Source organism: Streptomyces sp. NPDC008139 (assembly GCF_042957025.1).
In the GTDB taxonomy this organism is placed as follows: Bacteria; Actinomycetota; Actinomycetes; order Streptomycetales; family Streptomycetaceae; genus Actinacidiphila.
On the sequence record NZ_JBIBHM010000013.1, the window covers coordinates 1 to 112,147 of the forward strand.

106 protein-coding genes and 3 pseudogenes (1 of these 109 cut by a window edge) are annotated in these 112,147 nt (G+C 72.2%); 58 read left to right on the top strand and 51 right to left on the bottom strand.

Annotated elements, in window-relative coordinates; all coding sequences use genetic code 11:
- Positions 1-84: biotin carboxylase N-terminal domain-containing protein (locus ACFZBB_RS26185; protein WP_355335748.1), on the bottom strand; the 84-nt coding region annotated here is incomplete at its 3' end.
- A gap of 456 nt (positions 85-540) precedes the next feature.
- Here ACFZBB_RS26185 and ACFZBB_RS26190 point away from each other — a divergent pair.
- The gene (locus ACFZBB_RS26190; RefSeq protein WP_355349849.1) at positions 541-1,005 is read left to right on the top strand and encodes a hypothetical protein; all 465 of its coding nucleotides are present in this window, start codon (positions 541-543) and stop codon (positions 1,003-1,005) included.
- Between the two features lie 81 nt (positions 1,006-1,086).
- Here the strand turns inward: ACFZBB_RS26190 and ACFZBB_RS26195 are convergent, their stop codons facing one another.
- The 4 genes from ACFZBB_RS26195 to ACFZBB_RS26210 form a co-directional block, all read right to left on the bottom strand.
- Positions 1,087-1,692: a nucleoside triphosphate pyrophosphatase gene (locus ACFZBB_RS26195; protein WP_355349852.1), complete on the bottom strand. Its 606-nt coding sequence runs from the start codon at positions 1,690-1,692 to the stop codon at positions 1,087-1,089.
- A gap of 166 nt (positions 1,693-1,858) precedes the next feature.
- Complete coding sequence (gene mmpB / locus ACFZBB_RS26200) at positions 1,859-1,990, bottom strand: morphogenic membrane protein MmpB (protein WP_262928358.1); 132 nt, start codon at positions 1,988-1,990, stop codon at positions 1,859-1,861.
- Positions 1,991-2,090: 100 nt separating this feature from the next.
- Entirely contained in the window at positions 2,091-2,297 is a 207-nt protein-coding gene (locus tag ACFZBB_RS26205) for an acyl-CoA carboxylase subunit epsilon (RefSeq protein WP_355349856.1), read from the bottom strand.
- A gap of 79 nt (positions 2,298-2,376) precedes the next feature.
- Positions 2,377-3,966, bottom strand: a complete 1,590-nt coding sequence (locus ACFZBB_RS26210; RefSeq protein ID WP_391127006.1) for a carboxyl transferase domain-containing protein — start codon at positions 3,964-3,966, stop codon at positions 2,377-2,379.
- Positions 3,967-4,099: 133 nt separating this feature from the next.
- On the opposite strand from ACFZBB_RS26210, the gene ACFZBB_RS26215 reads away from it, so the two are divergent.
- The 8 genes from ACFZBB_RS26215 to hutH all read left to right on the top strand — a co-directional run bounded on the left by ACFZBB_RS26215 (position 4,100) and on the right by hutH (position 12,652).
- Complete coding sequence (locus ACFZBB_RS26215; RefSeq protein WP_391127009.1) at positions 4,100-4,996, top strand: biotin--[acetyl-CoA-carboxylase] ligase; 897 nt, start codon at positions 4,100-4,102, stop codon at positions 4,994-4,996.
- 396 nt (positions 4,997-5,392) lie between these two features.
- A complete protein-coding gene (locus tag ACFZBB_RS26220) occupies positions 5,393-6,445 on the top strand; it encodes an adenylate/guanylate cyclase domain-containing protein (RefSeq protein ID WP_391127500.1) in 1,053 nt (350 codons plus the stop codon).
- A 183-nt stretch (positions 6,446-6,628) separates the two neighbouring features.
- Positions 6,629-7,132, top strand: a complete 504-nt coding sequence (locus tag ACFZBB_RS26225; RefSeq protein WP_391127012.1) for a GntR family transcriptional regulator — start codon at positions 6,629-6,631, stop codon at positions 7,130-7,132.
- Complete coding sequence (locus tag ACFZBB_RS26230) at positions 7,129-8,052, top strand: ATP-binding cassette domain-containing protein (protein WP_391127014.1); 924 nt, start codon at positions 7,129-7,131, stop codon at positions 8,050-8,052. The genes ACFZBB_RS26225 and ACFZBB_RS26230 overlap by 4 nt, the downstream gene beginning before the upstream one ends.
- Entirely contained in the window at positions 8,052-8,750 is a 699-nt protein-coding gene (locus ACFZBB_RS26235) for a hypothetical protein (RefSeq protein WP_391127016.1), read from the top strand. The genes ACFZBB_RS26230 and ACFZBB_RS26235 overlap by 1 nt, the downstream gene beginning before the upstream one ends.
- A gap of 133 nt (positions 8,751-8,883) precedes the next feature.
- Positions 8,884-9,696, top strand: coding sequence for an enoyl-CoA hydratase-related protein (locus tag ACFZBB_RS26240; protein ID WP_391127019.1), 813 nt, complete (start codon positions 8,884-8,886; stop codon positions 9,694-9,696).
- A 112-nt stretch (positions 9,697-9,808) separates the two neighbouring features.
- The gene (locus tag ACFZBB_RS26245) at positions 9,809-10,960 is read left to right on the top strand and encodes a diguanylate cyclase domain-containing protein (protein WP_391127022.1); all 1,152 of its coding nucleotides are present in this window, start codon (positions 9,809-9,811) and stop codon (positions 10,958-10,960) included.
- A gap of 108 nt (positions 10,961-11,068) precedes the next feature.
- Positions 11,069-12,652 (top strand): histidine ammonia-lyase, encoded by a 1,584-nt coding sequence (gene hutH, locus ACFZBB_RS26250; protein ID WP_391127025.1) that lies wholly within the window; start codon positions 11,069-11,071, stop codon positions 12,650-12,652.
- Between the two features lie 37 nt (positions 12,653-12,689).
- On the opposite strand, the gene ACFZBB_RS26255 is transcribed toward hutH, so the two are convergent.
- Entirely contained in the window at positions 12,690-12,995 is a 306-nt protein-coding gene (locus ACFZBB_RS26255; RefSeq protein ID WP_391127027.1) for a hypothetical protein, read from the bottom strand.
- A gap of 101 nt (positions 12,996-13,096) precedes the next feature.
- Between ACFZBB_RS26255 and ACFZBB_RS26260 the strand changes: the two genes are divergently transcribed.
- Both ACFZBB_RS26260 and ACFZBB_RS26265 read left to right on the top strand, forming a co-directional pair.
- A complete protein-coding gene (locus ACFZBB_RS26260; protein ID WP_391127030.1) occupies positions 13,097-13,447 on the top strand; it encodes a hypothetical protein in 351 nt (116 codons plus the stop codon).
- Positions 13,448-13,697: 250 nt separating this feature from the next.
- Positions 13,698-15,035 carry an Ig-like domain-containing protein gene (locus tag ACFZBB_RS26265; RefSeq protein WP_391127033.1) on the top strand — a complete coding sequence of 446 codons (1,338 nt, stop codon included), beginning with the start codon at positions 13,698-13,700 and terminating at the stop codon, positions 15,033-15,035.
- 5 nt (positions 15,036-15,040) lie between these two features.
- On the opposite strand, the gene ACFZBB_RS26270 is transcribed toward ACFZBB_RS26265, so the two are convergent.
- Positions 15,041-16,171 (bottom strand): ROK family transcriptional regulator, encoded by a 1,131-nt coding sequence (locus ACFZBB_RS26270; protein WP_355349892.1) that lies wholly within the window; start codon positions 16,169-16,171, stop codon positions 15,041-15,043.
- 285 nt (positions 16,172-16,456) lie between these two features.
- Positions 16,457-17,878 carry a xylulokinase gene (gene xylB / locus ACFZBB_RS26275; RefSeq protein WP_391127036.1) on the bottom strand — a complete coding sequence of 474 codons (1,422 nt, stop codon included), beginning with the start codon at positions 17,876-17,878 and terminating at the stop codon, positions 16,457-16,459.
- A 91-nt stretch (positions 17,879-17,969) separates the two neighbouring features.
- Between xylB and xylA the strand changes: the two genes are divergently transcribed.
- From xylA to ACFZBB_RS26320, 9 genes and pseudogenes are all read left to right on the top strand, one after another.
- The gene (gene xylA, locus ACFZBB_RS26280; protein WP_391127039.1) at positions 17,970-19,160 is read left to right on the top strand and encodes a xylose isomerase; all 1,191 of its coding nucleotides are present in this window, start codon (positions 17,970-17,972) and stop codon (positions 19,158-19,160) included.
- Between the two features lie 160 nt (positions 19,161-19,320).
- A pseudogene (locus ACFZBB_RS26285) lies at positions 19,321-19,416 on the top strand (ABC transporter ATP-binding protein); the annotation flags it as partial.
- Between the two features lie 275 nt (positions 19,417-19,691).
- Positions 19,692-20,087: a VOC family protein gene (locus ACFZBB_RS26290; RefSeq protein WP_391127042.1), complete on the top strand. Its 396-nt coding sequence runs from the start codon at positions 19,692-19,694 to the stop codon at positions 20,085-20,087.
- Between the two features lie 260 nt (positions 20,088-20,347).
- Positions 20,348-20,854, top strand: a complete 507-nt coding sequence (locus tag ACFZBB_RS26295) for an Asp23/Gls24 family envelope stress response protein (protein WP_391127044.1) — start codon at positions 20,348-20,350, stop codon at positions 20,852-20,854.
- A gap of 211 nt (positions 20,855-21,065) precedes the next feature.
- Complete coding sequence (locus tag ACFZBB_RS26300; RefSeq protein ID WP_391127503.1) at positions 21,066-21,638, top strand: sigma-70 family RNA polymerase sigma factor; 573 nt, start codon at positions 21,066-21,068, stop codon at positions 21,636-21,638.
- Positions 21,629-22,267: an Asp23/Gls24 family envelope stress response protein gene (locus ACFZBB_RS26305; protein WP_391127046.1), complete on the top strand. Its 639-nt coding sequence runs from the start codon at positions 21,629-21,631 to the stop codon at positions 22,265-22,267. The genes ACFZBB_RS26300 and ACFZBB_RS26305 overlap by 10 nt, the downstream gene beginning before the upstream one ends.
- 4 nt (positions 22,268-22,271) lie before the next feature.
- Positions 22,272-22,598 (top strand): Asp23/Gls24 family envelope stress response protein, encoded by a 327-nt coding sequence (locus ACFZBB_RS26310; protein ID WP_391127049.1) that lies wholly within the window; start codon positions 22,272-22,274, stop codon positions 22,596-22,598.
- A gap of 103 nt (positions 22,599-22,701) precedes the next feature.
- Positions 22,702-23,040, top strand: coding sequence for an STAS domain-containing protein (locus ACFZBB_RS26315; protein WP_391127051.1), 339 nt, complete (start codon positions 22,702-22,704; stop codon positions 23,038-23,040).
- A 71-nt stretch (positions 23,041-23,111) separates the two neighbouring features.
- Positions 23,112-23,891: a VWA domain-containing protein gene (locus ACFZBB_RS26320; RefSeq protein ID WP_391127054.1), complete on the top strand. Its 780-nt coding sequence runs from the start codon at positions 23,112-23,114 to the stop codon at positions 23,889-23,891.
- A gap of 8 nt (positions 23,892-23,899) precedes the next feature.
- Here the strand turns inward: ACFZBB_RS26320 and ACFZBB_RS26325 are convergent, their stop codons facing one another.
- Complete coding sequence (locus ACFZBB_RS26325; RefSeq protein ID WP_391127505.1) at positions 23,900-24,337, bottom strand: nuclear transport factor 2 family protein; 438 nt, start codon at positions 24,335-24,337, stop codon at positions 23,900-23,902.
- A 145-nt stretch (positions 24,338-24,482) separates the two neighbouring features.
- Here ACFZBB_RS26325 and ACFZBB_RS26330 point away from each other — a divergent pair, with 145 nt between their 5' ends.
- Together ACFZBB_RS26330 and ACFZBB_RS26335 are read left to right on the top strand one after the other, a co-directional pair.
- Entirely contained in the window at positions 24,483-25,046 is a 564-nt protein-coding gene (locus ACFZBB_RS26330) for a helix-turn-helix transcriptional regulator (RefSeq protein WP_391127057.1), read from the top strand.
- Positions 25,047-25,068: 22 nt separating this feature from the next.
- A complete protein-coding gene (locus ACFZBB_RS26335) occupies positions 25,069-26,241 on the top strand; it encodes a cystathionine gamma-synthase (protein WP_391127060.1) in 1,173 nt (390 codons plus the stop codon).
- Between the two features lie 95 nt (positions 26,242-26,336).
- Here the strand turns inward: ACFZBB_RS26335 and ACFZBB_RS26340 are convergent, their stop codons facing one another.
- The 3 genes from ACFZBB_RS26340 to ACFZBB_RS26350 are packed head-to-tail and all read right to left on the bottom strand — an operon-like array spanning position 26,337 to position 27,744.
- Positions 26,337-26,600 (bottom strand): hypothetical protein, encoded by a 264-nt coding sequence (locus tag ACFZBB_RS26340; protein WP_391049106.1) that lies wholly within the window; start codon positions 26,598-26,600, stop codon positions 26,337-26,339.
- Complete coding sequence (locus ACFZBB_RS26345; protein WP_391127063.1) at positions 26,597-27,154, bottom strand: sigma factor-like helix-turn-helix DNA-binding protein; 558 nt, start codon at positions 27,152-27,154, stop codon at positions 26,597-26,599. Before ACFZBB_RS26345 ends, ACFZBB_RS26340 begins: the two co-directional genes overlap by 4 nt.
- Before the next feature lie 32 nt (positions 27,155-27,186).
- On the bottom strand, positions 27,187-27,744 hold the full coding sequence (locus ACFZBB_RS26350) for a MarR family transcriptional regulator (protein WP_391127066.1): 558 nt from the start codon (positions 27,742-27,744) through the stop codon (positions 27,187-27,189).
- Between the two features lie 208 nt (positions 27,745-27,952).
- Between ACFZBB_RS26350 and ilvA the strand changes: the two genes are divergently transcribed.
- From ilvA to ACFZBB_RS26365, 3 genes are all read left to right on the top strand, one after another.
- Positions 27,953-29,182 carry a threonine ammonia-lyase gene (gene ilvA, locus ACFZBB_RS26355; protein WP_355350136.1) on the top strand — a complete coding sequence of 410 codons (1,230 nt, stop codon included), beginning with the start codon at positions 27,953-27,955 and terminating at the stop codon, positions 29,180-29,182.
- A 330-nt stretch (positions 29,183-29,512) separates the two neighbouring features.
- Complete coding sequence (locus ACFZBB_RS26360; protein ID WP_391127069.1) at positions 29,513-30,532, top strand: ATP-binding cassette domain-containing protein; 1,020 nt, start codon at positions 29,513-29,515, stop codon at positions 30,530-30,532.
- Positions 30,529-31,380, top strand: a complete 852-nt coding sequence (locus tag ACFZBB_RS26365) for an ABC transporter permease (protein WP_355350130.1) — start codon at positions 30,529-30,531, stop codon at positions 31,378-31,380. Before ACFZBB_RS26360 ends, ACFZBB_RS26365 begins: the two co-directional genes overlap by 4 nt.
- 130 nt (positions 31,381-31,510) lie before the next feature.
- On the opposite strand, the gene greA is transcribed toward ACFZBB_RS26365, so the two are convergent.
- Positions 31,511-32,008, bottom strand: coding sequence for a transcription elongation factor GreA (gene greA, locus ACFZBB_RS26370; protein WP_188280881.1), 498 nt, complete (start codon positions 32,006-32,008; stop codon positions 31,511-31,513).
- Positions 32,009-32,237: 229 nt separating this feature from the next.
- On the bottom strand, positions 32,238-32,669 hold the full coding sequence (locus ACFZBB_RS26375) for a DUF4307 domain-containing protein (RefSeq protein WP_355350127.1): 432 nt from the start codon (positions 32,667-32,669) through the stop codon (positions 32,238-32,240).
- 145 nt (positions 32,670-32,814) lie between these two features.
- Here ACFZBB_RS26375 and mca point away from each other — a divergent pair, with 145 nt between their 5' ends.
- Entirely contained in the window at positions 32,815-33,687 is an 873-nt protein-coding gene (gene mca, locus ACFZBB_RS26380; RefSeq protein ID WP_391127072.1) for a mycothiol conjugate amidase Mca, read from the top strand.
- A 14-nt stretch (positions 33,688-33,701) separates the two neighbouring features.
- On the top strand, positions 33,702-33,992 hold the full coding sequence (locus tag ACFZBB_RS26385; RefSeq protein ID WP_391127075.1) for a hypothetical protein: 291 nt from the start codon (positions 33,702-33,704) through the stop codon (positions 33,990-33,992).
- Positions 33,993-34,243: 251 nt separating this feature from the next.
- Here ACFZBB_RS26385 and ACFZBB_RS26390 read toward each other — a convergent pair whose 3' ends face one another.
- Both ACFZBB_RS26390 and ACFZBB_RS26395 read right to left on the bottom strand, forming a co-directional pair.
- Positions 34,244-37,489 carry a tetratricopeptide repeat protein gene (locus tag ACFZBB_RS26390; protein WP_391127078.1) on the bottom strand — a complete coding sequence of 1,082 codons (3,246 nt, stop codon included), beginning with the start codon at positions 37,487-37,489 and terminating at the stop codon, positions 34,244-34,246.
- Between the two features lie 175 nt (positions 37,490-37,664).
- A pseudogene (locus ACFZBB_RS26395) lies at positions 37,665-38,117 on the bottom strand (FAD-dependent oxidoreductase); the annotation flags it as partial.
- Here ACFZBB_RS26395 and ACFZBB_RS26400 point away from each other — a divergent pair.
- On the top strand, positions 38,104-38,262 hold the full coding sequence (locus tag ACFZBB_RS26400) for a hypothetical protein (RefSeq protein ID WP_391127080.1): 159 nt from the start codon (positions 38,104-38,106) through the stop codon (positions 38,260-38,262). The pseudogene ACFZBB_RS26395 and the gene ACFZBB_RS26400 overlap by 14 nt on opposite strands.
- Before the next feature lie 69 nt (positions 38,263-38,331).
- On the opposite strand, the gene ACFZBB_RS26405 is transcribed toward ACFZBB_RS26400, so the two are convergent.
- From ACFZBB_RS26405 to ACFZBB_RS26420, 4 genes are all read right to left on the bottom strand, one after another.
- A complete protein-coding gene (locus ACFZBB_RS26405) occupies positions 38,332-39,489 on the bottom strand; it encodes a hypothetical protein (protein ID WP_391127083.1) in 1,158 nt (385 codons plus the stop codon).
- Between the two features lie 292 nt (positions 39,490-39,781).
- Complete coding sequence (locus ACFZBB_RS26410) at positions 39,782-39,979, bottom strand: TOBE domain-containing protein (protein ID WP_391127085.1); 198 nt, start codon at positions 39,977-39,979, stop codon at positions 39,782-39,784.
- Positions 39,980-40,078: 99 nt separating this feature from the next.
- Positions 40,079-40,813, bottom strand: coding sequence for a trypsin-like serine protease (locus ACFZBB_RS26415; RefSeq protein WP_391127088.1), 735 nt, complete (start codon positions 40,811-40,813; stop codon positions 40,079-40,081).
- Between the two features lie 219 nt (positions 40,814-41,032).
- Positions 41,033-42,019, bottom strand: a complete 987-nt coding sequence (locus tag ACFZBB_RS26420) for a LysR family transcriptional regulator (RefSeq protein ID WP_391127092.1) — start codon at positions 42,017-42,019, stop codon at positions 41,033-41,035.
- Positions 42,020-42,146: 127 nt separating this feature from the next.
- Between ACFZBB_RS26420 and ACFZBB_RS26425 the strand changes: the two genes are divergently transcribed.
- A complete protein-coding gene (locus tag ACFZBB_RS26425; protein ID WP_391127095.1) occupies positions 42,147-43,391 on the top strand; it encodes an MFS transporter in 1,245 nt (414 codons plus the stop codon).
- A 124-nt stretch (positions 43,392-43,515) separates the two neighbouring features.
- Positions 43,516-44,061, top strand: a complete 546-nt coding sequence (locus ACFZBB_RS26430) for a VOC family protein (RefSeq protein ID WP_391127098.1) — start codon at positions 43,516-43,518, stop codon at positions 44,059-44,061.
- A gap of 8 nt (positions 44,062-44,069) precedes the next feature.
- On the opposite strand, the gene arsB is transcribed toward ACFZBB_RS26430, so the two are convergent.
- Both arsB and ACFZBB_RS26440 read right to left on the bottom strand, forming a co-directional pair.
- Positions 44,070-45,188: an ACR3 family arsenite efflux transporter gene (gene arsB, locus ACFZBB_RS26435; protein ID WP_391127102.1), complete on the bottom strand. Its 1,119-nt coding sequence runs from the start codon at positions 45,186-45,188 to the stop codon at positions 44,070-44,072.
- A 20-nt stretch (positions 45,189-45,208) separates the two neighbouring features.
- On the bottom strand, positions 45,209-45,517 hold the full coding sequence (locus tag ACFZBB_RS26440) for a metalloregulator ArsR/SmtB family transcription factor (RefSeq protein ID WP_391127105.1): 309 nt from the start codon (positions 45,515-45,517) through the stop codon (positions 45,209-45,211).
- Positions 45,518-45,646: 129 nt separating this feature from the next.
- Here ACFZBB_RS26440 and ACFZBB_RS26445 point away from each other — a divergent pair, with 129 nt between their 5' ends.
- Positions 45,647-46,060: an arsenate reductase ArsC gene (locus tag ACFZBB_RS26445; RefSeq protein ID WP_391127108.1), complete on the top strand. Its 414-nt coding sequence runs from the start codon at positions 45,647-45,649 to the stop codon at positions 46,058-46,060.
- A 140-nt stretch (positions 46,061-46,200) separates the two neighbouring features.
- A complete protein-coding gene (locus ACFZBB_RS26450) occupies positions 46,201-48,252 on the top strand; it encodes a DUF255 domain-containing protein (protein ID WP_391049134.1) in 2,052 nt (683 codons plus the stop codon).
- A gap of 350 nt (positions 48,253-48,602) precedes the next feature.
- Here the strand turns inward: ACFZBB_RS26450 and ACFZBB_RS26455 are convergent, their stop codons facing one another.
- From ACFZBB_RS26455 to ACFZBB_RS26465, 3 genes are all read right to left on the bottom strand, one after another.
- Positions 48,603-49,223: a TetR family transcriptional regulator gene (locus ACFZBB_RS26455; RefSeq protein WP_391127111.1), complete on the bottom strand. Its 621-nt coding sequence runs from the start codon at positions 49,221-49,223 to the stop codon at positions 48,603-48,605.
- A gap of 4 nt (positions 49,224-49,227) precedes the next feature.
- On the bottom strand, positions 49,228-50,940 hold the full coding sequence (locus ACFZBB_RS26460; protein ID WP_391127114.1) for a DHA2 family efflux MFS transporter permease subunit: 1,713 nt from the start codon (positions 50,938-50,940) through the stop codon (positions 49,228-49,230).
- 226 nt (positions 50,941-51,166) lie between these two features.
- Complete coding sequence (locus ACFZBB_RS26465; protein WP_391127117.1) at positions 51,167-51,865, bottom strand: hemolysin III family protein; 699 nt, start codon at positions 51,863-51,865, stop codon at positions 51,167-51,169.
- 256 nt (positions 51,866-52,121) lie between these two features.
- Between ACFZBB_RS26465 and ACFZBB_RS26470 the strand changes: the two genes are divergently transcribed.
- Positions 52,122-53,942, top strand: coding sequence for a phosphoenolpyruvate carboxykinase (GTP) (locus tag ACFZBB_RS26470; protein WP_391127120.1), 1,821 nt, complete (start codon positions 52,122-52,124; stop codon positions 53,940-53,942).
- Positions 53,943-54,041: 99 nt separating this feature from the next.
- Here the strand turns inward: ACFZBB_RS26470 and ACFZBB_RS26475 are convergent, their stop codons facing one another.
- Positions 54,042-55,256, bottom strand: a complete 1,215-nt coding sequence (locus ACFZBB_RS26475; protein WP_391127123.1) for an aminotransferase class I/II-fold pyridoxal phosphate-dependent enzyme — start codon at positions 55,254-55,256, stop codon at positions 54,042-54,044.
- Between the two features lie 121 nt (positions 55,257-55,377).
- Between ACFZBB_RS26475 and ACFZBB_RS26480 the strand changes: the two genes are divergently transcribed.
- A complete protein-coding gene (locus ACFZBB_RS26480) occupies positions 55,378-57,612 on the top strand; it encodes a P-loop NTPase fold protein (protein ID WP_391127127.1) in 2,235 nt (744 codons plus the stop codon).
- Here the strand turns inward: ACFZBB_RS26480 and ACFZBB_RS26485 are convergent.
- Positions 57,515-59,119 carry an amidohydrolase family protein gene (locus tag ACFZBB_RS26485; RefSeq protein ID WP_391127507.1) on the bottom strand — a complete coding sequence of 535 codons (1,605 nt, stop codon included), beginning with the start codon at positions 59,117-59,119 and terminating at the stop codon, positions 57,515-57,517. The genes ACFZBB_RS26480 and ACFZBB_RS26485 overlap by 98 nt on opposite strands.
- Before the next feature lie 812 nt (positions 59,120-59,931).
- Positions 59,932-61,278, bottom strand: coding sequence for an alanine racemase (locus ACFZBB_RS26490; RefSeq protein ID WP_391127130.1), 1,347 nt, complete (start codon positions 61,276-61,278; stop codon positions 59,932-59,934).
- A gap of 147 nt (positions 61,279-61,425) precedes the next feature.
- Between ACFZBB_RS26490 and ACFZBB_RS26495 the strand changes: the two genes are divergently transcribed.
- From ACFZBB_RS26495 to ACFZBB_RS26505, 3 genes are read left to right on the top strand one after another with little or no spacing between them, the layout of a single operon-like run.
- Positions 61,426-62,499, top strand: coding sequence for a PfkB family carbohydrate kinase (locus ACFZBB_RS26495; RefSeq protein ID WP_391127133.1), 1,074 nt, complete (start codon positions 61,426-61,428; stop codon positions 62,497-62,499).
- Entirely contained in the window at positions 62,496-63,302 is an 807-nt protein-coding gene (locus tag ACFZBB_RS26500; RefSeq protein WP_391127136.1) for an IclR family transcriptional regulator C-terminal domain-containing protein, read from the top strand. Before ACFZBB_RS26495 ends, ACFZBB_RS26500 begins: the two co-directional genes overlap by 4 nt.
- The gene (locus ACFZBB_RS26505; RefSeq protein ID WP_391127139.1) at positions 63,299-63,709 is read left to right on the top strand and encodes a Rid family hydrolase; all 411 of its coding nucleotides are present in this window, start codon (positions 63,299-63,301) and stop codon (positions 63,707-63,709) included. The genes ACFZBB_RS26500 and ACFZBB_RS26505 overlap by 4 nt, the downstream gene beginning before the upstream one ends.
- A 112-nt stretch (positions 63,710-63,821) precedes the next feature.
- Here ACFZBB_RS26505 and ACFZBB_RS26510 read toward each other — a convergent pair whose 3' ends face one another.
- Positions 63,822-65,306 (bottom strand): glycosyl hydrolase family 18 protein, encoded by a 1,485-nt coding sequence (locus tag ACFZBB_RS26510; protein ID WP_391127510.1) that lies wholly within the window; start codon positions 65,304-65,306, stop codon positions 63,822-63,824.
- 389 nt (positions 65,307-65,695) lie between these two features.
- Here ACFZBB_RS26510 and ACFZBB_RS26515 point away from each other — a divergent pair, with 389 nt between their 5' ends.
- The 11 genes and pseudogenes from ACFZBB_RS26515 to ACFZBB_RS26565 all read left to right on the top strand — a co-directional run bounded on the left by ACFZBB_RS26515 (position 65,696) and on the right by ACFZBB_RS26565 (position 75,379).
- Positions 65,696-66,544 (top strand): hypothetical protein, encoded by an 849-nt coding sequence (locus tag ACFZBB_RS26515; protein ID WP_391127142.1) that lies wholly within the window; start codon positions 65,696-65,698, stop codon positions 66,542-66,544.
- A gap of 12 nt (positions 66,545-66,556) precedes the next feature.
- Positions 66,557-67,279 (top strand): Flp pilus assembly protein CpaB, encoded by a 723-nt coding sequence (gene cpaB, locus ACFZBB_RS26520; protein WP_391127145.1) that lies wholly within the window; start codon positions 66,557-66,559, stop codon positions 67,277-67,279.
- On the top strand, positions 67,276-68,844 hold the full coding sequence (locus tag ACFZBB_RS26525; RefSeq protein WP_391127147.1) for an AAA family ATPase: 1,569 nt from the start codon (positions 67,276-67,278) through the stop codon (positions 68,842-68,844). Before cpaB ends, ACFZBB_RS26525 begins: the two co-directional genes overlap by 4 nt.
- A 266-nt stretch (positions 68,845-69,110) precedes the next feature.
- Entirely contained in the window at positions 69,111-69,461 is a 351-nt protein-coding gene (locus ACFZBB_RS26530) for a TadE/TadG family type IV pilus assembly protein (RefSeq protein ID WP_391127150.1), read from the top strand.
- Positions 69,458-70,792 (top strand): CpaF family protein, encoded by a 1,335-nt coding sequence (locus ACFZBB_RS26535; RefSeq protein ID WP_188285645.1) that lies wholly within the window; start codon positions 69,458-69,460, stop codon positions 70,790-70,792. The genes ACFZBB_RS26530 and ACFZBB_RS26535 overlap by 4 nt, the downstream gene beginning before the upstream one ends.
- A 59-nt stretch (positions 70,793-70,851) precedes the next feature.
- A complete protein-coding gene (locus ACFZBB_RS26540) occupies positions 70,852-71,808 on the top strand; it encodes a type II secretion system F family protein (RefSeq protein WP_391127513.1) in 957 nt (318 codons plus the stop codon).
- A 55-nt stretch (positions 71,809-71,863) separates the two neighbouring features.
- Positions 71,864-72,766: a DUF5936 domain-containing protein gene (locus ACFZBB_RS26545; RefSeq protein WP_391127154.1), complete on the top strand. Its 903-nt coding sequence runs from the start codon at positions 71,864-71,866 to the stop codon at positions 72,764-72,766.
- Positions 72,767-73,202: 436 nt separating this feature from the next.
- Entirely contained in the window at positions 73,203-73,463 is a 261-nt protein-coding gene (locus ACFZBB_RS26550; RefSeq protein WP_391127157.1) for a Flp family type IVb pilin, read from the top strand.
- 32 nt (positions 73,464-73,495) lie between these two features.
- Positions 73,496-74,059, top strand: a pseudogene (locus ACFZBB_RS26555) (pilus assembly protein TadG-related protein); the annotation flags it as partial.
- A gap of 31 nt (positions 74,060-74,090) precedes the next feature.
- Positions 74,091-74,678, top strand: a complete 588-nt coding sequence (locus ACFZBB_RS26560; protein ID WP_391127160.1) for a hypothetical protein — start codon at positions 74,091-74,093, stop codon at positions 74,676-74,678.
- Positions 74,679-74,683: 5 nt separating this feature from the next.
- The gene (locus tag ACFZBB_RS26565) at positions 74,684-75,379 is read left to right on the top strand and encodes an OmpA family protein (protein ID WP_391049167.1); all 696 of its coding nucleotides are present in this window, start codon (positions 74,684-74,686) and stop codon (positions 75,377-75,379) included.
- A gap of 217 nt (positions 75,380-75,596) precedes the next feature.
- On the opposite strand, the gene ACFZBB_RS26570 is transcribed toward ACFZBB_RS26565, so the two are convergent.
- Positions 75,597-76,358: a GNAT family N-acetyltransferase gene (locus tag ACFZBB_RS26570; protein ID WP_391127163.1), complete on the bottom strand. Its 762-nt coding sequence runs from the start codon at positions 76,356-76,358 to the stop codon at positions 75,597-75,599.
- A 50-nt stretch (positions 76,359-76,408) separates the two neighbouring features.
- Between ACFZBB_RS26570 and ACFZBB_RS26575 the strand changes: the two genes are divergently transcribed.
- Entirely contained in the window at positions 76,409-76,924 is a 516-nt protein-coding gene (locus ACFZBB_RS26575) for a hypothetical protein (protein ID WP_391127166.1), read from the top strand.
- A 43-nt stretch (positions 76,925-76,967) separates the two neighbouring features.
- Here the strand turns inward: ACFZBB_RS26575 and ACFZBB_RS26580 are convergent, their stop codons facing one another.
- Positions 76,968-77,339, bottom strand: coding sequence for a DUF192 domain-containing protein (locus tag ACFZBB_RS26580; RefSeq protein ID WP_391127168.1), 372 nt, complete (start codon positions 77,337-77,339; stop codon positions 76,968-76,970).
- Positions 77,340-77,427: 88 nt separating this feature from the next.
- Here ACFZBB_RS26580 and ACFZBB_RS26585 point away from each other — a divergent pair, with 88 nt between their 5' ends.
- Positions 77,428-78,165 carry a prepilin peptidase gene (locus ACFZBB_RS26585; RefSeq protein ID WP_391127171.1) on the top strand — a complete coding sequence of 246 codons (738 nt, stop codon included), beginning with the start codon at positions 77,428-77,430 and terminating at the stop codon, positions 78,163-78,165.
- A gap of 437 nt (positions 78,166-78,602) precedes the next feature.
- On the opposite strand, the gene mgrA is transcribed toward ACFZBB_RS26585, so the two are convergent.
- The gene (mgrA, locus tag ACFZBB_RS26590) at positions 78,603-79,646 is read right to left on the bottom strand and encodes an L-glyceraldehyde 3-phosphate reductase (protein WP_391127174.1); all 1,044 of its coding nucleotides are present in this window, start codon (positions 79,644-79,646) and stop codon (positions 78,603-78,605) included.
- A 112-nt stretch (positions 79,647-79,758) separates the two neighbouring features.
- Between mgrA and ACFZBB_RS26595 the strand changes: the two genes are divergently transcribed.
- From ACFZBB_RS26595 to ACFZBB_RS26610, 4 genes are all read left to right on the top strand, one after another.
- Positions 79,759-80,520, top strand: a complete 762-nt coding sequence (locus ACFZBB_RS26595) for an isoprenyl transferase (RefSeq protein WP_355347900.1) — start codon at positions 79,759-79,761, stop codon at positions 80,518-80,520.
- A gap of 311 nt (positions 80,521-80,831) precedes the next feature.
- Positions 80,832-82,151 (top strand): PhoH family protein, encoded by a 1,320-nt coding sequence (locus tag ACFZBB_RS26600; protein WP_391127178.1) that lies wholly within the window; start codon positions 80,832-80,834, stop codon positions 82,149-82,151.
- A gap of 439 nt (positions 82,152-82,590) precedes the next feature.
- A complete protein-coding gene (locus ACFZBB_RS26605) occupies positions 82,591-83,295 on the top strand; it encodes a transglycosylase SLT domain-containing protein (protein ID WP_391127181.1) in 705 nt (234 codons plus the stop codon).
- Positions 83,296-83,487: 192 nt separating this feature from the next.
- Positions 83,488-85,098, top strand: a complete 1,611-nt coding sequence (locus tag ACFZBB_RS26610) for an AI-2E family transporter (protein WP_391127183.1) — start codon at positions 83,488-83,490, stop codon at positions 85,096-85,098.
- Between the two features lie 89 nt (positions 85,099-85,187).
- Here the strand turns inward: ACFZBB_RS26610 and ACFZBB_RS26615 are convergent, their stop codons facing one another.
- The 15 genes from ACFZBB_RS26615 to ACFZBB_RS26685 all read right to left on the bottom strand — a co-directional run bounded on the left by ACFZBB_RS26615 (position 85,188) and on the right by ACFZBB_RS26685 (position 106,168).
- The gene (locus ACFZBB_RS26615) at positions 85,188-87,602 is read right to left on the bottom strand and encodes an FtsX-like permease family protein (protein ID WP_391127186.1); all 2,415 of its coding nucleotides are present in this window, start codon (positions 87,600-87,602) and stop codon (positions 85,188-85,190) included.
- Positions 87,599-88,300, bottom strand: a complete 702-nt coding sequence (locus tag ACFZBB_RS26620; RefSeq protein ID WP_391127189.1) for an ATP-binding cassette domain-containing protein — start codon at positions 88,298-88,300, stop codon at positions 87,599-87,601. The genes ACFZBB_RS26615 and ACFZBB_RS26620 overlap by 4 nt, the downstream gene beginning before the upstream one ends.
- Positions 88,297-88,821 carry a PadR family transcriptional regulator gene (locus ACFZBB_RS26625; protein WP_355347919.1) on the bottom strand — a complete coding sequence of 175 codons (525 nt, stop codon included), beginning with the start codon at positions 88,819-88,821 and terminating at the stop codon, positions 88,297-88,299. The genes ACFZBB_RS26620 and ACFZBB_RS26625 overlap by 4 nt, the downstream gene beginning before the upstream one ends.
- 106 nt (positions 88,822-88,927) lie before the next feature.
- The gene (locus ACFZBB_RS26630) at positions 88,928-89,194 is read right to left on the bottom strand and encodes a hypothetical protein (protein ID WP_355347922.1); all 267 of its coding nucleotides are present in this window, start codon (positions 89,192-89,194) and stop codon (positions 88,928-88,930) included.
- Positions 89,191-90,135: an SPFH domain-containing protein gene (locus ACFZBB_RS26635; protein WP_391127193.1), complete on the bottom strand. Its 945-nt coding sequence runs from the start codon at positions 90,133-90,135 to the stop codon at positions 89,191-89,193. Before ACFZBB_RS26635 ends, ACFZBB_RS26630 begins: the two co-directional genes overlap by 4 nt.
- A gap of 169 nt (positions 90,136-90,304) precedes the next feature.
- The gene (locus ACFZBB_RS26640) at positions 90,305-91,753 is read right to left on the bottom strand and encodes a catalase (protein WP_391127196.1); all 1,449 of its coding nucleotides are present in this window, start codon (positions 91,751-91,753) and stop codon (positions 90,305-90,307) included.
- 595 nt (positions 91,754-92,348) lie between these two features.
- Positions 92,349-94,574: a SpoIIE family protein phosphatase gene (locus ACFZBB_RS26645; protein ID WP_391127516.1), complete on the bottom strand. Its 2,226-nt coding sequence runs from the start codon at positions 94,572-94,574 to the stop codon at positions 92,349-92,351.
- Between the two features lie 128 nt (positions 94,575-94,702).
- Positions 94,703-95,377, bottom strand: a complete 675-nt coding sequence (locus ACFZBB_RS26650; RefSeq protein WP_391127519.1) for a methyltransferase domain-containing protein — start codon at positions 95,375-95,377, stop codon at positions 94,703-94,705.
- A 285-nt stretch (positions 95,378-95,662) separates the two neighbouring features.
- Entirely contained in the window at positions 95,663-96,337 is a 675-nt protein-coding gene (locus ACFZBB_RS26655; protein ID WP_391127199.1) for a DUF402 domain-containing protein, read from the bottom strand.
- Between the two features lie 23 nt (positions 96,338-96,360).
- Positions 96,361-97,746, bottom strand: coding sequence for an aspartate ammonia-lyase (locus ACFZBB_RS26660; protein WP_391127202.1), 1,386 nt, complete (start codon positions 97,744-97,746; stop codon positions 96,361-96,363).
- A 133-nt stretch (positions 97,747-97,879) separates the two neighbouring features.
- Complete coding sequence (locus ACFZBB_RS26665) at positions 97,880-98,380, bottom strand: DoxX family membrane protein (RefSeq protein ID WP_391127205.1); 501 nt, start codon at positions 98,378-98,380, stop codon at positions 97,880-97,882.
- 19 nt (positions 98,381-98,399) lie between these two features.
- On the bottom strand, positions 98,400-100,157 hold the full coding sequence (locus ACFZBB_RS26670) for a discoidin domain-containing protein (RefSeq protein ID WP_391127208.1): 1,758 nt from the start codon (positions 100,155-100,157) through the stop codon (positions 98,400-98,402).
- Positions 100,158-100,174: 17 nt separating this feature from the next.
- The gene (locus tag ACFZBB_RS26675) at positions 100,175-102,058 is read right to left on the bottom strand and encodes an adenylyl cyclase (RefSeq protein WP_391127211.1); all 1,884 of its coding nucleotides are present in this window, start codon (positions 102,056-102,058) and stop codon (positions 100,175-100,177) included.
- A gap of 95 nt (positions 102,059-102,153) precedes the next feature.
- On the bottom strand, positions 102,154-103,260 hold the full coding sequence (locus ACFZBB_RS26680) for a DUF1996 domain-containing protein (RefSeq protein WP_355347946.1): 1,107 nt from the start codon (positions 103,258-103,260) through the stop codon (positions 102,154-102,156).
- Between the two features lie 1,252 nt (positions 103,261-104,512).
- Complete coding sequence (locus ACFZBB_RS26685; RefSeq protein WP_391049208.1) at positions 104,513-106,168, bottom strand: FumA C-terminus/TtdB family hydratase beta subunit; 1,656 nt, start codon at positions 106,166-106,168, stop codon at positions 104,513-104,515.
- 132 nt (positions 106,169-106,300) lie between these two features.
- On the opposite strand from ACFZBB_RS26685, the gene ACFZBB_RS26690 reads away from it, so the two are divergent.
- On the top strand, positions 106,301-106,996 hold the full coding sequence (locus ACFZBB_RS26690; protein WP_391127214.1) for a DUF1707 domain-containing protein: 696 nt from the start codon (positions 106,301-106,303) through the stop codon (positions 106,994-106,996).
- A 332-nt stretch (positions 106,997-107,328) separates the two neighbouring features.
- Positions 107,329-107,682: a WhiB family transcriptional regulator gene (locus ACFZBB_RS26695; RefSeq protein WP_188281299.1), complete on the top strand. Its 354-nt coding sequence runs from the start codon at positions 107,329-107,331 to the stop codon at positions 107,680-107,682.
- A gap of 125 nt (positions 107,683-107,807) precedes the next feature.
- On the opposite strand, the gene glpX is transcribed toward ACFZBB_RS26695, so the two are convergent.
- A complete protein-coding gene (gene glpX / locus ACFZBB_RS26700) occupies positions 107,808-108,839 on the bottom strand; it encodes a class II fructose-bisphosphatase (protein WP_391127217.1) in 1,032 nt (343 codons plus the stop codon).
- A 164-nt stretch (positions 108,840-109,003) separates the two neighbouring features.
- On the opposite strand from glpX, the gene ACFZBB_RS26705 reads away from it, so the two are divergent.
- The gene (locus ACFZBB_RS26705; protein WP_391127220.1) at positions 109,004-109,561 is read left to right on the top strand and encodes a DUF4245 family protein; all 558 of its coding nucleotides are present in this window, start codon (positions 109,004-109,006) and stop codon (positions 109,559-109,561) included.
- 75 nt (positions 109,562-109,636) lie between these two features.
- On the opposite strand, the gene ACFZBB_RS26710 is transcribed toward ACFZBB_RS26705, so the two are convergent.
- The 3 genes from ACFZBB_RS26710 to xseA form a co-directional block, all read right to left on the bottom strand.
- Positions 109,637-110,230, bottom strand: a complete 594-nt coding sequence (locus ACFZBB_RS26710; RefSeq protein WP_391049214.1) for a malonic semialdehyde reductase — start codon at positions 110,228-110,230, stop codon at positions 109,637-109,639.
- A 118-nt stretch (positions 110,231-110,348) separates the two neighbouring features.
- Positions 110,349-110,630, bottom strand: coding sequence for an exodeoxyribonuclease VII small subunit (locus tag ACFZBB_RS26715; protein WP_391127223.1), 282 nt, complete (start codon positions 110,628-110,630; stop codon positions 110,349-110,351).
- Between the two features lie 152 nt (positions 110,631-110,782).
- A complete protein-coding gene (gene xseA / locus ACFZBB_RS26720; RefSeq protein WP_391127226.1) occupies positions 110,783-111,991 on the bottom strand; it encodes an exodeoxyribonuclease VII large subunit in 1,209 nt (402 codons plus the stop codon).
- An 88-nt stretch (positions 111,992-112,079) separates the two neighbouring features.
- On the opposite strand from xseA, the gene ACFZBB_RS26725 reads away from it, so the two are divergent.
- A protein-coding gene (locus ACFZBB_RS26725) for a 4-hydroxy-3-methylbut-2-enyl diphosphate reductase (protein ID WP_391127228.1) crosses the window boundary here: on the top strand, positions 112,080-112,147 show its 5' portion. It continues 931 nt past the right edge of the window; only the first 68 of its 999 coding nucleotides appear in the window; it begins with the start codon at positions 112,080-112,082; its stop codon lies off the right edge, out of view.

Genomic DNA, 112,147 nt, shown 5'->3' on the forward strand with positions numbered 1-112,147 from the left:
CACACTCGCGATCCCCGCATCCCGGCAGGCACGGGCAACGCGGACAGCAATTTCACCGCGGTTCGCGATGAGCACCTTGCGCACGATGGCTCCCTCCTTGAAACAAGCCGAGTTTAGGTACTGGCCACACTTGGTGCCGAGGCACCCCTGCACGTGAGCTTCCCCACACGGAGGGTGATCCATGGGCCTGAAGAACCCGTGAACGCCTGCTCAGTCCACGGTACGGCCCCGCTCGCGCCGATGTCCCGCACTCATCGGTGTGGGGGAGATCTCCCTGTAAGTCTGCGAAGAGACCTGACGTTCTTTTGTGGAAACCCTACGAATAGCGAGCGGAATCTTTGCCGTCGGTGTTTCCCGACCGGCCGCCGGTGTCCCCGAACGAGTGGGGTGACGTTCCGGATCGCGCGCGCCGGACTCCCCGTACGGGTGGAACGACCGGCGTGGCCAGACCCCTTGCCGCCGGTTGTACCGGTGAGTAGCCTGCGACAGGCGGGGGTACCAGCGGTAACTGGGCCCCGGACGACGGCCGAAGGGGACAGTGTGCGCAGAGGTATAGCCGTCGGCACCGCCGTGGTCCTTGTTCTCGAAGCCCTCACCATCGCCTTCGTGAACTGGATACTCGGCCTCGCCGTACGCCATCAGTCCATGTCGCTCGCCGGTCTCGACTCCGACGCCATGGCCATCGGATCGTGGGTGGGCGGCGCGTTGTTCGGCCTCTTCCTCATCCTGTGCGCGGTGCTCGTCGTGCGGATAGTGCGCCGCGACGAGATGACCGGCCGGGTCGCCAGGATCGTGCTCATCGTCTGCGCGGTGGTGCACGGCGTGGTCGGCGCGCTGGTCGTGGGCCTGATCGGCTGGTACGCGTTCGTGCTGATGATGGTGATACTGGGCGGCCTCGTCGCCACGCTGCTGATGTACGCGCCCGAGGACCGGCCGCGGGAGGCCGCCGAGAGCGGGACCGCGAACGGCAACGGCGGCGAACTCCCGCCGCCCGCCACGGCCTGAGCGACCCGGACCCGACCCCGGACCCGACCCCGGACCCGGCCCCCGGAACCGGCCCCGCCTCCCGCGCCCGCTGACGGCGGCTCAGACCCACAGATCGGTGATCCGTACCCCCAGCTCGGCCAGCAGCCGCCGCAGCAGCGGCAGGGACAGGCCGATCACATTGCCCGCGTCGCCTTCGATGCCCTCCACGAAGGGCGCGGAGCGGCCGTCGAGGGTGAACGCGCCCGCCACGTACAGCGGTTCACCGCTCGCCACATACGCGGCGACCTCGTCGTCGTCCGGCGTCCCGAACCGTACGGTCGTGGACGCGGTCTCGGCGACCTGCTTGCCGCTCGCGGTGTCGATCACGCAGTGCCCGGTCCGCAGCACCCCGCTGCGCCCGCGCATCGCCTGCCAGCGCGCCACCGCCTCGGCCGCGTCCGCGGGCTTGCCCAGCGCCTGGCCGTCGAGTTCGAGTACGGAGTCGCAGCCGATCACCAGCTCGCCGCCGTCGAGCGCGCCGCTCCCGGCCACCGCGTTGGCCTTCGCCTCGGCCAGTACGCGGGCCAGTTCGGCGGGCGTGGCGGCCGTGATCGCGTCCTCGTCGACACCGCTGACGATCACGCGCGGGTCGAGGCCCGCCTGTTTCAGCAGCCCGAGCCGGGCAGGTGAGGCGGACGCGAGGACAAGGGTTCTGGAGCTGCTCATCGGCCCATCGTAGGCACCGACACCCGTACGGGGGACGCCGGTTCAGGACGCGGGTTCACGGCCGCGTCCGGGGCGGCTGCCGGAGCCGGCGCCGGTGCCGTCCGCCGGGCCGGTCCTGGCCAGCGCGGGCCGTTCTCCGCGCCGGTCCTGGCCGGAACGCGCGGGTTCACGACCTCCAGGTCGCCACCAGCATGACCACGGCGGCTGCCAGCGCGATCACCAGCATCGCGCGGCGCAGCATCGCCTGCGCCTTGCGCATCTCCTCCGGCGGTTCGTCCCGCGGGTCCGACCACAACATGTCTCCAGGGTTGCGCCCCGGCGAACCGGAGCGCCTGAGTACGGATACTCAGGATCACCCTGTTACTGGTGTGACATCCGCCGCCGATCCGGCATTCCGCTCACGCGGGCCAGGCCGACGCCCGCCACGCGCCGGGTCCCGGCGCCGGTACGCCGCGCGGCACATTGCGGGCCGGATCGGCCCAGCCGTCCAGCGGGGCCGGGCCGTCGGCGCTCTTCCCGGCCGCCGCGGCCCGCGCCTGGACGAGGGCGACGACGGCCGCCAGTTCCTCGGGGGTCGGGCTGCCCCGCTCCACCTTGATCACCATGAGCGCTCTCCTCCTCGGCTCGCGGGTCCCTGCCCGGCGGGTCCCGCGGGTCCTCGACCCCGGGCCCCGCGCGGTCCGTCTACAGCGGGATGTTGCCGTGCTTCTTCGGCGGCAGGCTCTCCCGCTTGTTGCGCAGCGTCCGCAGCGCCTTCACGAGCTGCGCGCGGGTCTGGGAGGGCGCGATGACCGCGTCCACGTAGCCGCGCTCCGCGGCGATGTACGGATTCAGCAGCGTGTCCTCGTAGTCCGCGATGAGCCGCGCCCGCAGCTCCTCCGCCTCCTCGGGGGTGGCCGCTTCCGCCAGCGTGCGGCGGTGCAGGATGTTGACGGCACCCTGCGCGCCCATCACCGCGATCTGGGCCGTGGGCCAGGCCAGGTTCAGGTCCGCGCCCAGGTGCTTGGAGCCCATCACGTCGTACGCGCCGCCGTACGCCTTTCGAGTGATGATCGTGATCAGCGGAACTGTGGCCTCGGCGTACGCGTAGATCAATTTGGCACCGCGGCGGATGATGCCGTCCCACTCCTGACTGGTGCCGGGGAGAAAACCGGGAACGTCGACGAAAGTGACCACGGGGATGTTGAAGCTGTCGCAGGTCCGCACGAAACGCGCCGCCTTCTCGGAGGCGTTGATGTCGAGACAGCCCGCGAATTGGAGCGGCTGGTTGGCGACCACACCCACGGGACGGCCTTCGATACGGCCGAGACCGGTGAGGATGTTCGGCGCGAACAGCGCCTGGGTCTCCAGGAATTCGCCGTCGTCCAGGACGTGCTCGATCACCTTGTGCATGTCGTACGGCTGATTCGCCGAGTCCGGGATCAGCGTGTCCAGTTCGAGGTCCTCGTCCGTGACCGCCAGATCCGTCTCGGCGGCGAAGGACGGCGCCTCCTGGAGGTTGTTGCTCGGCAGGTACGACAGCAGCGCCTTGACGTACTCGAAGGCGTCCTTCTCATCACCGGCCAGGTGATGCGCGTTCCCCGACGTCGAGTTGTGGGTACGGGCGCCGCCCAGCTCCTCCATGCCGACGTCCTCGCCGGTCACGGTCTTGATCACATCGGGACCCGTGATGAACATGTGCGAGGTCTGGTCGACCATCACCACGAAGTCGGTGATCGCGGGGGAGTACACCGCGCCGCCCGCGCACGGGCCCATGATCAGGCTGATCTGCGGGATCACCCCGGAGGCGTGGGTGTTGCGGCGGAAGATCTCGCCGTACATGCCGAGCGAGGTGACGCCCTCCTGGATGCGGGCGCCACCGGAGTCGTTGATGCCGATCACCGGGCAGCCGGTCTTCAGCGCGAAGTCCATCACCTTGACGATCTTCTCGCCGTAGACCTCGCCGAGCGCGCCGCCGAAGACCGTGAAGTCCTGCGAGAACACCGCGACCGGGCGGCCCTCGACCGTGCCGTAGCCGGTGACGACACCGTCGCCGTACGGCCGGTTGCTCTCCAGGCCGAAGTTGGTCGAGCGGTGCCGCGCCAGCTCGTCCAGCTCGGTGAACGACCCCTTGTCCAGGAGCAGTTCGATCCGCTCGCGGGCCGTGCCCTTGCCCTTGGCGTGCTGCTTGTCCACCGCGCGCCCGGAGCCCGCGTGCGTCGCCTCCTCGATACGGCGGCGCAGGTCCGCGAGCTTGCCCGCGGTGGTGTGGATGTCGTGTTCCTGCTCGGACATGGAGGCGGCTCTCCTGCTCTCGGCGGGACTTGCTGACTGGCCGGTAACGCTGTTCCGTAGCGTAGTGGCGACTCTGGGGTACGAGCAGTGCGGCGTTGGACACACTCCGGTACCCGCCTCATAGGGTGAGGACATGACGCCCAGCCGCTGGTCCGACCTGGAACGACCGCCGCTCAACGCCGCCGCCCTGCGGCGCGCCGTGGTCACCCCCGACGCGCTGTGGACCGCGCTGGACGTGGTGGACGCCACCGGCTCCACCAACAGCGACCTGGCCGCCCGCGCCGCGCGGGGCGCCCCCGAGGGGGCGGTCCTCGTGGCCGAGGAGCAGACCGCGGGCCGCGGACGGCTGGACCGCCGCTGGTCGGCGCCGCCGCGCTCCGGGCTCTTCTTCTCGGTACTGCTCCGACCGGGTGGCGCCATGGCCGCCCGTACCGCGCCCGACGGCACGCCGCTCCCGGCGCACGGCCCGGTGCCGGTGCACCGCTGGGGCTGGCTGCCGCTGCTCGCCGGGGTCGCCACCGCCACCGCCCTGTCGCGGTCCGCGGGCGTCGACACGGCACTCAAGTGGCCCAACGACCTGCTGGTCACCGTGGACGGCGAGGAACGCAAGACGGGCGGCATCCTCGCCGAGCGCGCGGGTGACGACGGCGTAGTCATCGGCATCGGACTCAATGTGTCGCTGCGCGCCGCCGAGCTGCCCGTCCCCACCGCCGCGTCCCTCGCCCTGGCCGGGGCCAAGGGCACCGACCGCGACCCGCTGCTGCGGGCGGTCCTGCGCTCGCTGGCCGACTGGTACGGCGCCTGGCGCGCGGAGGACGGCGACCCCGCCGCGTCCCGGCTCCAGCAGACCTACGCGGCGGGCTGCGCCACCCTGGGCCGGGAGGTCCGCGCGGAGCTGCCGGGCGACAAGGAGCTGGCCGGTACCGCGGTCGGGATCGACGGCGACGGCCGCCTGGTGATCGCCACCCCGGACGGCGCCGAGCAGCCGGTCGCCGCGGGCGACGTCGTCCACCTCAGGCCCGCGCGCTGACGCGGCGGGACGCCGTCGCGGAGACCGGCTTCCGCGCCGTTCCGTTGCGCGTCACGGGTGTCTCACGGGCGCCCTGGTGAGAGTGAGCCACGGCACACCTGCCGTATCGTTGAGGGGCTGCGTCGTCTCGATGATCGGAAGGGCTGTGCGCAGGGATTCCTCAAGGGCTGGGCGGTGAGCGTGGAGAACGCGGGCACCCCGCCAGACGAGCCGCACGACTCGGATCCGGGTGCCGCCCCGGAGCCGGACGGCGTCGATCCCGCCGACCCTCCGATCGCACCGGACGCCGCGGACGTACCCGACCCCGTGGACGCGCCGGATCCGGCCGATTCCGTCGACGGCACGGACGCGTCAGATCCGGCTGATCCGGCCGATCCGGCTGACCCGGCCGATCCAGTGGACCTGGTCGATCCCGACGAGTCGGGCGAGTCGGGGGAGCACCCGCTGGCGCTGCGCCTGGAACAGCTCATCCTCGGCGCGCCCCGCCGCTACACCCCCTTCCAGGCCGCCCGCACCGCGGGCGTCTCCATGGACCTGGCCTCCCGCTTCTGGCGGGCCATGGGCTTCGCCGACATCGGCCAGGCGCGCGCGCTCACCGAGGCGGACGTCCTCGCCCTGCGGCGGCTGGCCGGTCTGGTCGAGGCGGGGCTGCTCAGCGAGTCGATGGCCATCCAGGTCGCCCGCTCCACCGGCCAGACCACGGCCCGGCTCGCCGACTGGCAGACCGACTCCTTCCTCGAAGGTCTCACCGAGCCGCCCGAGCCGGGGATGACCCGCGCGGAAGTCGCGTACCCGCTGGTCGAACTCCTCCTGCCGGAACTGGAGGAGTTCCTCATCTACGTCTGGCGCCGCCAGGTCGCCGCCGCCACCAGCCGGGTCGTGCAGTCCGACGACGAGGAGGCCGTCGACCGGCGGCTGGCCGTCGGCTTCGCCGACCTCGTCGGCTTCACCCGGCTCACCCGGCGCCTGGAGGAGGAGGAACTGGGCGAGCTGGTCGAGGCGTTCGAGACCACGGCCGCCGACCAGGTCGCCGCGTACGGCGGACGGCTGATCAAGACCCTCGGCGACGAAGTCCTCTTCGTCGCCGACGACCCCGGCACCGCCGCCGAGATCGGCATACGCCTCATCGAGACCATGACCGGCGACGACAGCATGCCCGCCCTGCGCGTCGGCATGGCCTTCGGCACCGTCACCACCCGCATGGGCGACGTCTTCGGCACCACCGTGAACCTCGCCTCCCGGCTCACCTCGATAGCGCCGCGCGACGCCGTCCTCGTCGACGGCGACTTCGCCGAGGCGCTGGGCGAGGCCGGTGACGCGCCGCTGTCCGAGGCGGACGTGGACGCCACCGAGGCGGAGAAGTACCGCTTCGCCCTCCAGCCGATGTGGCGCCGCCCCGTGCGTGGCCTCGGCATCGTCGAGCCCTGGCTGCTCTCCCGCCGGGACTGAGGTCCGCTCCGCCCCGCCCGCGCCACGGGCGCGCGCCGCGGCCTGCCCGCGCGCCGCGTCCCTGACGCCGTAACCCGCTTCCGCCGGGTCACCCGACATCCCTCCGCCTCATTTGGCGTGCCCCCTTGCCCGCCCCATTGGTTCCTTAGTACAGTAGGGAACCACCAGAGCAACGGAGGCAGGATGTCACTCCTGGAAGAGGGCGGGCCGATCTTCGCCCAGATCGCGGCCGAGCTGGCGAACCAGATCGCCGACGGGACGGTGGGCGAGGGCGAACGCGTCGCGTCGAGCAACGAGCTCGCGGTCTTCTACCGGGTCAACCCGGCCACCGCGGCCCGCGCGCTCACCGTCCTGTCGGACGAGGATCTGGTGGAGAAGCGGCGCGGCGTCGGCATGTTCGTCGCACAGGGCGCGCGGGACCGGCTGGTGCGGGGCAGGCGGCGGCGCTTCGCGGACCGGTACGTCCGGCCGCTGGCGGTCGAGGCGGCGCGGCTCGGGATCGGGCAGGACGAACTGCTCGGCCTGGTGCGCGACGAGCTGGCCTCGGTCGCGGTGACGTCGCAGGCGGCGGGCGCCTCCGCGCCGCACTCCACGCCGTCCGCCGGAACACCGGCCGCCACGACCGCCTTGCCTGGTACCACGACCGCCACCACGACCACGGCGGCGACGGGCGGGGGCGACGTATGAGCCCGGTCGTCTCGCTGACCGGCGTCGGACGCGGCTTCCGCGACCACCAGGCGCTCACCGACGTCAGCTTCGAGCTGGACACGCCGTGCATCGCCGGACTGGTGGGCCGCAACGGCGCGGGGAAGACGACGCTGCTGCGCATCCTGGCGGGCCAGGAGATCGCCACCTCCGGGACCGTGCACGCCTTCGGCGCCCGGCCGTGGGAGAACGACGCGGTGCTGCGCCGGATGATCCTCGTCCGCGAGGACCAGACGTACCCCGACCTGAAGGTGCGGCACGCCGTCGCGGCGGCCTCACTGCTCTACCCGAACTGGGACAAGGAGCTGGCGGGCACGCTGCTGGACGCGTACGAGCTGCCGCCGACCCGGCCGATCAAGAAGCTCTCGCGCGGCATGCGGACCGCCCTCGGCATCATCGTCGGGCTGGCCGCCCGCGCCGAACTCACGCTGTTCGACGAGCCGTACGCGGGTCTCGACGCGGTCGCCCGCTCGCTCTTCTACGACCAACTCCTCGCCGACTACGCCGCTCACCCCCGGTGCATCATGCTCTCGACCCACCTCATCGACGAGGCCGCCGAACTCCTCGACCGCGTCCTGGTCCTGGATCGCGGCCGGCTGGTCCTCGACGCGCCGACCGAGGAACTGCGCGGCACCGCCACGACCGTCACCGGCCCGGTCACCGCCGTGGACCGCTTCATCGCCGCCCGTGCGACGCTGAGCCGCCGCACGATGGGCGCGCAGACCAGGGCGGTGATGGTCGGCCGCCTGGACGACCGCGACCGCGAACTGGCCGCACACCTGCGCCTGCGCCTGGAGGAGTGCACCCTCCAGCAGCTCGCGGTCCACGCGGCCGAGCGTCACGGCGCGCCCGACGCCGGACCCCACGCCCCGTCCGGCCTCACGACTGCGAGGGCATCCTGATGCGTCCCACCCCGGTCCTCTCCGTCGTCCGATATCTGCTGCTGGACCGCTTCACCTACCTCGTCCTGCCCTGGGAGTGGGCCGCCTTCGGCTTCGTCCTGGACGTGGTGATCCTGCGGCTCACCCCGGCGGCCCACGCCGACCACCGCTGGGTCGGCGGCCTGGCCGCGGCCTTCCTCGTGATGTTCGCCGTGGGCCTCCAGACCGTCGCCCGCGCGCTGCCGTTCGCCCTCACCCTCGGCGTCAGCAGACGCACCTACCTGCGCGGCGTCACCGCGCTGGCCGGGGCCCTCGCCGTGACCTTCGGGCTGGTCGTCGCTGTCGGCCAGGTCCTCGAACGCGCGACCGGCGGCTGGGGCATGCGCATGGCCTACTTCCGCGTCCCGTTCCTGCTGGACGGCGCCTGGTACGTCTCGTGGCTCACCGCCGCCGTTGCCTTCTTCCTGCTGTTCGTCTACGGGATGTGGTACGGCCTGGTCTTCCGCCGCGCCGGGTTGCCCGGCGCCACGGCCTTCGGCGGGGCGCAGCTCGGGGTGCTGGCCCTGGTGGCGCTGATCGCCACATGGGCGCACGGCTGGAAGGGCATAGGCCACTTCTTCGCCGGGCTCACCGCCCTGGGGGTCACCGGGGTCCTCGCGGCCGTCGTCGCCGTGCTGCTGGCCGGGGGATTCGCGACCGTCCACCGTATGACCGTATGAATCCGACGTAAGGCGAGCGCCGTCCGGACCTGTGCGGTGCGAGCGCCGTCCGGACCTGTGCGACCGTGCCGTCCCCCGCGGGGAGGGGGATGGCAGGATGGGGGTTCACGGTCGTTAACCGGAGGGCGGGCGAATGGAAGCGCAGGGGACGGCGGAACGGCGGTTCGGGGAGTGGGTGGCGGTCCGCAGGCACGGCGACCGCGTCGCGGAATTGGTGCTCGACCGGCCGAAGGCGATGAATGCCGTCTCCACGCGGATGGCCGTCGCGATCGGCGACGCCTGCGCGGCGCTGGCGGCCGACTCCGGCGTCAGCGTCACGGTCCTGACGTCCACCCACGACAAGGCGTTCTGCGTGGGCGCCGACCTCAAGGAGCGCAACGCGTTCACGGACGCCGACCTCGTACGTCAGCGCCCGCACACCAGGGCCGCGTACACCGGGGTCCTGGAGCTGCCGATGCCCGCCGTCGCGGCGGTGCACGGCTACGCGCTCGGCGGCGGCTTCGAGCTGGCGCTCGCCTGTGACGTGATCGTGGCCGACGAGACGGCCGTCGTCGGCCTGCCCGAGGTCTCGGTCGGCGTCATCCCGGGCGGCGGCGGTACCCAACTGCTGCCCCGCAGGGTCGGCGCCGCCCGCGCGGCGGAACTGGTCTTCACCGCCCGCCGCGTACCGGCCGCCGAGGCGCTCGCTCTCGGCCTGGTGGACCAGCTCGCGGCCGGGAACGACGCCCGCGCCGAGGCGCTGGCGCTGGCCGACCGGATCGCCGCGAATTCGCCGGTCGGCCTGCGCTCGGCCAAGCGCGCGCTGCGCCTGGGCCAGGGCCTCGACCTGCGCGCCGGGCTGGAGATCGAGGACGCCGCCTGGCGCGCCACCGCCTTCTCCGCCGACCGCGCGGAAGGCGTGGCCGCCTTCAACGACAAGCGGCCCCCGCGGTGGCCCGGCGCGTGATCGCCGTGCGCGGCCACTGTGCGTAGTCGCCGACGGGCGGGCGCAGCGCCGAACGGGCTCCGTTCGGCGCAGCCAGCGCTCCAAACCGGGCAAACCTCCCTAGCCTGGACAGATGGTGGACGGGACGGCCGATCTCCGGCTTCGAGCGGTCGTCGAGCTGGCACAGGCACTGGCGACCGAACAGACGCCGCTGGCCGCGGTACGGGCCGGGGCGCGGCGGGCGCGGCTCGCGATGGACGCGTCCTTCGCGGCGATCTCGACGTGGGAGCGGGAGACCGGGCGGCTGCGGGTCCTGGTCAACGACGGGGAGCTGGCGCCCGGTGAGAAGCCGGAGCCGGACGACGAGTCGTACTCGGTGCACGACTTCCCGGAGATCGTGGAGTTCCTGCACGGTGAGTGGGCGCGCGGTGGCGAGCCGCACGCCTGGGTCGAGACCGCCGAAGGAACCGGCGCGTCGCCCGGCGGCAGCAGTTGGGGCCGGGCCGCGGCGCTGCGGCGGCGCGGACGCGGCTCCTGCGTGGTCGCGCCGATCGTGCTGCACGGCAGGGCGTGGGGCGAGCTGTACGTGGCCAGGCGCGCCGGGGTGTCCGGCTTCGACCGCGGGGACGCCGACTTCGCGACGGTGCTGGCCGCCGTCATCGCGTCCGGGATCGCCCAGACCGAACGGCTCGCCGAGGTGCAGCGGCTGGCCTTCACCGACCCGCTGACCGGGCTCGGCAACCGCCGGGCCGTGGACGTACGTCTCGACGAGGCGCTGGAACGGCACCGGGCGGACGGGGCCGTGGTCAGCCTCGTGGTGTGCGACCTCAACGGTCTGAAGAAGGTCAACGACCGCCTCGGGCACGCCGTCGGCGACCGGCTGCTGGAACGATTCGGCTCGCTGCTCTCGCTGTGCGGCGCCATGCTCCCCGGCAGCCTGGCCGCCCGCCTCGGCGGTGACGAATTCTGCGTCGTGGCCGTCGGGCAGGGGCCGGACGAGGTGGTCGCGGCGGCCGACGAGCTGTGCGGGCGGGCCGCACAGCTCGAAGTCGGCGAGGGCGTGGCCTGCGGCGTGGCGTCCACCGGCGATCCGATCGGGCCCGTGCGCTCGGCGCGGCGGCTGTTCCGGCTGGCCGACGCGGCGCAGTACCAGGCCAAGGCGCTGCGCGCTGCGCACCCCGTCGTCGCGGGGCGCGCCGGGCCCGAGGACCCCGTCGTCCGGCTCGCCGACTCGCCGCCGGCCCGCGAGGGCGAGCGCCGCCGCATCCGAGGCAACCGTCCTTAGGGCGTGTCCGCGACGTCCCGTCCGGCCGGGACTCGCGGGGCGGGGCCGGAGAGTGCTGGTCGCAGGGGGGAGTGACAGGGCGGCTTTCAGTGCTTAGGGTGCGTGAATATGAATATGCATAACGTGGTCATCGGTGCGCACGGCGCCCCCGCCGACGACGTACTCGCCGTGGCGCGCGACGGCGCGCGGGTGGAGCTGGCGCCGGAAGCGGTGGCGGGGATCGCCAGGGCGCGTGAGGTGATCGAGGCGCTGGCGGCGAAGCCCGAGCCGGTCTACGGGGTGTCGACGGGCTTCGGGGCCCTGGCGGTCCGGCACATCAGCCCGGAGCTGCGGGCCCAGTTGCAGCGCAGCCTCGTACGGTCGCACGCGGCGGGGATGGGCCCGGCGGTGGAGCGCGAGGTGGTCCGCGGGCTGATGTTCCTGCGGCTGAAGACGCTGGCGTCCGGCCGTACCGGGGTGCGCCCGGTGGTCGCGCAGACGATGGCGGCGCTGCTGAACGCCGGGATCACGCCCGTCGTCCACGAATACGGCTCGCTCGGCTGCTCGGGCGACCTCGCCCCGCTGGCGCACTGCGCGCAGGTGCTGATGGGCGAGGGCGAGGCGGAGGGCCCGGACGGCACGGTGCGCCCCGCCGCGGAACTCCTCGCGGAGCACGGCATCGAGCCGGTCGTCCTGCGGGAGAAGGAGGGCCTGGCCCTCATCAACGGCACCGACGGCATGCTCGGCATGCTGGTGATGGCCTGCGCCGACCTGGCCCGGCTCTTCACCGCGGCCGACATCACCGCCGCGCTGACCCTGGAGGCCCTGCTCGGCACCGATAAGGTCCTCGCCCCCGAGCTGCACGCGATCCGCCCGCACCCCGGTCAGGCGGCCAGCGCCGAGAACATGCGCCGGGTGCTGGAGGGTTCCGGGCTCACCGGCCACCACCAGGACGACGCGCCCCGCGTGCAGGACGCGTACTCCGTCCGCTGCGCCCCGCAGGTCGCGGGCGCGGGCCGCGACACCCTCGCGCACGCCCGCCTGGTCGCCGAGCGCGAACTGGCCGCCGCCGTCGACAATCCGGTGGTTCTTGTCGGGGATACCTCCCAGGCCGAAGGCTCTGGGGGAGGCCGGGTCGAATCCAACGGCAACTTCCACGGCGCGCCGGTCGCGTACGTCCTGGACTTCCTCGCCATCGCCGCCGCCGACCTCGGCTCCATCGCGGAGCGCCGCACCGACCGGCTGCTGGACAAGAACCGCTCGCACGGCCTGCCGCCGTTCCTGGCCGACGACCCCGGCCTCGACTCCGGTCTGATGATCGCCCAGTACACGCAGGCCGCGCTGGTCAGCGACATGAAGCGGCTCGCGGTGCCCGCGTCGGTGGACTCGATCCCGTCCTCCGCGATGCAGGAGGACCACGTCTCCATGGGCTGGTCGGCGGCGCGCAAGCTCCGTACGGCCGTCGACAATCTCACCCGGATCATCGCCGTCGAGATGTACGCGGCCACCCGCGCGCTGGAGATCAGGACCATGACGGGCGAGCAGCGCCCGGCGCCAGCTTCGGCCGCGGTCCTGGCGGCGGTACGCGCCGCGGGCGTGCTGGGCGCGGGTCCCGACCGCTTCCTGTCACCGGACCTGGAGGCGGCCTACCGCTTCGTACGGGCCGGAGAGCTGGCGCGCGCGGCGGAGTCGGTCACCGGCCCGCTCGCGTGATTCCGTGAGCGGAACGGCGACCGTGTGAGCGACCCCGTCAGAAGCTCTGGCGGGTGCGGCGGCCGGCGTTGACGATCAGCCCCGCGCCCGCCACCAGGAATGCGGCACCGCCGATGAGGTACGGCTTGGTGTCGATGCTGCCGGTGTCGGCGAGGCCGATCTGCTCCGCGGCGGAGCGCGTGGTGGCCGTACTGGCCGTGCTTGTCGTACTGGTGTGGGCCGCGGTCTTCGTGTGCGCGGAGGTCGCGGCGTCGTCGGGACTCGCGCTCGCGGACGGGACGAAGAACAGCGCCGCGAGCGCGGCGGCGGCTGCTGCGGCGACATAGGGACGGGGCGAGGTCAACGGATCCCCCAGCTGGTGCGGCGAATTGACCGTAGGGGCAGATGGTAGTGACTTGGTGTGGCTCGTGGGAAGCCGCAGCGAAGGCGCTTACGCTCCGTGGCATGAGCACTACTGAGATTCCCCGCGGTGAGAGCGGCCCGCGGTACGTACGACTCCAGGTGGAACTCGTCCTGGAGGTCTCCGGGCCCGACGAGCTGCGCGGCGCGGCCCTGGACCACATCGGCGCCGACGAGTTCATGCCGCCGCAGGAACGGCTGCACGCCCGCGACGCCGTCGGCAAGGACGAGTCGGAGGCGCTGGCGTACCTCGTCGACCCGGCCGACCTGCTCTCGGCCGTGCCGGGCGTCGACCTCGTCCAGGCGTCGTGGTCGTGCGCGCACACCGAGTACGACCCGGACTCCGACGAGTGGGACCTCGATGAGGAGGACGCGGACGGGGACGCCGAGGACTAGGCGGGGGGCCGGCGGCGCCGGAAGCGGAGCCGGACGCTCCGCGTCGACCGGCCCGGAGGCGGGGCCCGGACAACCCCTCCCAGCTGCGCGAACGCACCGCCTCCCGTCCCGTGCGGCCGGACGCGGCCCGCGTGCGTTACCCCACAATTCCGGCACTCGGGGCACGGATACCGGTGTCGGCCTGTTTTCATGGCAGCTGGACGAAGCTCGTCAATCACCCGCGAGCGACCCCAGCCCATTGGAGACACGCGTGACGCCGCCCGACAACGCACCTGCCCCCGCCAAGCGCTCGCCGTTCACCCGCCGCCGCACACTCGCGGCCGCCGCGGTGCTGATCGGCGGTGCCGTCACGCTCACGGCGTGCGGCGGCGGCGGAGGCGGCGACAAGGCCGCGGGCGGCGACAAACCGACCAGCTCTGCCAGCTCGTCCCCGTCGGGCGGCCAGTCCCCGTCGGCCGCCGCCCAGTCCAAGGAGGACGCCGCGGCGGCGAAGCAGGCGTCCGACGCGAAGATCACCATCACGCCCAAGGACGGCAGCACCGGCGCGAGCATCCATAACGACGCCAAGGTCACGGTGGCGGGCGGCACCCTGACCTCGGTCACCATGACGTCCAAGGCCACCGGCAACAAGATCGCGGGCACCATATCCGCCGACCGCACGAGCTGGACCCCGGACGTCGCGCTGGCCCGCGGCACGCAGTACGCGATATCGGCCGCCGCCACCGACTCCCAGGGCCGTACGGCCGTGGCGAACGGCACCTTCTCGACCGTCTCCGCCGCCAGCAGCTTCATCGGCTACTTCACGCCGGAGGACGGCTCCACCGTCGGCGTCGGCATGCCGGTCTCGATCAACTTCGACAAGGCGATCACCAACCGCGCCGCCGTCGAGGCCGCGGTCTCGGTGACCTCCAGCAGCGGCCAGCGGGTCGAGGGCCACTGGTTCAGCTCCACCCGGCTCGACTTCCGCCCCCAGCAGTACTGGCAGGCGGGCTCGCACGTCTCCCTCAAGCTCACGCTCGACGGCGTCAAGGGCGGCGCGGGCATCTACGGCGTCCAGAACAAGACGGTGAACTTCACCGTCGGCCGCTCCCAGGTCTCCACCGTCGACGCCGCGACCCACCAGATGACCGTCGTCCGCGACGGCAAGGTCCTCAAGACCATCCCGATCTCCGCGGGCGCCCCGGACCACAGCACGTACAACGGCCAGATGGTCATCTCCGAGAAGTACCAGACCACGCGGATGAACGGCGCGACGGTCGGCTTCACCGAGAACGACGGCAAGGGCGAGTACGACATCCCCGACGTCCCGCACGCCATGCGGCTCAGCAACTCCGGGACCTTCATCCACGGCAACTACTGGGGCAGCAAGTCGATCTTCGGCGCCATCAACACCAGCCACGGCTGCGTGGGTCTGAGCGACACCAAGGGCGGCAAGGACCCCAACACCCCGGGCGCCTGGTTCTACAACAACTCCATGGTCGGTGACATCGTCATCGTCAAGGACTCCGCCGACAAGACGATCCAGCCGGACAACGGGCTCAACGGCTGGAACCTGTCCTGGGCGGCGTGGACGGCTCCGCAGGCGTAAGGCTTTCACGCCTCCTGCTGGAGGGCCCAGCTCGCCGGGTCCTCCAGCACCGTGCGTACGGAGCTGTACGCCGCGCCGCGCAGCACCCCGTCGCGGCCCAGCCTGGACGTGACCACGTCCTCAGGGCGCCACTGCCGGTCGGTGACGCGGGCCGCCAGCTCCCGCCGGACGCCCGGCAGCAGCCACGGCGCCAGTTCGGCCAGCGGGCCGCCGACCACCACCGCCTGCGGGTCCAGCAGGTTCACCGCGCCGCTCAGCGCGATGCCGAGCGCCGCGCCCGCCTCCTCCAGCGCCTTCAGCGCCGCCGGGTCGCCGTCGGCCGCCGCCGCCCGCAGTGCCGGGCCGCCGCCCGCGCCCACTCCCGCCGCCCGCAGCAGCGCCTCCTCGCCCGCGTACGTCTCCAGGCAGCCGTGCGCGCCGCACGAGCACAAGGGGCCGTCCGGGTGCACCGGTACGTGGCCCAGCTCGCCCGCGAAGCCGCGGGCGCCGCGGAACAGGCGGCCCTCCACGACGAGGGCGGCGCCGATGCCGATCTCCGCGGAGACGTGCACGAAGTCCGCGAGCCTCTCGTGGCCGCCGAGCCACAGTTCGGCGAGCGCGCCGAGATTCGCCTCGTTCTCCACGACCGTGCCCTCGCCGAGGGGGGCCGCGACGGCCACGTCCTCCCAGCCCAGGTTCGGGGCGCGCAGGACCGTGCCGCGGTCCTTTCCGACCAGGCCGGGGACCGCCACTGTCGTGGCGACCGGACGCAGGCCGCTCCCGGCCGCCTCCCTGGTCACCTTCGCCGTCAACTCGGCCAGTTCCGCCAGCACTTCGGCGGCCGGGCGGCCACGGTTCGCCGCCTTCGCCTCGGCGTGGCAGCGGACGGTGCCGCGCAGGTCCACCACGCAGGCGGCCAGGTGGTCGACGCCGACCTCGGCGCCGAGGCCGGCGGGGCCGCGTTCGCTCAGGGCCAGGGCGGTGCCGGGGCGGCCGACGGTGCCGGGGCGCTGCGCGCCGCGCTCTTCCACCAGGCCGGCCGCCAGCAGTTCGTCCACCAGCGTCGAGACGGTCGCCCTCGTCAGGCCGACCTCTGCCGCGACGGCGGCGCGCGTGACGTTTTCGCCTGCGGCGAGGGCCCGCATGACCAGTGCCATGTTGCGGCGCCTCAGGCCTGCTTGCGCGCCCATTCCCTTACCCACGCCGTCCTCCATCCCATCCCCCCAAGTATGTGCGGCTGGGCCGCGGCCGTGTTCTCTGCCCGCCCGCCCAGGCGCAGGTGGCCGCAGGTTCCTCGCCCGAGGAGGTGCCCCGGGCCGGGACCGACCGGGCACAGGCGGCACCCGCAGACGAAGAAAGCACCCGCACGGCATGGGGGTCCCCCCGCCGAAGGTAGGGGGAGGGCGGGAAAAAACGGGTGCCGCCCCGGAGAGGGGGCGGGTTCAGTGGCCGGCCGCCAGGGGGAGGGCGGAGGAGAGGCGGGCGAGGGCAGCGTCATCGCGGGGAAGGGGCGGGTGGAGAGCCCCGGCCGCGGTACCCCAGCGGAGCGCGATGGCGGAGGGAGACTCCTTGGTGAGGAGAGCCGCGGCCTGCGCGGCGGCGCCCAGTGCGACCAGCTCCGCGGCACGCGGCACCTGAACGGCCCGCCCCGAAAGGCGGCGGACGGTGTCGAGCCAGGCCGCGCCGCGGGCGCCCCCGCCGATGAGGAGAAGGGGCTGGTCGGAGGGGGCGGAGTCCACGGCGAGCACCTGGTCGAGGGCGGCGAGAAGCGCGAAGACGGCCCCGTCGTAGGCGGCCTGGAGCACCTGTCCGGCGGACGTGTCGTGGCGCAGGCCGGTCAGCAGCCCCGAGGCGTACGGCAGGTTGGGAGTGCGCTCACCGTCGAGGAAGGGGAGGAAGGCGACGGAGCCGCCGGGCTCCACCTCCTCCCGGTCGAGCCGCAGGAGCGCGGCCACCTTGTCGACGGCCAGCGTGCAGTTGAGGGTGCAGGCCAGCGGCAGCCAGCCCCCGTCGGCGGCGGCGAACCCCGCCACGGTCCCGGACGCGTCGGTGGGCCGCCGCCGCGAAACGGCGTAGACCGTACCGGAGGTACCGAGGCTGAGGACGGCGCGTCCGGGTTCGAGGCCGAGGCCCAGCGCGGCGGCGGCGTTGTCGCCGGTGCCGGAGGCGACGAGGGTGCCGGGCCGCAGGGGCAGGCCGGCGGAGACGGTGCCCGCCTCCTCGCCGGGCCCGAGGACGGTCGGGAGCAGCGCGGGGTCGAGCCCGATCTCGGCGAGCAGCCCGTCGTCGTAGGTCTCGGTGCCCGAGGCCCACCAGCCGGTGCCGGAGACGTCGCCGCGGTCGGTGACGGCCGCGCCGCCGAGCCGCTCGGTGAGGAAGTCGTGGGGGAGGCGTACGGCCGCGGCGGCTGCCGCGACCTCGGGCTCGTGCTCGGTGAGCCATGCCCACTTGGCGGCGGTGAAGCTGGCCGCGGGGACGGAGCCGAAGCGTTCGGCCCACCACTGCGCGCCGTGCCGTTCGACGAGCGCGGCGGCCTGCGGCGCGGACCGTACGTCGTTCCAGAGCAGCGCGGGCCGCAGCGGGCGCCCGGCGGCGTCGAGGACGACCAGCCCGTGCTGCTGGCCGCCGACCGATATCGCCTCGGCGCGCGCCGCGTACTCCCCGGTCTGCCCGATCGCGTCGCGCAGCGCCGTCCACCACACCTCGGGGTCGGTCTCGCGTCCGGCCCCCGAGCTGACCGTGTGCGGCGCCTGCCCCCCGGCCAGCACGGCGCCGCTGTCCACGTCGACGGCCAGCACTTTCGTGGACTGCGTGGAGCTGTCCACCCCGAGCACGACCCGTCCCGTCCCTGCTTTCGACCCCATGCGATTCCCGATCCCTTCGCGAGCGCCACTTCCCATCGCTGGCCTCGCATACTAATTTGTTTAACAGTCTGACGAATAGGAGCCAGTCGCAATGACTTCCGAGAGTCTTACCCCGGCCCCCGAGCACAAGTTCACCTTCGGCCTGTGGACCGTCGGCTGGCAGGGCCGCGACCCGTTCGGCGACGCCACCCGCGCCCCGCTGGACCCGGTCGAGTCCGTCAACCGGCTCTCCGAGCTGGGCGCGTACGGCGTCACCTTCCACGACGACGACCTGATCCCGTTCGGCTCGACAGACGCGGAGCGCGACGCGCTGGTCAAGCGGTTCCGGCAGGCGCTGGACACCACCGGGATGACCACCCCGATGCTGACCACGAACCTCTTCACGCACCCCGTCTTCAAGGACGGCGCCTTCACCGCCAACGACCGCGACGTCCGCCGCTTCGCCCTCCGCAAGACCCTCCGCAACATCGACCTCGCCGCCGAACTGGGCGCGGAGACGTATGTGGCGTGGGGCGGCCGGGAGGGCGCGGAGTCCGGCGGCGCCAAGGACGTACGGCTGGCGCTCGACCGGATGAAGGAGGCGTTCGACCTGCTCGGCGAGTACGTCACCGAGCAGGGCTACAACCTGCGGTTCGCGGTCGAGCCGAAGCCGAACGAGCCGCGCGGCGACATCCTGCTGCCGACCGTCGGCCACGCGCTGGCCTTCATCAACTCGCTGGAGCGCCCCGACATCGTCGGCGTCAACCCCGAGGTCGGCCACGAGCAGATGGCCGGGCTCAACTTCCCGCACGGCATCGCCCAGGCGCTGTGGCACGGCAAGCTCTTCCACATCGACCTCAACGGCCAGACCGGCATCAAGTACGACCAGGACCTCCGCTTCGGCGCGGGCGACCTGCGCTCCGCCTTCTGGCTGGTCGACCTGCTGGAGACCGCCGGATACCAGGGGCCGCGGCACTTCGACTTCAAGCCGCCGCGTACCGAGGACTACGACGGGGTGTGGGCGTCGGCCGCGGGCTGCATGCGCAACTACCTGATCCTCAAGGAGCGCGCCGCCGCCTTCCGTGCCGACCCCGAGGTGCAGGCCGCGCTGCGGGCCTCGCGCCTGGACGAGCTGGCCCTGCCGACGCTCGGCGCGGAGGACACGCTGGGCGGACGGCTGGCCGGACTGCTCGCCGACCGCGGCGCGTACGAGGACTTCGACGTCAAGGCGGCTGCCGAGCGGGGCATGGCCTTCGAAGCGCTCGACCAGCTCGCCATGGACCACCTGCTGGGTGTCCGCTGACCGCCGGCAGGCGGCCCGCCCCGCGGTGAATCCCGCGGGGTGCGGGTCGCACCCCGCGTCAGACTTCCCGAGCGAACTGTCACGGGCCTGTGCAGGGCCCGTGGGAGAGCTATTCAAGGAACCCCTGACCCGGGCTTTAGCCCCGGCTCATCGCGGCACCCTCGTCACCCACGACTCGGGCATCGCCAAGAGGGCGCCGCGGCTGGCGACGATCGGAAAGGGGACGCTGACGCTGCGCGAGCGCACGGCCGCCTGAGCCGGGAGCGCGGCGGGCCCCACGCGTCCGGGCCCCCGCGAAAGACCGCCGAAACCCTGCGAGTACCTGCGAAGACCTGCGAAGCACCTGCGAAAGCCCTACGAAAGGCCCCCGCCGCCTCCCCTCCGCCGGTCGATCCGTCCGGCGGCGGAGAGGCGGCGCCGCGTTGTCGGTGCCCGGTGACACGCTGGACCGGAGACGGGCCGCACGCCCAGGAGCCGGGCCGTCCCGCCCGGGGACCGTGCCGCCCGACCCGCCGCGACCAGGGGAGACCGATGTCAGAGCCGACCGCACCACTGCGTACGACCTTCACCGCCGTCGTCCTCGACGCGCCCGACGCGACGGCGCTCGCCGACTTCTACCGGCGGCTGCTCGGCTGGGAGGTCACCGCGCGGGAGCCCGACTGGGTCAAGCTCAACCCGCCCGGCGGCGGCACGGGCCTGTCCTTCCAGACCGAGCCCCTCTACACCCCGCCGACCTGGCCCTCCGCCCCCGCCGCGCAGCAGATGATGCTGCATCTCGACTTCGAGGTCACCGACCTCTCGGCGGGCACCGCCACCGCCCTGGCCTGCGGCGCCGTCCTGGCCGCGTACCAGCCGGAGGACGACACGCGGATCTTTCTCGACCCGGCCGGTCACCCCTTCTGCCTCTGGGTGCGCACCGACGTCTGAGCCCCGCCGGGACCGGGGCCGCGGAGCCTCGGAACCCGGCCCCGTCCCGCTCCCGCCGACCCGCGCGGGAATCTCCCCGAGAAGGTCCCGGATTCGCGCGTGAGGTCTTCGGATCAGCGGTGTCTTAAGAATGTCAGGGCCCATGAGGCCGCCACACGCACCGTAGGGTCGGCGTATTCGTACGATCCACCGTCGTGCGATCCGCGCCAGTGGATCCGCGCGACCCGGCCGGTGTACTTGCGAACACCAGGAGACCCGGTATGACCACGACGAAGGCCGAAGCGCCGGTTTCGCCCCAGCGCACCAGCACGGACCGCGACGACGACGGCAGCAAGGGGCAGGGCCTGGACAAGCGGGCCGACGGCGCCTTCCGCGTGCCCGCCGAGCGCGGCCGTACGTCCATCGCCAATTCCGTCGTGGAGAAGATCGCGGGCATGGCGGCGCGCGAGGTGCTCGGCGTCCACGACTTCGGCGGCAGCCTCGCCCGCAGCATGGGCGCCATCCGCGACCGCGTCCCCGGTGGCCGCCCCAACGTGACCCGCGGCGTCAGGGTCGAGGTCGGCGAGCGGCAGACGGCCGTGGACCTGGAGCTGGTGGTCGAGTACGGCGTCGCCATCACCGATGTGTCCGCCGACGTACGGGAGAACGTGATCTCCGCCGTCGAGCGCATGACCGGCCTCGAGGTCGTCGAAGTCAACGTCTCGATCGTCGACGTGCACCTGCCCGACGAGGACGACGACACCCCCGCCGAGGGACGAGTGCAGTAGCCGTTCTCCGGGGGCGCCGGGGCTGTCCCACCCCGGCGCCCCCGCACGCCGCTGCCGCTCGCACGAACCCGGTGCCGTACGGCACACCCCCGTGGACCGCGATCCCCTGTTGGACGGACGACGTTGACCTGCTTGTACGTGCCTCTGCTCGCCGCCGAGGACCCGGCGCGGTGCCGTGTCCGGTGAGGCGTCCGACGGGGCGCCGTCGCATGTGCCCCCGCCCGAGCCGGAGTCCCCGGCGTCCGGGCGGGAGGAAGACCTGCTGGTCGCCCGCGCGAGCGAGGGCGACGACGAGGCGTTCGAGATCCTGGTACGGCGGCACAGCGGCGAACTGCTGCGCCTGGCACGCCGGTTGCTCGGCAACGACGCCGAGGCGGAGGACGCGGTGCAGGACGCGTATGTCAGCGCGTGGCGACGGCTGCCGGAGTTCCGCAGGAACGCGGCCTTCGGCACGTGGATGTACCGCATCGTGACCAACCGCTGCCTCAACGTCCTCAGGGGCCGCCGCCCCACCCAGCCGCTGGACTCGATCGTCGAACCCGCCGCGCCCGAGTACCAGTCCTCGCCCGTCCGCGCCGCGGAGTCCGCCGCGTCGGCCGAGGCGCTGCACCGCGCGCTGGCCGGGCTCACCCCCGAGCAGCGCGCGTGCTGGGTGCTGCGCGAATTCCACGGCCTGTCGTACGACGAGATCGCCGCCGCCGTGGGGATCGGCGGACCGGCCGTCCGGGGACGGATCTTCCGCGCCCGCCGCTATCTGACGGAGGCGATGGACACATGGCGCTAGACGACGAACTCCTGCCCTGCGACGCCTCGTTGGCCGATCTGTGGGAGGGCGGCGCGCCCGCCCCCGGCCATGAGGACTGCCCGCACTGCCGGGACTCGCTCGCCGAACTGGCCCAGCTCGACCAGGCGGTGCACCAGGCGCTGGCGGCACGCGACCTGCCCGCGCCCGATCTGGCCGCCCGCGTGATGGACCTGGTGCGGACCGAACTGCGGCCCGGCCGCCTCGTACCGCTCGGCGACCCCGCGGCCGACGACTGGATCACCGAGACCGCCGCCGCCCGGCTCTTCCGGCAGGCCGCGGACGCGGTTCCCGGTGTCGTGGCCGGGAGCTGCCGGATCACCGCGGCCCGCGAGCCCGCGCGCTACGTGCTGCCCGGCCTGCCGCTGCCGCGCGTGCCGCTGCGGGTCCGCCTGGAGGTGGCAGTCGGCCTCAGCCGTACCGTCCCCGAGGCCGCCGCGGCGGTCCGCGAACGCGTCATGAACGCGGCGCACGCCGTGATCGGCCTGGACGTCGCCGCGGTGGACGTGTCGGTGGTGGACGTCCTGGACGACGGGGCGGCGGCGCTTCCGGGCGACGCCCCTGCGACCGACCGGCTGCTCAACGACGACGCGACCTCTGGGGAGGGCTGACCCGATGAACCCGCTGACCCGCACACCGGAAGAGCGCGAGACCGCGACCGCGGCGGGCGCCGCCGCGGTCGACGTCCCCGGCGTCGCCTACCTCAGCCCGCGCCTGACCGACCGCCTGCGCTCCCGTACCGCCCCCGGTGTCACCGTGCGGTGGCGGACCGACCCCGCGCAGTGCGCGGTCACCGTCTCGCTGGCCGTACGCACCGGCTACCAGGCGGCCCGGGTCGCCCAGCACGTGCGGGAGGCGGTCGTCGAGGCGGTCTACGCGACGTATCCGCAGACGCTGACCACGCCGGTCACGGTGTCGGTGACGGTCACCGCGATCGTCTGAGACCGCCCGTTCCCACCGGGTACGTCCCCGCGCGTGATGTCCGTCCGCCGACGGTGTCCAAGGGTGCAGACCCTTCGAGATTCGAGAGAGGACACAGACCGCCATGGACGCCACGGCTCCCTTCACCTGTCCGACCGCGCTGGGCGACGACGGGACACTCACCCTCCGGCCGTGCGGTGACATCGACCTCGAAGCCCACGCGGCCCTGACCCGGGCCCAACTGGCGCTGCGCCCCGGCCTGCGGGGGGTCCACCTCGATTTCGACGCCGTCCCCTTCATGGACACGACGGCGCTGCGCTTCCTGAGCAGCCTGCACGCCCGCTGCACCGCCTTCGCGCTCCCGCTCCACATCACGGGCCTGCGCCCCCAGCACCGCCGCATGCTCTCCCTGTCCGACTACCGCCTCCCCACCTCCCCGACCTCCCCCACCACAACCGCCTGACCCTCCGGCGGCGCCCCGAATTCCGGCAACGGCGGGCGGTGGGAGGGGGGGTTGGAGGACAATCACGGCGCATGGCGATTGACTACCGTAAGTCCTCCCGGATCGACTACCGCAAGAGACCGAAGCCGGCCGCCGGCGCGGCGATCAGTCTGGAGAAGGTCGCCGACCGGGCTCCGGGGCTGGTGAGTCTGTACAAGACGGCGGCGGTGTCGCTGGCCAAGCACCGGGTGGGCGGGGAGCGGGCCGCGGTGTATCTGGTGCTCGACCGGTCGGGGAGCATGCGGCCGTACTACCGGGACGGGTCGGTGCAGCACCTCGCGGAGCGGACGCTCGCGCTCGCGGCGAATCTGGACGACGACGGGGTGGTGCCGGTCGTCTTCTTCTCGACGGAGATCGACGGGACCGCGGACATCGGCCTGGACGCGTACCGGGACCGGATTTCCCCGCTGCACGAGTCGATGGGGCACATGGGGCGCACCAACTACCACGTCGCCATGCAGGCGGTCATCGACCACTACACGGCCTGCGGGGCGAAGGACCCGGCCTTCGTCGTCTTCCAGACCGACGGGTCACCGTCGTCGAAGACCGCCGCGGAGCATGTGCTGTGCACGGCGGCCCGGCTGCCGATCTTCTGGCAGTTCGTCGGCTTCGGGCACGACGAATTCCGCTTCCTCCGCAAGCTGGACGACCTGCCGGTGCCCGCCCGCCGGGTCATCGACAACGCGGGTTTCTTCGCCGCGGGGCCCTCGCCCAAGGCCCTCTCGGACGCCGACCTCTACGACCGGTTGCTCAGCGAATTCCCGCAGTGGCTCACGGCCGCCCGCGCGGCGGGCATCGTCCCCACCGGCTGAGGCGGACGTCAGCGCGGGTCCGGGGCCGGGACCAGGCCGTCGGCGACGAGACCGGCGAGGATGGCTTCGCCGAGGGTCTGGACGGCGGACTGGGGGCGGACCATGACGGTGATCTCCTTGATCAGCCCGGCCGGGTCGAACTGGAGCATGTCGATGCCGTGGATCTCCTTGCCGTTGACGGTGGTGCGGAAGAGCAGGATCGCGGACGGGGTGTCGGTGCCGTCACCGGTGGTCTGGGCGGAGCCGTCGAACCGGCCGATGTAGCGGAAGTCCTCGAAGGTGCGCACCAGGACGTGGAAGAGGCCGACGACGAGCGGCTTGCCCTCGAACGGGGTGAACTTCACCGGGCTGTAGAGCCGGATGTCGTCGGTGAACAGGCGGCTGAGGGCCTCGACGTCGCCCGACTCGGCGGCGGCGCGGAAGGCGGAGGGGTCTGCTGAGGTCACGGCGTCCGTTGCGGTCACGGCATCTGCTCCTTCGGTCCTGGAGGGCTGCCCTTGGCGGACCCCCTACTCGTGCATCTGATTAGTCACTTTCTTGAGTATCATGTCGAGCGTACAACGGACCGGGCGGACGGGAGGAGGCCGGGCGATGGCTTTGCGCCACGCGGTGCTCGCGGCACTGCTGGACGAGGAGCTGAGCGGCTACCAGCTGGCCAAGGCGTTCAACGTCGGCGTGGCCAACTTCTGGCACGCGCTGCCCCAGCAGCTCTACGCGGAACTGACCAGGCTGGAGAGCGACGGCCTGGTCACCGGCCGGGAGGTCGTCCAGGACACGCGGCCGAACAAGCGCCTCTTCCAGGTGACCGACGCCGGCCTCGCCGAACTGGAACGCTTCGCGGCGGCGCCCGCGAAACCGTCCTTCATCCGTGATGAACTCCTTGTGAAGGTTCAGACCGCCGACCGCCTCGGCACCGAGGCCGTCATCGCCCAGCTCATGGAGCGCGCCGCCTTCGCGGCGGCGAAGGCCGAGCTGTTCACGACCCTGCTCGGCAAGCTCCGCGGCGACCGGGACGAGGAGGACTTCCTGCGCCACGGCACCCGCATCGGCCCGTATCTGACGTGCCTGCGCGGCCTCGCCTTCGAGCGGGGAAACGTCGAGTGGTGCGAGCGCAGCGCGGCCGTGCTGCGCGCGAGGCTGTCGGCGCGGGCCTGACGGCGGCACTACGCTCGGGGCCATGAGCGACAAGCACATCGGGCACCAGGACATCGGCCACCAGCACTTCGAGACCCTCGCGATCCACGCCGGCCAGGCGGCGGACGCGCAGACCGGGGCCGTGGTGACGCCGATTTACCAGGTGTCGACGTACAAGCAGGACGGTGTCGGCGGCCTGCGCGGCGGCTACGAGTACAGCCGGTCGGCCAACCCGACCAGGACCGCCCTCGAAGAGAACCTGGCGGCGCTGGAGGGCGGCAGCCGCGGCCTCGCCTTCGCCTCGGGGCTCGCGGCCGAGGACTGCCTGCTGCGTACGATGCTCGCGCCGGGCGACCACGTGGTGATCCCGAACGACGCGTACGGCGGCACCTTCCGGCTCTTCGCGAAGGTCGTGGAGCGCTGGGGCGTGCGCTGGTCGGTGGCCGACACCTCCGACGTCCAGGCGGTACGGGACGCGCTCCGGCCGGAGACCAAGCTGATCTGGGTCGAGACGCCCTCGAACCCGCTGCTCGGCATCACCGACATCGCGGCGGTCGCCGGGGTCGCCCGGCAGGCCGGGGTGCGGCTGGTGGTCGACAACACCTTCGCGAGCCCTTACCTCCAGCAGCCGTTGGCGCTCGGCGCGGACGTCGTCGTGCACTCCACGACCAAGTACATGGGCGGGCACTCCGACGTGGTCGGCGGCGCGCTGGTCACCTCGGACGCGGGCCTGGGCGAGGAGTTGGCGTACCACCAGAACGCGATGGGCGCGGTCGCCGGGCCGTTCGACGCGTGGCTGGTGATGCGCGGCGTCAAGACGCTCGCGGTACGGATGGACCGGCACAGCGCCAACGCGACGCGGGTGGCCGGCATGCTGGCCGCGCACCCGAAGGTGGCGCAGGTGTACTACCCGGGTCTGCCGGAGCACGCGGGGCACGAGGTGGCCGCCAAGCAGATGAAGGCGTTCGGCGGCATGGTGTCCTTCCGCGTCGTGGGCGGCGAGGACGCGGCGGTCGCCGTCTGCAACCGCGCGGAGCTCTTCACGCTCGGCGAATCCCTCGGCGGCGTCGAGTCGTTGATCGAGCACCCGGGCCGTATGACGCACGCCTCGGTGGCCGGTTCCGCGCTGGAGGTGCCCGCCGATCTGGTACGCCTGTCGGTCGGCATCGAGGCCGCGGACGACCTGCTGGCCGACCTGGCGCAAGCCCTCGGCTGAGGTCGTGACGCGGTCCTGAGAACGTGAACTCCCGGGCCCGTACGGTCGCGCGCGCCGCGTACCGTACGGGCCCGACGCCTTTCACACGAAAGGCGTCAGCCCGTCGCCGACCACCAACTGCCGTCCGTCGGCGTCGTAGGGGCCGAGTGGTCGGGCCAGGCCACCGCGGCCAGTACGAGACCGGCCACGACGGCCGCGAACAGCACCAGCCACAGGGCGAGTCGGACGACCCGGCGACGGCGTACGATCCGGCGCCCGCGGGCGGCGGCGCGGGCGGTGAGGTCGAGCGGGACCACCGGGTGCGGGGTGTCCAGCAGGCGGCGCACCTCGTCGTCGCGGCGGTTGGGCAGGCGGCTCATGGCGCCACCGCGCTGGACTCGGCCAACTCCGGTGCCTCGGAAGCCGGTTCGGTCTCCCTGGGGGCTCTGCGGGCCCGCGCCGCGGCGGCGGCCACGGCCCTTGCCGCCGCGTCGGCCGCGGGATCGTCCCCTTCGGGCCTGCTGCGCAGCGTGGCCGTCCCGCGGGCGCAGATGGCGCGCACCCGCTCGACGGGCAGGCCCAGTTGGGCCGCGGTCTGCTCCTCCGCGACGCCCTCGAAGTGCCGCATCACGACGATCAGCCGCTCCTGGCCGCTGAGCCGGTCCAGGGTGCCGCCGCGGGGCCGCCGCCACCACGGGCGGTAGGCGAACCGCCGTACCAGCTCGCTCCTGGCCCGTTCGTACGGGTCCTCCGCGCGCATCGTGAGCCAGTTGGCGTAGACGTGCGCGAGCGTCGCGGTCAGGAGGCGGTCGGCGGCCTCCGGGTCGCCCGCCAGCAGTGTGGCGGCGTGCAGCAGACGGCCCGCCGCTCCCGCGGTGAACGCCGCGAATTCGGCGTCCCGTCGGTTTTCCGCTGCCGCCCGGCGCTTCCCCACGCGGCCATGGGACGGCAACCGGGTGTTCCGGGTCAAGCCCCTTGCGTGTCTCCCCGCGACCCCGTCGCGCCGCCGGTCCCATCGGTCCCACCGGCCTCGTCGGACTCCGGCTCTTCGCGCTGTCCCGCCCCGGTGTGCCAGTCGGCGAGCGAGGTGTTGAAGCGGGCCAGCAGCTCGGTGAAGATCTCCCGCTCCTGCGGGGTCCACTCGTCGGTGACCTCGGCCATCAGCCGGCGGCGGGAGTCGCGTACCGCGTCGAGCCGGGACCGGCCGCGCGGCGAGAGGGCGAGGACGACGGCGCGGCCGTCCTCCGGGTGCGAGGTGCGCTTGACCAGGCCGGTGTCGACGAGCGGGGCGACCTGACGGGTGACCGTGGAGGAGTCGATGCCCATGGCCTCGGCGAGTGCCTTGACGCCCATCGGGCCTTCGCGGTCGAGCCGGTTGAGCAGCAGGTAGGCGGCGCGGTCCATGGAGTTGCGGGCCTTGCCGACTCCGCCGAGCCGCGTCTGTTCCGCGCGACGGGCGAAAAGTGCGACCTGGTGCTGGAGGCGCTCAAGGAGTTCGGTCGAGGTCTCCGTGGGGTTGGACATGACCTTGAAGCTCGCGTTCTGTCGGTCCTGTGAAGGGGAACGGGAAGGCGGGAAGTTGTGGAGAAGAGTACGCGGCGCGGAAGGCCCCGTGACCCTTCACCGGCAATACGCGGCCCGCCACGGCCCCGGCCCTGACACGTATTCCGGCCGCCGGTGACACCCTTGGCCCCCGGCGGTGGCGGTCCGCCGGAGCTGGGAGACTGGGCCCATGGACAGTTCGGTGCCCGCAGCGTCCCCTTCGATCACCCTCGATGACGTGCGAGGAGCGCACAAAATGCTCTCCGGGGTGGCCCGTATCACCGCGATGGAAGGCAGCCGCCATCTGTCGTCGCTGGTCGGAGCACCTGTGCACCTCAAATGCGAGAATCTTCAACGCACAGGTTCGTTCAAAATTCGCGGCGCGTACGTCCGCATCGCGGGGCTCGGCCCGGAGGAGCGCGCGGCCGGGGTGGTGGCGGCCAGCGCCGGGAACCACGCCCAGGGCGTGGCCCTCGCGGCCTCCCTGCTCGGTGTCCGCTCGACCGTCTTCATGCCCGTCGGCGCCCCGCTGCCCAAGGTGGCCGCGACCCGCGACTACGGCGCCGAGGTACGGCTGCACGGCGCGGTCGTCGACGAGACGCTGCGGGCGGCCATCGAGTACGCCGAGCAGACCGGGGCGGTCTTCATCCACCCCTTCGACCACCCGGACATCATCGCCGGGCAGGGCACGGTGGGCCTGGAGATCCTTGAGCAGTGCCCCGAGGTCGGCACCATCGTGGTCGGCATCGGCGGCGGCGGTCTCGCCGCCGGTCTCGCGGTCGCCGTCAAGGCGCTGCGGCCCGATGTGAAGATCGTCGGCGTGCAGGCCGCGGGCGCCGCCGCGTATCCGCCCTCGCTCGCCGTCGGCCGCCCGGTGGCGCTCGGCACGGTCGCCACGATGGCCGACGGAATCATGGTCGGCCGTCCCGGCGACATTCCGTTCGCCCTGGTCAGGGACCTGGTGGACGAGGTCGTGACGGTGACGGAGGACCAGCTCTCCTCCGCGCTGCTGCTCTGCCTGGAACGGGCGAAGCTGGTCGTGGAACCGGCCGGGGCCAGTCCGGTCGCGGCGCTGCTGGCCGCGCCCGAGGCGCTGCGGGGGCCCGTCGTCGCGGTGCTGTCCGGCGGCAATGTCGACCCGCTGCTGATGCAGCGCATCCTGCGGCACGGCATGTCGGCCGCCGGCCGTTACCTGTCCCTGCGGCTGCGTCTCACCGACCGGCCCGGCGCGCTCGCCACGCTCCTGGGGGTGTTGTCAGTGGTCGACGCTAACGTCCTCGATGTCAGCCATGTGCGCACCGACCCGCGGCTCGGCCTCACCGAGGCCGAGGTCGAGGTGCACCTGGAAACCAAGGGACCTGAGCACTGTGTCGCCGTGGGCGAGGCGCTGGAGAACGCGGGTTACACCGTCATCCGGTGACCGCCCGGCGGGCGCACGCTCGCCGTCGTACGACCCGCCGCCGCGGGGGATTCGCTCGCCGAGCCCCGCGGCGGCGCGCCGTTTACCAGGTTCCGCGGCGGACGCGAAATTGGCTTGACGCGATATATCGCGTCTGTCATCCTCGCGTTCTATCGCGGTCCGCCGCGCGGTCCGCCGCGCGGTCCGCCGCGCGGTCCGCCGCGCGGTCCGCCGCGCGGTCCGCCGCGCGCTGAGCGATGAGTTTCGGCCGTTCGGGCGGTCGAAGTCATGAAGCCGCACACCGCACCAGTCGTGAGAGCTGCACACCGCACCAACGGACGGAGTGACAAAATGCCGGGCGCCATCTATGCAGAGGGTCTTGTGAAGACCTTCGGCGATGTCAAGGCACTGGGGGGAGTGGACCTCGACGTGCCGGAGGGCACGGTCCTCGGGCTGCTCGGGCCGAACGGCGCGGGAAAGACCACCGCTGTCCGGGTCCTGACCACACTCCTGCAACCCGACAGCGGCAGAGCCGTCGTCGCGGGCATCGACGTACTGAAGCACCCCAACGAGGTCCGCAGGCACATCGGCCTGTCGGGACAGTTCGCCGCGGTCGACGAGTATCTGACCGGCCGGGAGAACATCCAAATGGTCGGCCAGCTCTACCAGATGAGCGCCAAGGCGGCCCGCGCGCGGGCCGACGAACTGCTGGAGCGCTTCAATCTGGCGGACGCCGCGAACCGGCCCTCCAAGACCTACTCCGGCGGTATGCGCCGCCGCCTCGACCTCGCCGCCGCGCTCGTCGTGAGCCCGCCGGTGATGTTCATGGACGAGCCGACCACCGGACTCGACCCGCGCAACCGCCAGCAGCTCTGGGAGGTCATCCAGGAACTGGTCGCGGGCGGCACCACCTTGCTGCTCACCACCCAGTATCTGGAAGAGGCCGATCACCTCGCGCACGACATCTGCGTGATCGACCACGGCAAGGTCATCGCGCGCGGCACCTCCGACCAGCTCAAGGCGCAGACCGGCGGCGAACGCGTCGAGGTCGTCGTGCACGAGCGGGACCGCATCTCCGACGCCGCCCGCGCGCTCGCCGGATTCGGCAAGGGCGACGCGAAGATCGAGGAACACCAGCGGAAGATCACCGTCCCGGTGACCGGCGGCGCCAAGCTGCTCGCCGAGGTGATCCGCGACCTGGACGCGCAGGGCATCGAGATCGACGACATCGGCCTGCGCCGACCCACCCTGGACGACGTGTTCATCTCCCTGACCGGCCACGCGGCCGAGCAGGACAACGCCGCCGACGAGGAGACCGAGGACCCGGGCGCCCACCAGGCCGACGCGTCCCGCAAGGAGGCAGTCAAGTGAGCGCCACGACCGACATCGTGACCACCGCCGCACCCAAGGGCGCGGGCGGCGTCGTCCAGTCCGTCAGGGACTCGCTGGTCGTCGCCAAGCGCAATCTGATCCGGATGCTGCGCATCCCCGAGATGATCATCTTCGGGCTGATCCAGCCGATCATGTTCGTGGTGCTGTTCAGCTACGTCTTCGGCGGCTCGGTCGCCGTCGGCGGCTCCCTCAGCGCCTCCGACTACCGCAACTTCCTGATGGCGGGCATCTTCGCCCAGACGGTCACCTTCGCGACCGCCGGCGCGGGCGCGGGCATCGCCGACGACATGAACAAGGGCCTCATCGACCGCTTCCGGTCGCTGCCCATGGCGCGCGGCGCGGTGCTCACCGGCCGCACCCTTGCCGACCTCGTCCAGACGACGCTCACCGTCGTCGTCCTCGCGGTGGTCGGCGTGCTCGTCGGCTGGCGCATCCACAACGGCGTGCCGAAGATGATCGGCGCGTTCCTGCTGCTGCTCCTGCTGGGCTACGCCTTCTCCTGGATCGGCGCGCTGATCGGCCTGTCGGTCCGCACCCCGGAGGCGGCCACCTCGGGCGGCCTGATCTGGCTCTTCCCGGTGACGTTCGTGTCGAACGCCTTCGTGGACTCGTCCAACATGCCGGGCTGGCTCCAGGCGGTCGCCGACTGGAACCCGTTCAGCGCCACCGTGCAGGCGTGCCGCGTGCTCTTCGGCAACCCGGGCGTCTCGCAGTCCGGGGCCTGGCCGATGCAGCACCCGGTGTGGGCGTCGCTGATCTGGTCCGTGCTCATCATCGTGGTCTTCCGCACCCTCGCGGTCCGCAAGTACCGCTCGGCGACCGCTTAACGGCCGGTCACCGCGTAGGGCTCGACGATCACGCAGAGCTCGACGATCGCGTACCGCCCGGCGCCTTCGCGGAGAGCCGCGTCACATGTGCCGCCCGTGCCACGGGGACGGGCGGCACACCGCTGTCCGCTCAGCCCTGGTACGGCTTCACGTCGAGGACCTTCACCGACGCGCTCTTGCCGTTGGGCAGTTCGTACGTGGCGTCCTCGCCCGGCTTCTTGCCCGCCACACCGCGGCCGAGCGGCGACTGCGGCGAGTACGTGTCCAGGTCGCTGGAGACGCCCTCGCGGGAGCCCAGCAGGAAGGTCATGGTGTCGTCGGGGTCGCCGTCGAAGGCGATGGTCACCACCATGCCGGGCGCCACCACACCGTCGTCCGCCGGGGCCTCGCCCACCTTCGCCGACTCCAGGATCTGGTTGAGCTGGCGGATGCGCAGCTCCAGCTTGCCCTGGTCCTCACGCGCCGCGTGATAGCCGGCGTTCTCCTTGAGATCGCCTTCCTGGCGGGCTTCCTCGATCTTGGCGACGATCTCGGCGCGCGCCGGACCAGACAGATGCTCCAGCTCGGCCTTGAGCTGGTCATACGCCGCCTGGGTCAGCCAGGTGACGTTCTCGCTGGTCTGGGTCACAGGTGCTCCTCGTCGGTACTGGTCATGCCGTGTGCCTGTCCCGCGGACTCCCCGCGGGGCGGTGTGTGCCGTCGCGCCCGTGGGGCCGACGGCTCGTCCCACGGCCGGTGCCGGGGTGCGCCCCGATGAACAAGTCCATTGCCACCGGTCGCCGGGACGAAACCACGAGCCTAACAATTACTCGTCGGTCAAGGGGACGAGAAACGAACGCGGGTGCCGGGGTCCGGGGTCAGCCGCGCGGGGCGGTCTGGCAGCTGACCAGCTCACCGGTCTCACCGCGCGAGGTCGTCCGCACCGTGACGACGGTGTCGACCTGCCGGGCGTGCTGCGCGAGGCGGACGTCCTTGCGGCCCACCTCGTTGTGGTCGACGTCCACCGAGCGCAGAGTGCAGACGGCGACGGTCCCCGGGTCCTTGTGGACCTCCAGGTGGATCTCCACCGCCTGGTCCGACACGGCCTTGAAGGCGATGACCTGACCGCTGACCTTGGTGCCGGTGAGGGCGTGCCAGCCGTACCAGCCGACGCCGACGACCATCAGCGCGCCCAGCACGACGGCGGCGATCCGCAGCTTGCGGTCCGCCCGCGCGTCGGCGCCCGGACCGTACCTGCCGTCGGGCAGGGCGGGGCGGGCGCCCGGCTCACCGGGCCGCACGGCGGTCATAGGCTTTTCCTCCCGAGCGCGGGAACGGCGGAATTAATCGTCCCCTCACTCGGTCACTATAGGAGGCGCCCTCTCGGCCGACGGAGGGGGCTTAGAAGACGGGGGCTCGGCGCCGCTCGGACCCCGAAGACCTGAGGACCCAGCCTTGACTGAGCAGCTTCGACTGATGGCCGTTCACGCCCACCCCGACGACGAGTCGAGCAAGGGCGCGGCCACCATGGCCAAGTACGTGTCCGAGGGGGTGGACGTACTGGTGGCGACCTGCACCGGAGGCGAGCGTGGCTCGGTGCTCAACCCCAAACTCCAGGGCGACCCCTACATCGAGGAGAACATCCACGAGGTACGCGCCAAGGAGATGGACGAGGCGCGCCAGATCCTGGGCGTCCGCCAGTCCTGGCTCGGCTACGTCGACTCGGGACTGCCCGAGGGCGACCCGCTGCCGCCGCTGCCCGAGGGCTGCTTCGCCCTCCAGGACGTGGACGTGGCCGCGGGCACCCTGGTGAAGCTGATCCGCGAGTTCCGGCCGCACGTCATCACCACCTACGACGAGAACGGCGGCTATCCGCACCCGGACCACATCATGACGCACAAGATCTCGGCGGTGGCCTTCGACGCAGCGGGCGACCCCGAGCGCTACCCCGAGGCCGGGGAGCCGTGGACACCGCTGAAGCTCTACTACAACCAGGGCTTCAACAAGGAGCGCACCCTCGCGCTGCACGAGGCGCTGCTCGCGCGCGGCATGGAGTCCCCTTACGGCGAGTGGCTCAAGCGCTGGGAGGAGTTCGACCGCCCGGAGCGGCAGCTCACCACCCACGTGCCCTGCGCGGACTTCTTCGAGATCCGTGACAAGGCGCTGCTCGCGCACGCCACGCAGATCGACCCGGACGGCGGCTGGTTCCGTATCCCGATGGACCTCCAGCGGGAGGTCTGGCCGACCGAGGACTACGAGCTGGCGCAGTCCCGCGTGGACACCTCGATCCCTGAGGACGACCTCTTTGCGGGGATCGAGAGGGCCTAGGCGACAATGGGCGGGTGAACGCCTCCCACGGATTCAATACGCTGGTCCCGCTCGCCTCGAACGCCGCCGGCGAGCTGAACCAGGACAAGGTGACGCCGGGGCTCCTCGGTTTCGTGATCTTCGCCGCCATCGCCATCGGGCTGTGGCTGCTGATGAAGAACATGGGCAAGCAGATGAAGAAGATCGATTTCACCGAGGAGCCTGCGGCCCGCCAGCCGGATGAGCCTGCGGCCCGCCGGCCGGATGAGGTCCCCGCGGCCTCTTCCGCCGCTGCCTCCGCCACCCCGGAGCCGCCACGCCCCTGACGGGGGCGGCCCCCGTACGTCCACCTTGCCCAGGTGGGTACGCCCCAGGGGCGCGGGGAACTGCGCGAGCAACCCGCCACCGGCCGGTGGTCCGGAGACAACCGATCTGCCCCGCCGGGGCGGGTGGTGACCTGCGGGAGCGTCGTGGCTGGCCGCGCAGTTCCCCGCGCCCCTGACGGGGCACGTCTTGCGCACGGGTGAACGCACAGAGGCCGCGTCCCTGACGGGGCGCGTCTTGCGCACGGGCGGGGTCAGACGGGGACGGCCATGACCATGCGGGCGGAGCGGCCGGGGGTCATGCCGAGGCGCCAGGTGTCCCAGGGGCCGCCGGGGGCGACGGTGCCGCGCTCCAGGAGGAGGGCGTACGCCTCGACGTACTCCTCAAGGTCCGGGTCCCGCCCCGGATAGGCGTCGGCGAGGAGCGCGGCGAGGGCTGAGCGGGCCAGGGGCAGGCCGTCCTCGGAGAGCAGCGGCTGGACGGTGGCGCGCAGGAAGACGGCCCAGTCGTGTCCGCGCCGGTCGCCGAGCCCCCGGAAGAGCTCGACGGCCTCGTCGAGGAGGGCGAGGGCCTCGGGCAGCCGCCCGTTCCCGGCGTCGATGACGGACAGCTCGACGCACGACCACGCCTCGCCGTGCTCGACGCCGATCCGGCGGAAGTCCTGGCGGGCGTCCTGGAGGAGCTGCCGGGCGAAGCCGCTGTTGCGCAGGTTGCCGGTACGGGCCGCCCGCTGGTCGCGGGTGACCCGCGCGGAGTGGTGCCGGGCGCAGGCCAGCCCGTAGACGTCCCGCATGCGGGAGAACATCGTGCGGGCGCGTTCCAGGGTGCGCAGCGCCGAGTCGGTGTCGCCGGACTCCTCCAGCGCGTGCCCGAGGTAGTACAGCGTCCACGCCTCGCCGCGCGCGTCCTCGCAGGCGCGGTGCCGCTGCACCGCCTCGTCCAGGTCCTGGGCGGCCTGCTGGGCCTCGCCGCGCAGCAGCAGGGCCCGGGCGAGCTGCGTCGCGGTCCACGCGCCGCCGCGCGGGTCGCGGGCCAGCGCGTACGACTGTCCGGCGGCGCGCAGTTCGGCCTCGCCGAGGTCGAGCCGGCCGAGCCGCAGATACACCTGGCCGAGCTGGAGGTGCGCCCACGCCTCGCCCTGCACGCTCTCGTTCTCGCGGTGCAGCGCCAGCGACTCGCGCAGCAGCTCCAGCGCCGTGCCGACCTGGCCCATGTCGCGCAGCACGGCGGCCAGCGCGTGCAGCGTCCAGGCCCGGTCCTCGTCCAGCTCGGGGGCGGACTGGATCTCCAGCGCCTCGCGCAGCCTGCGCTCGGCCTCCTTGAGGTTGCCCTGGTGGTGCAGGGTGATGCCGAGGCTGTCCAGCGCGCGGGCCGCGCCCGACGGGTGCTGCGCCTCGAAGTACAGGTCGACCACCGATGTCAGCGTCGACCGCGCCTTGTCCAGCTCGCCGAGCTGCCGGGCCGCGATGCCGGTACGCCACTGCACCGACCGCACCAGCACCGAGCGGTCCTCGTCGGGGCCCGACTTCTGCTGCCTGGCGGCCTGTTGGGCCTGCGCCATCTCGCTGATCTCACCGAGCCGGTAGAGGTCGCCGCGCAGCAGGCAGTAGTCGCACAGCGCGCCGAGCAGCGCCTGTACGGCGGCCCGGTCGACGCCCTCGGTGTCGCGCAGCGCGGCGGTGATGAAGCTGGACTCCTCGTCCAGCCAGCGCAGCGCCAGCTCCAGTGAGGCGAAGCCGTGCTGGCCGAAGCGCCCGGCGCGGGTGGAGGTCTTGCCCTCGACCAGCCGGATGACGGTGTTCGCGAGGTCCGCGTACGAGCGGATCAGCCGCTCGTGGGCGGCGCCGCGCTCCACCGGGTCCTCCTCGTCCAGCAGCCGTTCGCCCGCGAAGGCGCGGACGAGGTCGTGCGGGCGGTAGCGGCTGCCGCGGACGTTCTCGATCAGCCCCGCGGCGGCGAGTTCGTCGAGCCTGCGGGCGGCCTCGCGTTCGTCGGTGGCCATCAGGGCCGCCGCGGCGGCGGCGCCGAAGCTGGCGCGGCCGGCCAGCGCGAGGCGGCGCAGCAGGCGGCGGTTGGGCTCCGGCTGGTCGTGGTAGCGCAGGGCGAGGACGCGGTCGACCGGGTCGCGCGGGCCGAACACCTCCAGGTCTGCGGCGAGTTCGGTCGCGCCGTGGTGGTCGGGGAGCGCGGCTCCGGCGATCCGCAGGGCTATCGGCAGGCCCGCGCACAGGTCGCGCAGCCGCTCGGCCTCCTCCCGCAGCGGGGCGGCGCCGCCGCCCGCCGCAGCCAGTTCGCCCAGCAGTTCCAAGGTGTCGTCCGCGTCGAGCGCGCCGACGTCCAGACTGTGCACGAAGGCGCCGGGCAGGGCCAGTTCCTCCGGGTCGAACGGCGCGCGGCTGGTGACCAGTACCAGGCTCTCGGACCGCTCGGGGACCAGCGTCCTGATCTGCGCCGCGTCGGTGGCGTCGTCCAGCACGATCACCACGGGCACGTCCCTGAGGTGCTGCTGGTACTGCTCGCTGAGCCGTCGCAGGTGCTGTTCCTGATTCTGCCGCTCGCGGAAGAGGAGCTGGTCGCGGGGCGCGCCGAGCCGGTTGAGCAGGTGCAGCAGCGCCTCCCTGGTGGGCAGCGGCGTCCTGCCGTCGCTCGCGCCGCGCAGGTCCACCACGCACGCGCCCCGGAACTGGTCTCTCAACTGCCGTGCGGTACGCACCGCCAGCGTCGTACGGCCGCTGCCCGCCGGGCCGTGCAGGACGACCACGGTGGGCCGTACCGCCGTGGACACCCGGGCCTGGTGCACCCACTGGGCGATCCGCGCGACATGGGCGCGACGCCCGGCGAACGGGCCTTCCGCGTCCGGGAGATGGCCGAACGACTGCTCCAGTACGGCGCGTGTGCGGGCCGCCGCGCTGCGGTCGTTGCCCGAACGGCGTGGTGGGGAGGGCTGGTTGGGTACCTTGGCGGACTGCTTGCGCGGCGGCGCGGGGACGACCGCGCGCTGCGCCTCGATGAACGGCCGTACGCCGCGGCGGTCGAGCGCGGCCAGCCAGAGCAGCCGAAGTTGTTCTGGGCCGCCCGGTAAGCCCTGGTCGGCGCCCGCGCGCCGCGCCTTTCCCTGCTTGCCCGCTCCGGTCAGCGTCACCGCTCCCGCCGCGCCGACCGCGAGGCCGGTCACCAGCGCGGGTCCCGCCGCGAGGCCGTAGCCGAGGTCGACTCCGAAGGCCACCGCGGCCGTTACGCCCGCGACCAGGCCCTGCACTCCGGCGGTGGCGCGCCCCGAGCGCTCCTGCGGTCCGGCCGCCTGACCGGCCTCCAACGCCCTGACGTACGCCCCGTACTCCTCGTCCGCCGCGGCCGCGATCTCCTCCAGCCGCTCCAACCCCCGCGCCAGCAGCGCCTTTCCGTCCACGCCCTGCCCCTGCTGGGCCACCGCCCGCTCCAGCAGGCGCACCACCTCGGCCCGATGCGGGGCGCGCAGCGCGGTCCGTGACTCCGGCACATGTCCTCCCGCGTACGGCTTCGACAACTTCGACGTGCGGACAACCCATGAGTGGGTTTGGTGCCCACCCAGCGCCCGCGTCAAGCCCCCGCGGCCCTGTGGATCCCACAGCGCCGCCCCCGCACGCCCCTCCAGGGCGCGGAGCCGCCGTCGCCGCCGCGCGCACGCGCGCGGTTCAGATCCGCGCGGGGGAGGCGGGTTCCGGCCGCGCCCCGCCGGTGAACAGGCCGATCAGGCCGTAGGGCGCGTTGTCGCCGACGCAGAGGTCGAGCATCTCGTGCGCCTCGGCGTAGACGGGCTCGGCGCGCGTGAACAGCGCGGCCTCGTAGGCGGTGAGCGCCGCCTCGACGTCGCCGGGGTACGCGGCGACGGCCTCGCCGAGTTCCGCGCCGTCGAGCATCGCCAGATTCGCGCCGTCGCCGACCGGCGGCATCAGGTGGGCGGCGTCGCCGAGGAGCGTCACGCCCGGCACGCGCTCCCAGCGGTGACCGTCGGGGAGCGTGTGGATCATACGGGCGACGGGGGCGGTCTCGCCGTCGGTGATCAGCGCGGTCAACTCCGGTGCCCAGCCGTCGAATTCGGCCGCGATCCGGGCAGTGGCCGCGGCGGTGTCGGTGGCCGCCAACGCCCGCCTGCTGCCGCCCGGCACCGACCGTACGGCCTCCCTCGACGCCGTCGCCCGGCAGCGGGCCGACCTCGACCCCCCCGAGTACCCCTTCCTGGGCCGGGCCGCGTCCCGGCTGGCCACCACGACGACCGCGAGCAGTTCCTGACGGGCATCGACCTGATCCTCACGGGCGTCATGGCCGCCCGTCGGCCTTAGGCCGCCTGAACCGCCCGGCTCACGGGGAGTGGTTCCAGACCAGCAGCAGATAGCCGCCGAAGTACCCGGACACCAGCGTCAGCGTCGTCACGACCGTGACGGCCGTACCGGTCCTGGCCTTGGCCAGCGCGACGGCGGGCGGGATGAGCAGCGGGAAGGCCGCGACGAGGAAGCGCGCCTTGGAGTGGTAGTAGCCGGAGCCGCCGATCGAGGTGGCCAGCAGCAGGAAGCTGAAGAGCAGCAGCGGCCAGGGCTGCCGGTCGAGCACGCCGAGGACGAAGAGCGCCACGGCCAGCAGCAGGACGACGGTCACCGCGTACAGGTCGAGCGCCGACGGCGTGCTGAGGATGTGCCGGGCGCTGTTGACGGTGAACCGGCCGCCGTCCCACGACGATCCCCAGCCGTCCTTCTGGATGTGGAACCAGCCGTCCAGCCGGTGCACCCGCAGGCCCACCCACACCAGATAGCCGATCCAGCCGGCGGGCGCGATCAGCAGCGCCGCCCACGGGCGCCAGGCGCGCGGCGCGCGGACGATCGCGAACAGCGCGGCCAGGCAGACCACCGGCACCAGCGCGGAGGCGGTCGGCCGGGTCAGCCCGGCGAGCAGGCACAGGAAGGAGCTGGTCAGCCAGTGTTCGCAGAGCAGCGCGTACAGCGTCCAGGCGGCCAGCGCCGTGAACAGGCTCTCGGTGTACGCCATCGACTCGACGACGGCGTGCGGGACGACGCCCCACAGCACGGCGAGCACCACTCCGGCGCGCTGGCCGTACAGCTTCGCGCCGACCGCGTAGATGCCCCAGGCGGCGGCCAGCGCGAAGAGCCAGCCGAGGACGACGCCGGTGGTCGCGGGCCCGGTGGGGGACAGCGCGGCGGTGCCGCGCACCAGTTGGGGGTAGAGCGGGAAGAACGCGAGGTTGCTCTGCGCCGGGGTGCCGTGGTCGTAGCCGTGCTCGATGATGCCCAGGAACCACAGCGAGTCCCATTTGTGGCCCAGCAGCCCCAGCAGGCTCTTGTGTTCCGACCGCGCCCACATCCACAGCATCGCGGTCGCGGCGAGCCGCACCAGCAGATAGCCGAGGACCGCGGGCGCCGCCGCGCGGGCCGCGCGCCGCAGCGCGTCCCCCCGGCCGGTGGCCTCCGCCGCGGGCGTCGGCCGGGCGTGGTCGAGCAGCGCCACGACGCTCCCTCTTTGGCGTGAAAAACGGTGCATACGGGTGAGGTGCAGAATTGCGGCAGTCTATCCGGTCGGTGTACGGCGGTTGTCCCGCACCTGTCCGTCAGCTGTCCCGGCCCCTCGCCGAAGAGCGCCCCGAGCGCGTCCCGCCGCGCGCCCCGGCCCCTCGCCGAAGCCCGCCCCCGAGCGCGTCCCGCCGCGCGCCCCGGCCCCTCGCCGAAGAGCGCCCCGAGCGCGTCCCGCCGCGCGCCCCGGCCCCGCTCCGGGTCGCGCCGCTCCGGGCCGCCCCCGCCTCTCAGCTCGCCAGACAGCTCGTGGCCGCCGGGGCCAGCCGCAGCACGACCTCCCGGCCGGGCCGCAGGTCCTGACCGGCCCGCGTGGAGACCGTGACCGGCACGTTCGCCGACCTGACGACGAGTTCGAGCCGGTCGCCCAGGCACTCCGCCGATTCCACCACCCCCGCGTACGCGTTGTCGGCCGGGGCCGCGCGCACCTCGGACCGGGGCGTGCGGTGGCGGCGACCGCCGGGTGCGGATCGGGGGGTGCGGTGGGGGCCACCGCCGGGTGACGGGGGCGGGGGGTGCGGTGGGGGTTACCGGCGGGTGACCGAGCGGATCCAGGCGAGCTGCTGACCGACGTCCCCGGCCTCGGCGACCTTCTCCCGGTCGGAGCCGTCGAAGACGCCGAGGAGGGTTTCCGCGCCGTGCGGCGCGACGCTCATCACCGGGCCGCCGGAGTCCCCGCCCGCGGGGATCCCGGACACCTTCACCATGCAGAAGTCCGAGCCGCCCGGCGCGGTGGCGCCTTCGCACCGCGGGTCGTCCGGCCGGACGACCCGCAGCCGCGACTGCTTGAGCACCGGTGACTGGCAGGAGTTCTCGTCCCCGGCGCACGTCGCGCCCCACCCGTACACCCGCACGCTCCGGCCGGGGCGGACGGGCGCGGTGGACAGGCGCGCCGTGCGGACGTTCATGGCCGGCACCTCGACCAGCATCATGTCGGCGACGGCGCTTCCCACGCGCCCGCCGGGCACCGGCCGGACCGTCGTGCCCTTGCGGACGTCGAGGCTGCCCACCCGGAACGTGATCCGCTTGTCCGCGACCGGCCGCGCCTGCTCGAAGAAGCAGTGCGACGCGGTCAGAATCCACCGGCGCGTCACGGCCGTCCCGGTGCACACCGGCTTTCCGTCGACGAACATCCGCACCGCCCACGGCCCGTACGTGCTCTTCGACCCGCCGATCACCGCGGAGGCCGGCGCCGACGCCATCACGATCCCCGTCACGGCCACCAGCACGGCCGTCAGCAGCACCCGAATCCGCCCGGCCATCCGCGACCACCCCTCACGCTCACCCGGCATCGCTCCCGCCGGCGCCACTGGCACCACTTCCGCCACTTCCGAAACTTCCGCCCATGAGCGTACGCGCCGACCCCCGGCTTTCCGGGCTCACTCCGTGCCGTCGGCGGGGTGCGGCGTGAACCAGAACGCGTGAACCAGAAGGCGTGAACCAGAACGTCGGGACCGGATGCGTACCGGGCGCCACGTCGGTCAGCCGCCACCCGGCGCATCCGGCCCGGAGTTCGTCGGCGGTGACACCGGAGACGGGGGGATCACCCAGTCGGGGCGCCAGGTCCCGGCGGCGTCGTGGGCGGTCGTCGCGGCGGCGAGGTGGGCGCGCAGAACGGCCAGCGCCGGGTGGGGGTTGTCGCGGTGCCACAGGAGGGCGTGCGGGTAGACGGGGGTGGGATCGGTCACCGGGATACGGCGCAGGCCGTGGCCCGCGGGCCAGATGAGACGGGTGGGCTCGCCCATGAAGGTGGCCAGCGCCGGGGTCTCGGCGATGGTGTCGAGGAGCGCGTCGGAGCCGAAGTTGGGGCCGGTCGCCTCGATGGTGAGGCCGAACTCGTCGACGAGGTCGTCGTAGTAGGCGCCCCACTCGGAGCCGGGGACGATGCCGGGCATCCAGATCCGGTGCCCCACGAGCCGCTCGACGGTCACCGACCGGGCGCCCGCCAGCGCGTGGGCCGGGCCGGTGAGGAGCTGGAGCGGCTCGTCGAGCACCCGTACGGATACGACGTCCTCGGGGAGCGGCAGGCCGGGCGCGGCGACGGCGCGGAAGGTCGCGTCGATCGCACCGGACCTGACGGCGCCGACGGCCGTGCCGAATTCCAGCAGCATCACCACGTCGAGGTCGATCTCGGGGTGCGCCCGGTGGAAGCCGCGCATCAGGCCCGCCTGCGCGCCGCGCGAGGCCATCACGTCGACGCGCAGCGGACGGCGGCCGGGGCGTACGGACGCGACCGCGCGTTCGGCGACGCGCAGCAGTTCGCGCGCGTGGGGCAGGAACGCCTGGCCGTCGATGGTGAGTTCGGCGCCGCGCGGGGCGCGGGCGAACAGCCGCATGCCCAGGGCGCGTTCCAGCGCGGCGACCCGCTTGGAGACCGCCTGCTGAGTGATCGACAGGTCGGCGGCGGCCTTCTGGAACTGGCCCGCGTCCGCGACGGCGACGAAGGTGCGTACGGCTTCGAGGTCCACGTCGATTCACCTTAGTGAACAACGAATGGTTGTGGATCGCGGGCGGTGCGGTTGTTTGACCTGCGGTTGTGCCGCTCGCTTAGCTCTCACCGGTCCACGTCGGCCTGTCGAAGGGGGAGCGCCGCGCATGAGGGGCAGGAGAGCGCTGGGCCGGCCGTTCGGCTGGCTGTGGACGGCGTACGCGGTGAGCGCCTACGGGTCGGGGCTGGGCTTCGGCGCGCTGCCGCTGATCGCGGTGCTGGCCCTGCACGCAGGCCCCGCCGAGGTGTCCGCGCTGTCCGCCGTGGGGCCCGCGGTGGGAGCGCTGATCGCGCTGCCGCTCGCGCCGTGGGTGGAGTTCCGGCGCAAGCGCCCGGTCATGGTCGCGATGGACCTGACCCGGTTCGCGGTCATGGCGACGGTCCCGGCCGCCTACGCCCTCGGCTGGCTCAGCTTCGTCCAACTGCTCGTGGTCTCCGCCGTGTCCGCCGCGGCCAAGATCGCCTTCAACGCCTCCAGCGGCGCCTACCTCAAGGCGCTCGTCCGGCCGGACCACCTGCTCGTGGCCAACGCCCGCTTCGAGTCCACGAACTGGAGCTCCATCGCGGTCGGGCCGCCGCTCGGCGGAGCGGCGATCGGCCTGTTCGGGCCGGTCGTCACCGTCGTGGCCGACGCGCTCAGCTACCTGTGCTCCGCGCTGTGCATCACCGCGATCCGCGGCCGGGAGGACGCGCCGCGGCCCACCGGCACACCGACGACCCGGGCGGGCGCGCTGCTCGACGGCTGGCGGCACCTCCTGGGCCACCCCGGCCTGCGGGCGCTCTACCTCAACCAGCTGCTCGTCGGCGGTCTGATCATGGCCACAGAACCGCTGCTCGCCGTGCTCCTGCTGCGCCAACTCGGCTTCCCGCCCTGGCAGTACGGCCTCGCCTTCGCCGCGCCCTGCGTCGGCGGGCTCATCGGCTCGCGGCTGGCCCGCCGGGTGGTCGCCCGCCACGGGCAGCAGTGGGTCTTCCGGACCGTCGGCACCCTGCGAGCCGTCTGGCTGATCGGGCTGGCCTTCGTCCGGCCCGGCGTCGTCGGCCTGCTCACCGTGATCGCCGTCGAACTGGCGATCATCGTCAACATGAGCCTGTACACACCGGTGCTCGCCACCTACCGGCTCGAACACACTCCCCGGCACCTCGTCGCCCGGACCCTGTCGGCCTGGTCGATCGGCCAGCAGACGGCCATCGCCGTCCTCACCGCGCTCGCCGGGCTGCTCGCCGACGTCACCAGCCCGCGCACCGCCCTCACAGTCGCGGGCCTGCTCATCCTGACCACCCCGCTCCTGCTGCCCCGCCGCGACCTCACCCCGAGCCCCGAGCCGGCCTTGGCCCCTGGCCGGCCGTGACCGATCGGGCCCGGGCGGGGGTATCGGCGGATCGCGGCGCCGCCGCCCCGTCGTTGCGGACCGGAACTGACCGCAATCGCGCCTAGCGTCGCGGTCGACAACCGATGTCAGCGAAAGGACCGCGATGCCCGAGAAGACCAATGCCGCGCCCGAGGGCTACACCACGGTGGCGCCCTGGGTGGTCACCGACGACACGGGGGCGTTCCTCGACTTCGTGGCCGCGGCGTTCGGGGGTGAGGAGCTCGGGCGGGTGGCGACGGAGGACGGCCTGATCGGACACGGCGAGATCCGTATCGGCGACACCGTGGTGCTGGCCTTCGACCGGCACGCGGACTGGCCCGTCGTGCCGAGCCTGCTGCGGGTGTTCGTCGCCGACGCCGACGAGGCGTTCGCGCGGGCCGTCGCGGCCGGCGGCCGTATCGTCACGGAGCTGGCCGACGACGCCTTCGGGCAGCGCGGCGGGCGGATCAAGGACCCCTTCGGCAACATCTGGTGGGTGGTCAGCCGCGTGGAGGAGGTCTCCGCGGACGACATGTGGAAAAGGCTGGAGGACCCCGTGTACGCCGAGGCCATGCGCGTGGCCCAGGAGACCCTCGACGCCGAGCTGAGCGGCCGGGCCGGCCGCAGCAGCGCCCCCGTCAGGACCTGGCCCCGTGGCCAGGATGCGTAAGGCGTACGTCAATCGGCCGTCGTCAGCGCGTCGGCGGTGAACCTCCGGCGCCAGGCGAGCGCGACGTGGACGAGGCCGATCAGGACGGGGACCTCGATCAGCGGGCCGACGACCCCGGCCAGCGCCTGGCCGGAGGTGACCCCGAAGGTGGCGACGGCGACCGCGATGGCCAGCTCGAAGTTGTTGCCCGCCGCGGTGAACGCGAGGGTCGCGGTGCGGTCGTAGGCGAGACCGACCCCCTTGCCGAGGAGGAAGGCGCCGAAGAACATGACCGCGAAGTAGACCAGCAGCGGAGCCGCGATCCGTACGACGTCCTGCGGGCGCGAGGTGATCGTCCCGCCTTGGAGGGCGAAGAGGACGACGATCGTGAACAGCAGCCCGTACAGCGCCCACGGGCCGATCCTCGGCAGGAACGCGCTCTCGTACCGCTCGCGCCCCACGCGCCGCTCGCCGACGCGGCGCGTGAGGAACCCCGCGAGCAGGGGCACGCCGAGGAAGACGACGACGTTCAGTGCGATGTGCCAGGCGGAGACGTCCAGGCCCTGGCCGTCGCCGAGATTGAGCAGACGCGGCAGCAGGTCCAGGTAGAACCAGCCGAGCAGCCCGAACGCGAGCACCTGGAACACCGAGTTGAGGGCGACCAGGACGGCCGCGGCCTCGCGGTCGCCGCACGCGAGGTCGTTCCAGATGATGACCATGGCGATGCAGCGGGCGAGTCCCACGATGATCAGACCGGTGCGGTACTCGGGCAGGTCCGGCAGGAAGAGCCAGGCCAGCGCGAACATGATCGCGGGCCCGACGACCCAGTTGAGGACCAGGGAGGACGCCATCAGCTTCCGGTCGCCGGTGACGCGGTCGAGCCGGTCGTAGCGGACCTTGGCCAGCACCGGGTACATCATCACGAGCAGACCGAGCGCGATCGGCAGCGAGACCCCGCCGATCTCGGTCTTCGCGAGCGCGTCGTTCAGCCCCGGGACGGCGCGGCCCAGCCCCAGACCGGCCCCCATCGCGGCCAGGATCCAGACCGCGAGGTAGCGGTCCAGGGCGGAGAGCTTCCCGACGACCGAGTCGCGCGGGGCCGGACCGCCGCCCGGTGAGTGGGCGGCGGCGGGCTCCGCCGAGGTCACGGGCCGGGGCTCAGCGGCGGTCACGGGCACGCCCGCTTGTTCTCGGCGGCGGCACGCGCGGACTCCGCGAGCGCGGCGAACCGCTCGGACAGTCCGGCCAGCACCTCGGGGCGCAGCTTGTAGTAGACGAACCGGCCGCAGGGCTCGGTGTCCACCACGCCCGCCTCACGCAGGACCTTCATGTGGTTGGAGAGATTGGTCTGCCTGGCTCCGGTCTCCTCGACCAGGTGCGTGGTGCACAGGGTCTCGCGGGCGAGCAGGGTCACGATCCGGAGCCTGAGCGGGTCGGCCAGCACCCGCATCAGATCAGTGTCGACTGATGTCAGCATAGACTGATACTGTCACACATCAGTCGCCGCTGATACTAGCGGGGGCTGAACCGTTCGTTCGCCCCGCCAAGTCGCCTCACCAAGCCGTCCCATCACGCCGTTCAACCGAGGAAGGAACAGGGAAGTCCCATGTCCGACAAGCCTTCCGTCCTGTTCGTCTGCGTCCACAACGCCGGCCGCTCGCAGATGGCCGCCGCGTGGCTCACCCACCTGGCCGGGGACCGCGTCGAGGTCCGCTCCGCCGGGTCCGACCCGGGCGCCGCCCTCAACCCGGCCGCCGTCCAGGCCATGGCCGAGGTCGGCATCGACATCTCCGCCGAGGCCCCGAAGATCCTCACCGTGGACGCGGTACGCGAGTCCGACGTGTGCGTCACGATGGGCTGCGGCGACACCTGCCCGGTCTTCCCCGGCAAGCGCTACCTCGACTGGAAGCTCGACGACCCGGCCGGCCAGGGCGTCGAAGCCGTGCGCCCGATCCGCGACGAGATCAAGTCCCTGGTCGAGACCCTGCTCCGCGAGATCGCCCCACCCCCCGCCCCCTGACCCCGCCGCCCCCCCGCCGGACGCCGTCCCTCCCGCTCCCACTCCCGCCCCCGCCCGGTGCGCCGAGAAGCCCGAACGACAGCCCTCCGCCGCCGCGCGCGATCGTCTCGCGGGCCTTGCTTTGTGAGAGGCTAGGCCGCGTGAACCGGTTGGCTGACGCGACCTCGCCCTATCTTCTCCAGCACGCCGCGAATCCCGTGGACTGGTGGCCGTGGGGGGCGGAGGCGTTCGCGGAGGCGCGCAAGCGCGGTGTGCCGGTGCTGCTGAGCGTGGGGTACAGCGCGTGCCACTGGTGCCATGTGATGGCGCACGAGTCCTTCGAGGACGAGGTGACGGCCGCGTATCTCAACGAGCACTTCGTGTCGGTGAAGGTGGACCGCGAGGAGCGGCCGGACGTCGACGCCGTGTACATGGAGGCCGTGCAGGCGGCCACCGGTCAGGGCGGCTGGCCGATGACGGTGTTTCTGACGCCGGAGGGCGAGCCGTTCTACTTCGGTACGTACTTCCCGCCGGCCGCGCGGCAGGGGATGCCCGGGTTCCGGGACGTGCTGGAGGGCGTCGTCGCGGCGTGGCGGGACCGGCGCGAGGAGGTCGCGGATGTCGCGACGCGGATCGTCCGGGACCTGGCCGAGCGGGCCGACGCGTACGGCGCGGCCGTCCATCCGGGTGAAGGCGAACTGTCGGCGGCGCTGCTCGGGCTGACCCGTGAATACGACGCGCGGCGCGGCGGGTTCGGCGGGGCGCCGAAGTTCCCGCCGTCCATGGCGCTGGAGTTCCTGCTGCGGCACCACGCGCGGACCGGCGCCGAGGGCGCGTTGCAGATGGCCCGCGACACCTGCGAGGCGATGGCGCGCGGCGGGATCTACGACCAACTCGGCGGCGGCTTCGCCCGGTACGCGGTCGACCGGACCTGGACCGTGCCGCACTTCGAGAAAATGCTCTATGACAACGCGCTGCTCACCCGCGTGTACGCGCACCTGTGGCGGGCCACCGGCTCCGACTTCGCGCGCCGCGTCGCGCTGGAGACCGCGGACTTCATGATCGCCGAACTGGCCACGGACGAGGGCGGGTTCGCGTCCGCGCTGGACGCCGACAGCGACGACGGCACCGGCAAGCACGCCGAGGGCGCCTACTACGCGTGGACGCCCGCGCAGCTCACCGAGGTACTGGGCGCGGCCGACGGGGAGTTCGCGGCGGGCTACTTCGGCGTCACCGAGGAGGGCACCTTCGAGGAGGGCGCCTCCGTACTCCAACTCCCGCAGGGCAACGGCGTGGTGGACGCCGACCGGGTCGCCTCCGTACGCGAACGGCTGCTCACCGCCCGCGCGTCGCGCCCCCGTCCGGGGCGCGACGACAAGGTGGTCGCCGCGTGGAACGGCCTGGCCATCGCCGCGCTCGCCGAGACCGGCGCCTACTTCGACAGGCCCGACCTCGTACAGGCCGCGGTCGACGCCGCCGACCTGCTCGTACGCGTCCACATGGACGAACGCGGACGGCTCTCGCGCACCTCGCGCGACGGCGTCGCAGGGGCCAACGACGGTGTGCTGGAGGACTACGGCGATGTCGCCGAGGGCTTCCTGGCGCTCGCGTCGGTGACCGGCGAGGGCGTCTGGCTGGACTTCGCCGGACTGCTGCTCGACTCCGTCATCGTCCACTTCACCGCGGACGACGGAGGGCTGTACGACACCGCCGACGACGCCGAGACCCTGATCCGCCGCCCGCAGGACCCCACCGACAACGCGACGCCGTCCGGCTGGACCGCCGCCGCCGGTGCGCTGCTCACGTACGCCGCCCACACCGGCTCCGACGCCCACCGCACCGCCGCGGAAAGGGCGTTGGGCGTCGTCGGCGCGCTCGCCTCCCGCGCCCCGCGGTTCGTCGGCTGGGGTCTGGCCGTCGCCGAGGCCGCCCTCGACGGGCCGCGCGAGGTCGCCGTCGTCGGCGCGGTCGGCGATCCCCTGACCGATGAACTCCACCTCACCGCGCTGCTCGGCGCCGCGCCCGGCGCCGTGGTCGCGGTCGGCGAGGAGGGCAGTACGGAATTCCCGCTGCTGCACGCCCGGCCGACGCGCGCCGGGCAGGCCGCCGCGTACGTCTGCCGCAACTTCGTCTGCGACGCGCCGACGTCCGACGCCCGCACCCTGCGCTCGCAGCTCCGCTCCGACGTGTGGACCGGACCCCGGCCGAGCTAGCCGGTCCCCCTGCGGGGGTGCGCGCTCAGCCACGACGCTCCTGCGGGTCACCGGCCGCCGCGGCGGGGCAGTTCGGTGGTGTCCGGACCACCGGGCGGTGGTGGGTTGCTCGCGCAGTTCCTCGCGCCCCTGACGGGGCGCACCGTCTTTCGCTCGGACGGCGAGCCGATCTTTAAGGGGCGCGGGGCTGTGTGTGATCTGCGGCTGCCGCCGCGTGGGCGCGGTCAGCCACGACGCTGCCGCAGGTCACCGCCCGCCCTGGTGGGGCGGTTCGGTGGTGTCCGGACCACGGGGCGGTGGGGGCCGGGGGGCTCAGTCACAGGGCTTCGCGCCGGGGGAGCCGCGCGTGGTCAGAACTCCAGGCCACCGCGCAGCAGGCCGAGGGCGCGGTCGAGGAGGGGTAGGAGGTCTTCGGTGCGGCCCTGCTCGACCCAGTACATCGTCGTCTCGTGGATGACGCTGAAGACGGCGGCGGTGAAGACGCGTACTTCGAGGTCGTCGGCCGAGCGGCCGGACCGCTCGGCGATGATGCCGCCGAGCAGCCGACCGGTCTCCGACATGCTTTCGTGGGAGCGGGAGCGGATGGCGGGGACGTCGCGGACCAGTTCCTCGCGCTGAACCATCTCGGCCTGGCCCTCGGGGTCCTGGAGCAGCAGGCTGAGCGATTCGTGCATGACCATTTCCAGCGCCGTCAGCGGTGACTCCTCGGCGGGCCGGGACCGCAGCATCTCGGCCATGCCCGCGTCGTACTCGTCCGTGAGGACGATGTCCTCCTTGGTGGGGAAGTACCGGAAGACGGTGCTCGGTGAGACGTCCGCCTCGGCCGCGATCTGGTCGACGGGGGTGGCGTCGTACCCCTGCTCGGCGAAGAGCCGGTAGGCGGCGGCGCGGATGGCCTGGCGGGTCTGGGCCTTCTTGCGTTCGCGCAGACCGGTCTTCGCCGGGATGATGCCGCTGGAGCGAGGGGACATGGCGTCATTGTCCGGCATCCGTGGTGTGTTCTGCCACGGGCAGCGGCTCCCCGGCGCGGGTGTCGGAGCCGGTCACGGCGCCGGTCACGCTGCCGGGCGCGGCGTCGCTCCCGGACCCGGACACGTATCCGGACCCGTCTCCAGATCCCTTCGCGCCCCCGTCGGCCGCGCCCCCGTCCGTCGCTTTCCCGGTGCGCGGGTTCGGCAGGAAGGCCGCCACCAGCGCGGCGGCCACCAGGGACGCGACACCGCAGACGGTGAGGACGACGCTCATGCCGTGCAGGTACGCGGCGTCGGCGGCGGTGGCCAGCGCGCGGTCGCCCAGGGAGGCGGCGACGGCGTGCGCGCCGACGACGGAGTCCTTGGCGGTGTGCGCGGCGGCCGAGGACAGGTCGCCGGTGTCCAGCCGTCCGGTGTACCCGGCGGCGAGGACGCTGCCGAGGATGGCGACGCCGATCGCGCCGCCGGTCTGCCGCAGCGTCTGGAGCAGTCCCGAGCCGCTGCCCGCGCGCTCGCGGGGGAGCGCGCCGAGCGCGCTGTCCATGGCGGGCACGATGGCGAGGCCGAAGCCGAGCCCGGCGATCGACAGCCACAGGGCGATGACGCCGTAGCCGTCACCGACGCTCGTGGTGCTGCCGAGGAAGGCCGCGCCCGCCAGGACGGCGAGTCCGCCGACGATCACCGGCCGCGGGCCGAACCGCTTGACCAGCGGGGAGCCCGCGCGGGCGGAGAACATCAGCCCGCCCATCATCGGCAGCAGCCGCAGACCGGTGCCGAACGCGTCGTAGCCCAGGGAGGTCTGGAGGTAGGACGGCAGGACGAAGAGCAGCCCGGTGAGGATGAAGGTGACCAGGGTGGCGGCGACCGCGTTCCACACGAAACCGCGCTGCCGCAGCAGGGTCAGGTCGAGCATCGGCCTGCTCACCCCGCGCTCGCGCAGCACCAGCCCGGCGATCAGCGCGACCCCGCCGAACAGCATCAGCAGCACCAGCGGGTCGCCCCAGCCCCGGTCGGGCGCCTCGATGATGCCGAAGACCAGGGCGCCGAGGCCCCCGGCGGCGAACACCGTGCTGGGGACGTCCACCCGGGGCGCGGCGGGGTCGCGGGTCTCGGGCAGCAGCGTCATGCAGGCGACGACGCTCAGGCCGACCAGCGGGATGTTGATCAGGAAGACCGAGCCCCACCAGAAGTGTTCGAGCAGCGTGCCGCCGATGATCGGGCCGAGCGGCATGCCGAGCGCCATCGCGGTGGACACGATCGCGACCGCCCGCGACCGCTCCTGCCCGCTGAACATCGACGGCAGCACCGACAGCGCCAGCGGCAGGATGAAGGCCCCGCCGACGCCCATCACCGTACGGGCGGCGATCACCGGTCCAGGGGTGTGCGCCAGCACGCCGAGCATCGATCCGGCCAGGAACACGATGAGGCCCGTGACCAGCATCCGGCGCCGTCCGAACCGGTCGCCCAGCAGGCCCGCCGGGAGCATCGCGGCGGCGAAGACGACGGTGTACGAGTCCACGATCCACTGCATGTCGCCGGTGTCGGCGCCGATCTGCGCGGACATCGTCGGCAGCGCCACGTTGAGGATCGTCGTGTCGAAGCTGAGGACGAGGACGCTGGCGATGATCGCGAGCAGTGCCAGCCAGCGCCGCGGGTCCGCCTGCGGCGGGGCTTGCGCGTCCGCCGGGGGCGGGGCCGGGGAGGAAGAGGTTGCCATGACGGCTCCTGAAGGTCTGTGTCAAATGAGAGTGACTCCTAAAAAAGAGTAGCTGTCAGATCGCCCCATGGGAACCCGCGCGGGTGGGCGCGTCCGCGGGCGGGTGTCGGCGTACGAGCCCTCACTCACCTGCGGGCGCGCGCCGACGTGCGGGCGTACGAAAAAACCCGCCCCCGTGGGGACGGGGGCGGGTGGGTGAAGGGGCGGGCGGCTGCGGCCCGGCGGATTACGGGTGCTGGTAGGCGACCAGCGAGATGCCGATGTAGTGGACGATGAACGCGACCAGCGTGAAGGAGTGGAAGACCTCGTGGAAGCCGAACCAACGCGGTGACGGGTTCGGCCGCTTGAAGCCGTAGACGACGGCGCCGCCGCTGTAGAGCAGGCCGCCGACGATGACGCAGACCATGACGGCCACGCCGCCGGTCCGCAGGAAGTCCGGCAGGAAGAAGACGGCGACCCAGCCGAGCGCGATGTAGCACGGGGTGTAGAGCCAGCGCGGGGCGCCGACCCAGAAGACGCGGAAGGCGATTCCGGCGAGCGCGCCCGCCCAGACGACCCACAGCAGCGCCTTCGAGGTGTCGCCGGGCAGCAGCAGGATCGCCAGCGGCGTGTACGTGCCCGCGATGATCAGGAAGATGTTCGCATGGTCAAGTCGTCGCAAAATTGCTTCGCCCCGCGGGCCCCAGTTGCCCCGGTGGTAGAGCGCGCTCACGCCGAACAGTGCGCACGCGGTCACGGTGAAGACCGCGCAGGAGATACGCCCCCTGGTGCTCTGGGCGAAGGCGGTGAGCACGACTCCCGAGACGAGCACGGCGGGGAACATCCCCGCGTGCAACCACCCTCTGAGCTTGGGCTTCACGGGGATCGGCAAGTCGACGCCGTCGACGATGGGGGACACCTCTGAAGTGTCGTTGCCAAGGACCATGCCGTCAATCCTACCTACGGTCGCGTAAGTTACCTGTTAGTAGCTTGAAGGGTGGCGCGGGAACGTTCCCGAGTGGTGATGCTCACTCGCGGCGCCCTGGACAGAATCATTTGATGGGGCCCACACTCATATGAGTGCGGTCGGTACCGGATGAGCACTCCACGAACGCGTCCGGGCCGCAGCCCCCAAGGGGCCGAGAACCAAACCCTCAATTTGTGACGCCGGTTCTGTGCGGACCCGGCGGGACGGAGCGATCGTGGCGCGCGGTATTGCGGCTCCCACCAACCATCAGGAACTGACCCGCTGGGTCGGCGAGATCGCCGAACTCACCCAGCCCGACGAGATCGTGTGGTGCGACGGCTCGGAGGCGGAGTACCACCGCCTGGCCGGAGAACTCGTCGCCAAGGGCACCTTCACCAAGCTCGATCCGACCCTGCGCCCCAACTCGTACTACGCGGCCTCCGACCCCTCGGACGTGGCGCGGGTCGAGGACCGGACCTTCATCTGCTCGGAGAACGAGGCGGACGCGGGACCGACCAACCACTGGAAGGCCCCCGCCGAGATGCGGGAGATCTTCACCGGCGACAAGGGCGTCTTCCGCGGCTCGATGAAGGGCCGCACGATGTACGTCGTGCCCTTCTGCATGGGCCCGGTCGGCTCACCGCTGTCCGCCATCGGCGTGGAGATCACCGACTCCGCGTACGTCGCCGTCTCCATGCGCACGATGACCCGGATGGGTCAGGCCGTGCTGGACGAACTGGGCACCGACGGCTTCTTCGTCAAGGCCGTGCACACCCTGGGCGCCCCGCTCGAAGAGGGCCAGGCCGACGTGCCGTGGCCGTGCAACACCACCAAGTACATCTCGCACTTCCCCGAGAGCCGCGAGATCTGGTCCTACGGCTCCGGCTACGGCGGCAACGCCCTGCTCGGCAAGAAGTGCTACGCGCTGCGCATCGCCTCCGTCATGGCCCGCGACGAGGGCTGGCTCGCCGAGCACATGCTGATCCTCAAGCTCACCCCGCCCAAGGGGGGACCCGAGGCCGTCAAGTACGTCGCCGCCGCGTTCCCCTCCGCCTGCGGCAAGACCAACCTCGCGATGCTGGAGCCCACCGTCTCCGGCTGGACCGTCGAGACCATCGGCGACGACATCGCCTGGATGCGCTTCGGCGAGGACGGCCGCCTGTACGCCATCAACCCCGAGGCCGGTTTCTTCGGCGTGGCGCCCGGCACCGGAGAGCACACCAACTCCAACGCGATGAAGACGATGTACGGCAACTCCGTCTTCACCAATGTCGCCCTCACCGACGACGGCGACGTGTGGTGGGAGGGCATGACCGAGGAGCCGCCCGCGCACCTCACGGACTGGAAGGGCCAGGACTGGACGCCGCAGTCCGGCACGCCCGCCGCCCACCCCAACGCGCGCTTCACCGTCCCCGCCGCGCAGTGCCCGATCATCGCGCCCGAGTGGGAGGACCCGCGCGGCGTCCCGATCTCCGCGATCCTCTTCGGCGGACGCCGCGCCTCGGCCGTACCGCTGGTCACCGAGTCCTTCGACTGGCAGCACGGCGTCTTCCTCGGCGCCAACGTCGCCAGCGAGAAGACCGCCGCCGCCGAGGGCAAGGTCGGCGAACTGCGCCGCGACCCCTTCGCCATGCTGCCGTTCTGCGGCTACAACATGGGCGACTACTTCGGCCACTGGGTCTCGCTCGGCAAGACGCACGACGCCGCCAAGCTGCCGAAGATCTACTACGTCAACTGGTTCCGCAAGGACGCCGCCGGGCGCTTCGTCTGGCCGGGCTTCGGCGAGAACAGCCGGGTCCTGAAGTGGATCGTCGAACGCCTCAACGGCGAGGCCAAGGGCGTCGAGACCCCCATCGGCATCCTGCCGGCCCCGGGCGACCTCGACACCGAAGGGCTCGACATCTCCCAGGACGACCTCGACCTGCTGCTGTCCGTCGACCGCGAGGTCTGGAAAGAGGAAGCGGCCCTCATCCCCGCCCACCTCGAAACCTTCGGCACCCACACCCCGCGCGAGCTGTGGGACGAGTACGAGTCCCTGGTGGCGCGCCTGGGCTGACGTGGGGGGCGCGGATCGCCCGCGCCCCTTCGCGGTGACCTCCCGCGCCCCTTCGCCGTACCTCTTCCGGGCCCGTACCCCTCCCGGACCCCGTCCCTCTTACGGCACCTGGCTGTAGCCGCCCAGGAAGTCGCCGATGCGGGTGACGGCGTCCGTCAGGTCCTCCTTGGCGGGGAGGGTGACGAGGCGGAAGTGGTCGGGGTCGGGCCAGTTGAAGCCGGTGCCCTGGACGACGAGGATGCGCTCGGCCCGCAGGAGGTCGAGGACCATCTGCTGGTCGTCCTTGATCTTGTGCACCTTGGGGTCGAGGCGCGGGAAGGCGTAGAGGGCGCCCTTGGGCTTCACGCAGGTGACGCCGGGGATGGCGGTCAGGGCCGCGTACGCCGCGTCGCGCTGCTCGGTCAGCCGGCCGCCGGGCAGGACGAGGTCCTTGATGGACTGGCGCCCGCCGAGGGCGGTGGCGATGGCGTGCTGCGCGGGCACATTCGCGCACAGCCGCATGTTCGCCAGGATCGTCAGGCCCTCGATGTAGCTGGTCGCGTGGTCCTTGGGGCCGCAGACCGCGAGCCAGCCGCTGCGGAAGCCCGCCACCCGGTACGCCTTCGACAGACCGTTGAAGGTCAGGGTCATCAGGTCGGGGGCGATGGCGGCGAAGGGGGTGTGCGTCGCGTCGTCGTACAGGATCTTGTCGTAGATCTCGTCGGCGCAGACGATCAGCCGGTGCCTGCGGGCGATCTCGGCGATGCCGCGCAGCATCTCGTCGTCGTACACGGCGCCGGTCGGGTTGTTCGGGTTGATGATCACGATCGCCTTGGTGCGGTCGGTGATCTTCCGCTCGATGTCGGCGAGGTCCGGCTGCCACTCCGCCTGCTCGTCGCAGCGGTAGTGCACGGCCGTGCCGCCGGACAGCGAGACCGACGCCGTCCACAGCGGGTAGTCCGGCGCGGGCACCAGCACCTCGTCACCGTCGTCGAGCAGCGCCTGCATCGACATCTGGATCAGCTCCGACACCCCGTTGCCGAGGTAGACGTCCTCGACGTCCAGGTCGATGCCCTTGGTCTGGTAGTGCTGCATCACCGCGCGGCGCGCCGGGAGGATGCCCTTGGAGTTCACATACCCGTGCGCCGTCCCCAGCGACCTGAGCATGTCCTCCAGGATCTCCGGCGGGCACTCGAAGCCGAACGGCGCCGGATTCCCGGTGTTCAGCTCCAGGATGCGGTGACCCGCCGCCTGAAGCCGCATGGCCTCTTCGAGGACCGGGCCCCGGATGTCGTAGCAGACGTTGGCGAGCTTCGTGGACTGGATCACCTGCATGCCGGTCACCTTACGGCCACGTCACGCGCACCGCTCGGTGTTTTCCGCCACGTACCGGCGGACCGGGGGGCGCGGCTGCCAGACTTGGACGGTGTCCTCCCCAGCGGCCGGACCGCCGCCCATGTCGCCGTATGCGTACCTGTACGGCACGCCGTACCCCGACCCGTACGCGTCCTCGTACCCGGCGGTGACCCCGCCGGCCTTCGCTCTGCTCAACGACGAACCCGTGGCCGACGAGACGCGGGACCTGCTCGGTGCCAACCGGGCGGCGGCGCAGCTCACCGGACTGCTGGTGGCCTCGCGCGACGCGACGCCCTTCACCCTCGCGGTTGACGCCGGATGGGGGATGGGCAAGAGCAGCCTGATGCGGCTGGTCGACGTACGGCTCCAGCGGTTCCCCGACGTGCACACCGTCTGGTACAACGCCTGGACCTCGACCGGCGGCGACGCCCTCGAAGGGCTCATCAAATCGGTGCTCAACCAGGTCGACCCCAGCATCCTGCGGCGCGCCCTGCGCCGGATCAGGGCCGGCGGCGCCCTGATGGGCCTGTTACGGGCGCTGACCGTCGTCGCCGCCGGGCCGCTCGGCGTGGCGGGCATGGTCGACGAGCTGTGGAAGCGCCTGTCGGTCGACGCGGGCGCCCGCAACGGCATGCGGGACGCGCTGCGCGACATGGTCGGCGAGTGGACCGCGACGCGCGGCTCCGCGCCCGGCGGCAAACTCCTCGTCATCTTCATCGACGACCTCGACCGCTGCTCGGAGCGGACCTTCCTCGCCGTCTGCGAGGCCGTGAAGGTCTACCTCGACGTGCCGGGCCTCGCCTTCGTCATCGGCTGCGACCGCGCCGCGATCGGCCCCGGCGGACTGCTGCCCGACCTCTCGCCCGCGGGCGCCGCCTTCGTGGAGAAGATCTTCCAGACCAGCTACCGCATCCCCGCCCCCAGCGGCCGGGAGATCCAGGCGTACGTCCGCGCCTGCGCCGAACTGGCCGGTATCGACCACCTGTTGGACCCGCACCTGGTCGAACTCCTCGCCTACCGCGCCGCCCGCAACCCGCGTCGGGTCAAACGCCTGCTCAACGGCCTGCTGTTGGAGGCGAGCCTCAACCCGGTCTGGGCGGGCATCCGCCCCGAGGCCGTCATCCGCACGCTGCTGCTCCAGTACCTCTATCCCGACTTCCACCGCATGATGACGGCGCCCGCCGGGCCCGGCGACGACGCCGACGTGGTGCGCGAATTCCGCACCTACCGCCGGGTCCGCACCCGCCTGTGGTCCCCGGTGCCGCTCGCCGACCCCGACCGGCCGATGGTCGCCGACTTCCTGCGCGCCCACTCCCTGCCGCCGCTGCACGGGCACGAGGACCACGGCACGATCCTCGCCGACCTCGAAGCCCAACTCCCGGTCGGCTTCCCCGACCTGGCGGGCGATCCCGCCTTCGTCTCCCTGGTCGAGGACCTGGTGGCGCTGCCCGAGTCCGAACTGGTGCTGCGACGGCTGCGGCAGGGCACCGAGGACGGCGAGGCGGCTCCGTATCCGCCGCTGGCCGGCCCGTGGGGGAGCGCGCCGCAGCCCGCAGCCGGGCCGCGACCGGCCGGGGACCCTGTGGGGTCACCGGGCCCGAGCGGGTCGTCCGTCGACTACGGCGATACGGGGGTCGGCACGCCGCCGTACCCGGGACCCGTGCAGGGGTACGGGGAGGGGTACGGCTTCCCGCAGAGTGACGGATCGCCGTACGGCTTCCCGCAGAGCGACGGGTCGCCGTACGACCCAGATCCGCTCGAACGGCCGCAGTCGGTGAGCCCCGCGCTCGAAGACCCGGAACTGGCCGGGTACGGCGCCGACGCACCGGTCTGGCACGCGCCGCAACAGGGTTCCGCCTACCCGGCCGGGACGCCGGACCGTACGTTCGCGCTCGCGGTGGCGGCGGGCTTCGCGCGGGGCAGAGGCCGTGCCCTCGCCCAGTTGCGGATGGTGAGCGCCGCCGTGCTCCCGGCCGACACGGAAGCCGAACTCGCCCTGATCTTCGCCGAACAGCGCCCCGCCCTGCTGCTCTGCCACGCGGACTTCGCGGACGAACCGGCCAAGGGCTTCGCGCTGGTACGGGAGGTGAGGTCACGCGGCTACGCGGCCCCGGTGATCTTCTACTCCCGGCGGATCACGCCCAACGACCGGGCCGCCGCCGGGGCGTTGGAGGCGGTCATCACCGACGACCTGACCGCCGTACCGGCGATTGCCGAGACCCTCGCCTCAGGGACTCTCACCCCCGGGTCGTTCGCCGACCAGCCGTTCGCCGCGCCTCGGACCGCCGCACCGAGCGTCCCGCCAGCACGTCCGTCCGACGAGCGTCCTCGATGACGAACCGGCCGTCGATCAGGACGTACGGGATACCGCTGGGCAGGGTGCGGGGGCGGTCGTACGTGGAACCGGCCGCGACGGTGGCCGGGTCGAACAGGACCAGGTCGGCGCGGTAGCCCTCGCGGACCAGGCCGCGATCGGGCAGCCGCAGCCGGGCGGCGGGCCTGCCGGTCAGATGGGCCACGCACTCCTCAAGCGTCAGCACCCCCAACTCCCTGACGTAGCGCCCCAGATACTCGGGGAAGGTGCCGTACGCGCGCGGGTGCGGCTTGTCGCCGCGCAGGATGCCGTCGGAGCCGCCGGTGTGCACGCGGTGCCGCATGATGGCCCGGACGTTCTCCTCGTGACCGACGTGCTGGAGGATCGTGGTGGCGAGCCGGTCCTCCACCAGGAGCCGCCGGGCGGTCGCGAAGTCCGCGATCCTGCGCCCGACATGGGCGGCCAGCGAGCGCTCGCGCACCCCGGCGACCTCGATCACCGACCAGTCGACGGGGACGCCGTGGCTGCCGTCCGCGCCGTCCACCTCCATCACCCGGCGGATTCGCGCCGTCGTCGCGTCGTCGCGCAGCCGGGCCAGCGTCGCCTCGGGGCCGCCCTCGGTGGCCCAACTGGGCAGCATCGCCACGAGGGTTGTGGAGCCGGGAAGGTAGGGGTAGCTGTCCAGCGAGATGTCCGCGCCTGCGGCCAGGGCCGCGTCCAGCAGCGCAAGCAGTTCGGGGGCGCGGCCCTCGTTCTCCGGGAAGTTCATCGTGGCGTGGGCCAAGTGCAGCGCGCAGCCCGCCTGTTCGGTGAGCGCCACCATCTCCTCGTACGCCCGCAGCGCGCCCGCCCCGTACGACCTGTGGTGCGGGCAGTAGTAGCCGTCGTACGCCGCCACCACCCGGCACAGCTCGGTCAGTTCCGCGTCCGACGCGTACATCCCCGGCGTGTACGTCAGCCCCGACGACAGGCCCACCGCGCCCTGGGCCAGGCCGTCGGCGACCAGTTCCTTCATCCGTGCCAGCTCCGCCGCCGTGGCCGGGCGGTCCTCCCACCCCAGCGCCAGCATCCGCACCGTGCCCTGCGGCACCAGATACGCGGCGTTGACCGCGATGCCCCGGTCCAGCCGGTCCAGGTACTCGCCGACGCTCCGCCAGTCGAACTCCACGTCCGAGCCGTCGCCGTTCCACCCCGCGATCTGGGCCCGCATCTGCGCCAACGTCCGGTCGTCGACCGGCGCGTACGACAGGCCGTCCTGGCCGAGGACTTCCAGCGTCACCCCTTGCGCCGCCTTGGCCTCGTGCGACGGGTCCCGCAACAGCGCCAGGTCGCTGTGCGCGTGCATGTCGATGAACCCCGGCGCCAGCGCCAGACCCTCCGCGTCCACCACCCGTCTCGCGGTGAGCCGCCGCCCCCCGTCCTTCCGCCGGATCTCCCCGACCCGGCCCCCCGTCAGCCCCACGTCCGCCACATACGACGCCGCCCCCGTTCCGTCGATGACGCGAGCGTCGCGGAACACGAGATCCATGGCGGGGCCTTTCATGTCGTTACGGTTGCCGCTCATTGCCGCTGGGCCTAGTCCTCAATCGCCGGACGGGCTGGTTGTTGCTTCTGGCAGTTCGCTGACGCCGGCCTTCGTCCTCAATCGCCGGACGGGCTTGGTCATTTGCTCGGGTCTGCCGCCGGTCCTCAATCGCCGGACGGGCTGGTTGTTGCTTCTGGCAGTTCCGCTGACGCCGCGCGTCGTCCTCAATCACCGGACGGGCTGATCCGCTGGCGGCGGGTTGCGTCGTCGATCGGCGGACGGGCTTGGTCATTTGCTCGGGCCTGCGGTTCGTCCCTGATCGCGGGTCGGGCTGCTTGTTGCTTCGCGCGGGTCGGCCGGCGGCGGGCTTCGTCCTCGGTCGCCGGACGGGCTGGTCCGGTGCTTCTGGCGCGTCCGCCCAACCGACCGCCCGTGCCCAGGACTTGGACCCGGTGGTCGTCCCGCCCGGACCCGAGCCGCCTCCCCGCCCATCCCGGCGGCCTCCGCCGAGCCCGTCCGGTGGGCGGCGAAGCCTGCGCCTGCCCGTGCCGCGCCGCCCGCGCCGCCCGCGCCTGCGCCTGCCCGTGCCGCGCCGCCCGAGCCCGTCCGGTGGGCGGCGAAGCCTGCGCCTGCCCGTGCCGCGCCGCCCGCGCCGCCCGCGCCTGCGCCTGCCCGTGCCGCGCCGCCCGCGCCTGCGCCTGCCCGCGCCGCGCGGGCCAGATGGCCCGGCCCGTCCGGGCCCGCTTCCGGCGCGGGCCGCGCCAACCCGCCTTTTCAGCCCGTCCGGCGATTGAGGACATGGGCGGGCGGGTGGGTTAGAAGAAGGTGCGGATGTAGGCGGGGACGGTGGCGTCGGGGGCGGTGACCGGGATGAGGGGCCACTTGTCGAAGGTGGTGCAGGGGTGGGAGAGGCCGAGGGCGACCCAGTCGCCGACGGCGAGGGGGTCGGAGGCGGGGACGGCCAGCCAGGTGTGCTGGTCGGACAGGGCGGTGACGGTGAGCCCGTCCGGCGCCGGACGCGGACCGGCGTCGGCGCGGCGAACCGTCTGGACGGACGGCAGCCCGAGATCGTACGGCGCGTCGCGCTTCCCGGCGTTGAGGAACGCCTGGGTGGGCGAGGGCCGGGAGACGACCTGGGCCCAGAGCCGGAAGGCCGGTTCGAGGGCGCCCTCGTCCGGGACCCGGTTGAACGGCGTACGCCGCCGGTAGTGGTCGTCGTCGTGCGTGACGTACGCCCCGGAGCGCAGCAGCTTCAGGACCGGCCGGGACATCGCGGGCACGTCCGCGAAGACCTCCGCGACGAGGTCGAACCAGGCCGAGCCCCCGGCGCTGACCACAATCTGCTCGGCGTCCCCGAAGAGCCCGTCGGCGTCGAGGGCGCCGGCGAGCGCGACCAGCCGCCGCAGCCAGGCACGTACCCGCTCGGGGTCGGCGTCCGGCACCTCGCCCTCGTACCCGGCGACGCCGATCAGCCGCAGCGTGCCGGTCGCGGCGACGGCCGCCGCGACGGCCGCGCACTCCTCCTCGGTCCTGACACCGGTCCTGGCGCCCTCGCCGCCCGCGAGCTCGACCACGACGTCCAGCCGCCGCCGCGTCCCGGCGTCCCGCAGCGCCGCGTCCATCAGCTCGACACCGCGCACGGAGTCGACGTACGTGACGACGGTGAGGCCGGGGTCGGCGTCGAGCTGACCGCCGATCCAGCGCAGCGCCACCGGGTCGACGACCTCGTTGGCGATGAAGATCCGCGGTACTCCGAACGCCCGGCACACGCGCGCCTGGTGGGGTACGGCGACGGTGATCCCCCAGGCGCCGCGCGCGAGTTGGTCGGCGAAGAGCTGCGGGGCCATGGACGTCTTGCCGTGCGGGGCGAAGGACAGGCCGTGTTGGGCGGTGTACCGCTCCAGCAGGTCGAGGTTGTGCGCGAGGGCGGCCTGGGACAGGACGAGGACGGGCGTGGTGAAGCCGCCGTCGAAGAGGCCGCGGCGCTGGTCGGCCAGCTCGCCGACGGTCAGCCCCTCGGCGTCCGGCGGCAGCCCCTTGAAACGGTGGTCGACCCGCTCCTCGCGCAGCCCCGCCGCCAGCGCCGCCACCCGCTCGGCACCGGCACCGGCAGCGCCTCCCGTGCCGACCCCGCCCCCGTGTCCGCCCACGTCCGCCGTCATCGAACCTCCCGAGTTGCAACATATGCAACGGCCGTTGCATACAGTGATGCAAGCTGTCTAACATCCCCGCGAGTGCCTGGTCAACGGTGCTCCTGCCCACCAGGCCACCGCCGCTCCCGCCGCGGCCCGCAGAAGTGAGTGACCGCCGTGACCGTACCGACGAGCCCGAGCGCCGCCCCCGGCGCCGCCGACTTCGACGTCGTCTGCCTCGGCGAGTCCATGGTCACCTTCGTCCCCTCCCGCCCCGGACGCCTCGCCGACGTGCCCGCCTTCCACCGCGCGATCGGCGGCGCCGAGTCCAATGTGGCCTGCACCCTGGCCCGCACCGGCCACCGCGCCCGCTGGATCAGCCGCGTCGGCGCCGACGGCTTCGGCGACCACCTGGTGGAGACCATCGCCGCGGCCGGGGTCGACGTCAGCGCCGTACAGCGCGACCCGCACCGCCCCACCGGCGTGTACTTCCGTACGGCGGGCGAGCGCGCCGTCGGTACGGACGCCCCCGCCGACCGGGCCGAGGTCGTCTACTACCGGGCCGGTTCCGCCGCCTCCGCGCTCGCCCCCGACCTCGTCGGCCGCGCCGACACGTGGAGCGGCCGGGTGCTGCACCTCACCGGCATCACCGCCGCGCTCTCCGCGACCTGCGCGGAGCTGATGCGCGGCCTCACCCGCCGCGCGCCGGGACGCCCGCTGGTCTCCTTCGACGTCAACCACCGCCCGGCGCTGTGGCGCGACGCCGACCCCCGGCGCACGCTCGACCTCGCCCGCGGCTGCGACCTCGTCTTCGTCGGCGAGGACGAGGCGCAGGCCGCCTGGGGGCTGCCGGACGCCGCGGCGGTACGGGCCGCACTGCCCGAGCCGCGGACGCTGGTGGTCAAGCAGGGCGAGGCGGGCGCGACCGTCTTCGACGGCGACGAACGCCGTCACGTCCCCGCCCTCGCGGTCGACGTCGTCGCGCACGTCGGCGCGGGCGACGCCTTCGCCGCCGGGTACCTGTCGGCGGCCCTGCGGGGCCTGCCCGTACGCGACCGCGTCAGGCACGGCCATGTGCTGGCCGCCGCCGCGCTGACCGAGCCGGGCGACCTCGGCACGCCGCCCGGCCGCGCCCGCGCCGACGCGCTGGTCGCCCTGGACGACGCGGCATGGGGGAGACTGCGGCTGGGCGCCGGGTGGACGGCGTCCGGAGATCGTGCGCCCACGACGACGGAGGAGGGACCGCGGTGAGCCAGACGGTCGACCGCGCGCTGAGCATCCTGCCGCTGCTGGCCGAGGGCCCGGCGGGGCTCGAACAGGTCGCCACCCGGCTCGACGTCCACAAGTCCACCGCGCTGCGGCTGCTGCGGACCCTGCACGAACACGGCCTGGTCTACCGGCAGCAGGACCAGCGCTACCGGCTCGGCGCCCGCCTGTTCGCCCTCGCCCAGCAGGCCATCGAGACCCTCGACATCCGCGGCATCGCCCACCCCCACCTCGCCGCGCTCAACGAACGCACCGGCCACACCGTGCACCTCGCGGTGTACGAGCAGGGCGAGGTCGTCTACATCGACAAGGTCGAGAGCCGCTATCCGGTACGGATGTACTCCCGGATCGGCCGCCCGGTCGCGATTACGGTCGCCGCCGTCGCCAAACTGCTCCTGGCCGACCTGCCGGAGCCCGAACGGCGCTCGGTGGCCGAGCAGTTGGAGTACCCCCGCTACACCGCGAAGTCCACGCCCGACGCCGCCGCGTTCCTCGCCGAACTGGCCCGCGTCCGCGAACAGGGCTGGGCCACCGACCTCGGCGGCCACGAGGAGTCCATCAACTGCGTCGGCGCGCCCCTGCGCGGTCCCGACGGCCGCGTCTGCGCCGCCATGTCGCTCTCGGCCCCCAACGTCGTCGTCTCCGCCGACGAACTGCTGCGCCTGCGCCCGCTGTTGCTGCGGACGGCCGAGGCCGTCAGCCGCGACCTGTCGGGAAGCGCGCCCGCATCCGTATCCGTACCCGCATCCGTACCCGCACCAGATTCAGTGAAGGACAACTCCGCATGAGCAACGGCCAGAAGACCGCGATCGTCCCGGCCACCCACACGGCGCCGCCCGCCAAGTTCTCGCACGGCGTCCGCAAGGGGAATCTCCTCCAGGTCGCCGGCCAGGTCGGCTTCCTCCCGGCCGTCGAGGGCCGGCCCCCGACGCCCGCGGGTCCCGGCCTGCGCGAGCAGACCCTCCAGACCCTCGCCAACGTCCAGGCCGTCCTCGAAGCCGGCGGTGCCACCTGGGAAGACGTCATCATGATCCGCGTCTACCTCACGGACACGGACCACTTCGCCGAACTCAACGCCATCTACAACGAGTTCTTCGCCTCCCTCGTCGAGCCCCCCGCCGCCCGCACCACTATCTACGTCGGCCTCCCCGCCGGCCTCCTCATCGAAATCGACGCCCTGGCCGTCCTGGGGTGACGGCTCCTCCCGCGCGGGAGGTGAGTTCTTTCGGGGCGCGGGGAACGCGTCGGGGGCGCCCGCCGTCCCGCGGGTGCGGGACAGGGGGCGCCCCCTTGAAGCGGACTTCGTGTTACGGCATGCCGTGCACGTGGGCCCCGACGCTGTTGGACCAGGCGTTGCCCGCCGAGGCGTCCCAGTTGGTGGACCAGGTCATGGCCCCGCGGATGGTGGGCCAGGTGGTGGACGGGTGGAAGGTCCCGCACCCGGTGCCCTTGGCGAGGCAGTCGAGCGCGTTGTTGACGACGGTCGGGCTGACGTAACCGGAGCCCGCGGCACTGGTGGACGCCGGGGTGCCGATGCCGACCTGGGACGGGGAGAGCCCGGCCTGGATGGCGGTGCAGGCCAGGGTCGTGATGAAGTCCACCGTGCCCTGGCTGTAGACGCCGCCGTCGCAGCCGTTCATCGAACCGCTGTTGTAGTACTGGGTGTTGACGACGGTCAGGATGTCCTTGATCTTCAGCGCGGTGGCCAGGTAGTCACTGCCCGCCGAGAGCATGTCGATGGTCTGCGGCGCCATCGTGATGATGAGCGACGAGCCCGCCTTGGCGCTCAGCGCGCGCAGCGCCTGCGGCATGTAGGTGGTGTCGATGCCGTTCTCGAGGTCGATGTCGACGCCGTTGAAGCCGTACGTCTGCATCAGTGTGTAGACGCTGTTGGCGAAGTTGGTGGCCGAGGCGGAGTCACGGACCGAGATGGTGCCGTTCTGACCGCCGACGGAGATGATCACCTTCTTGCCCGCGGCCTGCTTGGCGGCGATGTCCGCCTTGAATTGCGCGGTGCTGTAGTTCAGCGCCGGGTCGAGGGTGAACGAGACCGCGCCGGGCGTGGTCGTCGCGTCCGCGAAGGCGACGGCGATGATGTCGTACTGGCTCTGCACCTGCGCGATGGTCTGCACGGTGGCGCCGTTGTTGAAGTTCTGCCAGTAGCCGGTGACCGCGTGCTTGGGGATGCTGCTGGTGGGCGGGCTGGTCGGCGGCGTCGTGGGCGGGGTGGTGGGAGGTGTCGTGGGGGGAGTGGTCGGCGGCGTCGTGGGAGGCGTCGTCGGCGGGGTGGTCGGCGGGGTCGTGCCCGTACCGCCGGGGCCCGACAGCGAGATGTCGTCCGCGAAGTACGCGGGCTGCGCGTACCAGCCGTGGGTGTAGATCGTCACGGACTTGGTGTTCGCGCCGGTGGTGAAGCTGACGCTGAGCTGCTGGTACGAGGAGGCCGACGGCGTCCAGGTGGACGGGTCGGTGCCGCCGGTGCCGGTCGCGCCCAGGTAGACGTACGAGCCCTGCACCCAACCGCTGAGCGTGTACTGGGAGTTGGGCTGCACGCTGACGACCTGGGAACACTGGCCGGTGTCGCTGCTGGTCGGAGTGGCCTTGAGGGCGGCGGAGCCGGAGTGCACCGGGCTGGAGACGGTGCTGCCGCTGCCTGCGGTGCAGGTCCAGCCGGAAAGGCCGCTCTCGAAGCCGGGGTTGGCGGCGAGGTTGGTGGTCGCGGCGCTGGCGCTGCCCATGTCGACGAGCGCGACACCGGTGCCGATCACCGCGGCGGCGCTCAGCCCCGCGATACCGCGGCGGACGAACGTCGAGCGGACGAGCTTTGATCTGTGCTGGGCATGGCTCGCTTGATTCGCGTGCGATGCACGTTCCACGACTGCCTCCTGGGGGCAAGGAGTTGGGGGGTAGTGGGAGTGCGGTGGCGCATGACATGACGTACGGACGTGAACGGGTGACCTGAAATGCCGACGTGCGGAGCAACTTGAAGCGCACACACACAACAGATGACAGGGAGAAAGCTGGTCCAGACCAATTGGGTTGTCAAGACCTCCGCCGGACACCTGTCGTTCACCACTTCCGATCCGCAACTTTCCGCACCCAAGCCGCTACACATCGATAAGCTGACGACCGCGAATCGCCAGGTACCGGCCACCACCGGGCGCAGGAGGGGAGGTTCCGCATGCCGAGCGTCATCACCGTCACCTCTGACGATCTCTCGCTCTCGCTGGAAGAGCAGTTGACGCGCACCACGACCGCGCTCGACACGTACGGGCACCTCATCGCCCTGGCACCGGCCGAACCGGCCGACCCCGCCAGGCGCCGGATGCACACCGTGCGGTCCGCCCTCGAAGCCGACCGGATAGCGATCGTCCCCAGCCCGCTGCCCCCGCTGGCCATCGCCCTGCTCGCCGAGCAACTGCGCCAGCTCTCCGGCACCGACCTCGGCCCCGGCGTCCTCGCGGGCGCCGCCCGGCTGCTCACGTACTACCTGCACTCCGGTGCGCTGCTCGGCTCCGTCGCCAAGCTCGACCGCGTCCCGGTCGGCGTCGGCGCCCACGTCAAGTCCCTCGTGCCAGGACGCCACTTCGCCGTCATCGCGCACCCCGAGCCGTATCTCGCCGAGGCCGAACCGGGCACCGTACCGCCGGGACCCGGCTATCAGACGCAGCTCGCCGTCGCGGGCAAGGGCGTCGACCCCGCCTGGGTCACCGGACCGCTCGCCAGTGGCTGGCGCGCCCAGCACCTGCGCGAAGTGCCGCTGCCGACCGACTCCCCACGCTGGTGGGGCACGTCCCGGCTGGTCGAATTCACCGCCTACATCGCCGATGTGGGCATGCTCTACCAACTCGTCACCTCGGTACGGCGCGACACCTGCACCTGGTGCGGGCTCGAAATCATCGGTGACCAGTGCCTGTTCTGCGCCACACGGCTGGGGGATCGTACGGCTCCGGCGAAGCACGCCGCCGCGCGGCCTGGGCGCGAGGTCGAGACACCGCGCCGCCCCCAACTCGAACCCCACAAGCGATAGGTCCGCCCGCACATGAACTCACGTCAGCGTCGTGGTGTCGTCCTCCTCGTGATCTCCGTGATCTGCGCGGTGGCCGCCTTCGCGGGAGTGCTCGCCGTCGTCAGCGACGCGCGGTCACAGGTCGGACCGAAGGTCACCGCGTACGAACTCAGCGCCGACGTACCGGCGTACCAGGCGCTGACCGCGTCCCAGGTGCACCAGATCCGGATACCGAAGCGCTGGCTCCCGGACACCGCCGTACGCGATCTCGGCCAGCTCCAGGGCAAGATCGCCGCCGTGCCGCTGCGCAAGGGCTCGCTGCTCCAGTCCGACATGGTCGCCGCCCGGCCCGAACTCCAGGCCGGACAGATGGAGATCGCCATCATGATCGACGCCGAGACCGGCGTCGCGGGCAAGATCACCCCCGGTGCCCGGGTCAACATCTTCGCCACCTTCCAGGGCCGCAAGGACACCGACCCCGACGTCTCGAAGATCATCGTGTCCGGCGCGCAGGTCATCGACGTCGGCGAGATCAAGGCCTTCGACAAGAGCGAGAACGCCCAGCGGCTGTCCACCGAAGGCGTGCCGATCACCTTCGCGCTCAACGCCGGGGACGCCCAACGCGTCGCCTACGCCGAGTCGTTCGCGGAACACGTACGCCTCGCGCTCGTCGCCCCAGGTGACAGCTCCGCACCCTCGCAGACCGACCGCACGTACACCCTGAGCGGCGACAGCGGCACCGGAGGCAAGCCGTGACCGTACGCATCCTCGCCGGAACCGCCGACCCCGACGCCGCGCGCGCCCTGCTCGGCCTGCTCGGCCAACTGCCCGGCGCGGAACCGGCACCCGCGCTCGCCGACTCCACCGGGCTGCTCGAAACCCTCGCGCGCGCCGCCGAGGCCGGGATCGACGAACTGCCCGAGGTCGTCATCGTGCAGGAGGGCATCGGACCGATGCCCGCCCTCGACCTCATCCGCGACGTCGCCCTGCGCTTCCCCGCCATCGGCGTCGTCCTGCTCACCGCCGACCCCAGCCCCGCCGTGCTCGCCGCCGCCATGGACTCCGGCGCCCGAGGCGTCGTCGGATTCCCGCTCTCCTACGACGAGTTGGGCGCCCGCGTCGAAGCCGCCGCCACCTGGTCGGCCGGCGTCCGCAGACACCTCGGCCCGCAGCGCGCCCTGCCCGCCGTCGCGGGCGGCACCCTCATCGCCGTCGCCGGGGCCAAGGGCGGCGTCGGCACCACCGTCACCGCCGTCCAACTCGCCCTCGCCGCCCACGCGTCGGGCCGCTCCACCGCCCTGGTCGACCTCGACCTCCAGGGCGGCGACATCGCCTCCTACCTCGACGTCCAGTTCCGCCGGTCCGTCGCCGACCTCGCCGACATCGCGGACGTCTCCTCCCGCGTCCTGCACGACGCCATGTACGTCCACGAGTCCGGCCCCGCCCTGCTGCTCGCCCCTGCCGACGGCGAACGCGGCGAAGACGTCACCGACCGCTCGGCCCGCCTCGTCCTCGCCGCGCTCCGGCAGCGCTACGAAGTCGTGGTCGTGGACTGCGGCACCCAGATGACCAGCGCCAACGCCGTCGCCGTCGAGGTCGCCGACGCCGCCGTCCTCGTCCTCACGCCCGACGTCATCGCCGTGCGCGCCGCCAAGCGCATGGTCCGCATGTGGGACCGGCTCCAGATCCGCAAGCCCCAGGACACCACCGCCGTCGTCAACCGCCACACCCGCGGCACCGAGATCCAGCCGTCGCTGATCGGCCGCATCACCGGCACCCGCATGGCGACCTCCGTCATCCCCGCCGGATTCCGCGAACTCCAGGCCGTCATCGACGCCGGCCGCCTCCAGGACCTCGACGCCCGCTCCACCGTCAAGGCCGGAATCTGGGCACTGGCAGGGGAGTTGGGCCTGGTCAGCGGCGCGACGCTGCCCGCCGCCCGCGGGAAGAAGCAGCGCCGCGAGCGGTCCGAACGCGGCGACCGCGGCCAGGTCACCCTCGAAACCCTCGGCATGACGCCGATCATCCTCATCACCCTGCTGCTGATCTGGCAGGCCGTGCTGGCCGGTTACACCTTCACGCTGGCGGGCAACGCCGCCGACCAGGCGGCCCGGGCCGCGGCGGTGGGTTCCGACGCCTCCGCTGCCGCGAGCAGCGACCTTCCCAGCGCGTGGGGGCCGGGCGACACCTCGGTCAGCCGCGCGGACGGCACCGTCTCGGCGACCGTCACCCTCAAGATGCCCCTGCTCATCCCCGGCATCGGCGACTTCGTCCCCATCTCGGGTCACGCGAAGACGCTGGACGAAACGGCCAAGCGATGAAGCGCTCCCGCCGCTGGGCTCCCGGAGCCCGTACCTCCGCCGTACGCAAGGCGGTTGCGCCCCCAAGGGGCGCGGGGAACTGCGCGACAAGCCCCCACCGGGCCGGTGGTCGGGGAACGACCGTGGCTGCCCCTCCGGGGCCGGTGGTGACGTGCGGGAGCGCTCCGGCTGAGCGCGCAGTTCCCCGCGCCTCTTCGGGGCCCTCCCGGCGCGGGTTCGGGGGCGGCGCCCCCGAGAGGCACTTCGGGTCCGCCCGGGACCGGGGAGTGGCATCGCTCGAATACCTCGGAATGCTCCCGTTCCTGCTCCTGATCGCCCTCGCGGGCATCCAACTCGGCCTCGTCGCGTACTGCGGCGAACAGGCCGGCACGGCGGCCCGTACGGCGGCCAGGACCGCCGCGCAGGCGGGCCCGAACGGGGGAGAGGCGGCCGGCCAGCAGGCCGGCCAGGCGGCGGTGAGCGACTGGCTGACCGCGACGATCCGGTTCACGACGTCCGACGCGACGACCGTGACCGCGCAGGCCACAGTGAGGGTCCCGTCCGTCCTGCCGGGCGTCAGCTTCTTCGACCCCGTGAAGCGCTCCGCCACCATGCCGAAGGAGGACACGACACGATGAGCCTCCGTGCCCGCCTCGCCGTCGAAGAGGCGACCCCGCAGACGCAGGAAGGCCACATGGTGGCCGTCTATCGCGCGAAACTGCTCCAGGAGATCGACCTCGCGGAGATGTCGGCGCTCGCGCCGGGCGAGCGCAGGGCCCGGCTGGAACGGGTGCTCGGCCACATCGTCAGCCGTGAGGGCCCGGTGCTGTCCACGGCGGAACGCGCCGCGCTGATCCGCCGCGTGGTGGACGAGGCGCTCGGCCTCGGCATCCTGGAACCGCTGCTCGAAGACCCCACCGTCACCGAGATCATGGTCAACGGCCCCGACAAGATCTACGTCGAGCGCGGCGGCCGGGTCGAGGCGGTCGCCGCCCGCTTCTCGTCGGCGGAACAGCTCCTCCAGACCATCGAGCGGATCGTCTCCACGGTCAACCGCCGTGTGGACGAGTCGAATCCGATGGTCGACGCCCGGCTGCCGTCGGGCGAGCGCGTCAACGTCATCATCCCGCCGCTGTCGCTGACCGGACCCACGCTCACCATCCGCCGCTTCCCGCGCGCGTACACGCTCCAGGAGCTGATCGCCCTCGGGACGCTGGACGAGCACATGCTGTTGCTGCTCTCGTCGTTCGTGCGCGCGAAGTGCAACATCATCGTCAGCGGCGGCACGGGCTCGGGCAAGACCACGCTGCTCAACGCGCTGTCCGGGCTGATCCCCGACGGCGAGCGGATCATCACGGTCGAGGACGCGGCCGAACTCCAGCTCCAGCAGGAGCATGTGATCCGGCTGGAGTCACGCCCGCCCAACGTCGAGGGCGAGGGCCGGATCACGATTCGCGACCTCGTACGCAACTCCCTGCGGATGCGCCCCGACCGGATCATCGTCGGTGAGGTCCGCGGCGGCGAGACCCTCGACATGCTCCAGGCGATGTCCACAGGACACGACGGCTCGCTGGCCACCGTGCACGCCAACTCCGCGGAGGACGCGGTGCTCAGGCTCCAGACGCTCGCGTCGATGAGCGAGGTCAAGATCCCCTTCGAGGCGCTGCGCGACCAGATCAACAGCGCGGTGGACGTCCTGGTCCAGCTCAACCGCCACATCGACGGCACGCGCAGGATCGGCGAGATCGCAGTCCTGTCCTCCCGCGGCCGTGACGTCTTCCGCCTCACCTCCGCGACCCGCTTCCGCGCGGAACCGCTCGGCGTCGACCGCATCGTCCGCGGCTGGTACGAACACCGGCCCGTCCCGCGCGAGATCGCCGAGCGGCTCTACCTGTCCGGCGAACACGTACCCGCCGCCTTCGGTATCGGCGCGAGCGAACTCGAACTCGACAGCAGGGAGGCGAAGTGACCGCCCTTACAGAAGAGTTGACGGCGGCCGCGGCACCGCCCGGCAGCGGTCTCCCGCACCTGGCCGCGGGCCCCGGATTCGCCTCGGGACCGTACCCGCTGCTCGTCCTCGGCGTCAGCGTGCTCGCCCTCGCACTGGCCGTATGGGGCGGCCACGCCTGGCGCGGCGGCAAGGCCGACCGGGCCGCGCTCGTCGACCGGCTCGCCGGCGACTTCGGCGGCGGCCCCCGCGAATCGGCCTTCGCCGGACTCGACCGCCGCGTACGCCGCTACGCCTGGGGCCAGCGCCTCGCGGGCCGACTGGCCGCCACCGGCACCAATTTGACGCCGGGTCAGTTCACCGCGGCCGCGATCGGCGTCGTCCTCGTCGCGTGGGTGCTCGCCGCGGCGGTCCTCGCCCCCTTCTTCGGGCCGATCGCCGCACTCATCGCGGGCTGGTCCGCGTACAGCTTCCTGGAGTGGCGCCGCCGCGTCCGTACCGAGCGGTTCATCGCCCAACTCCCCGACCTCGCGCGCGTCCTGGCCAACGCCACCCAGGCCGGGCTCGCCCTGCGCACCGCCGTCTCCATGGCGGCGGAGGAGCTGGACGCACCCGCGGGCGAGGAGCTGAAGCAGGTCGCGGACGCGATGGCGGTGGGCCACTCCATCGAGGACGCGCTGGCCGAACTGCAACAACGCCTTCCCAGCCGCGAGTTGGTTGTCCTGGTCTCCACCCTGGTGCTCTCCAGCCGCGCGGGCGGCTCCGTCGTCGAGTCGCTGCGCAACCTCACGGTCACCCTGGAGGAGCGCAAGGAGACCCGGCGCGAGATCCGTACCCAGATGTCCCAGGTCACCGTCACCGCCTACGCGGTCCCGGTCATCGGCATCGGCTCCCTGCTGCTCCTCAACCAGATCATGCCGGGCTCGCTCAGCGCCATGACCGGCTCCACCGTCGGCCGGATCTGCGTCCTGGTCGCCCTGGGCCTGTACGTGGTCGGCTTCGCGCTGATCCGCCGGATGTCGAGGATCGACGTATGACCGCGACCGTGCACACCCCACGCGGCAACCGACCGTTGACCGGAGGGAATTCCCGATGCTCCTGATCGGCCTCGTCCTGGCGGCGGTCGTCGCCGCGGGCGTCGTCGGCGTCGTCCATGCCGTCGGACTCCTGCGCGCCGACGTGAAGCTCCCCGACGACCTGGCCCTCGCCCTCGAAGTCGGCAGGACCCGGACGACCCGTACCGGCAACGCCATCGACCGGATCGGCATCCGCTGGGCGCCGATGGTGATGCGGATGATGGGCCCGGCCCGGATCGCCAAAATGCGCGCCCGGATCGACCACGCGGGCCACCCGCACGGCCTCACCGTCGAGCGCTACGCCGCCCGCCGCGCCGTCTACGGCGGCCTCGGCGGCTTCGCGGCCCTGCTGCTGCTCGTCCAAGGGCACTGGATCCTGGCCCTGTTGCTCGCCGCGTACGCCTGGTGGTGGGCCGACCTCGGCATCTGGCTGGCCGTCCGCCGCCGCCGCGACGACATCGAACGCACCCTCCCCGACTTCCTCGACGTCCTCGCCGTCGTCGTCAGCGCGGGCCTCGGCTTCCGCCAGGCCCTGGAGCGCGTCAACGCCGTGTACCAGGGCCCCTGGTCGGACGAGATCCGGGTCGCCCTGCGCCAGATGGACGTCGGCGTCAGCCGCCGCGACGCCTTCGACCAGCTCCGCAGGCGCAACCGCAGCGACCAGGTCGGCCAGTTCGTCACCGCCCTCCAGCAGGGCGAGGAACTGGGCGCCCCGATCGCCCGCACCCTCCTCCAGATCGCCAACGACATGCGCCGCACCGAGGCCCAGAACGCCCGCCGCCGCGCCGCCCGCATGGTCCCGCGCGCCACCGGCGTCATCACCACCATCCTCGTCCCGGCGACCATGATCCTGCTGATCACCGGCACGATCATGGGCTCCCACATCCAGTTCGGCGACACCTTCGGCAGCGGCGGATGACGGGGCGGGCGACGGTTCGTACGTCGGGTCGGGGGTCGGGGCGGGTGACGGGTCGGGTGTCGGTGCGGACGACCGGGCGGATGACGGGCGTGGCCGCCGGAGATGGCGGGCGCGTGACCGGTGACGATGAGCGGAGATGGCGGCCGATGACCGGAGATGAGCGGTTGATGACCTGGCGATTACCGTGATCCGCTGGCCACACAGTGTGATCAACCGGCATGCTGTAAGCGCCAATTGGCGCAGAACGGGCTGCGGATGTCCGAGGTTCGGGTGTACCTTTGCATTCGCAACCATATTTGCACCTGCAATCAGAACCGATCCGCTGCGGACGGCAACACGACCAGCGAGAGGCGGTGCGCCGTGGACATCTACCCCGACAGGTGGAACGCGGCCGTCGCACGCATCCGTCAGGTGACGAAGAATGGGGCGAACGATGATGAACAGGTGGGTAGTCCGGCGCTACACGGACGCCGAGATCTGGCTGCGCGACCGCACGGACAGACTCGCGGCCCGGATCGCCGACCGGTCGGCGGACGGGTCGGCCGACAGGGGTCAGACGTCGTTCGAGTATCTCGGGATCGCGGTAGTGATCGCGGTGATCATCGGAGTGCTGGCGGGGACGACGGACATCGGCACGAAGATCAAGGACGGCATCAACTCGATGATCGACAAGATCACCGCCGGAAACGGCAAGTAGGCCGGTTCGGGGATGACCGCGGTCAGACCCTCGGCATCTACATCGTGTCCATGGCCGCGCTGTTCTTCCTGGCCTTCGCGTACTTCGCGGTCGGCCAGGCCGCGGTCGTCCGCAACTCCGCCCAGACCGCGGCGGATTCGGCGGCGCTGGCCGCCGCTCGCGCGGACCGTGATGCCGCGTCCGCCGACTTCCTCGCCGCACTGACCTCGGGCGACCTCGTCCAACTGGGCAAACTGCTGGCGAATTTGGGGTGGCACGACGCGGAGGCGTGCGCTGCCGCGTCCTCGTACGCCGGGCAGAACGACGCCGCCGTGGACGCTCCGGACGGCTGCGGCCGGGCCTCCGGCGTACCGCTCGGATACACCGTCTCCGTCACGACCCTGGGCACGGTCGGCACCTCGGTGGTCGACGGCACCGAGACCAAGCACGCCAAGGCCACCGCCACCGCGGTGGTCGAACCGCGCTGCGGACTTGGCGACAAGGACGGCAACGCGATCGGATTCATCTGCAACGGCGACCATGTGACGGTCGATCCGACGGCGGGCGGCTTCGTGCTGGACCTGTCGACCTTCTACACCGTCCACTTGAGCAAGTGACGGCGGCCGAGCGATGAGGGAACGGGGAACGATGCGATACGGGCGCAGGGCGACGATTGCGGTGGCGCTCGCCGCCGGTGCCGCCATCACGCTGGCGGGTTGCGGTGGCGGAGGCGGCGGCGGTGACAAGGCGGACAACAAGCCGTCCACCTCCGCGAGCGCGTCGAAGAACGCTGGATCGAGCGGCGGTGACACCGCCGCACCGAGCGCCACCGCGACCCAGATCCTCGCCCAGATCAAGGGCGAGAGGGACATCGAGGTCACCATCAACTCGGCCGTGCGGGACTCCGGCGGATTCGTCACCGTCCAGGGGGTTGTCACCAACAACGGCACGAACATCTTCAACGCGGACAACTGGGTCGGCAACGAGACCGCGCTGTCCTCGTCCGGCGCGTCCGTCGCGGGCGCGGTCCTCGTCGACGAAGCCGGAAAGAAGCGCTATTACGTACTGCGCGACACGGACGGCAAGTGCCTGTGCACGATGAAGCTGTTGAGTGTCCAGCCCAAGGAATCCCGTCCGTTCTTCGCCCAGTTCCCCGCCCCGCCGGAAGCCACCACCCAAGTGTCGTTCGAGCTGCCGACGATGCCGCCCGCGAAGATCACGATCTCGGAGGGGTGAGGACGATGAAGCGCAACGCGTCGCCGCCCGGGGCGGCATCCCGCGCCGGAGGGCAGCGGGCCGCCCTGTCCGCGGGTGTGGTGATCGTGCTCGTGCTGGCCGCCGGGACGGTGGCCGGGGGGACCGCGGCCGTGGCCGACACGAATCCGCCGCCGACGGCCGGTGACAGCACGCCGACGGCCCCCGTGCGGATCGACCCGACGTCGCCCGGACTCAGGCTGCCGGAGGGCTCGACGCTGGCGCCGGCGAAGGTGCTGGACATCGTGTCCGTGACGGACGAGTCGTCGACGAAGGCGAGCCAGCCGGAGCAGCGGCAGGAGACGTCGAACTCGACGGTCACCTACGCGCTCCAGTCGGAGGTGCTGTTCAAGAAGGACAGCGCCGTGCTGTCGCCCACGGCGACCTCGCGGATCCAGGCCATCGCGGACGACATCACCGCACGCCATGTGACGTCACCCATCCGGGTGTTCGGGTTCACGGACAATCTCGGCAGTTCCGAGCACGGCATGGTGCTCTCGAAGCAACGCGCCGACGCCGTTTACCAAGTCCTGGCAACGGAAATGGGCAGCGCCGGTGACCCATCCCACACGTTTCAGGTCCGTGGGTACGGCGAGGACTACCCGATTGCCGACAATTCATCCGAAACCGGACGCAGTCAGAATCGCCGCGTCGAGATCACTTTCACGCCACCTGCCGCGTAACGTGCTGAGCGGTCGCTCTGACGCGGTACGGTGTAACTCCCCCCCCTCGGGCCGGTTCGCTCTCCCCCCCTGCGAACCGGCCCGTTTTTCTTTTCCCGCACCCGCACCCGCACCTGGCACCGCACTCGCGCCTGCCCCGCGCCCGGTACCGCAATCCGCACCGCCCCGCCCCCGCGCGGCCTTCATGTGCCCCCGCAGGGCCCCCGTGAACGCCCCCTCAGCCCGCCTCCGCCCCCGCCGCCCGCAGCGGCCGATAGGCCAGCCCCAGGCCGCGGTAGAGCCGCAACGCCGGGGCATTGGAGTCGTCGACGATCAGGGCGGCGGTGCCGTGAACGGCCAGCGCCTCCGCGACGACGAGCGCGCAGACCTCGCGGGCCAGCCCCCGGCCGCGCGCCGCCGCGGCGGTCGCGACCCCCGCCACGTACCCGACCGTCGGCGCGCACCAGGTGAGCGCGGCGACCGCGGCCAGGCGCCCGTCCACGCGGGCCCCGGCCCACCGGTCCCGCGCGCCGGGGCGGCCGGGATAGGCGTACGAGGCGGGGAAGGCGGTGTCCAGCAGGGCGCCCACCTCCGGGGCGGCGCTGTCCGGAAGCCACCGTGCGGAACCGTCGCCCGAGGGGACCGGCCCGACCGGCGGCCCCGTACGGTCCATCCAGCCGAAACCGGCCACCGGCCGCAGCGAGGGCACCGCGCGCACGACCGTATCGATCAACTCCCGGTCGCCGAGCGGCCGATAGCTCGGGCCGACCTCGCGCAGCACCTCGCGTACGAGCGGGACGGCGTCGTCCGCGGGGCCGGTGACCGCGAGCCGGTCGAGCAGCGACAGATTCGGCGCCGCCACCGCGACCGCCGCGCCGCGGACGAAGGCCCGGCCCGCGCTCAGGTCCTGCGCCGCCCAGCGGCACAGCGAGTCGTCGGTGGGCAGGTCGCGGAGGCGGCCGATCTCGTGGGTGGAATGGGTGGAAGAGGTCGCGGGCATTCCGCATGCCTATCAAGGAGATGCGGGCCGCCGCATCGTAGATTGCCCGCATGCGGAACAAAACGGCGAAAAGCCGCCGGTATTCGCTCACCGGCGCCGTCCTGACCTGCCTGGTCCTGGCCACCCTCTCCGCCTGCTCGGTCGGCACCGGAGCCCCGGACGGCTGGCGCTATCTGCGGGCCGACCCGCTGGCGGTCGCGGTCCCCAAGACCTGGGAGGACGTGCGCGGCGGGGCGGTGCTGCGCGGCCCTGACGGCCGTACGGACGCCGAGGTCGCCGTCAGCGCCAATCCGGGCGCCGGCGGTCCCCCCGACAAGGCGACGGCCACCGCCCTCGCCACCGCCCGCAAGGAGTCGCTGGACTTCGACGGCCAGCCCGGCCAGGTCCTCAGCTACGTCCAGGCCGCCCCCGACGGCCGCCCCGCCGCCCGCGTCGAGGTCCGCCTGCACGACTACGAGGGCCACCCGGTCACCGTCCGCGCCTGGGCGGCCGACGGCGCGGCCGACCCGATGCTGCTGCGCCAGATCATCAACAGCATCGAATTCGCCACCGACCCGAACCGCTAGGTGTATTGACTCGCAGGGTTGTTGACGCGGGTGATCAATACAGCTAGGCCGTGTCCGGCCCGCCACCCACGTCCGCCTCCAGCCGCACCCCCTTGCGCACCCCCCACCGCGCCAGCGCGCCGGCCTCCGCCTCCAGGACGTGCCGGGCCAGCAGCCGGGGGCGGCCGACGCGGCCGGGCGGCATCGTACGGACGGCCAGGACGCGCAGCCGGCGGTCCAGATAGGCGACGTCGATCGGAAACCGCATCCGTACGGTGTGCACGCTGGACGCCGGGGTCAGCAGCAGGGCGCCCTCGATCCCGTCCAGGCCGAGCAGCCCGCGGGTCCGCGCCCGGTACGACGCAGCGACCCGCAGCGGCACCTCGGCGTCGGGCGTGCGCAGCGTGCCGTCACCGTCTCGCCAACGTCGGCGCATGGCCACTCCCCGGGGTGCTCGATCAGGCGGTAGGTGACGTGGTACGTGCCCCGGTACGGGTCCGCGGCGGCCGTGTACGGTCGGCCCGGTGCATGTCTATCCGATCGTGGCCGCCGCCGTGTGGGGAATCGTCAGCGGTCTGCCGCTGCCGCGCGCCGCCTACCGGTTGGCCGTCCCCTCAGGTGAGCCGTGGGCGGCGCACTGCCCCGAGGGCCACCCGCTGCCCGAGGGCATACGCGGCTGGCTCGGACCGGCGCGCTGCCCGCGCTGCCCCGAGCGCGGCTCCTACGGCTCCTACGGGCCCGCCGTCGTCCTCGCCCTCGCGTGCGCGCTCGCCTGCGCCGGACTGGCCGTCAGGGTGGGCGCCCACCCCGAACTCGTCGTCTGGCTCCTGCTGGTGCCCCTCGGCCTCGTCCTCGGCCGCGTCGACCTCAAGGTCTTCCGGCTCCCGGACGTCCTCACCTTCCCCGCCTTCTTCGGCACCGCCGCGCTGCTCGGTCTCGCCGCCCTGCTCCCCGATCACCGGGGCTCCTGGCCGCGCGCCCTGTTCGGCGCCCTCTCCGTCGGCTTCGTCTACCTGCTCCTCTTCCTCATCAACCCCGCCGGCATGGGCTTCGGCGACGTCAAACTCGCCCCCACCCTCGGGCTCGCCCTCGGCTGGTACGGCTGGCCCACCGTCTTCACCGGCACGTTTCTCGGCTTCGCCCTCGGTGCCCTCATCGGCTTCGCCCTCATCGCCACTCGGCGCGCCACCCGCAAGACCCCACTGCCGTTCGGCCCCTTCATGCTCCTCGGCACCCTCACCGCCCTCCTGCTCACCCCCTGAGCCCCCTCAGGGCTCCGCGCCCCTGTACGCCCGCCCTCCGCAAGAGGGTGCCCCCAGGGGCGGCGGCCCCTGTGCGTCCGCCCTCCGCAAGGCCAGGCTTTTTTGGGGCGCGGGGAACTGCGTGCCCAGTCCCCACCGGCCCGGTGGTCGGGAGACCACCGAACTGCTCCTCCGGGTCCGGTGGTGACGCGCAGCCATCGCCGTGGCCGGCCGCGCAGTTCCCCGCGCCCCTGAAAACGCGGCGTACCGCCCGGCGCAGCCGCAGGCCTACGGGTCGTACCCGAAAAGCAATGCCCGGCGCACCCACGGGCCCAGGGGCCGAGCCCCCCAGCAACGCAGCCGCGGGCCCGGGGCCCGTGCCCCGAAAAAGGGGTGCCCCCCTCCGCCCGGCGAGGAGCGAAAGGGGGCACCCCCTTTGGGCGGAAGCGAGCCGCAGGCTAGGCCTCGCTGCTGACCGACCAGAGGTTGACCCCCTCCGGCTCCACGGCGTGCGCGTCGATGGAGGAGAGCTCGTCGGCGGTGAGGGGGGCGGCGCCGACGGCGGCGACGTTGGCCTCGAGCTGGGCGACGGAGGAGGCGCCGATGAGGGCGGAGGTGACGCGGGGGTCGCGCAGGACCCAGGACAGGGCGAGCTGGGCGAGCGACTGGCCGCGCGCGGCGGCGATGTCGTTGAGGGCGCGCAGCCGGCCGATGGTCTCGTCGTTGACGAGGCCGGGGTTGAGGGACTTGCCCTGGGCGGCCCGCGACCCCTCGGGGATGCCGCCGAGGTAGCGGTCGGTCAGCAGCCCCTGGGCGAGCGGCACGAAGCCGATGCAGCCCATGCCCTCCTCCTCCAGGACGTCCAGCAGACCCTCGTCCTCGATCCACCGGTTGATCATGGAGTACGAGGGCTGGTGGATCAGCGCGGGCACCCCCAGCTCGCGCAGGATGCGGGCGGCCTCGCGCGTACGGTCGGGACCGTACGAGGAGATGCCGACGTAGAGCGCCTTGCCCTGCTGGACGGCGGTCGCCAGCGCGCCCATCGTCTCTTCGAGGGGCGTGTCGGGGTCGAAGCGGTGGGAGTAGAAGATGTCGACGTAGTCGAGGCCCATGCGGGACAGGGACTGGTCGAGGGAGGACAGCAGGTACTTGCGCGAGCCCCATTCCCCGTACGGTCCCGGCCACATGTCGTAGCCCGCCTTGGTGGAGATGACCAGTTCGTCGCGGTAGGGGCGGAAGTCCTGGGCGAAGAGGGTGCCGAAGTTGGCCTCGGCGGCGCCGTACGGCGGGCCGTAGCTGTTGGCGAGGTCGAAGTGCGTGACGCCGAGGTCGAACGCGCGGCGCAGGATGGCGCGCTGGGAGTCCAGGGTGCGGTCGTCGCCGAAGTTGTGCCACAGACCCAGTGAGACGGCGGGGAGCTTGAGGCCGCTGCGGCCGGTCCTGCGGTACTCCATCGAGTCGTAGCGCTCGTCGGAGGCGCGGTAAAGGGAACGAATATTCACGGTCTCTGCTTATCACGCGGGGGTGTCGGCCCCGCCTCCCCGGTTCGTCCGCGAGCCCTTGCGCGCAGTAGTGTGGCCGCCGGGCGACAGGCCCAGGAGGGGCTGGTGTGCGATGAATCTGCGCGATCTGGTGTACGGGCTGTACTCCCGCAGGGTGGAACGCCGGCTGGACGTGGCGCAGGGCCCCAAGCACATCGGCGTGATCCTGGACGGCAACCGGCGCTGGGCCAAGGCGTCCGGCGGCAGTCCCGAGCAGGGGCACAGGGCCGGGGCCGACAAGATCTCCGAAATGCTCGGCTGGTGCGAGGAGACCGGTGTCGAGGTGGTCACGCTGTGGCTGCTGTCCACCGACAATCTGGACCGGCCCGCCGACCAGTTGGTGCCGCTGCTGGGCATCATCGAGGACGCGGTGCGCGAACTGGCCGCGACCGGCCGCTGGCGCGTGCACCACGTGGGCACGATGGACCTGCTGCCCGCGCACACCCAGTCGGTGCTCAAGGAGGCCGAGCAGGAGACGCACGCGCTCGGCGGCCTGCTGGTGAACGTGGCGGTGGGCTACGGCGGCCGGCAGGAGATCGCCGACGCCGTGCGGTCGCTGCTGCACGAGCACGCGGGGCGCGGCACCACCATTGAGGACCTGGCCGAGATCCTGGACGTCGAGCACATCTCGGAGCACCTCTACACGCGCGGCCAGCCCGACCCGGATCTGGTGATCCGCACCTCGGGGGAGCAGCGGCTGTCCGGCTTCATGCTCTGGCAGAGCGCCCACTCGGAGTACTACTTCTGCGAGGTCTTCTGGCCCGCCTTCCGCAAGGTGGACTTCCTGCGGGCGCTGCGCGACTACGCGGCCAGGCACCGGCGCTACGGCACCTGACGACTCCGTACCGGCGCGCCGGTACGCAAGCCCCGTGGAGCCTCTGCCGCGCCGGGCACGGCGTGGGCCGTACGGGGGGCGCCGGGGCGGCCTGAATCCGGTGCCGCGAGGGCTCGACGACGGCGTCCGGAGGCCGGTTTCTCCCGCGTAATGGCCGGTGAGCGGTCGGTGACCGGGCGATGACCGTCGGATGACTGTCATATGCATTCGCATGGGCAACGGTTTTCCAGGGCATATCACTGGGAGACCGGCATCCGGCCCATGGTTGCCGGTACCGCAGTTCGACCTCTCCCGAGGGGGTTCGTCCACACGTGGTGACCAGCAAGAATCGCCGTGACAACGACCGGCGCACGTACGTACTCGACACCAGCGTGCTGCTCGCAGACCCCAATGCCATCGCCCGCTTCGACGAGCACGAGGTTGTGCTGCCGGTCGTCGTGGTGACGGAGTTGGAAGCCAAGCGCCACCACCCGGAACTCGGCTACTTCGCCCGCCAGGCGTTGCGGCTGCTGGATGAGTTCCGGATCCGCTACGGCCGTCTGGACGCACCGATTCCGATCGGTGACGTCGGTGGCACGCTGCGTGTCGAGCTCAACCACTCGGATCCCGGGGTGCTCCCCGCCGGATTCCGGCTCGGTGACAACGACTCGCGCATTCTGGCGGTCGCCCGCAATCTGCAGGCCGAGGGGTACGACGTCACCGTCGTCTCCAAGGATCTGCCGCTGCGGGTGAAGGCGTCCTCGGTCGGCCTGCTGGCCGAGGAGTACCGGGCCGAGCTGGCGATCACCTCGGGCTGGACGGGAATGGAGGAACTGCTGGTCGGGGCGGACGAGGTGGACACCCTCTTCGCGGAGGAGTCCGTCGCGCTGCCCGAAGCGGCCGAGCTGCCGGTGCACACCGGCCTGGTGCTCCAGTCCGAGCGCGGCAAGGCGCTGGGCCGGGTCACCGAGGACGGCCGGGTGCGGCTGGTGCGCGGCGACCGCGAGGCGTTCGGCATCCACGGCCGCAGCGCGGAACAGCGGATCGCGCTCGATCTGCTGCTCGACCCCGACGTCGGCATCGTGTCGATGGGCGGGCGCGCGGGTACCGGCAAGTCCGCGCTGGCCCTGTGCGCGGGCCTCGAAGCCGTCCTGGAGCGCCGTCAGCACCGCAAGGTGATGGTCTTCCGGCCGCTGTACGCGGTCGGCGGCCAGGAGCTGGGCTATCTGCCCGGCAGCGAGGCGGAGAAGATGAGCCCCTGGGCTCAGGCCGTCTTCGACACACTGTCGGCCGTGACGTCCAAGGAGGTCATCGAGGAGGTCGTGGCACGCGGCATGCTGGAAGTGCTGCCGCTGACCCACATCAGGGGCCGTTCGCTGCACGACGCCTTCGTGATCGTCGACGAGGCCCAGTCGCTGGAGCGGAACGTCCTGCTGACCGTCCTGTCGCGGATCGGCGCCGGATCGCGGGTGGTCCTCACCCACGACGTGGCGCAGCGCGACAACCTCCGGGTGGGCCGTTACGACGGAGTCGTGGCGGTGGTGGAGAAGCTGAAGGGCCATCCGCTGTTCGCCCACATCACCCTCAACCGCTCCGAGCGGTCGCCGATCGCCGCTCTCGTCACCGAGATGCTGGAGGACGGCGGGGCCTGACCGGGGCACGGCCCCCGAATGGCGGGGGGCCTGAAGTGTCCGGATTTACTGAGTGATAGCGTGAGTTGAGGCTGCTGCGCCCGGCGTGAAGGGCGCAGCATCCTAGCGTTTTACGGGGTCCGCCGCTCGGATTTACCCTCCTCCGCAGCGTGTGAGCTTTGCCACTCAACCGGAAATTGCCGCGCGGCGTCCGCGTACGGCAGGGTGTGAGGCTGTCAGGCCCCGCTTATGGCACTCCTACACCTTCAGGGGCGTAGGAAAGAGCAGCTCCACACAAATCCACATCGACCGCCATGAGCCGCCCGAGCACCACGCGGGACTCCTCCGGGAGTTCGCACCGGGCCAGTGCCCCCGTGACCGACCGGCCCGTATTGGCGGACCGGCAGGAAGGGGACCGTGCCAGGGGCACGATTTCGTCCGTGAGGTCACCCATCGGGCGATGCTGGAAGGAAACCGTGTGAGCCGGATCTCGGTCCGGGGACTCGCGGTGGCTTCGGCCACTGCGGTCACCACTGTGGGCGCCGTCGTAGGCGTCGCGTCGGGCGCCGACCAGGGCTCTTCCGAGCCTGTCGAAGCAGCCGGCACGACGACCCTCCTTGCGGACATTCCCGCTGGGCAGCAGATTCAGCAGGCTTCGCTGACCGAGCAGGTGCAGGCGCAGTCGGACGCCGCCGATGCCACGGCCCGGCAGTCCGCTGAGCAGACCGCCCGCGTCCAAGCGGCCAAGGACGCCGCCGCCAAGAAGAAGGCGGCGGACGAGGCGGCTGCCAAGGAGAAGCAGCGCAAGCTCGAAGAGGCCGCCAGCCGGGGCGGTGGCGACTCACGTGCCACGTTCCCCGTCAAGGCCTCGTACACGGTGGCGCAGGTCAAGGCGATGGCGCAGACCATCGTCGGCGGCGACCAGTTCGCGTGCTTCTCCAACATCGTCTCCCGCGAGAGCGGCTGGAACTACACGGCGACCAACCCCTCCTCCGGGGCGTACGGCCTGGTCCAGTCCAACCCCGGTTCGAAGATGGCCTCGGTCGCCTCGGACTGGCGGACCAATCCGGCCACGCAGATAAAGTGGGGCCTCAACTACATGAACAGCCGGTACGGCAGCCCCTGTGGCGCCTGGTCGTTCTGGCAGAGTCACAACTACTACTGAGCCGACGGCGCCCAGCCGTCAGGCGGCAGTGCGCGGTATCTCTCCGCAAGCCCCCGAGCCCTCAGGGCCGGGGGCTTGTGCGTGTCCCGGAACGGGGTAGGCGCGGGGAGGATGTGGGAGGCAACCCTCCTCGCGAATAACATCGTCATTCTCAGCAGTTCCACAGATGGTCGACGGGGTCAGGGGAGAGCAATGCCGGACAAGCGCCACTGGAGCGCCGTACTGGCCTCCGGGCTGGCCAATATCGCCGGACGGATCGACGAACGCCAGGCTGCGGTGAACGCGAGCCGCGGCGTCGGCGCCGCGATCGAGGACCCGTCCCGCGACTCCTCGGACGCCGCTCCCGCCAGCGACCCCTCCGCCGGTACGGACCGGGAGGCCGACACGCTCGACGCGGCCTCCGAGCCGGGCGGCGGGAAGCGTACGGCGAAGGCCGCCGCCGGTGCGGGAGGCGGGGCCGTCGCGCCCCCGCCCGTCGTCGTCGTGCCCGCGCCGCGCGCGCCGCAGCCCGATCCGGTGTCGGCCGTGCCGTGGAGCATGCGCGTCGGCGCCGAGGTCGGCTGGCGGCTGCTGGTGCTCGCGGGCACCGTCTGGGTGCTGATGCGGGTGATCGGCGCCGTACAGCTCGTGGTGCTGGCCTTCACCGCCGGCCTGCTGATCACCGCGCTGCTCCAGCCCTTCGTCGCCCGCCTCAAGCGGCGCGGTGTGCCGCGCGGGCTGGCGACGGCCATGGTCTTCGTCGGCGGCTTCGTCATCATGGGCCTGGTCGGCTGGTTCGTGGTCTGGCAGGTGATGGACAACATCAGCAATCTGTCGACCAGCCTCCAGGACGGCGTCAACGAGGTGAAGAAGTGGCTGCTCAACAGCCCCTTCCACGTCACCGACGACCAGATCAACCAGGTCGCCAAGAACCTCCAGGAAGCGATCGGCTCCAACACCAAGGCGCTGACCGACGCCGGGCTCCAGGGCGTCACCGTCATCGTCGAACTGCTCACCGGCATACTGCTGGCGATGTTCAGCACGCTGTTCCTGCTCTACGACGGACCGAACATCTGGAACTGGTTCCTCAAGCTGTTCCCCGACGCGGCCAGGGACGGGCTGGCCGGCGCCGGTCCGCGCGCCTGGCGCACCCTCACCCTGTACGTGCGCGGCACGGTGATAGTCGCCCTCATCGACGCCATCTTCATCGGCGTCGGCATCTTCTTCCTCGGCGTGCCGATGGCCGTGCCGCTGGCCGTGGTCATCTTCCTGTCGTCCTTCGTGCCGCTGGTCGGCGCCGTCGCCTCCGGCTTCATCGCGGTCGTCGTGGCCCTGGTCACCCAGGGGCCGTTCACCGCGCTGATGGTGCTGGTCGTCGTGCTCGCCGTCCAGCAGATCGAGGGGCACATCCTCCAGCCCTTCATCCTCGGCCGCGCCGTCCGCGTCCACCCGCTGGCCGTCGTCCTGTCCGTCGCCGCCGGTTCGATGATCGCGGGCATCGGCGGCGCCGTCGTCGCCGTGCCGCTGGTCGCGGTCGGCAACACGGTGGTCGGCTACCTCAGGGCACATGCCAAGGAGCGGGCGGCGGCCGCCGCCGGTCCGCACGGCGCGACGGCCTACGAGATCGCCCCGGTCACCACCCGTCAGCCTCCGGCGGACCCGGAGGCCCCGGCCTCGGGCGGCCCGACACCGGACGGCCCCGGCCCCGAGGGCTCCGGTTCTGGGGGCTCCGGTCCGGAGGGCTCCGGCCCGAACGGTCCCGGCCCGGACGACCGAGACCCCTCCCACGAGGACGACCACACCCACGAGGGCGCGTCCGCCTAACCCGCGCCCCCCGCGTCCCGCGCCCCGCGTCCGACCGCCCCCGCGTCCCCCTCCGGACGCGGGGGCGGTCGCGTCGTTCGGCCTTCGGCCTATTCGGTCCGCAGACCGTCCGGCCGCATCAGCCGCCACAGCGGCGGCAGGCTGAGGAGGGTGACGGCCAGGACGACGGACGCGCCGATCGCCGACATCTGGGCGACGATCGCCCAGTCGACGTGGAACGCGCGGCCGACCATCGCCAGGAGCGCGGCGCCGAGCCCGAGCCCGCCGACACAGGCGAGGACCAGGCCGAGCGCCATCGGAATGGTCGTCTGCCACAGCACCGACCAGGCCAGGGCGGTGCGCCGGGTGCCGAAGGCGACCAGGACGGCGAGCAGCTTCTTGCGGTCGCGGAGCTGCTCCAGCATCGTGACCAGCAGGCTGGCGCCGATCAGCGCCATGGTGACCGCCGCGCCCACGAACAGGCCGCGCCGCAACTGGCCGTACTGCGTCTGCGTGGTGCTGCCGCTCACCGCCGAGACCGTGACCGTCGGGCCGAGCGCGGCCCCGGTGTTGCGCAGGTACTCCACCGCGTCCCGCTTGTCCGAGTCGAGGTTGACCATGACGACGACCGTGGGATCGGCCAGCTTCGACTGGTCGACGGCCTCGGGGGTCAGCAGGACGCCCCAGTTGGTCTGACCGCGCGGGTCGGTCCGCGCCGTGACCGAACGGGCGTCGGACGGGATCGTCCACAGCCGCGGAGCGCCGGTGTACGGCAGGGCGCCGGTGTTGAGGTCGAGGCGCTTGCCGGGCTTGGCGTACTTGGCCAGGTCCGCGTTGGACGACGCGCCCCACTGCTCGTTGTTGGGCACGATGTAGACGCTGCCCGCCCCGCAGGAGCCGATGTCGGCCATCTGCCGCAGCGTGTCGCAGTCGGCGACCAGCAGCGGGATGTAGGCGGTGTCGGCGTCGGGGCCGAGCTTGCTGGCGTCCGGCTGCGTGGCCCGCGTGTCGATGAAGCCGTACGCCCGCGCCACGCCGGGCGTCGCCCGGACCTTCGCGGTGTAGTCGGCCGCCTGCCGCGCGTCGGCGGTCGGCGCGCTGACGGTGGCCTGGATACGGGACAGGTCGGCGCCCGTGGAGTGCACAAAGGTGTCGTTGACGCCCGCGAAGAGCATCTGGAGCGCGATGGCCCCGGCGACCGCGACCGTGACGCCGCTGACCATCCGCGCCGACCCGCTGCTGTTCAACTGGAGCCTGCGGGTGGCCAGTTGCCAGGCGACCGGCCCGCCGCGCAGCCGCCCGACGACGGCCTCCACGACCCAGGGCAGCACCGTGGTGACACCGAACAGCAGCAGCACCGCGCCCGCCGCGGTCTGGTACTCGTTGACATGCGCGTCGCTGCCGTTGACCGAACCGAACAGCGGTACCAGCAGGCCGATTCCGACCAGCGGTACCAGCAGCCGCCACCACAGGGTGCGGCGCCGGCCGAGCCCCTGGCGGACCACGCCGAGCGGTTCGATCGCCGTGCCGCGCAGGCTGACCAGGGTCACGGCGACGGCCGCCACCGGGACCGCCAGCACGATCAGCGTGGTGAGCGCCGCGTTCGGCGTCATGTCGGCGGGGAAGGCGCTGATGTCGCGGATCGTGAAGTGCGAGGCCAGCTGCCGACCGGTGAAGAAGAACACCGCGCCCAGCACCAGCCCGAACAGCGACCCCAACAGGGCTTCCCCCGCGGCGATTCTGCGGGTCATCCGGATGTCCGCGCCGACCAGCCGCATCGCCGCCAGCCGCCGGTCCCGCCGCTCGCCGCCCAGCCGTACCGCCGCGCCGACGAAGACCGCGACCGGCAGCAGCAGCACCACCAGCATGACGACCAGCAGCAGGCTCAGCACCGGGCTCATCGCCTCGGAGGGGGAGTGGTAACCGTACGAGGTGACCCGAGCGGCGTTGCCGTGCCCGTAGCTCTCGTCACGGGCGGTGAGCTGATCGCTGCCCGCGTAGTACAGCAGTTCGCTCGGGCCCATCAGCCCGGCTTCCCCGACGGTGCCGGTGATCTTGTACGGGATGCGCTCGCGCAGCAGCGGCGTGGAGTTCAGCAGCTTGCGCAGCGCGGGGGAGACCACCATCTCCCCGGCGCCCGGCAGACGGGCGACGCCGGGCGGCGAGGGTGCCTTGGCCCCCTCGGCCTGGAGCAGCGAGCCGCTGATCTGCGTGTCCCGGTAGACGGTCCTGACGTCGGCCACCAGGAGCGAGCGGTCGGACGGCTTGGCGATGTACGTGGCGGAGGAGGTGTCGCGGGCCACCCGCTTCTGCTCCCGCGTGTTCAGCATGGCCGGTACGGCGGCGGCGAGCAGCAGCAGCGCCACGCCGAGCCCGACGCCGACTGCGGTCAGCACCGTACGGGTCCAGCCCTCGCGTCCGCCGCCCGCCGCGAAACGCGCGCCGAGCGCGAGGTCGCGCGCCCAGGTCCGCACGCCGGCCGGCTGTTCCGGTGCCTCGGTGCCGTGAGATTCGCGGCCGCTCATGACACCCGCTCCATGTCGCGCGACTTCCCGTCCCGCACGACGATCTCCCGGTCGGAGTAGGCGGCCACCCGTGCTTCGTGGGTGACCAGGACGACGGCGGCGCGGGTGTCGTGCGCGGCGTCGGTCAGCAGCCGCATCACCCGCTCGCCGTTGAGCGAGTCCAGCGCGCCGGTCGGCTCGTCGGCGAAGACGACCCGTGGGCCGCCGGCCAAAGCGCGCGCCACCGCGACGCGCTGGCCCTGGCCGCCGGAGACCTCGCCGGGCCGCTTGTCGGCGATGTCGGCGACCTCCAGGCGCTCCAGCCACTGCGCCGCCTGCTGCTCGGCCGGCCTGCGCTTGGCGCCGCCGAGCCGCATCGGCATCGCCACGTTCTCCAGGCAGGTCAGCTCGGGTACGAGCTGGCCGAACTGGAAGACGAAGCCGAAGTCGGCGCGGCGCAGCGCGCTGCGCTCGCCGTCCGACATGGCTGTCAGGTCGCGTCCCCGGTAGCGCACTTCGCCGGAGTCGGCCTTCACGATGCCGGCCAGGCAGTGCAGCAGGGTCGACTTGCCCGACCCCGAGGGGCCCATGACCGCGACGACCTCGCCGGGCCTGATGCTGAAGTCGGCGCCGTCCAGCGCCGGGGTCGGGCCGTACGCCTTGCGCAGTCCCGCGGCCACCAGCAGCGGCTCGGGTCGGGGCTCGGTCGACGCGTTCATTTGGCCACCTCCGCGGCGAGCTGGTCGAGACGGGCGGCGGTCAGCTCCAGCCACCGCAGATCCGCTTCCAGATGGAACAGGGCGTGGTCGCAGATGAGCTGGTCCGCCAGGTCGCCCGCCGACTTGCGCCGGGTGAGGTCGCGCATGAGCCGCAGGTGCTCGGCGCGCTGGGTGTCGAGCAGGTCGGCGGCCGGGCGGCCGGTCAGCAGCGCCAGCACGACCTTCGTGTACAGCGTGGTCTGGAGGTACGGCTCCGGCTTCTCCGGCTGCGTCAGCCACGTCTCGACGTCCGTGATCCCCGCTTCGGTGATCGCGTACCGCTTGCGTTCGGGGCCGCCGCCCGGCTCTATGCCGTCCACCTCGACCAGGCCGTTCTTCAGCAGCCTGGCCATCGTCGAGTAGACCTGCCCATAGGCCAGCGGGCGGTCGTGTCCGAACCGTTCGTCGAATGCGCGCTTGAGGTCGTAGCCGTGGCGCGGGCCGGACTCCAGGAGTCCGAGCAGGGTGTGCCCAATTGACATGCCGAGCACTGTACACCACGGGTATACACACCATGTATACCCGCCTTGAGCGCTGCCTTCCGCCGCCGTGCGGTGGCGTCGGGAGGAGGCTGGTGGCGGGCGGGGCCTACGTACCGGCCGACGGCTTCGGGGGCCGGCCGCGGCGGGGGAGGGGGCGGGTCGCGCTGGGCAGGCGGCCCGCCTCGGCGAGGGCGCGGCGCAGCAGGAACTCGATCTGCGCGTTGGTGCTGCGCAGCTCCGCCGCCGCCCAGGACGCGAGGGCGTCGTGAACGGCGGGGTCGAGCCGCAGCAGCACCTGCTTGCGTACGGGGCGGGCGGCGGTCTCCCCGCCGCCCGCCCCGTCGGGCCCGTCGTCGGGCGCGGACGAGGTCACTGGTAGAGGGTGCCCGTGTTCAGGACCGGCTGCGCGGCGCGGTCACCGCAGAGCACGACCAGCAGATTGCTGACCATGGACGCCTTGCGCTCCTCGTCCAGTTCGACGATCCCCTGCTCGGCGATCCGGGACAGCGCCGACTCGACCATGCCGACCGCGCCGTCCACGATCGTCTGCCGCGCGGCCACGATGGCCCCGGCCTGCTGCCGCTGGAGCATCGCGGAGGCGATCTCGGGCGCGTAGGCGAGGTGTGTGAACCGGGATTCGATGATCTTCACACCGGCCGACTCGACGCGGGCGGCGATCTCGGCGGACAGCCGCTCGGTGATGTCCTCGGAGTTGCCGCGCAGCGAGATCGACTGGCCGTCGTGGGCGTCGTACGGGTAGTTGGTCGCGATGTGCCGGACGGCGGTGTCGGTCTGGATGCTCACGAACTGGACGTAGTTGTCGACCTCGAAGGTCGCCTGTGCGGTGTCCCTGACCTGCCAGACCACGACCGCGGCCAGTTCGATCGGGTTGCCGTAGGCGTCGTTGACCTTCAGCGTCGAGGTCTCGTGGTTGCGCAGCCGGGTGGAGATCTTGCGGCGGCTGGTGAAGGGGTTCACCCAGCGCAGGCCGTCCTGCCGGATGGTGCCCTGGTAGCGCCCGAAGAGCTGGCACACCCGCGCCGAGCCCGGCGCGACCTGGGTGAGGCCGAAGAGGGTGATGAACGCGCAGAGGACGACCACCGCGCCCGCGATGATCAGCGTGGTCGCGAGGGCGCCGGGGTGGTCCTTGGCGTGCACCGCGCCCGCGACGATCAGCGCCACACCACCGGCCACCACCACCAGCGCGAGCAGCAGAAAGGGCAGACCGGGCATGCCCACCGCCCGTCGCTCCTGCACCCGCGGCGCGGGCATGTCCGGTGCGTCGACGGCGAGCTGTGGTTTCTGGTCCGACATGGCGGGGCCCCGTTCCTCCGAAAAAGTGTCTATCAAATAGATAGCACATTTTCGGGGAAACCCAAACCTTGGCAAAGCCTCGAACCCGCACCGGACCCGCCCCCGGACGCGATGCAGCCCCGGGGCACGGGACATGATCACGTGCCTCGGGGCTGCGCTTCGGTGGGCGTCAGCCGGTCTTGACCTCACCGGCGATCCGGTCGCCCAGCGACTGGTCGACACTGCGCCAGTACGTCAGCGCCCGCTCCAGCACCGGCGCGCTCACCCCGTCGCTGAGGTGGCCCGCCACGTTCGACACCAGCCGGGCGCGCGCCGCGTCGTCCAGCACCTCGCGCACCATCGTGCCCGCCTGCCCGAAGTCGTCGTCCTCCGCGTGCAGCGCGTACGCCTCGCGCACCATCTCGCCCGCCGCCCGCCAGCCGGTGACCTCGCCGTACGCCTGCGGCGAAGCGGCCGGTCCGCCGTACGAGTTGGGCGCGTACGGCGCCCCCGCGTTCGACGGCTCGTACCGCATCGGGCCGTCCTTGGCATAGGAGTTGACCGGCGAGTGCGGACGGTTCGGCGGGAGCTGGGCGTAGTTGGGGCCGATCCGGTACCGGTGCGTGTCCGGGTACGAGAACAGGCGGCCGAGCAGCATCTTGTCCGGGGACGGGCCGATGCCCGGCACCATGTTCGAGGGCTCGAACGCCGCCTGCTCGATGTGGACGAAGTAGTCCTCGGGGTTGTTGTCCAGCGTCATCCGGCCGACCTCGATCAGCGGGTAGTCGCCGTGCGGCCACACCTTCGTCAGGTCGAACGGGTTGAAGCGGTAGTCCGCCGCGTCCTCGAACGGCATCACCTGCACATACAGCGTCCACGACGGGTGGTCGCCGCGGTCGATGGCCTCCCACAGGTCCTGCCGGTGGTAGTCGGCGTTCTGGCCCGCGAGGGTGTCGGCGTCCGCCTGGGTGAGGAAGTCGATGCCCTGGTCGGTCTTGAAGTGGTACTTCACCCAGAACTTCGTGCCGTCGCCGTTGACCCACATGTACGTGTGCGAGCCGTAGCCGTTCATGTGCCGGTACGACTTGGGGATGCCGCGGTCGCCCATCAGCCACGTCACCTGGTGCGCGGACTCCGGCGAGAGCGTCCAGAAGTCCCACTGCATGTCGTTGTCGCGCAGCCCGTTGTCCGGGCGGCGCTTCTGCGACCTGATGAAGTCCTGGAACTTGATCGTGTCGCGCACGAAGAAGACCGGGGTGTTGTTGCCGACCAGGTCGTAATTGCCGTGCTCGGTGTAGAACTTCAGCGCGAAGCCGCGCGGGTCCCGCCACGTGTCCGGGCTGCCCTGCTCACCCGCGACCGTCGAGAACCGCGCCAGCATCTGCGTGCGCTTGCCCGGCTGGAACAGGTCGGCGCGGGTGAACTGGCTGACGTCGTTGGTCACTTCGAACCGGCCGTACGCCCCGCTGCCCTTGGCGTGCACCACCCGCTCGGGGACCCGCTCCCGGTTGAACTGGGCCATCTTCTCGATCAGGTAGTGATCCTGGAGCAGGATCGGCCCGTCGGCCCCCACAGTCAGCGAGTGTTCGTCGCTCTCGACCGGGATACCGGCGTTGTTGGTGGTGTACGGGGTGCTCATCGAGAGTGTCCTCACGCTCGGGAGTCGTATGACCTCGCTGCTCCCCACCCTCCCACCGAACATGCCTGGCGGCACGCTGAGCGACACGACTATGACCCTCGGTCACGCTGGTGGCCGAGCCGGCTTGCCCCTGCCTGGGGGAGGTCACTGCGGGGGCCGTCTTGTGTCAGCACCCTCGCGGCTGAGCGTGGGTGGGGGCCCCCTTGCGTCAGGTCACCGTCACGGCGAACCGTGGGTGGGGGCCGCCTTGTGTCAGCTCACCCTCGCGGCTGAGCGTGGGCGGGGGCCGTCTTGTGTCAGCTCACCGTCACGGCGAACCGTGGGTGGGAGCCCTCTTGCGTCAGCTCACCGCGATTCCCTTTTTTTGCCGCCCTCTCGCCTCCGGCGGCTTAAATCCGGTGTCGACGGTCGATCGTGCTCGCTCCCTCGTTCCTCGGTCGCTGTGCGCGTTCTCCCTTTCAACACCGGCGCCGCCTTCGGCTCGCCGGCTACCGGCGAACCCACCTCACGCAAACCCACCCCAGGAGCCCAGCCCCTTGCGCAGCCGCACCCCACCGGCGAACCCCACCGCGCAGCGGTGACTGGCGGCGCGGCCCTAGATCGGGAGCTCGAACCAGACCACCTTGCCCGCGCCCAAGCGGGTGGCGCCCCAGCGTTGGGCCATGCGGTTGACGAGGTAGAGGCCGCGGCCACCTTCCTCCTCCGGGGCGGCGTGGCGCATGCGCGGCAGAAGAGGCGCGTCGTCGCCGACTTCGCAGCGCAGGACGTCGGTGCGCAGGAGGCGCAGGGTGATGGGGCGCTCGGCGTAGCGCACGGCGTTGGTGACGATCTCGCTGACCAGGAGTTCGGCGGCGTCGGACTGGTCCTCGAGGTCCCAGCGGCGCAGGGCCTGGCGGATCAGGCGGCGGGCGCGGCCGGGCGTCTGGGGGTGCGGCTCCAGGAACCAGTAGGCGACGTCGCTGGGCGAGATGCCGTCGAAACGCGCGGCGAGCAGGGCGATGTCGTCGTCGCGGTCGCCGGGGCCGAGGATCTCCAGCACCTCGTCGCACAGCGGCTCCAGCGGCGGCGGCGAGACCACGCTGGCGGCGTCGTGCAGCCGCTCGCGCAGCAGCTCGATGCCGCCCCACACGTCACGGCTGCGGGACTCGACCAGGCCGTCGGTGTAGAGCAGCAGGGTCGCCCCGGCGGGTGCGGGCAGCTCCACGGCCTCGAAGGGCACCCCGCCGACGCCGATGGGCGCGCCGGGCGGCACGCGCAGCACCTCGGCGAGGCCGTCGGCGTGCAGCAGCACCGGCGGCGGGTGGCCCGCGTTGGCGACCACCAGCCGGTGGGCGATCGGGTCGTAGACGGCGTAGACGCAGGTCGCCATGCGGTCCTGGCCGAGCCGCTGGGCCTGTTCGTCCAGGTGGTAGAGGACTTCCTGGGGCGCCAGGTCGAGCCCGGCCAGGGTCTGGACGGTGGTGCGGAGCTGGCCCATGATCGCCGCGGAGGTCATGGAGTGGCCCATGACGTCGCCGACGACGAGCGCCACCCGGCTGCCGGGCAGCGGGATCGCGTCGTACCAGTCGCCGCCGACGCGCGCGGACTCGGCCGCCGGAAGGTATCTGCTGGCGAGCTGGACGCCGGTCGGCTGCGGCAGCGAGTCCGGCAGCATCTCGCGCTGGAGGGCGTCCGCGATGTACGCCTCGCGGCCGTAGAGCACGGCCTTGTCGACGCCGAGCGCGGTGTGCGTGGCGAGCTGGGCGGCCACCAGCAGGTCGTCCGCCTCGAAGGGCGTACGGTCCGCGCGCCGCAGCAGCACCGCGGCGCCGATCACCCGGCGACGGCCGCGCAACGGTGCCAGCAGGGCGCGGCGGCCGGTCGGCAGGCCCGGCAGCGGCCCGTCGCTGTGGTCGGGGCGGCCGAGGAGTTCGGCGAGCGCGTCGGCGGCGCGCGGGGAGTCCGCGAAGACCGGCCGTACGCCGCGCAGCACTTCCGCCAGCGGCCCGTCGAGCAGCACCGCGATGGACTCGGCGGCGCCGCCGTACGACGACTCCAGGGCGGGCAGCAGCGGCGCCGCGCCGACCGGGGCGGTCGCGGTCGCCAGCGGGTCCGCGGGCTCCTCCAGGCCGCCGTCGGCGCGCCGCAGCCGCAGCCGCAGCGGCCCGGACGGCCGCTCGTCGCCGACCGGCAGCGGGTCGCGCAGATAGACCAGGATCGCGTCGGCGAAGGCCGGCACCGCCGAGCGGCACAGGCCGAGCAGGATCTCGTCGAGGTCGAGCCCGCGGGCGATCCGCCGGGTCGCGGCGCCCACGTAGCGCAGCCGGTCGGCCTCGGGACCGGTCTGCACGGGCATCGGGATGCGCATCCCCACAGAATCCTCGTCGCCGGGGTGTCCCGCCGCTTCCAGCGGTGTGCCGCGCGGCGGAGTGCTGACGAACGACGCCAGCGACTCGCCCTCCGGCGGCGCCGTCCAGCCGGAGCCGTGCGTCGGGATGGGCGGCAGCGGCGGCAGGTGCGGCTCCACGGCGCGCGAGGGTCCGCGCGGGGTCTCGGGGGCGGATCCGCCGGGTATGGCCGAGGGCCGGTCCGCGCCGGAGCGGTCGGTGGCGGGGCGCTCGGCCGCTGGGTGTTCAGCGCCGGGGCGCTCGGCCGCCGGCCTGCCCTCCGGCTCGTTCTCGTCGTGCGGGCGGGCCCCGCCGGGACGCGGGGGTGTGGCAGAGGCCGCCGAGGCCAGGCCGCGCGCCGACTCGAAGTCGCGGGCGGCGCGGGGCAGCTCGTGGTGGCCCGTGTTCGGGCCGAGGCCCGAAGCGGTACTCGGCCCCGAAGGCGTCTCGGGCACGGCGAAGCCGCCACGCGGGTCCGGTGGGGTCGCGGCGTGGTTCCTGGGCGTACGGGGCGGGTCCGTGGTCACGCGAGTCGTTCCATCCGTCTGTGCGCCACGCGCTGGCCGCGGCGGGTCGGGCCTGGTCAGGCGCGTCGGCAGGAGAGGAAGATCTGCTCCTCCGGCGGCACGTCGGTGCTCGCCGGTGCGTAGGCGTACGAATCCTCCTTGATCACCTCGAAGCCCGCGTCCACCACGACATGGCGCAGTTCATCCCTTAGATAACCCGATACCCGGATGGTGTGACCGAGGAACGGAATCGGCACATTGTCCAGATCGGCTTCCACCATCGACACGGCGAGCAGGCCGCCGGGCTCCAACAGGCCGTGGATCGCCCGCAAGGTGCCGGGGATCTCGTCCTTGGGCAGCATGAGCAGCGAAAAGAACGCGGCGACCGCCGCGAAACTTCCCGGTGCCAGCGGCCCGCCCTCGGTGAGGTCGGCGAAGTCGGCCTGGACGAAGTCGGCCGCGGGCGCGTTCACCCTTGCCTGCGCGAGCATTCCGGCCGACAGGTCCACGCCCGTCACCCGCAGCCCCGCGTCGGTGAACTGGCGCGCGGTCGGCAGTCCCGTACCGCAGCCGAGGTCCAGCACACGGGCACCGGCGGGCAGGGTCTCGACGAGCCATTCACCGGCCCTGACCTGGCCGTCCTTGTGCGGGAACGCTTCGTCGTACCGGTCGCCGATCGCGTCGAACGCCTCGGCCTGGCCGGTACGGTCCCTGCCCTGATCCTCGTGATCGTCGGCAGGGGGGATCCCCATGTGCTCGTAGCCGCCGGTTCCCACCGCTCCGGGCCTCCCTGACTGCTGCTGGATGGCTGCTGCTGAATGGCTGTACGAATGGCTGTGTTCGCGTCGCTGTGACGTAGCGTCAAACTCTAGGCCGCGATCGGCAATTGCGCAGTGTTCCGGAGCACGATCCTACGGTCGGGGGTCAGGGACGCAACAAGGGGCTCGGTGGTTCACTCCCGCCCCCCACGGCTTACGCCCGCTTACAGCCCCCTACCGTACGCACCGCGGCCGTACCCCCGGTTCGTCCCGCCGCTTCTACGACGGCGGCCGGTCCCAGTCCGGCGGCAGCGCCGGCACCGGCCACGCCGGGTCGGGCCGCCAGTCCTCCCAGCCGTCGCGGAACGGCGGACCCCAGGCCCTGACCACCCCCGCCGCGCGCTCACCGGCCCGCCGCACGCGCGCCGCCAGCTCCGCCGGCATCAGCCCGTCCGCCTGCGCCTGCGCGAACTCGTCCTCGTCCAGCCAGCGCCAGGACCGGTCCGGGTGGACCGAGATGTCGAGGAAGTGATCCTCCGAGTCCACCCCTGCCGACCAGCGCCGACGAGGTTCCTCAAGGTTCACATACCAACATTTGAACCGCCACCCGGGCTCCCAGAACAGCCACACCGACCACGGCTCGCCCGGCCGCGCCAGCTTCAGCACCCCGGCGCCCCACCACGGCTCGACCCGCGCCACCCGCGGCTTCACGTACCGGCTCGCCAGCGGCTCCCGGTGCACCGGCGTCCCGTCCGCCAGCACCGGCTTCACGCACGCCGTACCGGGCGCCATCCACACCGCGAGCAGCTCCGCGTCGTCGCGCACCACGGTCACCGGACGGCAGATGTGCACCGCGTCCGTGCCGTTCCCCCGATAACGCCACAGCACCTGCGCGCCGGGCGTCCAGAAGCGGCGCTCCCCGGCGCGGGTCGAGAGATCGGCTTCGGCTGTCATGAACAGAGTTTACGGAAGCACTGTTACGGATGCGTCATACGCAGAACGTCCAGCGCCTCGTCGAGCTGCGTTTCGGACAGCAGACCGCGTTCGACGTAACCGGACTCGATCACCACCTCGCGGATCGTCTTCCGCTCCGCCAGCGCCTTCTTCGCGACCTTCGCGGCCTCCTCGTACCCGATGTAACGGTTCAGCGGGGTGACGACCGAAGGCGAGGACTCGGCGTACTCGCGGGCCCGCTCGACATTCGCCGTGATCCCGTCCACCGTGCGGTCCGCCAGCAGCCGCGTGACGTTGGCGAGCAGCCGGACCGACTCCAGCACGTTGCGGGCGATCACCGGCAGCATCACGTTCAGCTCGAAGTTGCCCGCCGCGCCCGCCACCGCGATGGCCGTGTCATTGCCCGTCACCTGCGCCGCCACCATCAGCACCGCCTCCGGGATCACCGGGTTGACCTTGCCCGGCATGATCGACGAGCCGGGCTGAAGGTCGGGCAGCGCGATCTCGGACAGCCCGGTACGCGGCCCCGAGGACATCCAGCGCAGGTCGTTGGCGATCTTGGTGAGGCCGACCGCGATCGTCCGCAGCTGCCCCGAGGTCTCCACGATGCCGTCCCTGGCGCCCTGCGCCTCGAAGTGGTCGCGTGCCTCGGTCAGCGGCAGCCCGGTCGCGCGCGCCACCTCCGCGATCACCGCGGCAGGGAAGCCCGCCGGGGTGTTGATGCCGGTGCCCACCGCCGTGCCGCCCAGCGGCAGCTCCGCCAGCCTCGGCAGCGAGGACCGCAGCCGCTCGATCCCGTACCGCACCTGCGCCGCGTAGCCGCCGAACTCCTGGCCCAGCGTGACCGGCGTGGCGTCCATCAGGTGCGTGCGGCCCGCCTTCACGACGGTCGCGAACTCCGCCGCCTTCGCCTCCAGGGACTCCGCCAGACGGGTGAGCGCCGGAATCAGGTCGCCGGTCACCGCCGCCGTCGCCGCGATGTGGATGGAGGACGGGAAGACGTCGTTGGACGACTGCGAGGCGTTGACGTGGTCGTTGGGGTGGACGTCGCGGCCCAGGCGCTCGGTGGCCAGGGTGGCGATCACCTCGTTGGTGTTCATGTTGGACGAGGTGCCGGAACCGGTCTGGAAGACGTCCACCGGGAAGTGCTCGTCCCAGCGGCCCTCGGCGACCTCGGCCGCGGCCTCCTGGATCGCCTCGGCGGTCTCCTTGTCCAGGACGCCCAGCTCCGCGTTGACCTTCGCGGCGGCGGCCTTGATCCGGGCCAGCGCCGCGATGTGCGCCCGCTCGATCGGCTGCCCCGAGATCGGGAAGTTCTCCACCGCGCGCTGCGTCTGCGCCCGCCACTTCGCCTCGGCGGGCACCCGTACCTCGCCCATCGAGTCGTGCTCGATCCGGTATTCGCTCATGTCTATAACAGTGCCCGGGAACACCTGGGTGTTCCCGGGCACTGTCTCCCCGTGGCGAGATCGGCCGAATCCGCGCGCAGCCGCGTGAGCCCGCGTGAAGCCGGGCGAGGCCGGGTGAGATCCGCGTGGAGCCTCAGGCGGGCATGGCCAGTCGGCCGTTCCCCCCGTCCTGCGCCTCCTGCGCCTCCTGCGCGTCGAGCGCCGCCCGCGCGGCCGATTTGCGGTCCGCGAGCAGCCGGTCCAGCGCCAGGGCGCCCGGCCCCGAGAAGACGATCAGCAGCAGCGTCCAGCAGAAGAAGACCGCCGCCTCACCGCCGTTCTCGATCGGCAGCAGCCCCCGGTGCTGATGGACGTCGAAGTACGCGAACGCCATCGACCCCGAGCCGATCAGCGCGGCCGGCCTGGTCGCCAGCCCGAACAGCACCAGCACACCGCCGACGAGCTGGATCAGCGCCGCGTACCACCCGGGCCACCGGCCCGCCGACAGCTCGGCCGTGCCGAGCACACCGAAGAGCGACGCCACACCGTGGCAGGTGAACAGGAGCCCGACGACGATACGGAACAGGCTGAGCGCGTACGGCTGGGCCCTGTCGATGCGGGAGTCCGAACCCGTACCGGTAACGGTGTCCGACATGAGCGCACCTCCTCTCCGCTTAGTTGTAGACGCCGAATTCGTACAGCGAGTACCCGTAGGCCGTGCCGCGCTGCGTGCCCGTCAGGCGCACATAGCGGCCGGTGCCGGAGACGTCGAGGTCGTCGATGTCACCGTTGCCGTCGGTCACGGACTTCACCGTCGTCCAGTTCTGCCCGTCGTCGGAGGTCTGGATGTCGTACGCCTTGGCGTACGCCGACTCCCAGGAGAGCTGGACGTGGTTGAAGGTGGTGGTGGCGCCCAGGTCGACCTGGATCCACTGCGGGTCGCTCCAGTCGCTCGCCCAGCGGGTCCCCGCGTTGCCGTCCACCGCGTTCGACGGCGTGCACGGGCAGCCGCCGGTCGGGTCGGTCTGGTACGTGGAGGCCGTCGCGGGCTTGTTGAGCGCGACATTCGTACCGTTCGGCTTCGGCGGCACGATCCGCACCGACCTGGAGCCGTAGCTGACGTTGCCGTGGTTGTCGGTGGCGCGGACATACGCCTTGTACACGCCGACCTTCTCCGGCGCCTTCGCCGTCAGCGTGCCGCCGTTCTGCGTGGTGGCGGCCGGGGTGAGCGAGCCGTTGTTGTCGATGTAGATGCTGCTGAACAGCACCTGGTACGTGATCGGGTCGTTCTCCGGGTCCGAGGTCGAGGTGTTGATCGTCACCGTGCCGCCCGCGGGCACACCCGAAGTGGCGTTGTCCACGGTCATGTCGGTCACCAGCGGCGGCTGGTTGTCACCCGAGGTGTTCCCGCCGTACGCGCGCTTGACCGCGTAGTACGAGGGCCGCTTCAGGCCGTCGGGCACCAGGTTGAACCAGATGCCGCCGAAGTCGTCCTCGTTGCCGTAGTGGAAGAGCGTGGCGCCCAGCGCCACACCGGGGTGGCCGGCCACGCAGTTCCACGCGTTGGTGTAACCGTCCGCCTTCTGCTGGTCGGTGGGCTCGTCCGCCACACCGTTCGCGTCGTTCGGCACCTCCCACGAACCGGCGGGGCCGCCCTCGGTGATGATGTACGGCTTGTCGTAACCGCCGCTCTCCCAGGCCGACTTGACGTTGCAGACGTCCTTGTAGGAGTTGACCGCCAGCAGGTCCAGGTCCGGGGTGTTGCGCTTGTAGTACGGCCACGCGCCCGTCCACGCGTCGGTCGACGTCACCGGGTGGTTCGGGTCCGCCGCGTGCACCGCCTTCGACAGGTCGTTGACGAAGGAGGTGTACGCGTTGCGCTCCTGCTCCAACTGGTCACCGCTGTAGCAGTTCTGGAGCCCCAGCACCGACTCGTTGCCGACGTCCCACATCAGCACGCCCGGGTTGTCCTTGTAGGTGTTCACCCACTTCGGGAACTCCGCGAGCATGTTGTTCTTGTACGTGGTGTCCGTCAGGTAGTCGACACAGCCGCCCGAGCCGGGACCGCCGCCCGGCTGGAGCCAGAAACCGGCGATCACCTTGATGCCGTTGGCCGCCGCCGCGTCGAACAGCGGCGCGCTGCTCGCGTCCGTACCCCACGTACGGATCGTGTTGACGCCCATCCGCGCCACGTCCGGCAGGTCCGCCGCCGCCTGCGAGGGCTGCGGACCCCACGTCAGACCCTTCACGGTGTACGGGGCGCCGTCCACGGTGAGCTGCCAATTGCCCTGCGAGCCGGTCACCTTGACCACGCTGCCCGCTGCCTGCGCGGCCGGGGCCTGCACGACGGCGAGACCCGCCGCGACCAGTGCCGCCACCGCGAGGGGCGCCAGGCCGCGCCTGGCCGTCCTCCTGATCACATGTGCGCGCATCTCGTCCTCCGAGGGGGTCACGGGTAGCTCACCAGGTAGGAGATACCGGAGTTGGTGGTGTTCACCGGGTCACCGGTCTCGTTGACGACATGGCTGATCGTCCCGTCGTTGCCGAGCGAGACGGTGACCATGTCGTGCAGCCGCACCCCGGACGTGTTCGGCACCAGCAGGGCGCTGTCGGCGACGACGCTCGGGTCCGCGAGGAACAGGCAGTAGCTGCCCAGCCCCCACGCCTCGTGCGAGGAGACCGAGTCCGCCACCTTGTAGGCGGCGTAGCCGTGCCGCGAACCGTCCATCCAGGCAGCCTGGTTGGGCGGGTCGTACGGCATCTCGTTCTGGAAGAAGTACGTCCGTCCGGCGTCGCCGTTCCAGAGCACCTCGGTCTTCTGGTGGTGCTCCACGAACAGGCCGTACATCGTGACGCGCGCGCCGTTGACGACCAGCCCGGTGTCGCTGGTGTTGACGTCCCAGCCGACCCCGCTGCCGTGGTCGGCCCGCCACAGCCACAGGTTGTCGCCGATCACGTCGGAGCTGTTGATCTCGACGCTGACGGTGGCCTTTCCGGCCTGCGCGCCGCCGATCCGCACGAACACGTCCTGGAGGAGCGTCGGGTCGCCCGCGTGGCCGCCGCCTGCGCCCTGCGGGCCGACGCGGACCAGCACCGCGGAATTCGTCGCGCCCGCGTCGATCAGCAGCCCGGAGATCTTCACACCGTCGACGTCGGCGACGGACAGCGCGGTGATGCCGTTGTCCGGCAGCAGCGTGGCGATGCCCAGGCCCAGCACGACCGTGCCCGCCCGCGTCACCTCCACGGTCTGGTCCAGCGCGTACACGCCCGGCGTGACCAGCAGGTGCTTGCCCTGCGCCAGTGCGGAGTTGATCGTGGCCGCCGAGTCGCCCGGCTTCGTGATGTAGAAGTCGGTCAGCGGGATCGACTCGCCCTGCGCGCCGCCGTTCCAGGTCACCCCGCGGGCGTTGCTGTGCAGCGCGGGCACGAACACCTGGTACGCGCCGGACCCGTCCACGTACAGGAAGGGCTTCTCCCGGATCACCGGGGCGCTGTCGACCACCGTGTGGGAGGGGTCGGGGAAGTTCTGCGGCGGCGCGCCGTCCACGCCGACGAAGACCATGTTCCATACGGAACCGGCCCATTCGCCGAGCGCGCTGTTCCGGGTCAGCCACTGCTGCTGGGAGCCGGACACGACCCGGCCGTCCACCTTGCAGTCGGCCATGAAGCCACCGCTGGACCAGCCGTCGTAGCCGTTCCACAGCGGGACCTCGCCGCGGATGTGCACGCGGCGCAGCGGGGCGGCCTGCGAGACCGCCCAGCGGTTGGAGCCGCCGGTCGGGGTGACCGAGAGATTCTCGGCGCTGCGCCAGAAGTTCTGGGTGGCGTTGCCCTGCATCCAGTCGGCCTCGACGTGCACCAGGCCGTGGATGTCGACGTCGTCGGGGGACAGGCCGAGCCCGGCGACGTGGGTGTAGAAGCCGACGTTGACGTCGAGTCCTTCGTACGTGCCCGGCTTGAAGAACAGCGCGAAGCGGTCGGTGCCGAACTGGTTGGACTCCTGGCGGCGGAAGACGTCCGAGACCTTCGCCTGGATGTCGGCGATCGGCATCGAGGGGTCGAAGACCAGGACGTTGGGGCCGAAGTCGGGGTCCGGGGCGGCGGCGCGCGGACCGGCCTTCGTGCCGGCCTTCGTACCGCTCGCGCCGGACGCGGTGGCCGCCGAGGCGTGGCCCGCCAGTACCGGGGTGGCCGCGAGGGCCGCCAGCGCGCCGAGGGCCGCGCGCCGAGAGAAGACGGATGTCACCGGTGAGCCGGGTGTGCCGGTCGTGCTGCTTGTGCTGCTTGTGCTGCTTGTGGGGGGTTGAGAGGGGGGAAGTGCGGGGCTGTTCATAGATCACCTGTGTGTTGGGGGGACAGGTTCCGGAGAGCGCTCTCCCACGGGGTCGGGTAAAGCCCGGCCCGCGCGGGAGAGCGCGGTGTCCGGGCTTACGGCAGTTGGTAGTTCTGGTTCAGAGCCGCGCCCTTCTGGGGCTGCGACTGGTCGTAACCGCGGGCGTCGCACTGGAGTCCACCGTTGATGCAGTGGGTGACCAGCGCGTTGAGGGTCGGGGCGTCCCAGTCGTTGAAGAAGTCGTAGTGGAAGGAGAAGCCCTGGCCACTGGAGAGGTGGACCTGCGACATGTCGCCGTTCACCGGCCAGGCCATCTTGAACTCGATCATCGGCAGGGCGACCGGGTGGTCGGCCGGGCAGACGTTCTGGTTGGCGCCCCCGGCGACCGGGTAGGCCATGTGGCTCTTGTGGTCCGGCACGTCCAGGTGGATGCCGTCCCAGCAACTCGGCGCCTGGAGACGGATGTTGAGCTGCGTGTCAGGCGTGTTGGGGCAGCTCACCGGGATGTTCCAGTTGTGGTAGCTGGTCCCGCACTCCCAGCCCTCGACGGTGCCCTTGAGGTGCTGGAACTCGTCCTGCGTCTGGCTCGGGCTGCCGACCACGAAGCGCAGGCCCTTGGGGAAGGGGCGGACGCTGGTGTAGTCGTTCACGGACGACTTGTAGTAGATCGTCTGCGTGCCGACCGGCAGGATCTTCTGGGTGCCCTTGAACAGACTCGGCATCCAGTACGCCGACTTGTCGCCGGGCGCCAGACACACCGTGTTACCGGTCTCCAGCGAGGCCGTCGTGGAGTTGCCGTTCGTGCTGGTGTTGCCCATGAAGGTGTGGTCGTGCGACGCCCCCGGCTGGCCCGGGAAGACGATCGGGTCGTCCGGCGCCGTGTGCGTGGGGGCACACTGGGCCTGGAACTCGTGGAAATACGCGTGCGGCGGCTCGTACGTCGACGGCGTCACGCCGGTGACCGGCGGGTTCGCCATGATGTAGCCGTCGCCGTCCGGGTCGTCGCCGGACGCCAGTCCGTTGCCGGTCAGCGGCATCGCCATGCCGGGCATCCCGGCGTGGTCGGCCGCGTGGTCCGCGGCGGCCGGTGTGCTGGCGGAAGCGTTTCCGGTCGTCATCGCGACCCCGCCGATACCGAGGCCGGTAGCGGCGAGTGACAGGGCTATGAGCAGCCCTGGGATCCTTCTGGTCCTCCGTGCCATGGAGACCTCCTGCTTGATGGTGCGCATGGGGGGCTGACAGCACGACGTGGCGGCAGGCGTCATGACGGGCCGTCAGTTGGGAGAGCGCTCTCCCAGGTACGGAATGTTCCGCTCCCGCTAAGGACATGTCAACGGTTGATGAATCGCCCCCGCTGCGCGAGCCGGGCATTCCGCCACCCCCCGACCACCCTGGCCTGCAAGCCCTCCACTTCTTGCGGATTTCGTGAAGGTCCACCCCACGCCTCGGAGCCCCACCCTTGGCCTGTACCAACCCCCAGCCGCACGCGCTGGCGCTTACCAGGGCCCCCCGGCCGAGCCGCCCAGGCGCTCCGCGCTGACGTAATCAACGGCCCTCGCCCCGCGCGGTTCTCGGCCGTCCCGCCGCCCGGGCGCTCCGCGCTGACGTAATCAACGGTCTCCCCGCCCCGCGCGGTTCCCGGCCCGGCCCCGCCGCCCCGGCGCCGTGCGCTGGCGTAATCAGCGGTCCCCCCCGCCGGGCCGCCCCTGCGACAGGGGCGAGTGATGCCCCGCCGCCGCGCGGTTCTCGGCCCGGCCCCGCCGCCTGGGCGCTGCGTGCTGGCGTAGTCAGCGGCCCTCGCCCCGCGCGGTTCCCGGCCCGGCCCCGCCGCCCCGCTGCCTCGCGCTGGCATACGCGGCGGTCGCCCCGCCGGGCCTGCGGCGACTCGCCCTTGCGCGCTGCCCTGCTGCCGTTCTCACGTCCACGTCTGCCGCTGCTTCTGCGGGCACCGTCGCCCAGCCCGCGTGCAGCGCGCGCTCGTGCCCGCGTATGTCGCCGTCGCGGCTCCTGAGTCTGCGGAGTCACGCCCCCCGGCAGGGCAAGTGCGTGCCCGTTCCCGGCTCCCGTGATGGTCGCGTGCCCGAGCCTGCGGTCGTTGCCGCCCCGTGGGTCAGCCCGCGCCCGTGCCCGCGTCTGCGGAGTTCCGCCCCCCCCGCGGGTCAGCACGCGCCCGTGCCGCGCTGGCGCCGCCGCGGCTCCCGTGCCGCCACCGCCCCGCAGGGCGGTACCCGCCCGTTCCCGCGCCGTGCGCGTCCGCGCATGCCGCCGCTGCGGCTACTCAGGGGCGCGCGCCCGCCCTTCGCGGCGGCGACAGCACGCGGCCCGTGCCGCCACCGCCCCGCAGGGCGGTACCCGCCCGTTCCCGCGCCGTCCCGCGTCCGCCGCTACCGCGCCCCCGCGGCGCGTCCCCTCGTCGCGGCGGCAAGCCCTCAGGCGGCGAGCCCCCCGCAGGGGTCAGGCGCCTTGGCGGCGGGGGATGGTGGTGAAGGTGGGGGAAGGGGAAGGGTCTTGGAAGAAGTCGTTGCCCTTGTCGTCGACGACGACGAAGGCGGGGAAGTCCTCGACCTCGATCTTCCAGACGGCTTCCATGCCGAGCTCGGCGTATTCGAGGACGTCGACCCGCTTGATGCAGTCCTGGGCGAGGCGGGCGGCGGGGCCGCCGATGGAGCCGAGGTAGAAGCCGCCGTGGGCGGCGCACGCGTCGGTGACCTGCTTGCTGCGGTTGCCCTTGGCGAGCATCACGAAGGAGCCGCCCGCGGCCTGGAACTGCTCGACGTAGGCGTCCATCCGGCCCGCGGTGGTCGGCCCGAAGGAGCCCGAGGCGTACCCCTCGGGCGTCTTGGCCGGTCCCGCGTAGTAGACGGCGTGGTCGCGCAGATACTGCGGCATCTCCTCGCCCGCGTCCAGCCGCTCCTTGATCTTGGCGTGCGCGATGTCGCGGGCCACGACCAGCGGCCCGGACAGCGAAAGCCGGGTCTTCACGGGGTACTTGGTCAGCTCGGCGCGGATCTCGTCCATCGGCCGGTTGAGGTCGACGCGTACGACGTCGTCGTCCAGGTGCTCGTCGGTGGTCTCCGGCAGGAAGCGCGCCGGGTCCGTCTCCAACTGCTCCAGGAAGACACCCTCGGCGGTGATCTTCGCCAGCGCCTGCCGGTCCGCCGAGCAGGACACGGCGATGGCGACCGGGCACGACGCGCCGTGCCGCGGCAGCCGCACCACCCGCACGTCGTGGCAGAAGTACTTCCCGCCGAACTGCGCCCCGATCCCGATCCTCTGCGTCAGCTCGAAGACCTTCTGCTCCAACTCCTTGTCCCGGAAGCCGTGTCCGGCCGCCGAGCCCTCGGCGGGCAGCTCGTCCAGGTAGTGCGCGGAGGCGTACTTGGCCGTCTTCAGGGCGAATTCGGCGCTGGTCCCGCCCACCACGATCGCCAGGTGGTACGGCGGACAGGCCGCCGTACCCAGCGAACGGATCTTCTCCTCAAGGAACTTCATCATCGACGCCTCGTTCAGCACCGCCTTCGTCTCCTGGTAGAGGAAGGACTTGTTGGCGCTGCCACCGCCCTTGGCCATGAAGAGGAACTTGTACGCGCCGCCGTCCGTCGCGTACAGCTCGATCTGCGCGGGCAGGTTGGAGCCGGTGTTCTTCTCGTCCCACATCGTCAGCGGGGCCATCTGCGAGTAGCGCAGATTGAGCTTGGTGTACGCGTCGTAGATCCCGCGCGAGAGCGCCTCCTCGTCGCCGCCCGCGGTGAGGACCTGCTGGCCGCGCTTGCCCATGACGATCGCCGTACCGGTGTCCTGGCACATCGGGAGCACGCCGGCCGCCGCGATGTTCGCGTTCTTCAGCAGGTCGAGCGCGACGAATTTGTCGTTGGGGCTCGCCTGCGGGTCGTCCAGGATGCGGCGGAGCTGCGCGAGGTGGGTCGGGCGCAGGTAGTGGGAGATGTCGTGCATCGCCTCGGCCGCGAGCAGCCGCAGCGCCTCCGGATCGACCGTGAGGAACGTACGGCCGTCCGCCTCGAAGGTACTGACGCCCTCGGCGGTGAGCAGGCGGTACGTGGTGGGGTCCTCGCCGAGGGGAAGCAGATCCGTGTAGGCGAACTCAGGCATGGGGCATTCCTCACTCGGCGGCGGCGCTGCGGCCTCCCGATTCTAGAACGCCCCCGAACGGCCGGGCGGGCCGGACCCCTAGGGGGTACTTCGGGGTAGTCGCGATCTATCGCGTCTGTGTACCGTAGGGACGTGGACGAATCGCAGCTCCAGAAACGCGCGCAAGAGCAGCCCCAGCCGGTGCGTACGGGCAAGCCCACCGCGGAAGCGGACCTGCGGGCGTCGGACGCGGACCGGGACCGGATCGCCGACATCCTGCGCGAGGCCCTGGCCGAGGGCCGTCTGGACTCGTCGGAGCACTCCGAGCGGCTCGACCAGGTCTACGCGGCCAAGACCATGGGCGAACTGGAGCCGCTGGTACGGGATCTGCCGGTGGGCAGGACCAGCGCCCCGGCGCCCGCCCCCGCGGCCCGCGGCGGTTACCACTACGCCCCCGACCCCAGCGGCGAGAACCCGAACCTGGTCGGCATCCTCGGCGGGGCCGAGCGCAAGGGCCGCTGGCGCGTCGGCCACCGGATCACCGCGGTCGCGATCATGGGCGGCGTCGAGATCGACCTCACCGAGGCCACCTTCACCTCGCCGGAACTGGTCATCCACTGCACCGCGATCATGGGCGGCATCAGCGTCAAGCTGCCGGAGAACGTGACGCTGCGCGGCGGAGGGGTCGTCGGCATCATGGGCGGCTCCGACGTCAAGGCGTTCGAGGCGCCGGACGCCGACGCGCCGGTGGTCCGCATCGACGGCTTCGCCTTCTGGGGCGGCGTCGAGGCGAAGGCCAAGCGCGGCAAGAAGGTCAAGGACTGGACGAGGAAGAACCTCGAGAGCTGAGGCGCGGGACCGGTCGGGGGAGCCTCCGGCGCCGGGGTGAAGCGGCGTCGCGCACGGGTGAGCGGGCAGCGGCTGTTTCACGCCCCCAACTCCGTAACGGCTGTGATTGATGGTGCGTAAGTGCGCCAAGCATCGTGCGTGTTTCCGCCATCCGCAGGTCACAGGCTTGCGGGGCTCCCGCGCGGGGCGAACACGGTGCGCATGAAGTCGCGTACAGCGGGTAGGGGTTCGAGCACGCCGCCGCACTGCCGCCGTTGAGATCCGCGCCCGCCGGGGGAGTGGTCGGTGACGCGCCAGGGTGGCAATCGCCGAGCCGTCGTCAGGAGTATCCCGTGCTTCAACCGATCGAGCCCGTCACGGACACCGCCTACCCGCCCGGTCATCCGCGGGATCTGGGCGGGCCCTGGCACTCGGAGGCCGCCTGCCGCAGTGACGAGGCGGGGCTGTTCTTCGCCCCGTCGAAGGAGCCCACTGCCGCTCGCCTGTCCCGGGAGGAGGCGGCCAAACGCGTGTGCGCGCGCTGCCCGGTGATGCTCGAATGCCGCGAACACGCCCTGCTCCAGCCGGAACCGTACGGCGTGTGGGGCGGCATGACCGCCGCCGAGCGCCGCGTGGTGCTGGCCCGTCGCCGCCGTCGCGAGGTCGAACTCCAGCGCCCCGACCCGCAGATCGCCGCCGCGGGCTGACCGTACGGCTCAGCGGCTCAGGAGTTTCGTCGGCCGACGCCGCCCGCCGCGCCGCATCCGGGAATACGGGGCCCGAGTGCGCCGCGGCAGGCGGCAGCCGACGTACCGAAGGCGGGGAGTGAGCCTCAGCGCGCCCGGTCGAAGTCGATCGCGCTGTACGCCCGCAGCTTGGACAGCCGGTGCGTGGAGTCGATCTGCCGGATCGTGCCGGACTTGGAGCGCATCACCAGCGACGAGGTGGTGGCGGTCTCCGCGCGGTACCGCACCCCGCGCAGCAGTTCGCCGTCGGTGATCCCGGTGGCGACGAAGAAGACGTTCTCGCCGCTGACCAGGTCCTTGGTGTGCAGAATCCGGTCCAGGTCGTGCCCGGCGTCCAGCGCCCGGCGCCGCTCGGCGTCGTCCTTCGGCCACAGCTTGCCCTGGATCGTGCCGCCGAGGCAGGTGATCGCGCAGGCCGCGATGATGCCCTCGGGCGTGCCTCCGATGCCCAGCAGCATGTCCACGCCGGTGCCCTCGCGCACCGCCATGATCGCGCCCGCCACGTCGCCGTCCGCGATGAACTTGATCCGGGCGCCGGTCTCCCGGATCTCCTTCACGATGCCGTCGTGCCGCGGCCGGTCGAGCACCACGACGGTGACGTCCTCCGGCGCGCTGCCCTTGGCCTTGGCGACCCGGCGCACATTGACCGCGGGCGGCGCGGTGATGTCGACGTACTCGGCGGCCTCGGGGCCCACCACCAGCTTGTCCATGTAGAAGACGGCCGAGGGGTCGAACATGGTGCCGCGGTCGGCGACGGCGAGCACCGCCACCGCGTTGGGCATGCCCTTGGCGGTCAGCGTGGTGCCGTCCACCGGGTCGACGGCGACATCGCACTCGGGCCCGGTGCCGTCACCGATCCGCTCGCCGTTGTAGAGCATCGGCGCCTCGTCCTTCTCGCCCTCGCCGATGACGACGACGCCGTTCATCGAGACGGTGTGGACGAGGGTGCGCATCGCGTTCACCGCGGCGCCGTCGGCCCCGTTCTTGTCGCCCCTGCCGACCCAGCGTCCGGCCGCCATCGCGGCGGCCTCGGTGACGCGTACGAGTTCCAGTGCCAGGTTGCGGTCGGGGGCCTCCGGGCTCACTTCGAGCTGGGGCGGCAAATGCTGTTCGGTCATCACGCGCACCTTTCTGTACGAGGACGGCCGGAATATGAGGGTGTTCCGACCCTATCGGTTCGGCGCGAATATGAGCAGGGTGCACGTCACATGAGCGCCTGGTGCCGTGTGTGGGCCGGGGCCTGTGGAGGGTGCGGACCCCGGCGTCCGGGGCCGTTCCCGGCATGGGGGACGATGGTCGGGTGGCAGCAGACAAACGTGGCAACAAGACCGTGCGGGACCTGGTGCTGTCGATGGCGGTGATCGGCGCCGTCGCCGCCCTCATCTATGTGTTCATCCCGCACGACTCGAAGGCCGACCCGACCAAGCCGGTCACCTTCTCGGTGGAGCTCGGCCAGGCGCGGCGCGACGCGCCGTACAAGGTGGCGGGGCCCGAGGGGCTGCCCGCGACCTGGCGGCCCACCTCGGTCACCTACAGCGCGGCCGACCCGCAGGCGGTGACCTGGCACATCGGCTTCGTCGACCCCGAGGACCAGTACGTGGCCGTCGAGCAGAGCAACGCCGCGGCCGAGCCGTACATCAAGGGCGTCACCTTCGGCGCGCACCGCGACGGCGGCCGTACGGTCACCGCGGGCGGTCTGGTCTGGGAGCGCTACGCGGGGCCGAAGTACAACGCGCTGGTCCGCAAGGAGCAGGGTGTCACCACGGTGGTACTGGGCACCGGCAAGGACGCGGAGCTGACGACGATGGCCGCCGCGCTGAAGGAGCGCGGCGGCCAGTAACCGGTAGCCGGTCATATGGACGTACGTGTGACCAGGTGCCCGGTCATACGGACTTACGTCGGTCCGTCGTACGGATCAGACGGTCGTCACGACCTGCTCGTACGACAGGCGCGGGTTGCGGTCGTACCAGGCGGCCTCGCCCGGCTTGCCGATGTTGACCACGGCCAGCACCGAGTGCTCGCCGTCCGCGAAGAACTCCTTGTTGATGCCGTCGGCGTCGAAGCCGGTCATCGGGCCGGCGGCCAGACCGGCGGCGCGGACGCCGATGATGAAGTAGCCGACCTGGAGCGCGGCGTTCAGCGCGGCGGACTGCTCGCGGACCGGGCGCTCGGCGAAGATCACGTCCTTGGCCTGCGGGAAGACCGGGAGCAGGGTGGGCAGCTCCTCGTGGAACTCGTTGTCCGCGGCCAGGATCGCCACCAGTGGCGCGGTCGACGTCTTCGCCTTGTTGCCCTCGCTCATGTGCCGCACCAGGCGCTCGCGCCCCTCTTCGGTACGGGCCAGGACGACGCGCAGCGGCTGCTGGTTGAACGCGGTCGGCGCGTACTTCACCAGGTCGTAGATGGCCTGGACCTGCTCGTCGGTCACCGGCTCGTCGGTGAACGTGTTGGCGGTGCGGGCCTCACGGAAGAGCAGGTCCTGGGCGGCGGTGTCGAGCACGAGAGTCATGCGGGATCCTCAGGTCTTTCGGTCGTGCGAGGGGGGCGCGCCGGGGGGCGGCGCGTCGGAACACTCCGACCAACCTGGGTGAACGTTCAACCATTCCCTGGAGTAAGCGTGACCCCGGTCACTCCTGTGCGGCCCCCGTGACCCCTTCCGCCTCGTCGTCGTCCTCCTCCGCCGCCAGCGCCGCGTCCAGCCGGGCCCGCGCGCCCTCCAGCCAGCGGCGGCAGACCTTGGCCAGCTCCTCGCCCCGCTCCCACAGGGCCAGGGACTCCTCCAAGGTCGCGCCGCCCGCTTCCAGCCGCCGTACGACGTCCACCAGCTCGTCGCGCGCCTGCTCGTACCCGAGGGCCGCGCTGCCGCTCTCCCGGTCCGCCGTATCGGTGGTGCCTGCCGTGTCTGCCATGGGGGCAAGCCTAGGCGCGGGGTGGGACAGGTCAGGCGACGCGGACACCGACATCACCGCGCGACACCGAACCGCGCGACGCCGACATCACGGCGCGACGCCGGACCGTCCGCCGCCGACATCAGCGCGCGCCGCCCACGCCCACCCCCGCGTCACTCCGTGACGCGCACCGTGAAGTCGCCCTCGGCCACCCGCGCCCGCAGCGCGTCGTCCGGGGTCACCTCCGCCGGGTCCCGTACCACCGAGCCGTCCTCGCGCTGGAGCACCGCGTACCCGCGGCGCAGCGTCGCGGCCGGGGACAGCGCGACCACCCGCGCCAGGGTGTGCGAGAGATCCGCGTCGGCGCGCTCCAGCAGATGGCGCAGCGTACGGCGGGCCCGGTCCACCCGGTCGGCCACCTCCGCCGCGCGGCCGTCGATCATCCCGTACGGCGCCGCCATCGACGGACGGCTCAGCGCCGCCTCCAGGCCGCGCTCCTCCCGGTCCAGCAGCCCGCGCATCACCCGCAGCGCCCGGTCCCGTACCAACTGGACGCGCGCGAGCTCCTCGCGCACATCCGGCACGATCCGCTTGGCCGCGTCGGTCGGGGTGGACGCCCGCAGGTCGGCGACCAGGTCGAGCAGCGGCGAGTCCGGCTCGTGGCCGATCGCCGAGACCACCGGGGTCCGGCAGGCCGCGACCGCGCGGACCAGCTCCTCGTCCGAGAACGGCAGCAGGTCCTCGACGCTGCCGCCGCCGCGCGCCACCACGATCACGTCGACATCCGGACGCGCGTCCAGCTCCCGTACCGCCTCGATCACCCGCGGCACCGCACTCGCGCCCTGCACCGGCACATTGCGCACCTCGAAGCGGACGGCGGGCCAACGCAGCCGCGCGTTCTCCCGCACGTCCCGCTCGGCCGCCGAGGCGCGGCCGGTCACCAGGCCGATGAGCTGCGGCAGAAACGGTATGGGCCGCTTGCGGTTCAGCGCGAAGAGCCCCTCGGCCGCCAGCGTCTTCTTCAACTGCTCCAGGCGCGCCAGCAGTTCGCCCACCCCGACCGGGCGGATCTCCACCGCGCGCAGCGAGAGCTGGCCGCGCGGCCCGTACCACTCGGGCTTGGCGTGCATCACCACCCGCGCGCCCTCGCCGACCACGTCCGCGACCTGCTCGAAGACACCGCGGAAGCACGTCACCGTGATCGACACGTCGTGCGAGGGATCGCGCAGCGTCATGAACACCACGCCCGCGCCCGGCCGCCGCGACAACTGGGTGATCTGCCCCTCCACCCACACCGCACCCAGCCGGTCGATCCAGCCGCCGATCAGCCGCGACACCTCACCGACGGGGATCGGCGTCTGCGCCGAGGTGTTCAGAGCCATGCCCGCAGCGTAGTGGGCGCGACCGACACCGCCGCCGAACGGCCGCACCCCCGTACGCCCCCGCGCATGCGATCAGCGCCCCCGTACGATGGACCCCATGACTGCCGCTACGAGCCCCCGCCGCGTCCTCCTCGCCGCCCCCCGGGGGTACTGCGC

Bases quoted from the DNA above. Each gene is read 5' to 3' on its own strand.
- ACFZBB_RS26195 (WP_355349852.1), bottom strand. From the start codon at position 1,692: ATGAGCAGCTCCAGAACCCTTGTCCTCGCGTCCGCCTCACCTGCCCGG.
- mmpB (WP_262928358.1), bottom strand. From the start codon at position 1,990: ATGTTGTGGTCGGACCCGCGGGACGAACCGCCGGAGGAGATGCGCAAG.
- ACFZBB_RS26205 (WP_355349856.1), bottom strand. From the start codon at position 2,297: ATGGTGATCAAGGTGGAGCGGGGCAGCCCGACCCCCGAGGAACTGGCG.
- ACFZBB_RS26210 (WP_391127006.1), bottom strand. From the start codon at position 3,966: ATGTCCGAGCAGGAACACGACATCCACACCACCGCGGGCAAGCTCGCG.
- ACFZBB_RS26215 (WP_391127009.1), top strand. From the start codon at position 4,100: ATGACGCCCAGCCGCTGGTCCGACCTGGAACGACCGCCGCTCAACGCC.
- ACFZBB_RS26225 (WP_391127012.1), top strand. From the start codon at position 6,629: ATGTCACTCCTGGAAGAGGGCGGGCCGATCTTCGCCCAGATCGCGGCC.
- ACFZBB_RS26230 (WP_391127014.1), top strand. From the start codon at position 7,129: ATGAGCCCGGTCGTCTCGCTGACCGGCGTCGGACGCGGCTTCCGCGAC.
- ACFZBB_RS26235 (WP_391127016.1), top strand. From the start codon at position 8,052: ATGCGTCCCACCCCGGTCCTCTCCGTCGTCCGATATCTGCTGCTGGAC.
- ACFZBB_RS26240 (WP_391127019.1), top strand. From the start codon at position 8,884: ATGGAAGCGCAGGGGACGGCGGAACGGCGGTTCGGGGAGTGGGTGGCG.
- ACFZBB_RS26245 (WP_391127022.1), top strand. From the start codon at position 9,809: ATGGTGGACGGGACGGCCGATCTCCGGCTTCGAGCGGTCGTCGAGCTG.
- hutH (WP_391127025.1), top strand. From the start codon at position 11,069: ATGAATATGCATAACGTGGTCATCGGTGCGCACGGCGCCCCCGCCGAC.
- ACFZBB_RS26260 (WP_391127030.1), top strand. From the start codon at position 13,097: ATGAGCACTACTGAGATTCCCCGCGGTGAGAGCGGCCCGCGGTACGTA.
- ACFZBB_RS26270 (WP_355349892.1), bottom strand. From the start codon at position 16,171: ATGGCACTGGTCATGCGGGCCCTCGCCGCAGGCGAAAACGTCACGCGC.
- xylB (WP_391127036.1), bottom strand. From the start codon at position 17,878: ATGGGGTCGAAAGCAGGGACGGGACGGGTCGTGCTCGGGGTGGACAGC.
- xylA (WP_391127039.1), top strand. From the start codon at position 17,970: ATGACTTCCGAGAGTCTTACCCCGGCCCCCGAGCACAAGTTCACCTTC.
- ACFZBB_RS26290 (WP_391127042.1), top strand. From the start codon at position 19,692: ATGTCAGAGCCGACCGCACCACTGCGTACGACCTTCACCGCCGTCGTC.
- ACFZBB_RS26295 (WP_391127044.1), top strand. From the start codon at position 20,348: ATGACCACGACGAAGGCCGAAGCGCCGGTTTCGCCCCAGCGCACCAGC.
- ACFZBB_RS26305 (WP_391127046.1), top strand. From the start codon at position 21,629: ATGGCGCTAGACGACGAACTCCTGCCCTGCGACGCCTCGTTGGCCGAT.
- ACFZBB_RS26310 (WP_391127049.1), top strand. From the start codon at position 22,272: ATGAACCCGCTGACCCGCACACCGGAAGAGCGCGAGACCGCGACCGCG.
- ACFZBB_RS26315 (WP_391127051.1), top strand. From the start codon at position 22,702: ATGGACGCCACGGCTCCCTTCACCTGTCCGACCGCGCTGGGCGACGAC.
- ACFZBB_RS26320 (WP_391127054.1), top strand. From the start codon at position 23,112: ATGGCGATTGACTACCGTAAGTCCTCCCGGATCGACTACCGCAAGAGA.
- ACFZBB_RS26330 (WP_391127057.1), top strand. From the start codon at position 24,483: ATGGCTTTGCGCCACGCGGTGCTCGCGGCACTGCTGGACGAGGAGCTG.
- ACFZBB_RS26335 (WP_391127060.1), top strand. From the start codon at position 25,069: ATGAGCGACAAGCACATCGGGCACCAGGACATCGGCCACCAGCACTTC.
- ACFZBB_RS26340 (WP_391049106.1), bottom strand. From the start codon at position 26,600: ATGAGCCGCCTGCCCAACCGCCGCGACGACGAGGTGCGCCGCCTGCTG.
- ACFZBB_RS26350 (WP_391127066.1), bottom strand. From the start codon at position 27,744: ATGTCCAACCCCACGGAGACCTCGACCGAACTCCTTGAGCGCCTCCAG.
- ilvA (WP_355350136.1), top strand. From the start codon at position 27,953: ATGGACAGTTCGGTGCCCGCAGCGTCCCCTTCGATCACCCTCGATGAC.
- ACFZBB_RS26360 (WP_391127069.1), top strand. From the start codon at position 29,513: ATGCCGGGCGCCATCTATGCAGAGGGTCTTGTGAAGACCTTCGGCGAT.
- ACFZBB_RS26375 (WP_355350127.1), bottom strand. From the start codon at position 32,669: ATGACCGCCGTGCGGCCCGGTGAGCCGGGCGCCCGCCCCGCCCTGCCC.
- ACFZBB_RS26415 (WP_391127088.1), bottom strand. From the start codon at position 40,813: ATGGCCGGGCGGATTCGGGTGCTGCTGACGGCCGTGCTGGTGGCCGTG.
- ACFZBB_RS26425 (WP_391127095.1), top strand. From the start codon at position 42,147: ATGAGGGGCAGGAGAGCGCTGGGCCGGCCGTTCGGCTGGCTGTGGACG.
- ACFZBB_RS26430 (WP_391127098.1), top strand. From the start codon at position 43,516: ATGCCCGAGAAGACCAATGCCGCGCCCGAGGGCTACACCACGGTGGCG.
- ACFZBB_RS26440 (WP_391127105.1), bottom strand. From the start codon at position 45,517: ATGCTGACATCAGTCGACACTGATCTGATGCGGGTGCTGGCCGACCCG.
- ACFZBB_RS26445 (WP_391127108.1), top strand. From the start codon at position 45,647: ATGTCCGACAAGCCTTCCGTCCTGTTCGTCTGCGTCCACAACGCCGGC.
- ACFZBB_RS26455 (WP_391127111.1), bottom strand. From the start codon at position 49,223: ATGTCCCCTCGCTCCAGCGGCATCATCCCGGCGAAGACCGGTCTGCGC.
- ACFZBB_RS26460 (WP_391127114.1), bottom strand. From the start codon at position 50,940: ATGGCAACCTCTTCCTCCCCGGCCCCGCCCCCGGCGGACGCGCAAGCC.
- ACFZBB_RS26465 (WP_391127117.1), bottom strand. From the start codon at position 51,865: ATGGTCCTTGGCAACGACACTTCAGAGGTGTCCCCCATCGTCGACGGC.
- ACFZBB_RS26475 (WP_391127123.1), bottom strand. From the start codon at position 55,256: ATGCAGGTGATCCAGTCCACGAAGCTCGCCAACGTCTGCTACGACATC.
- ACFZBB_RS26480 (WP_391127127.1), top strand. From the start codon at position 55,378: ATGTCGCCGTATGCGTACCTGTACGGCACGCCGTACCCCGACCCGTAC.
- ACFZBB_RS26485 (WP_391127507.1), bottom strand. From the start codon at position 59,119: ATGGATCTCGTGTTCCGCGACGCTCGCGTCATCGACGGAACGGGGGCG.
- ACFZBB_RS26490 (WP_391127130.1), bottom strand. From the start codon at position 61,278: ATGACGGCGGACGTGGGCGGACACGGGGGCGGGGTCGGCACGGGAGGC.
- ACFZBB_RS26505 (WP_391127139.1), top strand. From the start codon at position 63,299: ATGAGCAACGGCCAGAAGACCGCGATCGTCCCGGCCACCCACACGGCG.
- ACFZBB_RS26515 (WP_391127142.1), top strand. From the start codon at position 65,696: ATGCCGAGCGTCATCACCGTCACCTCTGACGATCTCTCGCTCTCGCTG.
- cpaB (WP_391127145.1), top strand. From the start codon at position 66,557: ATGAACTCACGTCAGCGTCGTGGTGTCGTCCTCCTCGTGATCTCCGTG.
- ACFZBB_RS26535 (WP_188285645.1), top strand. From the start codon at position 69,458: ATGAGCCTCCGTGCCCGCCTCGCCGTCGAAGAGGCGACCCCGCAGACG.
- ACFZBB_RS26545 (WP_391127154.1), top strand. From the start codon at position 71,864: ATGCTCCTGATCGGCCTCGTCCTGGCGGCGGTCGTCGCCGCGGGCGTC.
- ACFZBB_RS26550 (WP_391127157.1), top strand. From the start codon at position 73,203: ATGAACAGGTGGGTAGTCCGGCGCTACACGGACGCCGAGATCTGGCTG.
- ACFZBB_RS26560 (WP_391127160.1), top strand. From the start codon at position 74,091: ATGCGATACGGGCGCAGGGCGACGATTGCGGTGGCGCTCGCCGCCGGT.
- ACFZBB_RS26565 (WP_391049167.1), top strand. From the start codon at position 74,684: ATGAAGCGCAACGCGTCGCCGCCCGGGGCGGCATCCCGCGCCGGAGGG.
- ACFZBB_RS26570 (WP_391127163.1), bottom strand. From the start codon at position 76,358: ATGCCCGCGACCTCTTCCACCCATTCCACCCACGAGATCGGCCGCCTC.
- ACFZBB_RS26575 (WP_391127166.1), top strand. From the start codon at position 76,409: ATGCGGAACAAAACGGCGAAAAGCCGCCGGTATTCGCTCACCGGCGCC.
- ACFZBB_RS26580 (WP_391127168.1), bottom strand. From the start codon at position 77,339: ATGCGCCGACGTTGGCGAGACGGTGACGGCACGCTGCGCACGCCCGAC.
- ACFZBB_RS26595 (WP_355347900.1), top strand. From the start codon at position 79,759: ATGAATCTGCGCGATCTGGTGTACGGGCTGTACTCCCGCAGGGTGGAA.
- ACFZBB_RS26605 (WP_391127181.1), top strand. From the start codon at position 82,591: ATGCTGGAAGGAAACCGTGTGAGCCGGATCTCGGTCCGGGGACTCGCG.
- ACFZBB_RS26610 (WP_391127183.1), top strand. From the start codon at position 83,488: ATGCCGGACAAGCGCCACTGGAGCGCCGTACTGGCCTCCGGGCTGGCC.
- ACFZBB_RS26615 (WP_391127186.1), bottom strand. From the start codon at position 87,602: ATGAGCGGCCGCGAATCTCACGGCACCGAGGCACCGGAACAGCCGGCC.
- ACFZBB_RS26620 (WP_391127189.1), bottom strand. From the start codon at position 88,300: ATGAACGCGTCGACCGAGCCCCGACCCGAGCCGCTGCTGGTGGCCGCG.
- ACFZBB_RS26625 (WP_355347919.1), bottom strand. From the start codon at position 88,821: ATGTCAATTGGGCACACCCTGCTCGGACTCCTGGAGTCCGGCCCGCGC.
- ACFZBB_RS26635 (WP_391127193.1), bottom strand. From the start codon at position 90,135: ATGTCGGACCAGAAACCACAGCTCGCCGTCGACGCACCGGACATGCCC.
- ACFZBB_RS26640 (WP_391127196.1), bottom strand. From the start codon at position 91,753: ATGAGCACCCCGTACACCACCAACAACGCCGGTATCCCGGTCGAGAGC.
- ACFZBB_RS26650 (WP_391127519.1), bottom strand. From the start codon at position 95,377: ATGGGGATCCCCCCTGCCGACGATCACGAGGATCAGGGCAGGGACCGT.
- ACFZBB_RS26655 (WP_391127199.1), bottom strand. From the start codon at position 96,337: ATGACAGCCGAAGCCGATCTCTCGACCCGCGCCGGGGAGCGCCGCTTC.
- ACFZBB_RS26660 (WP_391127202.1), bottom strand. From the start codon at position 97,746: ATGAGCGAATACCGGATCGAGCACGACTCGATGGGCGAGGTACGGGTG.
- ACFZBB_RS26665 (WP_391127205.1), bottom strand. From the start codon at position 98,380: ATGTCGGACACCGTTACCGGTACGGGTTCGGACTCCCGCATCGACAGG.
- ACFZBB_RS26670 (WP_391127208.1), bottom strand. From the start codon at position 100,157: ATGCGCGCACATGTGATCAGGAGGACGGCCAGGCGCGGCCTGGCGCCC.
- ACFZBB_RS26675 (WP_391127211.1), bottom strand. From the start codon at position 102,058: ATGAACAGCCCCGCACTTCCCCCCTCTCAACCCCCCACAAGCAGCACA.
- ACFZBB_RS26680 (WP_355347946.1), bottom strand. From the start codon at position 103,260: ATGGCACGGAGGACCAGAAGGATCCCAGGGCTGCTCATAGCCCTGTCA.
- ACFZBB_RS26685 (WP_391049208.1), bottom strand. From the start codon at position 106,168: ATGCCTGAGTTCGCCTACACGGATCTGCTTCCCCTCGGCGAGGACCCC.
- glpX (WP_391127217.1), bottom strand. From the start codon at position 108,839: ATGACCGAACAGCATTTGCCGCCCCAGCTCGAAGTGAGCCCGGAGGCC.
- ACFZBB_RS26705 (WP_391127220.1), top strand. From the start codon at position 109,004: ATGGGGGACGATGGTCGGGTGGCAGCAGACAAACGTGGCAACAAGACC.
- ACFZBB_RS26710 (WP_391049214.1), bottom strand. From the start codon at position 110,230: ATGACTCTCGTGCTCGACACCGCCGCCCAGGACCTGCTCTTCCGTGAG.
- ACFZBB_RS26715 (WP_391127223.1), bottom strand. From the start codon at position 110,630: ATGGCAGACACGGCAGGCACCACCGATACGGCGGACCGGGAGAGCGGC.
- xseA (WP_391127226.1), bottom strand. From the start codon at position 111,991: ATGGCTCTGAACACCTCGGCGCAGACGCCGATCCCCGTCGGTGAGGTG.